The sequence below is a fragment of the Methylocystis sp. WRRC1 genome (assembly GCF_020733155.1).
Lineage (GTDB): Bacteria > Pseudomonadota > Alphaproteobacteria > Rhizobiales > Beijerinckiaceae > Methylocystis.
In genome coordinates this window covers 1,066,209-1,181,551 of record NZ_JAJFZJ010000001.1, presented here as the reverse complement: position 1 = coordinate 1,181,551, position 115,343 = coordinate 1,066,209, and the positions used below count along the sequence as shown (strand labels likewise).

101 protein-coding genes, 4 pseudogenes and 1 other annotated feature (1 of these 106 only partly in view) are annotated in these 115,343 nt (G+C 60.5%); of the genes and pseudogenes, 49 read left to right on the top strand and 56 right to left on the bottom strand.

The features are described 5' to 3' along the window. The 4 genes from wecB to LG047_RS05830 form a co-directional block, all read left to right on the top strand. Positions 1-630, top strand: partial view of a non-hydrolyzing UDP-N-acetylglucosamine 2-epimerase gene (gene wecB / locus LG047_RS05845; protein WP_227965908.1) — the 3' portion only. The gene continues 483 nt to the left of window position 1, outside the view; only the last 630 of its 1,113 coding nucleotides appear in the window; its start codon lies beyond the left edge, outside the window; the stop codon is at positions 628-630. Positions 631-643: 13 nt separating this feature from the next. Further along, on the top strand, positions 644-1,510 hold the full coding sequence (locus LG047_RS05840) for an SDR family oxidoreductase (RefSeq protein ID WP_227965907.1): 867 nt from the start codon (positions 644-646) through the stop codon (positions 1,508-1,510). A 95-nt stretch (positions 1,511-1,605) separates the two neighbouring features. Next, a complete protein-coding gene (locus tag LG047_RS05835) occupies positions 1,606-2,271 on the top strand; it encodes a DUF1796 family putative cysteine peptidase (protein WP_227965906.1) in 666 nt (221 codons plus the stop codon). A 579-nt stretch (positions 2,272-2,850) separates the two neighbouring features. Beyond that, positions 2,851-3,141 (top strand): hypothetical protein, encoded by a 291-nt coding sequence (locus tag LG047_RS05830; protein WP_227965905.1) that lies wholly within the window; start codon positions 2,851-2,853, stop codon positions 3,139-3,141. 241 nt (positions 3,142-3,382) lie between these two features. Here the strand turns inward: LG047_RS05830 and LG047_RS05825 are convergent, their stop codons facing one another. Both LG047_RS05825 and LG047_RS05820 read right to left on the bottom strand, forming a co-directional pair. Further along, positions 3,383-3,946 carry a hypothetical protein gene (locus LG047_RS05825; RefSeq protein ID WP_227965904.1) on the bottom strand — a complete coding sequence of 188 codons (564 nt, stop codon included), beginning with the start codon at positions 3,944-3,946 and terminating at the stop codon, positions 3,383-3,385. A 649-nt stretch (positions 3,947-4,595) separates the two neighbouring features. Then, on the bottom strand, positions 4,596-5,513 hold the full coding sequence (locus tag LG047_RS05820; protein ID WP_227965903.1) for an IS1595 family transposase: 918 nt from the start codon (positions 5,511-5,513) through the stop codon (positions 4,596-4,598). Between the two features lie 244 nt (positions 5,514-5,757). Here LG047_RS05820 and LG047_RS05815 point away from each other — a divergent pair. After that, positions 5,758-5,913 (top strand): annotated as a pseudogene (locus LG047_RS05815) (IS630 family transposase); the annotation flags it as partial. Positions 5,914-5,953: 40 nt separating this feature from the next. Beyond that, a pseudogene (locus LG047_RS05810) lies at positions 5,954-6,383 on the top strand (transposase); the annotation flags it as partial. Then, positions 6,243-6,359 (top strand) — a sequence feature (AL1L pseudoknot). (Overlaps the previous pseudogene by 117 nt.) On the opposite strand, the pseudogene LG047_RS05805 reads toward LG047_RS05810, so the two are convergent. Further along, positions 6,377-6,520: pseudogene (locus LG047_RS05805) on the bottom strand (IS110 family transposase); the annotation flags it as partial. The pseudogenes LG047_RS05810 and LG047_RS05805 overlap by 7 nt on opposite strands. Before the next feature lie 206 nt (positions 6,521-6,726). On the opposite strand from LG047_RS05805, the pseudogene LG047_RS05800 reads away from it, so the two are divergent. The 7 genes and pseudogenes from LG047_RS05800 to LG047_RS05765 form a co-directional block, all read left to right on the top strand. Further along, a pseudogene (locus tag LG047_RS05800) lies at positions 6,727-7,246 on the top strand (IS110 family transposase); the annotation flags it as partial. Between the two features lie 446 nt (positions 7,247-7,692). After that, the gene (locus LG047_RS05795; RefSeq protein ID WP_227965902.1) at positions 7,693-8,064 is read left to right on the top strand and encodes a transposase; all 372 of its coding nucleotides are present in this window, start codon (positions 7,693-7,695) and stop codon (positions 8,062-8,064) included. Beyond that, the gene (gene tnpB / locus LG047_RS05790; RefSeq protein WP_227964450.1) at positions 8,061-8,408 is read left to right on the top strand and encodes an IS66 family insertion sequence element accessory protein TnpB; all 348 of its coding nucleotides are present in this window, start codon (positions 8,061-8,063) and stop codon (positions 8,406-8,408) included. The genes LG047_RS05795 and tnpB overlap by 4 nt, the downstream gene beginning before the upstream one ends. Before the next feature lie 72 nt (positions 8,409-8,480). Beyond that, positions 8,481-10,082, top strand: coding sequence for an IS66 family transposase (locus tag LG047_RS05785; protein WP_227964447.1), 1,602 nt, complete (start codon positions 8,481-8,483; stop codon positions 10,080-10,082). Then, positions 10,066-10,452 (top strand): hypothetical protein, encoded by a 387-nt coding sequence (locus LG047_RS05780; RefSeq protein ID WP_227964445.1) that lies wholly within the window; start codon positions 10,066-10,068, stop codon positions 10,450-10,452. Before LG047_RS05785 ends, LG047_RS05780 begins: the two co-directional genes overlap by 17 nt. A gap of 81 nt (positions 10,453-10,533) precedes the next feature. Beyond that, a protein-coding gene (locus LG047_RS05775; RefSeq protein WP_227965901.1) for an IS3 family transposase occupies positions 10,534-11,609 on the top strand; the annotation gives its coding sequence in 2 pieces (ribosomal slippage) (positions 10,534-10,768 and positions 10,768-11,609; 1,077 coding nt in all). Positions 11,610-12,947: 1,338 nt separating this feature from the next. Further along, the gene (locus LG047_RS05765) at positions 12,948-13,760 is read left to right on the top strand and encodes an IS5 family transposase (RefSeq protein WP_227965742.1); all 813 of its coding nucleotides are present in this window, start codon (positions 12,948-12,950) and stop codon (positions 13,758-13,760) included. Here LG047_RS05765 and LG047_RS05760 read toward each other — a convergent pair. From LG047_RS05760 to LG047_RS05750, 3 genes are all read right to left on the bottom strand, one after another. After that, on the bottom strand, positions 13,744-14,193 hold the full coding sequence (locus tag LG047_RS05760; protein WP_227965900.1) for a hypothetical protein: 450 nt from the start codon (positions 14,191-14,193) through the stop codon (positions 13,744-13,746). The genes LG047_RS05765 and LG047_RS05760 overlap by 17 nt on opposite strands. 180 nt (positions 14,194-14,373) lie before the next feature. Beyond that, entirely contained in the window at positions 14,374-14,595 is a 222-nt protein-coding gene (locus tag LG047_RS05755) for a hypothetical protein (protein ID WP_227965899.1), read from the bottom strand. Between the two features lie 1,326 nt (positions 14,596-15,921). Then, positions 15,922-16,338, bottom strand: coding sequence for an Lrp/AsnC family transcriptional regulator (locus LG047_RS05750; RefSeq protein WP_227965898.1), 417 nt, complete (start codon positions 16,336-16,338; stop codon positions 15,922-15,924). A 129-nt stretch (positions 16,339-16,467) separates the two neighbouring features. Between LG047_RS05750 and LG047_RS05745 the strand changes: the two genes are divergently transcribed. Both LG047_RS05745 and LG047_RS05740 read left to right on the top strand, forming a co-directional pair. Beyond that, positions 16,468-17,532, top strand: a complete 1,065-nt coding sequence (locus LG047_RS05745) for an ornithine cyclodeaminase (protein WP_227965897.1) — start codon at positions 16,468-16,470, stop codon at positions 17,530-17,532. A 123-nt stretch (positions 17,533-17,655) separates the two neighbouring features. Further along, complete coding sequence (locus LG047_RS05740) at positions 17,656-18,489, top strand: dimethylarginine dimethylaminohydrolase family protein (RefSeq protein WP_227965896.1); 834 nt, start codon at positions 17,656-17,658, stop codon at positions 18,487-18,489. 191 nt (positions 18,490-18,680) lie between these two features. Here the strand turns inward: LG047_RS05740 and mmsB are convergent, their stop codons facing one another. Both mmsB and LG047_RS05730 read right to left on the bottom strand, forming a co-directional pair. Continuing rightward, positions 18,681-19,568, bottom strand: coding sequence for a 3-hydroxyisobutyrate dehydrogenase (gene mmsB / locus LG047_RS05735; protein ID WP_227965895.1), 888 nt, complete (start codon positions 19,566-19,568; stop codon positions 18,681-18,683). Positions 19,569-19,611: 43 nt separating this feature from the next. Then, positions 19,612-21,108, bottom strand: a complete 1,497-nt coding sequence (locus LG047_RS05730) for a CoA-acylating methylmalonate-semialdehyde dehydrogenase (protein ID WP_227965894.1) — start codon at positions 21,106-21,108, stop codon at positions 19,612-19,614. A 191-nt stretch (positions 21,109-21,299) separates the two neighbouring features. Between LG047_RS05730 and phhA the strand changes: the two genes are divergently transcribed. After that, the gene (gene phhA / locus LG047_RS05725; RefSeq protein WP_227965893.1) at positions 21,300-22,193 is read left to right on the top strand and encodes a phenylalanine 4-monooxygenase; all 894 of its coding nucleotides are present in this window, start codon (positions 21,300-21,302) and stop codon (positions 22,191-22,193) included. Between the two features lie 8 nt (positions 22,194-22,201). Here the strand turns inward: phhA and LG047_RS05720 are convergent, their stop codons facing one another. The 3 genes from LG047_RS05720 to hppD are packed head-to-tail and all read right to left on the bottom strand — an operon-like array spanning position 22,202 to position 25,651. Next, positions 22,202-23,215 carry a fumarylacetoacetate hydrolase family protein gene (locus LG047_RS05720; RefSeq protein WP_227965892.1) on the bottom strand — a complete coding sequence of 338 codons (1,014 nt, stop codon included), beginning with the start codon at positions 23,213-23,215 and terminating at the stop codon, positions 22,202-22,204. A gap of 13 nt (positions 23,216-23,228) precedes the next feature. After that, a complete protein-coding gene (gene hmgA, locus LG047_RS05715) occupies positions 23,229-24,527 on the bottom strand; it encodes a homogentisate 1,2-dioxygenase (protein WP_227965891.1) in 1,299 nt (432 codons plus the stop codon). A gap of 5 nt (positions 24,528-24,532) precedes the next feature. Continuing rightward, positions 24,533-25,651 (bottom strand): 4-hydroxyphenylpyruvate dioxygenase, encoded by a 1,119-nt coding sequence (hppD, locus tag LG047_RS05710; RefSeq protein ID WP_227965890.1) that lies wholly within the window; start codon positions 25,649-25,651, stop codon positions 24,533-24,535. 152 nt (positions 25,652-25,803) lie between these two features. On the opposite strand from hppD, the gene maiA reads away from it, so the two are divergent. The 9 genes from maiA to LG047_RS05665 all read left to right on the top strand — a co-directional run bounded on the left by maiA (position 25,804) and on the right by LG047_RS05665 (position 36,629). After that, positions 25,804-26,442 carry a maleylacetoacetate isomerase gene (maiA, locus tag LG047_RS05705; RefSeq protein WP_227965889.1) on the top strand — a complete coding sequence of 213 codons (639 nt, stop codon included), beginning with the start codon at positions 25,804-25,806 and terminating at the stop codon, positions 26,440-26,442. Between the two features lie 87 nt (positions 26,443-26,529). Beyond that, positions 26,530-27,699, top strand: coding sequence for an isovaleryl-CoA dehydrogenase (locus tag LG047_RS05700; protein WP_227965888.1), 1,170 nt, complete (start codon positions 26,530-26,532; stop codon positions 27,697-27,699). 41 nt (positions 27,700-27,740) lie between these two features. Next, positions 27,741-29,348 (top strand): carboxyl transferase domain-containing protein, encoded by a 1,608-nt coding sequence (locus LG047_RS05695; protein ID WP_227968439.1) that lies wholly within the window; start codon positions 27,741-27,743, stop codon positions 29,346-29,348. A gap of 6 nt (positions 29,349-29,354) precedes the next feature. After that, positions 29,355-30,161 carry an enoyl-CoA hydratase-related protein gene (locus LG047_RS05690; protein WP_227965887.1) on the top strand — a complete coding sequence of 269 codons (807 nt, stop codon included), beginning with the start codon at positions 29,355-29,357 and terminating at the stop codon, positions 30,159-30,161. Then, a complete protein-coding gene (locus tag LG047_RS05685; RefSeq protein ID WP_227965886.1) occupies positions 30,151-32,163 on the top strand; it encodes a biotin carboxylase N-terminal domain-containing protein in 2,013 nt (670 codons plus the stop codon). Before LG047_RS05690 ends, LG047_RS05685 begins: the two co-directional genes overlap by 11 nt. Beyond that, complete coding sequence (locus tag LG047_RS05680) at positions 32,160-33,065, top strand: hydroxymethylglutaryl-CoA lyase (RefSeq protein ID WP_227965885.1); 906 nt, start codon at positions 32,160-32,162, stop codon at positions 33,063-33,065. Before LG047_RS05685 ends, LG047_RS05680 begins: the two co-directional genes overlap by 4 nt. A gap of 101 nt (positions 33,066-33,166) precedes the next feature. Beyond that, the gene (locus tag LG047_RS05675; RefSeq protein WP_227965884.1) at positions 33,167-34,321 is read left to right on the top strand and encodes an acyl-CoA dehydrogenase family protein; all 1,155 of its coding nucleotides are present in this window, start codon (positions 33,167-33,169) and stop codon (positions 34,319-34,321) included. A 7-nt stretch (positions 34,322-34,328) separates the two neighbouring features. Then, positions 34,329-35,393, top strand: coding sequence for an enoyl-CoA hydratase/isomerase family protein (locus tag LG047_RS05670; RefSeq protein ID WP_227965883.1), 1,065 nt, complete (start codon positions 34,329-34,331; stop codon positions 35,391-35,393). A gap of 45 nt (positions 35,394-35,438) precedes the next feature. After that, the gene (locus LG047_RS05665) at positions 35,439-36,629 is read left to right on the top strand and encodes an acetyl-CoA C-acyltransferase (protein ID WP_227965882.1); all 1,191 of its coding nucleotides are present in this window, start codon (positions 35,439-35,441) and stop codon (positions 36,627-36,629) included. Here the strand turns inward: LG047_RS05665 and LG047_RS05660 are convergent. Then, the gene (locus tag LG047_RS05660) at positions 36,626-37,747 is read right to left on the bottom strand and encodes a Glu/Leu/Phe/Val dehydrogenase (RefSeq protein WP_036286018.1); all 1,122 of its coding nucleotides are present in this window, start codon (positions 37,745-37,747) and stop codon (positions 36,626-36,628) included. The genes LG047_RS05665 and LG047_RS05660 overlap by 4 nt on opposite strands. A gap of 197 nt (positions 37,748-37,944) precedes the next feature. On the opposite strand from LG047_RS05660, the gene pdhA reads away from it, so the two are divergent. The 7 genes from pdhA (at position 37,945) to LG047_RS05625 (ending at position 47,056) form a co-directional block, all read left to right on the top strand. After that, the gene (gene pdhA / locus LG047_RS05655) at positions 37,945-39,000 is read left to right on the top strand and encodes a pyruvate dehydrogenase (acetyl-transferring) E1 component subunit alpha (protein WP_227965881.1); all 1,056 of its coding nucleotides are present in this window, start codon (positions 37,945-37,947) and stop codon (positions 38,998-39,000) included. Further along, positions 38,984-39,985 carry an alpha-ketoacid dehydrogenase subunit beta gene (locus LG047_RS05650; RefSeq protein WP_305080316.1) on the top strand — a complete coding sequence of 334 codons (1,002 nt, stop codon included), beginning with the start codon at positions 38,984-38,986 and terminating at the stop codon, positions 39,983-39,985. The genes pdhA and LG047_RS05650 overlap by 17 nt, the downstream gene beginning before the upstream one ends. Continuing rightward, positions 39,985-41,091, top strand: a complete 1,107-nt coding sequence (locus tag LG047_RS05645) for a dihydrolipoamide acetyltransferase family protein (protein WP_036286022.1) — start codon at positions 39,985-39,987, stop codon at positions 41,089-41,091. The genes LG047_RS05650 and LG047_RS05645 overlap by 1 nt, the downstream gene beginning before the upstream one ends. Positions 41,092-41,221: 130 nt before the next feature. Continuing rightward, on the top strand, positions 41,222-42,607 hold the full coding sequence (locus tag LG047_RS05640) for a cytochrome P450 (protein WP_227965880.1): 1,386 nt from the start codon (positions 41,222-41,224) through the stop codon (positions 42,605-42,607). Positions 42,608-42,847: 240 nt separating this feature from the next. After that, entirely contained in the window at positions 42,848-45,664 is a 2,817-nt protein-coding gene (locus tag LG047_RS05635) for a S8 family serine peptidase (protein WP_227965879.1), read from the top strand. Continuing rightward, positions 45,661-46,065 carry a hypothetical protein gene (locus tag LG047_RS05630; RefSeq protein ID WP_227965878.1) on the top strand — a complete coding sequence of 135 codons (405 nt, stop codon included), beginning with the start codon at positions 45,661-45,663 and terminating at the stop codon, positions 46,063-46,065. The genes LG047_RS05635 and LG047_RS05630 overlap by 4 nt, the downstream gene beginning before the upstream one ends. 10 nt (positions 46,066-46,075) lie before the next feature. After that, complete coding sequence (locus tag LG047_RS05625) at positions 46,076-47,056, top strand: DNA/RNA non-specific endonuclease (protein WP_227965877.1); 981 nt, start codon at positions 46,076-46,078, stop codon at positions 47,054-47,056. A 59-nt stretch (positions 47,057-47,115) separates the two neighbouring features. On the opposite strand, the gene LG047_RS05620 is transcribed toward LG047_RS05625, so the two are convergent. From LG047_RS05620 to LG047_RS05610, 3 genes are all read right to left on the bottom strand, one after another. Further along, positions 47,116-48,957, bottom strand: coding sequence for an alpha/beta hydrolase (locus LG047_RS05620; RefSeq protein ID WP_227965876.1), 1,842 nt, complete (start codon positions 48,955-48,957; stop codon positions 47,116-47,118). Between the two features lie 535 nt (positions 48,958-49,492). Then, entirely contained in the window at positions 49,493-50,278 is a 786-nt protein-coding gene (locus LG047_RS05615; protein ID WP_227965875.1) for a hypothetical protein, read from the bottom strand. Between the two features lie 66 nt (positions 50,279-50,344). Continuing rightward, positions 50,345-50,779, bottom strand: a complete 435-nt coding sequence (locus LG047_RS05610; RefSeq protein WP_255679540.1) for a cupin domain-containing protein — start codon at positions 50,777-50,779, stop codon at positions 50,345-50,347. Positions 50,780-51,125: 346 nt separating this feature from the next. On the opposite strand from LG047_RS05610, the gene LG047_RS05605 reads away from it, so the two are divergent. Beyond that, positions 51,126-51,557: a YbaY family lipoprotein gene (locus LG047_RS05605; protein WP_227965874.1), complete on the top strand. Its 432-nt coding sequence runs from the start codon at positions 51,126-51,128 to the stop codon at positions 51,555-51,557. Between the two features lie 15 nt (positions 51,558-51,572). Here the strand turns inward: LG047_RS05605 and LG047_RS05600 are convergent, their stop codons facing one another. The 6 genes from LG047_RS05600 to rph form a co-directional block, all read right to left on the bottom strand. Next, entirely contained in the window at positions 51,573-52,118 is a 546-nt protein-coding gene (locus tag LG047_RS05600; RefSeq protein WP_370635006.1) for a methylated-DNA--[protein]-cysteine S-methyltransferase, read from the bottom strand. A gap of 161 nt (positions 52,119-52,279) precedes the next feature. Continuing rightward, a complete protein-coding gene (mscL, locus tag LG047_RS05595) occupies positions 52,280-52,699 on the bottom strand; it encodes a large conductance mechanosensitive channel protein MscL (protein ID WP_227965873.1) in 420 nt (139 codons plus the stop codon). Positions 52,700-52,839: 140 nt separating this feature from the next. Then, complete coding sequence (locus LG047_RS05590) at positions 52,840-53,214, bottom strand: DUF779 domain-containing protein (protein ID WP_227965872.1); 375 nt, start codon at positions 53,212-53,214, stop codon at positions 52,840-52,842. Beyond that, positions 53,214-54,731 (bottom strand): aldehyde dehydrogenase, encoded by a 1,518-nt coding sequence (adh, locus tag LG047_RS05585; protein ID WP_227965871.1) that lies wholly within the window; start codon positions 54,729-54,731, stop codon positions 53,214-53,216. Before adh ends, LG047_RS05590 begins: the two co-directional genes overlap by 1 nt. 118 nt (positions 54,732-54,849) lie before the next feature. After that, the gene (gene rdgB, locus LG047_RS05580; RefSeq protein WP_036286039.1) at positions 54,850-55,479 is read right to left on the bottom strand and encodes an RdgB/HAM1 family non-canonical purine NTP pyrophosphatase; all 630 of its coding nucleotides are present in this window, start codon (positions 55,477-55,479) and stop codon (positions 54,850-54,852) included. Beyond that, entirely contained in the window at positions 55,476-56,192 is a 717-nt protein-coding gene (rph, locus tag LG047_RS05575; RefSeq protein WP_227965870.1) for a ribonuclease PH, read from the bottom strand. Before rph ends, rdgB begins: the two co-directional genes overlap by 4 nt. A gap of 155 nt (positions 56,193-56,347) precedes the next feature. On the opposite strand from rph, the gene LG047_RS05570 reads away from it, so the two are divergent. Next, positions 56,348-58,420 carry an elongation factor G gene (locus LG047_RS05570; protein WP_227965869.1) on the top strand — a complete coding sequence of 691 codons (2,073 nt, stop codon included), beginning with the start codon at positions 56,348-56,350 and terminating at the stop codon, positions 58,418-58,420. Positions 58,421-58,426: 6 nt separating this feature from the next. Here LG047_RS05570 and LG047_RS05565 read toward each other — a convergent pair whose 3' ends face one another. After that, positions 58,427-59,716, bottom strand: coding sequence for an SCP2 sterol-binding domain-containing protein (locus LG047_RS05565; protein ID WP_227965868.1), 1,290 nt, complete (start codon positions 59,714-59,716; stop codon positions 58,427-58,429). Between the two features lie 52 nt (positions 59,717-59,768). Further along, positions 59,769-60,221 (bottom strand): MarR family winged helix-turn-helix transcriptional regulator, encoded by a 453-nt coding sequence (locus LG047_RS05560; RefSeq protein ID WP_051134400.1) that lies wholly within the window; start codon positions 60,219-60,221, stop codon positions 59,769-59,771. Positions 60,222-60,344: 123 nt separating this feature from the next. Between LG047_RS05560 and LG047_RS05555 the strand changes: the two genes are divergently transcribed. Further along, positions 60,345-60,557, top strand: coding sequence for a hypothetical protein (locus LG047_RS05555; RefSeq protein ID WP_227965867.1), 213 nt, complete (start codon positions 60,345-60,347; stop codon positions 60,555-60,557). A gap of 6 nt (positions 60,558-60,563) precedes the next feature. Here the strand turns inward: LG047_RS05555 and LG047_RS05550 are convergent, their stop codons facing one another. The 3 genes from LG047_RS05550 to LG047_RS05540 all read right to left on the bottom strand — a co-directional run bounded on the left by LG047_RS05550 (position 60,564) and on the right by LG047_RS05540 (position 63,365). Next, a complete protein-coding gene (locus LG047_RS05550; RefSeq protein WP_227965866.1) occupies positions 60,564-61,214 on the bottom strand; it encodes a hypothetical protein in 651 nt (216 codons plus the stop codon). Positions 61,215-61,357: 143 nt separating this feature from the next. Continuing rightward, positions 61,358-62,083: an acetoacetyl-CoA reductase gene (phbB, locus tag LG047_RS05545; protein ID WP_227965865.1), complete on the bottom strand. Its 726-nt coding sequence runs from the start codon at positions 62,081-62,083 to the stop codon at positions 61,358-61,360. A gap of 106 nt (positions 62,084-62,189) precedes the next feature. Beyond that, positions 62,190-63,365, bottom strand: a complete 1,176-nt coding sequence (locus LG047_RS05540; protein WP_227965864.1) for an acetyl-CoA C-acetyltransferase — start codon at positions 63,363-63,365, stop codon at positions 62,190-62,192. A gap of 250 nt (positions 63,366-63,615) precedes the next feature. Between LG047_RS05540 and phaR the strand changes: the two genes are divergently transcribed. Further along, positions 63,616-64,239 carry a polyhydroxyalkanoate synthesis repressor PhaR gene (phaR, locus tag LG047_RS05535; protein ID WP_036286058.1) on the top strand — a complete coding sequence of 208 codons (624 nt, stop codon included), beginning with the start codon at positions 63,616-63,618 and terminating at the stop codon, positions 64,237-64,239. Positions 64,240-64,418: 179 nt separating this feature from the next. Next, the gene (locus LG047_RS05530) at positions 64,419-65,450 is read left to right on the top strand and encodes a GGDEF domain-containing protein (protein ID WP_227965863.1); all 1,032 of its coding nucleotides are present in this window, start codon (positions 64,419-64,421) and stop codon (positions 65,448-65,450) included. A 12-nt stretch (positions 65,451-65,462) separates the two neighbouring features. On the opposite strand, the gene ychF is transcribed toward LG047_RS05530, so the two are convergent. Both ychF and LG047_RS05520 read right to left on the bottom strand, forming a co-directional pair. Then, on the bottom strand, positions 65,463-66,560 hold the full coding sequence (ychF, locus tag LG047_RS05525) for a redox-regulated ATPase YchF (RefSeq protein WP_227965862.1): 1,098 nt from the start codon (positions 66,558-66,560) through the stop codon (positions 65,463-65,465). A 137-nt stretch (positions 66,561-66,697) separates the two neighbouring features. Further along, on the bottom strand, positions 66,698-68,512 hold the full coding sequence (locus tag LG047_RS05520; RefSeq protein ID WP_227965861.1) for a di-heme-cytochrome C peroxidase: 1,815 nt from the start codon (positions 68,510-68,512) through the stop codon (positions 66,698-66,700). A gap of 253 nt (positions 68,513-68,765) precedes the next feature. Here LG047_RS05520 and LG047_RS05515 point away from each other — a divergent pair, with 253 nt between their 5' ends. Continuing rightward, a complete protein-coding gene (locus LG047_RS05515) occupies positions 68,766-70,082 on the top strand; it encodes a murein L,D-transpeptidase (protein ID WP_227965860.1) in 1,317 nt (438 codons plus the stop codon). Positions 70,083-70,087: 5 nt separating this feature from the next. Here the strand turns inward: LG047_RS05515 and LG047_RS05510 are convergent, their stop codons facing one another. The 8 genes from LG047_RS05510 to LG047_RS05475 all read right to left on the bottom strand — a co-directional run bounded on the left by LG047_RS05510 (position 70,088) and on the right by LG047_RS05475 (position 78,338). Next, positions 70,088-70,894 (bottom strand): ABC transporter permease, encoded by an 807-nt coding sequence (locus LG047_RS05510; protein WP_036286064.1) that lies wholly within the window; start codon positions 70,892-70,894, stop codon positions 70,088-70,090. Next, entirely contained in the window at positions 70,891-71,655 is a 765-nt protein-coding gene (locus tag LG047_RS05505) for an ABC transporter ATP-binding protein (RefSeq protein ID WP_227965859.1), read from the bottom strand. The genes LG047_RS05510 and LG047_RS05505 overlap by 4 nt, the downstream gene beginning before the upstream one ends. After that, positions 71,652-72,650: an ABC transporter substrate-binding protein gene (locus LG047_RS05500; protein ID WP_227965858.1), complete on the bottom strand. Its 999-nt coding sequence runs from the start codon at positions 72,648-72,650 to the stop codon at positions 71,652-71,654. Before LG047_RS05500 ends, LG047_RS05505 begins: the two co-directional genes overlap by 4 nt. Before the next feature lie 50 nt (positions 72,651-72,700). After that, positions 72,701-74,035: a TldD/PmbA family protein gene (locus LG047_RS05495; protein ID WP_227965857.1), complete on the bottom strand. Its 1,335-nt coding sequence runs from the start codon at positions 74,033-74,035 to the stop codon at positions 72,701-72,703. A 3-nt stretch (positions 74,036-74,038) separates the two neighbouring features. Continuing rightward, a complete protein-coding gene (locus tag LG047_RS05490; RefSeq protein WP_227965856.1) occupies positions 74,039-75,583 on the bottom strand; it encodes a TldD/PmbA family protein in 1,545 nt (514 codons plus the stop codon). 18 nt (positions 75,584-75,601) lie between these two features. After that, positions 75,602-76,318, bottom strand: a complete 717-nt coding sequence (locus LG047_RS05485) for an RluA family pseudouridine synthase (RefSeq protein ID WP_227965855.1) — start codon at positions 76,316-76,318, stop codon at positions 75,602-75,604. 23 nt (positions 76,319-76,341) lie between these two features. Continuing rightward, a complete protein-coding gene (locus LG047_RS05480; protein ID WP_051134571.1) occupies positions 76,342-77,154 on the bottom strand; it encodes an SGNH/GDSL hydrolase family protein in 813 nt (270 codons plus the stop codon). 152 nt (positions 77,155-77,306) lie between these two features. Continuing rightward, positions 77,307-78,338 (bottom strand): acyltransferase, encoded by a 1,032-nt coding sequence (locus LG047_RS05475; RefSeq protein WP_036286076.1) that lies wholly within the window; start codon positions 78,336-78,338, stop codon positions 77,307-77,309. A 282-nt stretch (positions 78,339-78,620) separates the two neighbouring features. On the opposite strand from LG047_RS05475, the gene LG047_RS05470 reads away from it, so the two are divergent. After that, entirely contained in the window at positions 78,621-78,965 is a 345-nt protein-coding gene (locus tag LG047_RS05470) for a hypothetical protein (protein ID WP_227965854.1), read from the top strand. Between the two features lie 68 nt (positions 78,966-79,033). After that, on the top strand, positions 79,034-79,834 hold the full coding sequence (locus tag LG047_RS05465; protein WP_227965853.1) for an enoyl-CoA hydratase: 801 nt from the start codon (positions 79,034-79,036) through the stop codon (positions 79,832-79,834). A 50-nt stretch (positions 79,835-79,884) separates the two neighbouring features. Here LG047_RS05465 and LG047_RS05460 read toward each other — a convergent pair whose 3' ends face one another. Then, a complete protein-coding gene (locus LG047_RS05460) occupies positions 79,885-80,799 on the bottom strand; it encodes a universal stress protein (RefSeq protein WP_227965852.1) in 915 nt (304 codons plus the stop codon). 192 nt (positions 80,800-80,991) lie between these two features. Here LG047_RS05460 and LG047_RS05455 point away from each other — a divergent pair, with 192 nt between their 5' ends. Next, a complete protein-coding gene (locus LG047_RS05455) occupies positions 80,992-81,159 on the top strand; it encodes a hypothetical protein (RefSeq protein ID WP_227965851.1) in 168 nt (55 codons plus the stop codon). A 134-nt stretch (positions 81,160-81,293) separates the two neighbouring features. Here LG047_RS05455 and cysE read toward each other — a convergent pair whose 3' ends face one another. Both cysE and LG047_RS05445 read right to left on the bottom strand, forming a co-directional pair. Continuing rightward, a complete protein-coding gene (gene cysE / locus LG047_RS05450) occupies positions 81,294-82,148 on the bottom strand; it encodes a serine O-acetyltransferase (RefSeq protein WP_227965850.1) in 855 nt (284 codons plus the stop codon). A 2-nt stretch (positions 82,149-82,150) separates the two neighbouring features. Further along, positions 82,151-82,747, bottom strand: coding sequence for a LemA family protein (locus LG047_RS05445; RefSeq protein ID WP_227965849.1), 597 nt, complete (start codon positions 82,745-82,747; stop codon positions 82,151-82,153). A gap of 183 nt (positions 82,748-82,930) precedes the next feature. On the opposite strand from LG047_RS05445, the gene LG047_RS05440 reads away from it, so the two are divergent. After that, entirely contained in the window at positions 82,931-83,353 is a 423-nt protein-coding gene (locus tag LG047_RS05440) for a SufE family protein (protein ID WP_227965848.1), read from the top strand. A 52-nt stretch (positions 83,354-83,405) separates the two neighbouring features. Here the strand turns inward: LG047_RS05440 and LG047_RS05435 are convergent, their stop codons facing one another. Next, complete coding sequence (locus LG047_RS05435; protein WP_227965847.1) at positions 83,406-84,272, bottom strand: DUF6456 domain-containing protein; 867 nt, start codon at positions 84,270-84,272, stop codon at positions 83,406-83,408. Further along, positions 84,269-84,634: a helix-turn-helix domain-containing protein gene (locus LG047_RS05430; RefSeq protein WP_227965846.1), complete on the bottom strand. Its 366-nt coding sequence runs from the start codon at positions 84,632-84,634 to the stop codon at positions 84,269-84,271. Before LG047_RS05430 ends, LG047_RS05435 begins: the two co-directional genes overlap by 4 nt. A 126-nt stretch (positions 84,635-84,760) precedes the next feature. Here LG047_RS05430 and LG047_RS05425 point away from each other — a divergent pair, with 126 nt between their 5' ends. After that, the gene (locus LG047_RS05425) at positions 84,761-85,186 is read left to right on the top strand and encodes a DUF6477 family protein (RefSeq protein WP_227965845.1); all 426 of its coding nucleotides are present in this window, start codon (positions 84,761-84,763) and stop codon (positions 85,184-85,186) included. Continuing rightward, a complete protein-coding gene (locus LG047_RS05420; RefSeq protein WP_227965844.1) occupies positions 85,183-86,001 on the top strand; it encodes a hypothetical protein in 819 nt (272 codons plus the stop codon). The genes LG047_RS05425 and LG047_RS05420 overlap by 4 nt, the downstream gene beginning before the upstream one ends. A gap of 261 nt (positions 86,002-86,262) precedes the next feature. Here LG047_RS05420 and LG047_RS05415 read toward each other — a convergent pair whose 3' ends face one another. The 7 genes from LG047_RS05415 to LG047_RS05385 form a co-directional block, all read right to left on the bottom strand. Continuing rightward, entirely contained in the window at positions 86,263-89,253 is a 2,991-nt protein-coding gene (locus LG047_RS05415; RefSeq protein ID WP_227965843.1) for a rhamnan synthesis F family protein, read from the bottom strand. A 490-nt stretch (positions 89,254-89,743) separates the two neighbouring features. Then, positions 89,744-90,970 (bottom strand): DUF1501 domain-containing protein, encoded by a 1,227-nt coding sequence (locus LG047_RS05410; protein ID WP_227965842.1) that lies wholly within the window; start codon positions 90,968-90,970, stop codon positions 89,744-89,746. Then, positions 90,951-92,534, bottom strand: coding sequence for a DUF1800 domain-containing protein (locus LG047_RS05405; RefSeq protein ID WP_370635067.1), 1,584 nt, complete (start codon positions 92,532-92,534; stop codon positions 90,951-90,953). Before LG047_RS05405 ends, LG047_RS05410 begins: the two co-directional genes overlap by 20 nt. Before the next feature lie 276 nt (positions 92,535-92,810). Then, a complete protein-coding gene (locus tag LG047_RS05400; protein ID WP_227965840.1) occupies positions 92,811-93,479 on the bottom strand; it encodes a hypothetical protein in 669 nt (222 codons plus the stop codon). A 901-nt stretch (positions 93,480-94,380) separates the two neighbouring features. Then, positions 94,381-95,190: a hypothetical protein gene (locus tag LG047_RS05395; protein ID WP_227965839.1), complete on the bottom strand. Its 810-nt coding sequence runs from the start codon at positions 95,188-95,190 to the stop codon at positions 94,381-94,383. Between the two features lie 48 nt (positions 95,191-95,238). After that, on the bottom strand, positions 95,239-96,114 hold the full coding sequence (locus tag LG047_RS05390; protein WP_227965838.1) for a bifunctional 2-polyprenyl-6-hydroxyphenol methylase/3-demethylubiquinol 3-O-methyltransferase UbiG: 876 nt from the start codon (positions 96,112-96,114) through the stop codon (positions 95,239-95,241). Between the two features lie 253 nt (positions 96,115-96,367). Beyond that, the gene (locus LG047_RS05385; protein WP_227965837.1) at positions 96,368-97,102 is read right to left on the bottom strand and encodes a class I SAM-dependent methyltransferase; all 735 of its coding nucleotides are present in this window, start codon (positions 97,100-97,102) and stop codon (positions 96,368-96,370) included. Between the two features lie 274 nt (positions 97,103-97,376). Here LG047_RS05385 and LG047_RS05380 point away from each other — a divergent pair, with 274 nt between their 5' ends. Beyond that, positions 97,377-98,321, top strand: coding sequence for a methyltransferase domain-containing protein (locus LG047_RS05380; RefSeq protein WP_227965836.1), 945 nt, complete (start codon positions 97,377-97,379; stop codon positions 98,319-98,321). A gap of 133 nt (positions 98,322-98,454) precedes the next feature. On the opposite strand, the gene LG047_RS05375 is transcribed toward LG047_RS05380, so the two are convergent. The 3 genes from LG047_RS05375 to LG047_RS05365 form a co-directional block, all read right to left on the bottom strand. Further along, entirely contained in the window at positions 98,455-101,058 is a 2,604-nt protein-coding gene (locus tag LG047_RS05375) for a glycosyltransferase (RefSeq protein ID WP_227965835.1), read from the bottom strand. 243 nt (positions 101,059-101,301) lie between these two features. Beyond that, positions 101,302-102,405: a hypothetical protein gene (locus LG047_RS05370; RefSeq protein WP_227965834.1), complete on the bottom strand. Its 1,104-nt coding sequence runs from the start codon at positions 102,403-102,405 to the stop codon at positions 101,302-101,304. Between the two features lie 1,202 nt (positions 102,406-103,607). Beyond that, on the bottom strand, positions 103,608-104,246 hold the full coding sequence (locus LG047_RS05365) for a hypothetical protein (RefSeq protein ID WP_227965833.1): 639 nt from the start codon (positions 104,244-104,246) through the stop codon (positions 103,608-103,610). 346 nt (positions 104,247-104,592) lie between these two features. On the opposite strand from LG047_RS05365, the gene LG047_RS05360 reads away from it, so the two are divergent. The 3 genes from LG047_RS05360 (at position 104,593) to LG047_RS05350 (ending at position 105,875) form a co-directional block, all read left to right on the top strand. Then, positions 104,593-104,778, top strand: coding sequence for a hypothetical protein (locus LG047_RS05360; RefSeq protein ID WP_227965832.1), 186 nt, complete (start codon positions 104,593-104,595; stop codon positions 104,776-104,778). 213 nt (positions 104,779-104,991) lie between these two features. Continuing rightward, on the top strand, positions 104,992-105,162 hold the full coding sequence (locus LG047_RS05355) for a hypothetical protein (protein ID WP_227965831.1): 171 nt from the start codon (positions 104,992-104,994) through the stop codon (positions 105,160-105,162). 302 nt (positions 105,163-105,464) lie between these two features. After that, positions 105,465-105,875 (top strand): hypothetical protein, encoded by a 411-nt coding sequence (locus LG047_RS05350; RefSeq protein ID WP_227965830.1) that lies wholly within the window; start codon positions 105,465-105,467, stop codon positions 105,873-105,875. A 401-nt stretch (positions 105,876-106,276) separates the two neighbouring features. Here LG047_RS05350 and LG047_RS05345 read toward each other — a convergent pair whose 3' ends face one another. From LG047_RS05345 to LG047_RS05325, 5 genes are all read right to left on the bottom strand, one after another. Beyond that, positions 106,277-107,446 carry a polysaccharide biosynthesis/export family protein gene (locus LG047_RS05345; RefSeq protein WP_227965829.1) on the bottom strand — a complete coding sequence of 390 codons (1,170 nt, stop codon included), beginning with the start codon at positions 107,444-107,446 and terminating at the stop codon, positions 106,277-106,279. 1,253 nt (positions 107,447-108,699) lie between these two features. Further along, positions 108,700-109,017, bottom strand: coding sequence for a hypothetical protein (locus tag LG047_RS05340; RefSeq protein ID WP_227965828.1), 318 nt, complete (start codon positions 109,015-109,017; stop codon positions 108,700-108,702). A gap of 41 nt (positions 109,018-109,058) precedes the next feature. Continuing rightward, positions 109,059-109,937 carry a quinoprotein dehydrogenase-associated putative ABC transporter substrate-binding protein gene (locus LG047_RS05335; RefSeq protein ID WP_227965827.1) on the bottom strand — a complete coding sequence of 293 codons (879 nt, stop codon included), beginning with the start codon at positions 109,935-109,937 and terminating at the stop codon, positions 109,059-109,061. 50 nt (positions 109,938-109,987) lie between these two features. Next, positions 109,988-111,985 (bottom strand): PQQ-dependent dehydrogenase, methanol/ethanol family, encoded by a 1,998-nt coding sequence (locus LG047_RS05330; RefSeq protein ID WP_227965826.1) that lies wholly within the window; start codon positions 111,983-111,985, stop codon positions 109,988-109,990. A 255-nt stretch (positions 111,986-112,240) separates the two neighbouring features. Further along, positions 112,241-113,476 carry an amidohydrolase family protein gene (locus LG047_RS05325; protein WP_227965825.1) on the bottom strand — a complete coding sequence of 412 codons (1,236 nt, stop codon included), beginning with the start codon at positions 113,474-113,476 and terminating at the stop codon, positions 112,241-112,243. A 1,290-nt stretch (positions 113,477-114,766) separates the two neighbouring features. Here LG047_RS05325 and LG047_RS19705 point away from each other — a divergent pair. After that, a complete protein-coding gene (locus LG047_RS19705; RefSeq protein WP_370635002.1) occupies positions 114,767-115,165 on the top strand; it encodes a DUF2946 family protein in 399 nt (132 codons plus the stop codon). Positions 115,166-115,343 lie beyond the last annotated feature (178 nt).

The window sequence follows — 115,343 nt, the reverse complement described above, 5'->3', positions numbered from 1 at the left end:
GTGTTTGTGACCGGCAACCCGATCGGCGAAGTGATGATGGCCTATGCTGACCGGATCGACGCTTCGCAGATCTTGAACATTCTCGAACTTGCGCCAAAGCGTTACATGCTCGCAACGTTGCATCGTGCGGAGAATGTTGACGAGCCCGACCGCCTCGCCATTTACGCCGCCGCATTGAAGCAAATTGCTCGCGTCCATGACGTTCCGATAATCGTCAGTACGCACCCGCGCACGCGCCAGCGATTGGACAACGCCGGCGTTTTAGATGGTGGGGGCGTGCGATGGCTGGAGCCATTTGGTTTTTGTGACTTCGTGGCGCTCGAAAAAAACGCGCTCTGTGTGCTTTCCGACTCCGGCACCGTACAGGAAGAATGCGCCATACTCGGCGTACCCAACGTGACACTCCGCGATGTGACCGAGAGGCCGGAGACGATCGAATGTGGCTCCAACATTTTGGCAGGCGCATCTGTCGAAGCGATTTTGCGCGCTGTTTCGCTGGTTGTGCGGAATGCGCCCCGCTGGATCGCGCCGCTCGAATATCAAACCCCTGACGTCTCGGGTACGGTGCTGCGTTTGGTTACCGGCCACGTGCATGGACTCCCGCAATCCAACGCGCCATCACGACACTGACGGAGATAACGCGATGCGTGTTCTGGTGCTCGGCGCAACCGGGATGCTCGGCCACAAGCTGGTCGAGACTCTCTCGCCCGATTTTGAGGTGATTGCAACACGGCGGCGCGGCGCCGTCGAACCGACGACGGCCAAGGGCGTGCGCATGGTAGAAGGCGTCGATGTTCTCGATCGATCGGCAATCGCCGGCCTCATAGCAGCCCAACGTCCCGACGCAGTATTGAATGCGGTAGGTGTGGTCAAGCAAATCACAGACGCTGTCAATACGAGCGAGATTATCGCTATCAACTCCATGCTGCCAAACCTTCTGGCCGAGGTCTGTAGCGTCGCAGGTTGCAGGCTGATTCACTTCAGCACTGATTGCGTTTTCACGGGCGCGCGCGACAGCATTCGCGGCGCAGACGGCTATCGCGAACAGGATCCCCCCGATGCTCGTGACCTCTATGGGCTGTCGAAGTTGCTGGGCGAGTCCCGAACGCCTGGTTGTCTGACGCTGCGGACTTCGATCATCGGGCCGGAGCTGCGCGGCAGGCACGGCTTGCTCGAATGGTTTCTGGCTCAAGGCGATGCGACTGTCCTCGGTTTTTCTAAGGCGCTTTTCACCGGACTGCCGACAGTGATTCTCGCGGAAATAGTTGCGACAATCTTGACAAAGCACGCTAGTCTCGAAGGGCTCTACCATGTTGCCGCGACACCGATCTCCAAATACGAGCTGCTCAATCTTTTCCGTGATGCCTACGACCGTCCAACGAGTATCATCGAAGATTCCAAACTTTATTGCGATCGCCGGCTGGACGGCGCGCAATTAGCAAACGCTATAGGATGGAGCGCGCCGGCTTGGCCAGAACTCGTACGCCGCATGCGCGATGACTCGCCATGACGGAAGCACATGAACGCATGGTCCTCCACTTCGCTCCTCCCGCGGTCATCAGATGATCGCGACTCTTTTTTTCTTTGATCTGTGGGAAGCCGAGGGTGAGGCTATCTGAAATTCAAAAACCATACGATCTGTTCGTCAGCCTGGGAAGCGCTTGTGATCCAGCTGCGCATTTGCGCAGGCGAGGGTTGAGGAAGTTCAGCATGCCGCTCGACTGGGTTGCCTCAATGTCTTTGCCCGATGTGTGTCGCCTTTTTGAAGATCGTTTTATCGACTATATGAATATCAACAATATGCAGAGAATCGATGGAACTGCGAACTATTACGATGAGGAGGCAGTCGAGCCGTCGATAGAGCCTGCGTCACAGACGACGCAATTCATACGGGATTCAAAATACAATGTTATTTCTGTGCACGATTTCGTGGTTGTCAAGGACGTGTCGTGGCAGGAGCAATATCCTGCCTACCGAGAGAAGCTGGTCTTACGGATAGAGCGTCTGTTGAGTAGTCTGGAGCAGGCGGAAACAGTGCTATTTGTACGCTGGTCGGGTGCGCTTGACACTGCGATTGAGCTGCACAAAGTACTATCATTGTTAACAATGGGAAGGGTCGATCTCCTTCTATTGCAACCCGTGCAAGGGGTGAGAATCGTAACACCATGTGAATCAGGGACAAGTGGAGTGTGTGTTGTGCAAACACCCAATTTGCCGGCGGACGCTTCGATGTGGGACAATGTTCTTGAGGGCATGACACTTCGTGCGTAGTGGTGCGATTTCGGAAAAGAAGGTTCTGTGGATTGTCCGATGAGAAATAAATTGAAATTTGCTTGATGCGCCGTTGCATCACAGTTGCTCATAGCCATTCCTTCAATTGTAATGATACTGGTCCATGATATACGATTGTATTCGAATGAATTTTAGTTCGAACGACGCGAAAACGAAAAAGCATTGTTCTTGCTTCAGTCTATCGGACGATCGGGGTTTACATATCTAAGGTCATTAATTTGCTTTCATCCCCATCTAACGATGAAAGGTAAGTTCCTATACCCAGACCCTACCGTCGGTGATTGGACGGTCTAAAAATTTGGGACCTATATACGAGTTTGACCTAGCGGCGTGACCGTGGCAGATTCTAACCAATGACATGGGAAGGAACCGTCTCTGCGCGCGGGGCAATGCCGGACGATGGATGCGTCAATTCACGCATACTGTTCGCACCCTGCTAGATTACCGCATTGCACAAATTTTAGAATTTGCCCCCATGGCGATTGCTTTTGTCCCATCGTATTCATATAATCCATCGAATCCCGACTGTACAAATTTCGGGGAGAGTCAAGAGAAAGATTGCCGTATATGCCGTCAAAATCGATGAGAGCGAAGCTAGTTCGCGTAAAAATCGAAGAAGGGCGTGCTGGACTGTTTTATGCGACCAGCCCGACCCTGAAGGGCCTTTTGGTCGCTGAGGATACGATGGAAAAGGCAGAATTGGCTGTCCCTCAAGCGATCAAAGACTTATACGCTGCTTGTGACATGGACGTCGTTGTCACGCGTGTTGATGATGGCGACGACGAGTTCTCGCCATATGTCGCGATTCCTTCTGAAATCGCGCGCGAACAACTCGCGTCGACCAACTAATCCAACCCAAAATCAGAAAGAGAACGGCCGAGCAGCAGAACAAGGCGCTCGGCCGTTTCGCGTATTTGCTCAGGGGACCTACCGCATGGAAGAGGAACGGAGCGCGAGCATCCTTCCTCATCCTTCCATACGGTAGGGATCTTGGTAGGCGTTAAGCGAAGTTTATGGACGATTGCAAAGAACTCGTCACTGGTCATTTAAGAGCCCCAATTTGGTAGCGTCTAGAACTCGATTACGACCTTTATTCCTCATCGGCAAGAGTGTCACGGGATTCGGGGGAATAGACTCCTTCAAGTGGCACATCCTTCACCCAATACCCAAGCTTTGGTAGGCTTACGAATTGATCCGCATGCCTCCAAAGAATCGTCCCGAGGTTTTTATTTTTATCCCTTCCGGCCAATGGCACTCCGCGCCGTTCCAATTCTCTCACTAATGCGCCCCGCTTCATGGGGCGCTTCGCGTCAAGGAGGGCGGATCGAGCGTGGTCGGCAACCTCCTTTGGGGTAAGTTCCTTCGCAGGCATGGGAGCCTTTGATGTCATCTCCGGAAGCTTAGGGAAATAAATGCCTTCCAGCGTTTCGAGGAACTCCGGCCCAATATTCTCCCGCAGCTGGATGGCTTGAGACAACCCTTTCTCAATAGTCGCTATTGCCGAGTCACAGGACTCTATGCCTTTGGCAAGCTGCTCGCGCTGCGCCTTAACGACTTCTAATCGCTTGGAGAGCGCCTCGATGAACTCATTCAGTTGGTCAAACTTACTCATACGCGCGCCCTTTGTCGCCTCAACTGGCATCACGTGATACATAACACTCGCCTCCCGTTAAGTCCTGCGCGGACTCCAAAAATAGTTAATGGAGTCTTAACAGGAATTCAAGGCAGCCTTGTGCGGGACTTGCGCAGTCGTCGCTGAGTTGATAGGACTCAGGAGTCGTCGGCGCATGCCGGGCGAACACAGGAGTTATTTTGTGACATATGGAGAGCCCCTCCGCCGTTCCACCCGACGCTGCTGGGGCTACTAAAGAAGAAGGCCGGCAACCCGGTAGGACGGGAAACCAGCCTTCGTGGTGGCAAAGCAACCGGGCGGTTAGACCCGATTCCTGCGCACATTGCGTTGCAAGAATCGCACGTCTGCCGCCCTCCCCGCAACTCCTTTTTGGGAGATCGGTAGACCATGGCTAAGAGAGCCTGCCACCGCGTCCGCGCGTATACGCGCATCCGCTTCGGCCGCCTTGAGCATGTCTGCGCTCATTCGCGCTGCTGCGGTTAAGCCTTATCTGGCTGACGCCTAGAGCGTTCTGGCCGCCGCGGGGGTCCCTGCGGCGGCTTTTTTGTTTTCGACCGCTCGATACTCTCCAGAACCTCTTTCGGGTCTGTCTGAAGCGCACGGGCCAGAAACTCCCCGAAGCCCATATCCAGCTTCAGGGGAGGCTCAACCTTCTTCTTTGTCTCGCCGGTCATGCGATCAGCGCCTTGTATGTCAGGCGGCCCTCGACGCAGGCGAACATGTCGTTCATGCGGGGCGTCACCTTCATGTCGCGGCGGTTGTAGCGCCACGACATTTCGTCCACATAGCGCTGAAGGTGCTTCGACGACACCCAATGGTGAATGCCGATAATCTGGCGCTTCAGGAGCGCCCAGACACCTTCAATGGTGTTTGTGTGGACAAAGCCACCGAGGCGGACATACTCGCCAGCGGAGTGGTTCACGCCGAGGTGCGTATAATCATCGTCAAGACCGATGAACGCCTTGTCTTCGTCCGTAAGGATGGCAGACCCTTTAGCGACATTCTTGCGGACCTTGCCCTGAAGCGTCTTGGCCTTGTGATCCTGCACGTGTTCGGCGCGAAGCTCGCCGTCGCGCTCGACAATGCCGATTACAACCGCCTTTCCAGCGCCGCCCTGCGTCCCGCCTTTGCGATCGCTGGCGTGCTTATTCTTTTCCTTGCCGCCGACAAAAGTCGTATCCGCCTCAACCGCGCCCTTCAGGGGGGCGTTGAAAGAGGGCGTGCGGGCCGCGTGACGCAGACGATGCAGGACAAACCACGCCGTTTTCTGCGTGATCTTCAGGTCCTTGGCGAGCGTCGTTGAAGCAATGCCCTTCGGATGATTGGTAATCATCCACATAGCCATGAACCACTTGCGAAGCGGCAGTTTCGTGTCTTCGAAGATGGTGCCGACCTTGATCGAAAAGCGCTGGCGGCACTCGCCGCACTTGAAGGTCTTACGGTCGCTGAAGTGGTAGATTTTGTTGCCTTGGCAGTAGGGACAAAACTCGCCGTCGCGCCAGCGGATCGATCGCAGATGGTCAACGCAAGCCTGTTCGTCCGGAAAGGCATCCATCAGATCAAAGAGGCTGTCGAAATTCGTGACCACGGCTCGTCTCCTTCAGTAAGGAGACATTACCCCAACTCGTAATTTGGGTCAAGCACGTATATAGGTCCCAAAAATTTCTGCTTGGTTATGTGTAGGTAAGTCGCCGATGGCGGTTTCTCCACAACACCGCGCCTTGGTGATACAGCAAAAATTAGAGCATTTCCCTGTTTTTCTGAATCGGGAGGGATTCCTATTTTAGCAGGAGTGTGAATCAAGATGCTAGCTGGACGGAGGCCAGCATCCAATGGTTCGATCTCTCTCCAATGATCTTCGAGAGCGCGTGGTTGCGTCGGTTTTGGCTGACGAGAGTTGCCGCGCCGTGGCTTTGCGCTTTGGCGTGGCCGTGTCATCGGTCGTGAAGTGGTCGCAGCGCCAGCGCGAGACGGGCTCTGAACCGCCCCGGATTTGCCGGAGGCCCCAACTCTTGAGAGACTGGGGCTATGGAAGCGAAGAAGAAGACATCGAACAGATTTTCAGCTGAAGTTCGGGAGCGGGCGGTCCGGATGGTGCTGGAGCATCAGGGGGACCACGCCTCGCAATGGGCGGCGATCGCCTCGATTGCCGGGAAGATCGACTGCACGGGCGAGACGCTTCGCGGCTGGGTGCGACAGGCGGAGCGAGACGCTGGCTCGCGCGCCGGCGTCACGTCGGACGAACGGGCGCGGCTGAAGGCGCTGGAGCGGGAGAACCGCGAACTGCGGCAGGCCATGAGATTTTGCGGAAGGCCTTGGCGTATTTTGCCCAGGCGGAGCTCGACCGCCGGTCGAAACCATGATTGCCTTCATCGACACGCATCGGGAGAGCTACGGGGTCGAGCCGATCTGCAAGGTTTTGCCGATCGCCCCGTCGACGTATCGATGGCATGCAGCTGGCGCCGGCTTGCGAACAATGTCCGCGATGAGCCTGGGGTCAGAGGCGCATTTCCCACGCCAGACGCGTTTGCCTCCGCGCCGAATATAGATTGCCGTTTCTTTCATCGACACGTCCAGACCAATATATTCTTCCAAGGCTGCTCTCCGTCAGATGCTTGGGCACGGTGCGGGGTCGTCAGCCCGTGTTCGATCTTATCCGAGAACAGCCACCACAATGCAGTATCGGCATTGCCGGGGGCGACTCGCTCCCGCGATTACCCCATGTGGAGAGCCCCTCCTGACGGCGTCGAGATGCGCCAAGGTGGCGATATTGGCGCATCCCACGAACGGTGAAGACATCCATGGAGAGGGTCAGCATCATCGGTCTCGACCTTGCAAAGCGATCATATCAAGCGCATTGCGCCCGCGCCGACGGCGGTATGGGGTTCCGCAAGAAGCTTTCTCGAGGAGAAAGTTCTCGTTTTCTTTTCCAAACAGGCGCGCTGCGTCGTCGCGATGGAGGCCTGCGGCAGCGCGCATCACTGGGGGCGGGCCATCGGCGACCTTGGCCACGAGGTTCGGCTGATCGCGCCGGCATACGTCAAGCCCTTCGTGAATCGGCAGAAGAACGACGCGGCTGACGCGGAGGCGATTTGCGAGGCGGCGATCCGGCCCATCATGCGGTTTGTCGCGGTCAAAATCGAGGAGCAGCAAGCGCGCGCCATGCTGTTTCGCACCCGCGACATTTTGGTGCGCCAGCGCACGCTACTGATCAACGCGCTACGCGGCCATTTGTCCGAGCATGGCGTCGTTGCGCCACAAGGGCTGGCGAATGTGAAGGTTCTCTCGGAAACGATCGAGGAAGCGACGACATCGCTGCCGATTCTTGTCATATCGGAGCGGCGGCACAGGAGCGTCAGGCGTGTGAGGAGGTCGACGACGGTAAGGGCAAATGATCGGTCAGATCCGGGTCTGGAAAGCAGCAAAATCCACGGAGCATTCAGCTCGCCTGAGTGATGTGCAGCAGACCCGCGTATCTCCATACCTGCCAGCGGTCATAACTGTCCGCATTTCAAGGCCTGATACATGACCGCGCCCGATCACCTGACCATGCCGTTCGAAAACATCTTGCGCGAAAGGGGGCGTCCATACATGGATTTTCTGCCTGATGGCGGCGAGAATTCCCGGCGCAAATCAGGAGCATTCGATGACGAAGCGGTATCCCTCCGTCGGCGGCCGCCTGGCGGTGAGCTCGGATTTCGGGATAGCTGGGTGACGGCTGGCGCGATGATCGTGTCCACTACTATTACAAGCGGACACTATCGCCGATGTCGCGCAACGATGACGATCCGCCGGCTCTCCGTCGCAAGCGCCGATCATGGGCTCTCGATGAGAAGCGCCGGATCGTCGACGAGAGCCTCGAGGACGGCGCTTCGATCGCCGAGGTCGCACGACGCTACGACCTCAACGTCAACCAGCTCTTCACCTGGCGCCGGCAGTTCGGTCTCGATCTGGCTGCGCCGCAGGGACGCGCGCCGATCCTGCCGGTGACGATCACGCCGGACGCGACGGCGGAGTATTCCGCTCCAGGGTCGACCGGCCAGATGGAGATCGTGCTCGCCGACGGTGATCGGATCATTGTGTGGGCCGATGTCGAGACAGCCGCGCTGTCGCGGGTCGTGAAGGCGCTGCGCCGATGATCCCGTTGCCGGCGGGCTGCCGGGTCTGGATCGCGACCGGCCATACCGACATGCGGCGGGGCATGCGGGGCCTGGCGCTTCAGGTGCAGGAGCAGTTGAAGCGCGACCCTCACGCGGGCGACCTTTACATTTTCCGGGGTCGCCGCGGCGATCTCGCGAAAATCCTCTGGCACGACGGGATCGGGCTGTCGCTTTACGCCAAGCGGCTCGACCGCGGAAAGTTCATCTGGCCCTCGGCGAGCGCGGGCGCGGTGTCGATCTCGGCCGGGCAGATGGCCTATATGCTGGAAGGGATCGACTGGCGAAACCCGCAACTCACCTTCAGGCCGCAAAGCGCGGGGTGAGACGCAAAAAAGCTGGGGTCGTCTGCTGTTTGAGGCGCCACAAATCGCGGGTTTTGTGATTCACTTCGCCTCATGGACGCAGCCGCCCTTCTCGACGAAAACGCCGCGCTGAAAGCGCAGTTCGCCGTCGCGCTCGCGAAGGCGTCGGAAGACATGGCGCTGATCGCCGCGCAAAAGCTCCAGATCGCCAAATTGCAGCGCCAGATCTACGGGCAAAAGTCGGAGCGCTCGGCGCGGCTGCTCGATCAGTTGTCGCTCGAACTCGAAGAGCTGGAAGCGAGCGCGACCGAGGACGAACTCGCTGCGGAGCGCGCCGTCGCAAAGACGACCACCGTCGCCGGCTTCGAGCGCAAGCGGCCGGAGCGCAACACTTTTCCTGAGCATCTGCCGCGCGAGCGCGTGGTCGTCGAGGCGCCGACGACCTGCGCCTGCTGCGGTGGTTCGCGCCTGCGCAAGCTCGGCGAGGATGTGACGCGGACGCTGGAGACGACGCCGCGCCAGTGGAAGGTCATCGAGACCGTGCGGGAGAAGTTCACCTGCCGGGACTGCGAGAAGATCACCCAGGCGCCGGCGCCGTTCCATGTCGTTGCGCGCGGCTGGGCGGGGCCGAGCCTCTTGGCGATGATCGCCTTCGAGAAGTTTGGCCAGCATCAACCACTGAACCGTCAAGCCGAGCGCTATGCGCTCGAAGGCGCGCCGATCGCCTTGTCGACCATGGCCGACGCCGTCGGCTCCATCTGCGCCGCGCTCGATCCGCTGCGGCGTCTTGTCGAGGCGCATGTCCTCGCAGCCGAGCGGCTGCACGGGGACGACACCACGGTTCCTGTGCTGGCCAAGGGCAAGACCGACACAGGCCGCTGCTGGGTCTATGTGCGCGACGACGCGCCCTTCGGCGGCGCCGGGCCGCCGGCGGCGATGTTCTATTACTCGCGCGATCGGCGCGGCGAACATCCACAGGGCCATCTGGCGAACTGGTCCGGCATCCTGCAAGCCGACGCCTATGACGGCTACGGCAAGCTCTATCTGGCAGGGCGCGCGCCCGGCCCGATCCGCGAGGCCGCGTGCTGGGTCCATGCGAGGCGCCCGTTCTTCGCAATGGCGGACATCGACGAGAATGCGCGGCGCAAGGCTTCGGGCAAGAAGGAGATACCGCTGTCGCCGATCGCGATCGAGGTCGTTCGTCGGATCGACGCGCTGTTTGCGATCGAGCGGTCGATCAAAGGCAAGAGCGCGGAGGAACGCCTCGTCGTTCGACAGGCGTCGAGCCGCCCGCTCGTCGACGCGCTGGAAAGCTATCTGCGCGAACAACTCGCCAAACTCTCGCGCGGGCACGATCTCGCCAAGGCGATCCATTACATGCTGAAGCGCTGGCCGGCCTTCACGCTGTTCCTCGACGATGGGCGCGTCTGCTTGTCCAACAATGCCGCCGAGCGCGGCCTGCGCGGCATCGCTTTGGGAAGAAAGTCATGGTTGTTCTGCGGATCTGATCGCGGCGGTCAACGCGCCGCGGCGATGTACAGCCTCATCGTCACGGCGAAGATGAACGGCGTCGATCCGCAGACCTGGCTCGCCGACGTCCTCGCCCGCATCGCCGCGCACCCCGCGCATCGGCTCGATGAACTGCTGCCATGGAATTGGCGGAAGGCGCATATGAGCCATGCGCAAGCTGCTTAAGCCGAACGCCGCATTCTCCGAGGCCGAAAAAGCGCGCGTCACCGCCGCCTGCGAGCTGTTGATCAATGACTTCCTGAAGCCTCGCTTCCTGCCTTCGATCCAACCGACCGAGTTCAACTATCCGGTCGATATTCTCGGCAAATGGCACGGCGCCAAATATCGCCTCATCCAACGTTACCGTTCCGGCTTCCCCGACAATCAGGGCGAAGAGTTCGATGCGCCCTTCGCTCGCCTCGATTGGATCAGCCCCGACCGCTTCGACATTCAGTGGCGTCGCCACACCGGCGAGTGGTTCCGAGTCTATCGCGGCCTAAATCTACACAAGGCCATCGAAACTCTAAAATCCGACGGACTCCTGCATCCCGTATAAATTGGCAGATCGACCCGCCAATCATCCCGCACGCAGCGCCTGCGGCCTACGCCGGACGGCTACACGAAGCGAAGCCGCTGGATGCATTCTCCGGCGTTCAAGGCGAAAGTGGCTTTGGCCGCGATCAAGGGTGAGAAGACGGTGGCCGAACTGGCGCAGCAGTTCGACGTCCAGCCCAACCAGATCACGACGTGGAAGAGCCAGTTGCTCGAAGGCGCGGCGGGCGTGTTTGGGCAGGAGAAGGCGGAGCCGAAAGAAGCCGCCGTCGATTTGAAGGCGCTTCACGCCAAGCTCGGCGAGCTGACCCTGGCCAATGATTTTTTAGAGGGCGCGCTCGGCAAAGCAGGCCTGCTGAGCGCAAAGCGATGATCGATCGCAGCTACGCCTACCCAATCAAAGGGCAAGCGAAGACGCTCGGTCTTTCGCGGACCACGGTCTGTTACAAGCTTCGGCCGGTCTCGGCCGAGGACCTGAAGCTGATGCGGCGCCTCGACGAACTGCATCTCGATTATCCCTTCACCGGGGCGCGGCTGCTGCGCGATCTGTTGCGGCGCGAGAGCGTCGTCGTCGGTCGCCGGCATGTGGCGACGCTGATGAAGCGGATGGGGATCGAGGCGATCTACCGGCGGCCCAATACGAGCAAGCCGGGGCCCGGCCACAAGATCTATCCGTATCTTCTGCGCGGCGTGAAGATCAACCGGGCGGATCATGTCTGGGCGATGGACATCAGTTACATCCCGATGCGGCGCTTCGTCTATCTCGCGGCGGTCGTCGACGTGGCGAGCCGCCGCGTTCTTTCGCATCGCGTGTCGATCGCGATGGAAGCGGCGTTCTGCGTCGAAGCGCTCGAAGAGGCGCTGGCGAAACATGGCAAGCCTGAGATTTTCAACACGGATCAGGGCAGCCAGTTCACCGGCCTCGACTTCACGAGCGTGCTGCTGGATGCGAAGGTCTTGATCAACATGGACGGCAAGGGAGCCTGGCGGGACAATGTCTTCGTCGAGCGGCTGTGGCGCAGCGTCAAATACGAGGAGGTCTATCCGCGGGCCTATGAGAGCGTGTCTGAGGCGCGCGCGTCGATCAGTCGGTATCTGGCGTTCTATAACGAGCGGCGCCCGCATTCGAGCCTTGACGGGCGCACGCCCGACGAGGCCTAATTCGACAAACAGGAAACGGCGATGGCCGCATAAATGTCCCCTTCGATTTTGCCGCAGGTCTGGTCGGGCCTACGGCGCCTCCCGGCGCCGCGACAAAATCGAAACGCCCCTCGTTCAGCAAAACCCAGCAGAGATCCACTTAAAATCCGCGGGGAGCTGTCCAAACAACCAGAGCCAGCTCTGTTGTCTGGACGAGGCCTCGACCTCGGGCGCCGATGCAAGTCCGTTCGATGGCGATGGCCATCTTGCCCGCGCCGGCTCCACTGGCCAGCAGGACATTGCGCTGATGCGCGATGGAGGCGCCGTCGGCGAGATCGCGCGGCCGCCCTTCTTTGATTGGGGTATCGCGCCGCTGTGGGCTTGCCGGACGTCCAACCTCTTGAGAGAACGGAGTCACGGAAAAGATCAAGACAGTCGACCGATTTTCGTGTGAGATCCATGATCGTATGGTCAGAATAGTTCGAAAACCGGGGAGGTTTGGTCAATTCGTTTGCTGAATGCAGCTCGACCATTATTTTTCGGCACGAGCAACGCCGCCCCATCAATTCTCACAGCAAACATGTTATGAAAAACGAACGCGGCACGATTCAATTTGATCAACGCCAGTGATCGCCCAAGCGCCCCGCCAAATTCTCACCCGTTAAGCACCTTCACGGCGCTACGGCGCGCCATCGTCGCCCGTTCTGAAAGACGCCCCGTCTGCGCCTGACAGAGATTAACGAATCGGAAGCAAGGAACGCGAATGGCGCGTGCTATTGATATCGCGCCGATCATAATCGTTGGATGTGACTCGAAATCCACAATCGCCGAGCCGGGTCATTCGTCAGACTTCGACTTCGACAGACTAACCGCCGTCTACCATCGGTTTGTTTATACTCGAATGTCGATAACCGAGTGTCAATTTTGCACATGGTGGCACAATCACGGTACATCTCAACTAAAGAAGATCGAAACGTCGGACAGCGTCCCTGCTGCGCCGTAACCTCAATGACCGTTTACCTTACGGCAAATAACTGCTCCAAATTTATGGATCACAATCCCTCCTCTACATTATCATCTCGCTCAATTCACCCGGGAACTCCAACCGAAGCAGCTGCGTCGACCGACTGGTCGGAAGCGCGCCTAGCCTCGAATCCGCAGATATGCGTGGTGTTGACAGTCATCAGTTGCAGCGGATTGTTATGAAAATTTTCCGCGCGCTTCGGCGAAGCAGCCCACCACGCTCAAAAAAACCAAGTATTCAAACGTAATTTTCCGTCACGCCCGGTTGTTACGAGTCCGCAGTCCCGCCTAGAGGGTGTTATGTACTTTGGTCGTTGATTGCCTTAGTAGAATCGGATGTCTCCGATTCGGAAGCCTTATCCGTCTGACGTCAACGACGAAGAGTGGTCGCTGGTTGCGCCGTATCTGACGCTCATGGACGAAAGCGCGCCGCAGCGTCAACATTCGCTGCGCGAGCTGTTCAACGGGCTACGTTACGTGCTGCGCTACGGCATCGCATGGCGCGCCATGCCTAATGATCTGCCGCCGTGGTCGGCCGTGTATCAGCAATCGCAGCGCTGGCTGGCGGCGGGCGTATTCGAGGCGCTGGCGCAGGATTTGCGCGCCGTCTTGCGCGTCGCCTCCGGACGGGCTGCCGAGCCGACGGCGGCGATCATCGACAGCCGCACCTTGCGGTCGACCCCGGAGAGCGGCCCGCGAGCCGGCTATGACGGCGCAAAGCGCAAGCGTGGCTCGAAGCTGCATATGGCGGTCGACACATTGGGCCATCTACTGGCGCTGCATGTCACGCCGGCCAACGTCGACGACCGCGCCGAGGTCGGCAAGCTCGCCGCCGCCGTGCAGGAAGCGACCGGCGACAGCGTCGAACTCATCTATGTCGATCAGGGCTACACCGGCGAGAACGCGGCCGAAGCAGCAAAAGCGCAGGGCGCCGAACTTTGCGTCGTCAAACTCGCCGAGGCGAAGAAGGGCTTCGTGCTGCTGCCCAAGCGCTGGGTGGTCGAGCGTTCATTCGCTTGGGCGACGCGATGCAGGCGGCTCGTCAAAGATTACGAGCGCTATGCTCAGACCCTCGCAGGACTACACGTCGTCGCTTTCGCATGTCTCATGCTCAAGCGCGCCGCGGAGTTCATCATACAGAGTGCATAACACCCTCTAGAAACAGATTTCCTTCCGCCTCTGCAGCTTCCAAAACCAGAGCGAACAAATCATACCCGACCCACTCAGCGACCTCCTCATCACTGGGGTCGCGGCCGCGATCCTCATCTCGATCTAGCCACCATTCAACATAAGTGTCGCTAAACAGGGCCAATATCTGCAGGTCGAACGTCGGCAGTTTCCTAGCTGCGGTCATACAAATGCTCTCGACATATTCTTCATAAATTTCAAAAAGATCATTCTGCTCGACAGCAACCTGCGCAGCAAACTCGTCCCACAAACTCATAAGACCTTGCTCCATGCCCAATCGGGTCGCGCGCTCGCTCGAAAGCTCGTCTACAATACTCCTGACGACAGAAAAGAGTCGTTGTTCGCTCATCAAGCGGATTCTATCGATCCGTTCACATTCGAAATGTCTGCTCATCGCATTTCCGTCTTTCTCGCACATGTGCAGGTCAGGACAATTTCTTCGCGGTTGCTTTCGCGAGCAACTTTTGCGCCGCGCCACAAACCAGGCCTCCTGTCGCTAAATCAATGCCTTCATCCGCGTAAATCGGGACTCAGCCCGCAAATCCATTGGCTCAAACTAAGACACGGGAGCCACCTATTGCACTGAATCAGGCGGGAGAGTCTCCAATTGCTCGATGATCTCGCCGTCGCTCAAGCCTTCACCCACCTCGGAAACGTCCGCCTTGAGCAAAATCCGGGCCTTTATCAGCGTTTTCGCCCGAAGGTTGCCTTTGCGCAATATGGCTTCCAGATGTGCACGCTCGTCGCCGGTCAAGCGCACAACATACCGCTTCACCTCAATCGCTTCCCGCGCCATCTTCACCTCCCGAGGGTCGAATCAATGGCGGTAGCGAATCAGGGATATCCAGCTGGGGGAAGCGCCCATTCAGATTCGATGAAGCGACCCACTAGGTTTCGGTGATGGTTGGTTTGCGGCTATTCCTGCCAGAAAGGCAGGCAAGCGATCATGAGCGCATGGTGCGGCTGCGTGTAGCGGAAGATCGGCGGACCGCTCTGACAAAACCGGAGAACGAGATTGGGGAGATCAACCGCGTCCATCGCCGCTGGCGCAGGCTTCCGCTGCGTCCATGCCGACTCAGGCTACGGCTACAGCGGGCGCTTCCGTCAGGCTCAGATTACGCGTGGTCTGCTGTAAGCGATGGCGGTTCGCGGCGCGAGATGGTCTACCCGGCCGAAGTCGGTCTGGCTTTCCCTGTCGCAAAAGCAGCGAAGCACCGCATGGGGAGTGCGCCTGGCGGCGAGGTCTGACGCGTCGGCGAGAGCCGGTCGACACGAGAGCGAATATACCATGTGTCGAACCTGCCAATCGACGTCACGATCAAGAGGCTCGCCTCTATGAGCATGGCCCGTCGGGTCGGCGTATAGGCGCATCAACAGCTCAGGGAATAGCTTGCCCTCGATCACTTTGAAGGTCGCTACTGGACCGGGTTGCATCGACATACATTTATAGCAATAATCGCCTGCGCTTTTCTTGAGTCTCACCGGTTCAATGAAGCGGGCGGAAAATAGAGAGTCGATGGAGCAGCGCCGCAGCCGAGCCCGCCGGCCATCGGCCAAATCGTCCTCGTTCTGCTAGCGCGTTCTACCCCCAGAGCCATGCCCTCGATGTGAGAAACTTTTCGCCGACACCGTCGAAACAATCCTGCCGAAGTGTTTCTGTGACGACTGTCCCTCCCGAAAAGTTGTCTATTCTGTCGGCTCCGGCGAGTTAGATAACCAATGTTGTTTGCGGCGTTGTGGCTCTTCTCCCGGGTACGGTCGAATACCCGGTTTCATCGAGCGTGCCGGGCCGTATTCGTCCGATCCGGAAAACGAAGACCTAGCCCGGCTGGATGGTCGGCGTCTGGCGGCTATTATGGTTCTAAAGCGCGGGCCCCGGCTGGCTTGCCCCCGTCGTATGTCGGAAGCGGTCGCGTCAGCGAAACCCGGGACCCCTGCGATGCGAAGAACGCGCATGTTCGGATTTCCGATGCAGGAAGGAGTAGGTACGTCGCTTTTAACAAGCGCATCCATGGCGAAGGCGCCTCGGTGCGAATCGCTCCGCTTTATTGAATGTGCGAATGCGTCGATTATCACGCTCTCGCCTCCGATATAGATCTGGCGGCGACAGAATATGAAGAGGTCAGGCTGGCGCAAGCAATAGGCTGGTCTCGGTTCGCGCGACGCCGTCGATCACCCTGACGGATGAAAGGACGCGATCGAACTCTGAGAGATCTTCGACCGCGATCTCTGCAACAAGGTCGAAGGCGCCATTGGTGCTATGGAGCGCGTGAATTTGCGGCAGTCCCCGGAGCGATTGCGCGACCCGCTTTGTATTCTTTCCTGATACTTCGATCATCATTATCGCGCGGATCCGACTTTTTGTCGCCGCGTCCTTGACACGCACGGTGAAGCCCAGGATGACATCTGCGGCGATCATTCGGTCGAGTCTGTTTTGGACAGTCCCGCGCGAAACGCCAAGCATCTTTGAAAGGGCTGACAGCGATGCCCGTCCTTCGATGCGCAAGGCCGCAATCAGGCGGCGATCGAGATCGTCCATCAAGGCCTCTGGCGAATTGATCGATCATGATGACAGATATGACAATTTCCCCACATTTCCAGTATATTTCCGCCATATGAATTGGATGGTTCCGCCGCTACCTTCCCCGTAATTTCTCGGGGATGGCAAATGGTTATGTTTCTGGGCGCGCGGAACGTCGCGCGGATCATCCAAAGCATAGGATTGCGGAGCTTTACGCTTCAGCTGATCGAATATCTGCGCCAGGACTTCGGACTCTGGGAGACTTTCGAGCGGGGGCCGCGGTACGCCAGTCACTCCCCAAATGGCGTCATCGAACTGATGCCGACAGCCAATTCCGGAACCTTCAGCTTCAAATTCGTCAATGGACATCCGGCGAACACGTTGCGGGGCTTGCAGACTGTCGTGGCGTTTGGTGTTCTCGCGGATGTCGAAACCGGTTATCCGCGGCTGCTCGCCGACATGACGCTAGCCACGGCGTTTCGAACCGCGGCGACTTCCGCGCTTGCTGCGCGTCATCTCGCGCGTTCGAACTGCGAGACGATGGCGCTGATCGGGCTCGGGGCCCAAGCCGAGTTTCAGGCGCACGCTTTCGAAGCTGCGCTCGGGATAAAAAGGCTCCGGGTCTTCGACATCGACCCGAGGGCAGGTGAAAAGTTCGCGCGCAACATGAGCGGCGCAGGCGTTTCAATCATGCGCTGCGATAATGCGCGCGAGGCCGTCGCCAGCGCCGACATCATCACCACGATCACCGCCGACAAGAAGATGTCGACGATTCTGTCGAACGACATGGTCGGCTCCGGCGTCCATATAAATGCGATAGGCGGTGATTGTCCGGGGAAGGTCGAACTGGCGCGCGATCTCTTGTTGCGAGCGAATATCTTTGTCGAGTACGCGCCGCAAACACGTCTGGAAGGAGAGATCCAGCAATTGGACGCCGAACATCCTGTGACCGAATTGTGGGAGGTCATTGCGGGCCACAAATCCGGGCGCATGTCGGATTGGGAGATTACGTTGTTTGACAGCGTCGGCTTCGCGATCGAGGACTTCTCCGTTCTGCGGCTGCTTCACGATCTCGCAACGCAAGTAGGCATTGGCGAAGAGATCGATCTCATCGCATCGCCAGAAGATCCGAAAGACCTCTTTGCACTGCTGCAACAATCGGAAGTCGAAGAGACCGCACTCAATTGCCGAGCTGTGCAGAACGCGCTGTAATCAGAAGCGGTAAGGAGCAGGGGCCCGTTGATGATCAGCACCCCGAGGGGTCTGGAGACGCCCGAGAATTCGATGCGTGGGGAATATTCGCTCGCTAACAGTCAGCGAGCGACGAAGTTGTCGATGGAATGCGACCGCGCGGCGAGACGTGATCGCATACTGATGTGTGCCCCCGACAATTTCGGCGTCGAATATGTCATCAATCCCTGGATGGAAAATCAGATCGGTGAAGCCCGGCGTTCACTCGCGTGGGAGCAATGGATGAATCTTCGGCGTCTGCTGTCTTTGACGGCGGATCTCACTTTCATTACGCCGGTAACCGGTCTCCCCGACATGGTTTTCACCGCGAACGCCGGGCTGGTGATAGAGGACACAGTTGTGGTCAGTCGTTTCCGCACCGAAGAGAGGCGACCGGAGGAAGAAATTTTTCGCGACTGGTTCGATCGGCAAAGGTTCACGATAGCGCCCTGGCCCGCGGATGTCGCCTTCGAAGGGGCGGGAGACGCCTTGGTCGATTGCGAGCGCCGCTTGATCTGGTGTGGTCATGGGTGGCGATCCAGTGCGCGCGCGGCAGAGCTTCTTGAAAGGATTTTCGCGCGAGAAGCAATCAGACTGCGTCTCGTGGACCCGCGCTTCTATCATCTGGACACATGCTTCTGCCCGCTTGCCGGCGGGTGGCTCATGTATTACCCGCCCGCTTTTGATGCGCATTCGCGGGAAGTGATCGCCGCCATGACGCCGGAAAGAAAGCGCATCGAGGTCAGCGAAACGGACGCAATGTCTTTTGCCTGCAATTCTGTCGACGTCGACGGACGCCTTTATATGAACGATGCGTCTGACGAACTGCAATCGCAATTGCGCGACGCGGGGTTCGCGCCAGTGCTGACGCCGCTTTCAGAATTTTTGAAGGCCGGTGGATCGGCGAAGTGCCTGACGTTGAAGTTGACCGACAAATAGCTGCAAGGCCCCTGCTTGCTGCCCCATGATTTGCGAAACCGGTAAGCATGGGCCGCCTTGCCGTCGCGCGTTCTTCATGTTCGACGCCATGACAGTTGGATTGACGAGACAGAGGAACGGTGAAAAGCGTCGCTTCTCCTATCGTCCGAATTGTTTCTTTGAGTCCCATGTTTTCGCGGGCCGAGCCGTGATCAGGACTGTCGGTCTCCGCGGATCATATTTATCACCCCGGAAAAATCCATGCCGCCGCCCCCTTGGGCGTTGTAAAGCGCATAAATTTGCGTTGCGAGCGCGCCGAGCGGTATTGCTACGCCGAGTCGAGAAGCTGTTTCCTGCGCGAGCTTCAGATCTTTCAGCATGAGCGCGGCCAAAAATCCGGGTTTGTAATCGTTGTTGGCGGGCGATGAAGATACAAGACCGGGCGCGGGGCAATAGCTCGTAAGCGACCAGGATTGTCCGGACGAAACTGAAGCCACGTCGAACAAAGACTGATGCGAGAGGCCGATTTTTTCCGCGAGCACAAAGGCTTCCGCAGTAGCGATCATGGTGACGCCTAACATTACATTATTGCATATTTTCGCGGCTTGTCCGAGGCTTGGTCCGCCGCAATGGATAATCCGCTTGCCCATCGCTTCAAGGATGGGCTTTGCCGCTCGGAAAGCCAATTCTTCTGCTCCGCACATGAAGGTGAGTGCGCCGGCTTCGGCCCCTGCTACACCGCCTGACACCGGGGCGTCCACCGACAAGGCTTCGCTGGCTTTCGCGATCTGATGGACGACGCGCGCGCTTTCGATGTCGATGGTCGAGCAATCGATGAGAAGGATGTCCTTTGCGAAATCGGTCGACAATTCACCCCAAACGGAGATCACCTGTTCGCCAATGGGCAGCATGGTAATGAGGGCTTCAGACCCCGCGAGCGCTCCCGCCGCCGTGCCGGAGATGATAATTCCTTTCTCGGCGGCCTTGTCGCACAGAGGTCTCGAAAGATCGAAGCCATGCACTTCGTAACCCGCGCGCGCGAGATTGGCCGCCATCGGGCCGCCCATGGCGCCAAGTCCGATAAATCCGATGCGCCTCATGGTCCTGCTTCCGTCCGGGCTATAAGTCATGCGTCACATGCCATTAGGACATGGTCGGAATGACAAAGCTTGCTCCATCCCTGATCCCACTCGGCCAGCGAGACGTCACTGTCTTGGTCTTTGTGTAGAAGCGTATCGAATCCGGACCGTGCTGGTTGAGATCTCCGAACATAGAGCGTTTCCATCCGCCAAATGTGTGATAGGCGAGCGGCGTCGGAATCGGCGTATTGACGCCGACCATGCCGACTTGAACCCTGGAAACGAACTCGCGCGCCGCATCGCCGTCCCGTGTGAAGATGGCGACGCCATTGCCGTATTCATGTTCGTTGACGAGCGTCAGCGCCTGCGCATAGTTTTCCACGCGCACGACAGAAAGCACCGGCCCAAATATCTCTTCCTGGTAGATGCGCATGCGCGGCGTCACTTCGTCGAAGAGACAGCCTCCGATGAAGAAGCCGTTCTCGTAACCCTGCATCTTGAAGTTCCGCCCGTCGACGAGAAGCTTCGCGCCTTCCGCAATGCCGAGCGAGACGTAGTTCTCGACTTTTTCAAGATGCGTCTTCGTCACCAGTGGCCCGAAATCGGCGGCCTCGTCCGTCGAGAGGCCAATTTTCAGGCTTTCCACGCGCGGAATGAGCCGCTTCACAAGTTCGTTTGCGGTCGCTTCGCCAACCGGCACGGCGACCGAGACCGCCATGCAGCGTTCTCCTGCCGAACCGTAGGCGGCGCCGATGAGCGCGTCGACGACCTGGTTCATGTCCGCGTCGGGCATGATAACGAGATGGTTCTTGGCGCCGCCGAAGCATTGGGCGCGCTTTCCTGTCGCGGCGGCGCGGGCATAAACATATTGGGCGACCGGCGTCGAGCCGACAAAGCCGATCGCTTTAATGTCGGGATCATCAAGAAGCGCATCAACCGCTTCCTTGTCGCCATTGACGACGTTGAGAACACCTGGAGGAAGACCGGCGTCGATCATAAGTTCGGCGAGTCGGAGTGGAACGCTCGGGTCACGCTCGGAGGGTTTCAGGATAAAGGCGTTTCCGCAGGCGAGGGCGGGACCAAATTTCCACATCGGAATCATGGCGGGAAAATTGAATGGCGTGACGCCCGCAACGACGCCGAGTGGCTGCCGCATGGAATACATGTCGACGCCCGCTCCGGCGGAATCAGTATATTCGCCTTTCATGAGGTGGGGGACGCCTAGTGCAAATTCGATCACTTCGACGCCGCGCTGAATGTCGCCCTTCGCATCGGCGATGGTCTTTCCATGTTCGCGAGCGAGAAGCGTCGCAAGCGAGTCCGTCTCGCGTGAAACAAGTTCGAGGAATTTCATCAGGACGCGCGCTCGGCGTTGCGGATTGACGGCGGCCCATGCGGGCTGAGCTGCAATCGCGTTCTCGACCGCTGCGCGGACCTCCGCTTTCGACGCGAGCGGCGCCAGCGCCGCCACCGAACCGGTCATCGGCTCGTAAACTTCTGCAAAGCGTCCGGACTCGCCCTTTAAAAATTTCCCGCCAATGAAATGACCAAGTTCTTTCATACCGACATTCCTCCCGCGCTTTATTTAGGCCCTCAAATCCGCGCGTCGCGGCATTTCTGATCGGAAAGGGTGATTTTTCTCCGCTGCCGGCCTTGGGCGCTCTCGCCACGAGGCCGGGCGGTTCCTATATCAATTGGTGCGAACAGCCTTTCGAGGCGCTCCGGCGCGTATGAAAGCCCGAGAGAAAGCCCATGGCCGAAGCTTCCGCCAGCAAAATGTCCGAAAGCGCCAAAAATCGTTATGCGGATGCGCCACGTAATGCGGACTGGACGATCGACCAGAAGTGGGAGTCATACACGGCTCAGGAGCACGACCGCTGGAACCGGCTTTTCGCACGGCAGGCGAAACTGTTGCCGGGCCGCGCCTGCAATGCCTTTCTCGAAGCGAAAGTGACGCTGGAGCTGTCGCGCGACGGCATTCCGGATTTCGCGGATCTGAGCGAACGTCTTTCGAAACTGACGGGCTGGCGCGTTGTCGCCGTCGCGGGCCTCATTCCAGACGACGCCTTTTTCGATCATCTCGCCAATCGCCGCTTTCCCGCCGGCGCTTTCATTCGACCGGAATCGGAGCTCGAATATCTTCAGGAGCCGGACGTTTTCCACGACGTCTTCGGCCATGTGCCCTTGCTCGCCGATCCGGTTTATGCGCGCTTTCTGGAGGCTTATGGCAAGGGCGGCCAGCGCGCGCTCGAGAGGGGCCAATTGCATAATCTCGCTCGGCTCTACTGGTATACGGTAGAGTTCGGGCTGATGATGACGCCGAAGGGTCTTCGCATTTTTGGGGCTGGCATACTGTCGTCGCCCGCGGAGACCATCTTTTCGCTGGAGGACTCGTCCCCCAATCGCGTGGCCTTCGATCTCGAACGCATCATGCGCACGAAATACATCATCAGCGATTTCCAGCAGACCTATTTCGTCATCGACAGTTTCGAGCAATTGCTGAACGAGTGCTATCAGGATTTTGGCGCGCTTTACGAACGCCTGCGCCTGCTGCCGGATTTCGAGGCGCATGAGCTTGCGGCGGAGGATCGCGTCTTGGCCAAGGGCGATTTTCACTATTTCAACGCCAGGGGCAGGGCGGCGTAAGCGCCGCCTCATAGCGTAGATAATGAAACCATCTGCTCGATCGCGCCGAATATCGAATGTCCGTCGCAATCGCGCATTTCTATGCGAACGACGTCGCCGGCCTGCAGGAAGGGGGTGCTCGGCGTTCCTTCGAGCAAAGTCTCCACGACGCGTTGCTCAGCGAGGCAGGAATAGCCCACGCCACCCAGCGCCACGGGCCTTCCCGGACCGCCATCGGCGGCGCGGTTTGAAACGGTGCCCGAGCCGATGATGGCGCCGGCCCGGAGCGGGCGCGTTCTTGCCGCATGCGCGATGAGTTGGCCGAAATCGAAAGTCATGTCCACGGCGGCGTCCGGGCGTCCAAGCGGCGCGCGATTCACGAAGGAGAGAAGCGGCAGGGCGAGCTTGCCGCCGTCCCAGGACTCGCCCAATTCATCCGGCGTTACGGCGACGGGCGAAAAGGCCGACGAGGGCTTCGACTGAAAGAAGCCGAAGCCTTTGGCAAGCTCTTCGGCGACAAGCCCGCGCAACGTCACATCGTTTACGAGCATCACGAGCTTGATATGGCCGCGCGCGGCGGCGCTCTCGACGCCCATCGGCACGTCGTCCGTGACGACGGCGATCTCGGCTTCGAGATCGAGGCCATGCTTTTCATCCAGCAGCGGGATCGGATCGCGCGGCGCAAGAAAAGCGTCGGATCCGCCCTGATACATGAGCGGTTCGGTCCAGAACGACGGCGGCATCTCCGCGCCGCGCGCCTTTCTGACGAGCGCGACATGATTGACATAGGCGGAGCCGTCCGCCCATTGAAAAGCGCGCGGCAGGGGAGAGGCGCAGTCGCTTTCGTTGAAGGGAAAGCCCGCGATCGTCCCCGATTCGAGTTGTTCTGCGAGCTCCGCGAGCTTTGGCGCGGCCGCCGCCCAATTGTCGAGCGCAGCCTGCATCGTCGGGGTGATTGCTTGCGCCGTCGTAGCGCGCGAGAGATCTCGCGTGACGACGACAAGCTTGCCGTCGCGTCCGTCCTTCAGTGACGCCAGCTTCATAATTGGGCAATCCTCATGGCGCTCCATCGAAGTTTTTGCGCAAAGCGGACCAGCAATCGGCATAGTCATGCTGCAATACCGGCAGCGATGCGGCGTAACGGGTCGGATGCTGCGGTAACCGGCTCTCGAGCATGAAGGCAAGCGAGCCGGCGAGCTTCTCGGGTTTCAGCCCGGCTTTCGACGCCTGCGCAAAGGCCGCCGCGTCAGGTCCATGCGGCAGCATGCAATTGTGCAATGATGCTCCCCCGGGGAGAAAGCCCTCGGGCTTCGCATCGTAACGGCCATGAATCAGGCCCATGAATTCGCTCATGACGTTGATGTGATACCAGGGCGGGCGGAAAGTATGTTCGGCGACCTGCCAGCGTTCGGGAAAGATCACGAAATCGACGTTGCCGACGCCGGCTTCCCCCGACGGCGAGGTGAGAACGCAAAAAATAGATGGGTCCGGATGGTCGAAAGCGAGCGCGCCGACCGGCGAAAAGCGTCTCAGGTCGTATTTGTAGGGAGCGTAATTCCCGTGCCACGCAACGACGTCGAGCGGCGAATGGCCGATCTTGCATTCGTAGAAGCCCCCACCCCATTTCACGATCATGCGTGACGTCTGCTCCTTGTCCTCGAAGGAGGCGACCGGCGCTTGGAAGTCGCGCGCGTTGGCGAGGCCATTGGCGCCGATCACGCCACGATTGGGCAAGGTGAAGGGCGCGCCGTAATTCTCGCAGACATAGCCGCGAGCCGAACCATCCAGCATTCTCGTCTTGAACTTGACGCCACGCGGGACGACGCAGATTTCGCCAGGTCCGATGTCGATCAACCCGAATTCAGTAAAAAAAGACAGACGGCCCTCCTGCGGTATGACGAGGAGCTCGCCGTCAGCATTGTAGAAATATTCATCCTCCATTGATCGCGTGACGAAATAGACGCCGGCGGACATCCCCACGCGCAGGTCGGCGTCGCCGGCGGTCGTCATGGTTTTTACGCCCGAGATGAATGTCATGCTTTCATCGGGCGCCGGCGGCGGCCCCCATCTCATCTGGCCGACGGGGAGGCCGCTCATATCCCGCGCAGGCGCCGTTTCCCAATCTCGCAACGCGGTCGCCGTGAAGCGCTGGGCATGCAGGACCGAGGGGCGAATGCGATAGAGCCAGGAACGAAGATTGGCGCCGCGCGGCGCGGTGAAGGCAGAGCCGGAAAGCTGTTCAGCATAAAGCCCATACGGACATTTCTGCGGAGAGTTTTGTCCCTTGGGAAGGGCGCCCGGCAAGGCTTCCGTCTCGAACTCATTGCCGAAGCCCGACATGTAGAACGCCGCCATCGGCCTTACTCCGCGGCCGGTTTCAGCACGCCGCGCTGGAGCTGGTCCGCTTCGATGGATTCGAAAAGCGCGCGAAAATTGCCTTCGCCAAAGCCATCGTCTCCCTTGCGCTGGATAAACTCGAAAAAGATCGGTCCAATAACCGTTTTCGAAAAAATCTGTAGCAGGAGCCGGGGAGGCGCGCCTTCGAAGCTTCCGGCGCCGTCGATGAGGATGCCGAGCTCTCTCAGCCTGTCGAGCGGCTCGCCGTGCCCGGGCAGGCGCGTATCGACCGCTCCATAATACGAGTCGGGCGGGGAAGGCATGAACTCGACGCCGCTCCGGCGAAGCGCCGACACCGTCTCGTAGATATCTCGGCAGCTGCAGGCGATGTGTTGAACGCCTTCGCCGTTGTATGCGGAAAGAAATTCCTCGATCTGGCTGGAATCGTCGGCGCTTTCGTTGATCGGAATGCGGATTTTGCCGCAGGGGCTCGTCATGGCGCGGGAATGCAGGCCGGTCAGCTTTCCTTCAATGTCGAAATAGCGAATTTGATGAAAATTGAAGACGCGTTCGTACCATTCGGCAAGAGCGTCCATGTGGCCGCGCCGAACATTGTGCGTCAGGTGGTCGATCGAGCGCAGGCCCGCGCCTTCGGGATGGGGATCGCGCGCGCCCGTCCATCGAAAATCGATGTCCCAGATCGATCCCTGTTCGCCATATCGGTCGACAAGATAGATAAGCGAGCCGCCCACACCTTCGATGGCGGGGATATTCAGCTCCATCGGCCCGATCTGCGCCACAGCCATTTTCGCCCCCATGGCCACCGAGCGTCGCAGGGCCAAGGCGGCGTCGGCCACGCGGAAACCCATTGCGCAAACGGATGGACCGTGACGCCTGGCGAAATCGGCGGCGAAACTGTCCGGTTCGGCGTTGAGCACATAGTTCACATCTCCCTGGCGGAAGAGAGTGACATCCTTGGACCTATGCCGGGCGACGGCGGTAAACCCCATCTCCAGGAAAAGCGTCGCCAGCTCTTCCGGCTCGGGATGGGCAAACTCGACGAACTCAAAACCGTCCGTGCCCATCGGATTCTCCGCCGAGACATTCGCCTCGGGCGCGGCGGATGCGCGAAGCCCAATCATTTTCCCACCTTTCTGGACGGAGGTCGGACACTAGCTTTAACTATTGTCGACAGCGCGCGGTTGAAGCCCTGCGGGGACGGAAGGCGTCAAAATTCCTTCCCGTCGGGGGCGAGGGGCCGTCTCCCAAGGACTTTGTCGGAGGAAACGCGGAAATGATCCTTTACGACTATTTCCGCTCCTCCGCGGCCTATCGTGTGCGCATCGCGATCGAATTGAAGGGGCTCGCGGTCGAGCGTCGGCCGGTGCATCTGCTGCGCGACGGCGGCGAACAGAAGCGGCCGGAATATCTGGCGAAAAATCCGCAGGGTCTCGTCCCCGCCCTCGAACTCGATGACGGGACCGTGTTGACTCAATCGCTTGCGATCATCGAATATCTCGAAGCGTTGGCGCCAAATCCGCCGCTTATCCCGGCGAACCCGATTCGAGCGGCGAAGGCCAGGGCTGTCGCGCTGGTGGTCGCCTGCGACATCCACCCGCTCACCAATTTGCGCGTGTTGAATTATCTCCAGCAGGAGCTCGACCAGAGCCAGGCCGCGATCGAATCCTGGCGGCGGCGCTGGATTTTGAAGGGTGGTCTCGAGGCGATCGAGCAGGCGATCGAACCCGCGCCATTCTGTTTCGGCGCGGAGCCCACCATCGCGGACGTTTGTCTTGTCCCGCAGGTCTTCAATGCGCGCCGCTTTGCGGCGCCGCTGGACCGGCTGGAGAAAATTCGCGCGGTCGAATCCGCCTGTCTCGCATTGCCTGCGTTCCGGGCCGCGCATCCTTCCGCGCAGGCTGACGCCGAGTAGACGCATTCCTTTCGCGGACGTCTTGAAACCGGCGCAGATCGCTAAATGTACGTTTTCGCCGCCATTGGAATGAGGAAGGCGGGCGACATGCGTCATTGGACCCCGACAATGGACTTCGACCTCGGCGACGCCGCAGATTTGCTTCGTCAGGAGGTGGAGAAATTCGCTGCGCGAGAGATCGCGCCGCGCGCCGCGCGGATCGACGCCGAAAATTCCTTTCCCAATGACCTATGGCCAAAGATGGGAGCGTTGGGGCTCCTTGGTGTGACCGTTAACGACGACTACGGCGGCGCGAATCTGGGCTATCTCGAGCATGTCGTCGTCATGGAGGAAATCAGTCGCGCCTCGGCCTCGGTCGGACTCTCTTACGGCGCTCACTCCAATCTTTGCGTCAATCAAATTCATCGCAATGGTTCGGATGAGCAAAAACGCCGTTATCTGCCGCGTCTGGTCTCCGGCGAACACATCGGCGCGTTGGCGATGTCGGAGCCGGGGGCAGGTTCGGATGTAACCAATATGCGCCTCCGCGCGCGGAGGAGCGGCGACGAATATATCCTCGACGGAAGCAAGATGTGGGTCACGAACGGCCCCGACGCCGACATTATAATTGTATATGGAAAGACGGATCCTTCAGCCGGCGCGCATGGCATCACGGCCTTTATCGTCGAAAGAGCCTTCAAAGGCGTCTCTGCCTCCCCAAAGTTCGACAAGCTGGGAATGCGCGGATCGAACACCTGTGAACTGATTTTCGACGAGTGCGTCGTTCCGGCCGAGAATGTTCTTGGACGGCCGGAGCGCGGCGTAAACGTACTGATGAGCGGGCTCGATTACGAGAGAGCCATTCTCGCGGGCGGACCGCTCGGCATCATGCGGGCCTGCTTGGATATTGTCCTGCCATATGTGCACGAACGCAAGCAGTTTGGGCAACCGATCGGCGAGTTCGAAATCATGCAGGGAAAACTCGCAGACATGTATACGGCGTTGAGCGCCTCGAGAGCCTATATCTATGCAGTCGCGAAGGCCTGCGATCGTGGGCGAACGACACGCAAAGACGCCGCCGCGGCAATCCTTTTCGCCGCCGAGAAGGCGACATGGATGGCCCTGGAGGCAATTCAGTGCCTCGGTGGAAATGGCTACACGAACGAATATCCGACCGGTCGACTCCTGAGAGACGCGAAGCTCTATGAGATCGGCGCAGGGACAAGCGAAATTCGTCGAATGTTGATAGGCCGAGAACTCTTTCAGGAAACTGCATGAGGCTCTGATTTGCGGTTAGGCGCATCGACGAGAGAGGAATGATGCCCGTCATTGACAGTTCGATCGATACGCGGTCGCCGGAACATGTGAAAAATCGGGAAGCCATGGCCGAACTCGTCGCAAGGTTGCGTGCTACGTCGGCAATGATTTGCCGGGGCGGCGGCGATGAGGCGAGGGCGCGGCATCTGGCGCGCGGCAAAATGCTTGCGCGCGAGCGCATCGACGCACTCGTCGATCCGCTGTCGCCCTTTCTTGAAATTGGACAATTCGCTGCGCACGATATGTATGACGGACAGGTTGCGTCGGCCGGCGTCGTCGCCGGAATTGGTCGGGTGGCCGGCCGGGAGTGCATGATCGTCGCCAATGACGCGACGGTCAAAGGCGGCGCCTATTTCCCGATGACCGTCAAGAAACATCTGCGCGCGCAGGAAATCGCCGCGCAGAATGAATTACCGTGTATTTACCTCGTCGACTCGGGCGGCGCGAATCTGCCGACCCAAGACGAGGTTTTTCCCGATCGCGATCATTTCGGCCGCATCTTTTACAATCAGGCCGTGATGTCTGCGAAGGGCATTCCACAAATCGCCGTGGTTATGGGTTCCTGTACGGCGGGCGGCGCCTATATCCCGGCGATGTGCGACGAGTCGGTAATTGTTCGCAACCAGGGCACGATCTTCCTCGCGGGTCCTCCGCTGGTCGAAGCCGCTACCGGAGAGGTTGTCACGGCCGAGGAATTGGGTGGCGCCGACGTTCATTGCCGGCGTTCCGGAGTTGCGGACTATTATGCTGAAGACGACGCTCACGCGCTTGGACTGACGCGCGCCATCGTCGCAAACCTTGCGCGCCCGACACGCCATGCGCTTGCATTGCGAGAGCCTTCGCCCCCAAAATACGATCTCGCCGAGATCTATGGCGTCGTTCCGGCGGATCGTCGCAAGCAATTCGATATTCACGAAATTATAGCCCGCATCGTCGACGGCAGCGAATTCGACGAGTTCAAAGCGCTTTACGGAACAACCCTCGTTACGGGCTTCGCCCATATCTGGGGCTATCCGGTCGGTATCGTCGCAAACAACGGAATTCTCTTTGGCGAGAGCGCGCTGAAGGGCGCGCATTTCATCGAATTATGCGCGAAACGCCAGACCCCCCTGATTTTTCTGCAAAACACCACAGGCTTCATGGTCGGAGAGAAATATGAGGCCGGCGGGATCGCCAAGGAAGGCGCCAAGATGGTTGCGGCGGTCGCTACGGCCGCCGTTCCCAAATTCACAGTGATCGTTGGCGGAAGTTTCGGCGCGGGAAATTACGCCATGTGCGGACGCGCCTATTCACCAAGATTTCTTTGGACATGGCCAAACGCCCGCATCAGCGTGATGGGCGCTGATCAAGCGGCCAGCGTCCTGTCGCGCGTGCGACGCAGGTCGCTCCAGTCGCGCGGCGAAAGCTGGTCGCCAGAAGCAGAGGAGGCGTTCGCGGCGCCGATACGCGAACAATATGAACGGCAGGGTGATCCGCTCTTTTCAAGCGCGCGGCTCTGGGATGACGGCGTTATCGACCCGATGGATACGCGTCGCGTGTTGGCGCTCGCATTGTCGGCGTCCTTGAATGCGCCGATCGAGAAAACCAATTTTTCCTTGTTCCGCATGTGAGGGGAAATGAGCGACCTGCTGGAAACGACAGACGCGCGCGGCGTGACGACGCTGACATTGAATCGCCCTGGACGCCGAAATGCGCTCGACGATATGCTCGTCGTACATCTGACCGAGGCGTTGCGACGGCTCGAAGCGGCGCCGGACGTCCGAATTGTCGTTTTGATGGGCGCCGGCGAGAGCTTCTGCTCAGGCGGAGACATCGAATGGATGAAAAGACTGGCGAATGGCGCGCCGGAACACAATGAGGCGGACGCGCTCGCTCTCGCCGAGCTCATGAAAACGCTGGACCAGTTGTCGAAGCCGACGATCGCGGTAGCGCATGGCGCCGTCTACGGCGGCGGCGTCGGGCTGGTCGCCTGCTGCGACGTTGGCATTGCATCTGACGGCGCAAGTTTTTGTCTGAGCGAAGTGAGGCTCGGTCTTATTCCAGCGGTAGTCGGTCCTTACATGACGAGGTCGATCGGGATACGCCAGGCGCGCCGCTACTTCCTCACGGCCGAGGTAATCAGCGCCAAGCGCGCAGCGGAGATCGGACTCATCCACGATTTTGCGCAAGAAGTGGAGTTGCCGAAGCTGCTCGATCGGATCATCAAGGCAATGCTGCTTGGCGCGCCTTGCGCGCAGGCAGACGCGAAGGCGCTGATGCGCCTGTGCGAAGGGAGATCCATCGATGAGCAATTGGCGAGGGAGACGGCGCAAAGATTAGCGGCGCGCCGCGTATCGTCAGAGGGGCGCGAAGGATTGAGCGCTTTCCTCGAAAAGCGCGCGCCATGGTGGTGTGCAGGGCCGGGCGGCGCGAATGTTTCATAAATTGCTGATCGCCAATCGAGGGGAAATCGCCTGTCGTATTGCAAGAACAGCGCGACGGATGGGTATTGCAACAGTCGCAGTCTATTCAGAAGCCGATAAGGCGGCGCTCCATGTCGAGGTCGCCGATGAGGCTTGGCCGATTGGCCCTGCGCCAGCTCGGGAAAGTTACCTTTCAATCGACAAGATATTGGACATTGCGCGGCGCTCGGGCGCGCAGGCGATACACCCCGGATATGGGTTCCTCGCAGAGAATGCGGACTTCGCGGAACGCTGCTCGCAGGCTGGAGTGATTTTTGTCGGGCCGCCGCCAAACGCGATGCGATTAATGGGCTCCAAGGCGTCGGCGAAATCGTTGATGGAACGGTTGGGGGTGCCGATATTGCCGGGCTATCACGGAGCCGCGACGGACGAGGCGACCATGTCGGCCGCCGCCGAAAATATTGGTTTTCCGCTTCTCGTCAAAGCTTCGGCTGGCGGCGGCGGGCGAGGTATGCGTGTCGTTCGGAGAATGAGTGAACTAGCCGCCGCTCTCGAAAGCGCGGCGCGCGAGGCTGTGGCGTCTTTCGGAGACGGACGATTGTTGCTCGAGAAATATCTGTTGCGGCCGCGGCATATCGAAATCCAGATTTTCGCCGACGCATATGGTGAAGTGGATACTTTTATTGAAAGAGATTGCTCGATACAGCGGCGTCATCAGAAAATATTGGAAGAGACGCCCGCGTGCGGGCTCTCCGAAGATATGCGTCGCGAAATGCGCGCCGCGGCGACGACGGCGGCGCTGGCGGCGGGCTATATCGGCGCGGGAACGATCGAATTCCTTTGCCAGGACGACGCCTATTATTTTCTCGAGATGAATACGCGGTTGCAGGTGGAGCACCCGGTGACGGAAATGGTCACAGGTCTGGATTTGGTGGAATGGCAGTTTCGCGTTGCTTGCGGGGAGCCCTTGCCGGTGAAGCAGGATGCGCTCGTCATGCGAGGTTGCGCGATCGAAGCGCGTATCTGCGCCGAAGATCCTGCGCGCGATTTTCTTCCTTCCATCGGAGTGATCGAGCATTTCCGAAAGCCCGGCGAGAGCGCGACGGTTCGTGTGGACACCGGGGTCCGGCGCGGCGATCGCGTGACCCAGCATTATGACTCGCTGATCGCAAAACCTGTTGTTTACGACGGGACGCGTGGCGACGCCATACAAAGACTGCAAGAAGCACTCGATTCAACCGAGCTGGTCGGCGTAGCGACCAATCTAGATTTTCTAAGGGCGCTTGCGCGCGATCCACGCTTTCTCGACGGCTCGTACGATACTGGTTTCATCGAGGCCGCTGGAGATGAACTGACGGTCACACACACAAGCCCGCAAGACGATATGATATTTATCCTGGCGGCGGCGACGGCGATGTGGATCGCCCACCTGCGTGAGCGTGATAATCGCGCCGCGAGGGAGATCGGCGACCCGTGGTCGCCATGGTCGCAATGCGATGCATGGCGCGTTCATGGAAGAGGCTATTTCGGCTTGCGCTTCAGTCTGGACGGCGAGATCCATTGCGCGCGCGTGCTTCCACATTCCGACGGCGACTTTCAACTCGACGCATTTTCGCAATCTGTCATCGTGGTGGCTACACGTGACGGTGACAGGACAAATGTGCGAGTCGATGGCGTCAAACGTGAGCTCGGGATTGTACGGCGAGACGATGGCTGTGTCGTCATTCTGGCAGGGCGCAACCATCATCTCCATCTCATCGATCCCTTGTTGCCCGCTCCAAATGAAACCGCCGCCGAGCGAAGCCTGAGCACGCCATTTCCGGCGAGAGTGACGCGGGTCCTCGTCGACGCGGGCGAGAGCGTGAGGAAAGGCGCCCCTCTCGTCGTTCTCGAAGCAATGAAGATGGAGGTGACGCTGACGGCGCCCCGCGACGGCATGGTTGCAGGCGTCCATTGTGTCGAAGGAGAAACCGCTAGGGAGGGCGCTGAATTGATAGAGCTTGTCGACGAGGCGCCGACATGACATTGCCCGAGAAGGTGCGCATCGTCGAAGTCGGTCCCCGCGACGGTCTCCAGAACGAAGCCGCGATCCTCTCGATCGACGCCAGGGCGCAATTGATAAGGCTTCTGGCGAAGGCCGGATTGACTCGCATCGAGGCGGGAAGTTTCGTTTCATCGAAATCCGTTCCCCAGATGGCGGCGAGCGGCGAAGTCCTCGCGCGTTTGGCCTCGGGCACGGGTGCAAGATTGTCCGTTCTGGCGCCGAATCTGGTGGGTCTCGAGGCGGCGCTCGCCGCTGGCGCAATGGAGATCGCGGTGTTTGCCGCCGCGACGGAGACCTTCTCGCGCAGGAATCTCAACTGCTCGATTGTCGAGAGTCTGGATCGTTTTGCGCATGTCGCCGGGGCGGCGAGAAGGCGTGGGGTCTTGGTTCGCGGCTATGTCTCCTGCGTTCTCGGCTGCCCCTATGAAGGCAAGGTGTCGCCCGCACGCGTAGCGGAGATCGCCGGAAGGCTTCGCGAGATAGGATGCTATGAAATCTCTCTTGGCGACACGATTGGCGTCGGCACGCCCCTGGTGGCGCGGAACCTTGTTGAAGTAGTGTCGCGCGAGACGCCGATCGAAAGCCTCGCGGTTCATTTTCATGACACATATGGACAGGCGCTGGCGAATATATTCTCCTGCCTTGAGGCGGGGGTGTCCGTTGTCGACAGTTCGGTCGCAGGGCTTGGCGGGTGCCCCCATGCGCCCGGAGCCGCCGGCAATGTCGCAACTGAGGACCTCGTATACATGCTGGATGGCATGGGGATCGAAACGGGGGTCGATCTCGTCGCGTTACTGGAAGCCGGCGCATTCATCTGCAGGGAGTTGGGTCGCAAGCCAGCGGGTCGCGTCGCGCAAGCTTTTGCCGCCCGGAGGAACTGAGCGAGTCGCGAGCCGATCGAAGCCTTGCCGGAACCGGTTGTCCGCGACAGATTCAAAAAACGCAAAAGCTTTGTTGCATTTTGCTGACGAGATGCGAAGCGATGCAGTACTTGTCCGGATTGAGCGACGAACAATTGGCCATACGCGAGATGGCGATGAATTTCGCTCGCGAAAGGATCGCTCCTTACGCGCTCGAATGGGACAGAGAAAAGTTTTTCCCCGTCGACACGCTCAGGGAAGCGGCAGCACTGGGAATGGCTGCGATTACGGTTGGCGAGGAACACGGCGGCGCGGCCCTCAGCCGCTTCGACGCGGCATTGATATTCGAAGCGTTGGCGAACGGCTGCCCCACGATTGCCGCCTATCTCTCGATTCACAATATGTGCGCCGGAATGATCGACGTTTTCGGTTCGCCGCGTCAGCGCCGGGAATGGTTGCCGCGTCTTGTCTCCATGGAGACGCTGTCGAGCTACTGCCTCACCGAATCCGGCTGCGGCTCCGACGCGGCGGCGCTGCGCACGCGAGCAGAACGCGACGGAGACGTTTACGTTGTTAATGGAGAAAAGCAGTTTATCTCGGGCGCGTCCGCCGGCGGCGATCGGCATCTTTATATTGTGATGGCTCGCACTGGGCAGGATGGTCCCGGCGGCGTGTCGGCCTTTGTCATCGAAGGCACAGCGCATGGCATGCGCTTCGGGAGCAATGAGCGAAAGATGGGCTGGAATGCGCAGCCGACGCGGGCGATATTTTTCGAAAATTGCCGTGTCCCGGCGGAAAACATTTTGGGAGAGGAGGGTGCGGGATTCAAGATCGCCATGGCGGGCCTGGATGGCGGCCGACTGAACATCGGGGCCTGTTCGCTCGGCAGGGCTCAATCCGCACTGATGAAAACTCTTGATTATCTGCGTGAGCGAAAGGCTTTTGGAAAACCGCTCGATGATTTTCAGGCCCTGCAATTCCGTCTCGCAGACATGGCGACCGGATTGGAGACGGCGCGGGCCTTGCTGTGGCGTGCCGCTGCGGCGCTCGACGCAAAGGCGAAGGATGCGTCAATTCTCTGCGCCATGGCCAAGCGCGTCGCGACCGATGTGGGTTTCGACGTCGCCAACAACGCTTTGCAATTGCATGGGGGCTACGGCTATCTCTGCGACTATGGCGTCGAAAAGATCGTTCGTGATCTGCGGGTCCATCAAATCCTGGAGGGAACGAATGAAATCATGCGATTGATCGTGGCTCGCAATCTGTTACGAAGCTGAGGATTGCATGACAAGCAACGAACTTCTCGTTTCACGCGTCGGTCGCCTCGGGCGTATAATTCTCAATCGGCCAAAAGCGCTGAATAGTCTGACCCTCGGTATGGTACGATCCTTTTCTGCGGCGCTCGACGAGTTCGGAGCTGATCCCGAAATCCTGGCCGTTCTGGTTAGTGGAGAAGGCGAACGCGGGCTTTGCGCCGGCGGCGACATTCGTACGCTCTACGATCTTCGCGATAAGAACAAGGACTATTACAAGATCTTCTGGCGGGAGGAATATCAGCTCAACGCGCGTATCGCGTCATTTCCCAAGTTCTTTATCGTTATCATGGATGGCCTCGTCATGGGCGGCGGCGTCGGGATTTCAGCGCATGGCAATCGCCGGCTCGTTACGGAGCGCACACGGATCGCCATGCCGGAAACCGGTATCGGCTTCATCCCCGACGTAGGCGGCACATGGCTTCTTACTCGCAATGGCGGCGCTGGCGTCTATATGGCTTTGTCGGGAGCGGCGGTCACGGCGACGGACGCAATTCATGTTGGGCTGGCCGACATGGCGATCAGATCGCAAGACGCCGCCGAACTGGAGAGGCGCTTGTCGACGATCGTGGAAGCGAAGGACGTCGACGCGATCCTTCGGACTTTCGAGGAGGAAACCGACGAGGGAATTTTCGAGCGGAACAAAACTTTGCTGGACACGGCGATGGCGCACAGCAGAGTGGAGGAGATCATCGGGGCGCTTTATTCTGCCAATACAGAATTCGCCGTCGCCGCCGCAATCCAAATTTCGCAAAAGTCGCCGACGAGCCTGAAGGTGACGCGCGCCTTGCTGAGTCGCGCCGCAGCTGCGGACCGTCTGGAGACATGCCTCACGAACGAGTTTCGCGCCGCTTGCAGTCTGCTGCATTCGCACGATCTTTATGAGGGTATTCGCGCCGCTGTCATCGACAAGGACCGAAATCCGAAGTGGTCGCCGGCGACGCTCGCAGAGGTCGACGAACGATCGGTTGCCGAGATTCTGAGGGGCGACGGCGATCAGGAACCTGTTTTTCGAGCCTGGGCGGAGTTGGCCTGAAAATCGAGCAGGCTTCGCATTTACTTGGACAGGAAGGGCGTTCCGATGAAACCTTCGAGCCCCATCGTCATCGTCGGAGCCGCTCGAACGCCGATCGGCGGATTTCTCGGCGATCTAAAAAATGCGCCGGCGCCCCGGCTCGGCGCGCGGGCCATCGAGGCGGCTGTTTTGCGGGCCGGTCTGTCGTTTGAAGAAATCGACGAGGTGGCCATGGGCTGCGTCCTGACGGCCGGGCAGGGACAGGCGCCGGCGAGACAGGCGGCCCTGGGCGCTGGCCTGACGGAAGCCGCGGGTTGCGTCACTATTAACAAGATGTGCGGCTCGGGCATGAAGGCGATCATGCTGGCGCATGATCAGCTGGCGGCGGGAAGCGCTCGGATCATGGTTGCGGGCGGCATGGAGAGTATGAGCAACGCGCCCTATCTCCTCGATCGCGCTCGGCAAGGCTATCGAATGGGGCATCGCAAGGTTCTCGACCATATGTTTCTGGACGGTCTCGAAGACGCCTATGAACAGGGCAAATTGATGGGATCCTTCGCTGAGGATTGCGCGACGGCCTACCAGTTCACCCGTGACATGCAGGACGAATACGCCACGGAGTCGCTGCTGCGGGCGCAACGCGCCGCCTCACTCAATTTCTTCGAGCAGGAAATCGCTTCGCTGACGGTGCAGGATGGGAAGAGCGAGCGCACGATTTCGCAGGATGAGCTTCCGGCAAAGGCGCGACCTGATGAAATAGACAAACTCAAGCCGGCCTTCCGGGAGGGAGGCACGATCACGGCCGCCAACTCCAGTTCGATATCCGATGGCGCCGCCGCGGTCACGCTCACGAGTCTCGCTCATGTCGAGCGGCGGGGCTTGACACCGCGGGCGTCGATTGTTGCACACGTCACACATGCCGGCGCCCCCGGCGACTTTCCGACGGCGCCCATCGGCGCCATTCGCAAGCTGCTCGATAAGACAGGGTGGCGGCTCCAGGACATAGACCTTTACGAAATCAACGAGGCTTTTGCGGTCGTTGTCATGGCCGCGATGCGCGACCTCGGACTTCCGCGAGACAAGGTGAATATTCACGGCGGCGCCTGCGCGCTCGGGCATCCCATCGGCGCATCGGGCGCGAGGATTGTCGTTACGCTGCTGGCGGCGTTGGAGCTAAATGACCTTCGCAGGGGCGTCGCGGCGCTCTGCATCGGCGGGGGTGAGGCGACCGCCATTGCAATAGAGCGTAGCTTCTAGCGCCATCGACGCAGTTGCATCATCGCGCGCAAGCGCTCGACGGCAAGGGTCGTAGCCGCCTCTATCGGCGGCGCGCCGACTACATGGGCGCGCTCGAGCGTAATCTTCGTGTTCCGGCCGATTTTCTCTTTTATCGCGGCGAAAGCGGTCGCCTCGCCGCCGCCGGCGTATTCGGTCGCGGCGCATATGACTCCGCCTGCATTGGCGATAAAGTCCGGCACGCTGACGATGCCGCGTTCGAACATGCGCCGCTCCGCTTCAGCGGTCGCGGGCACATTCGCGCCCTGCACGACCAGCTTGCAATCGAGAAGATCGACATTGTCGGCGCGTAAGACGTCGGGCCGCGCGGCGGGGATCCAGATTTCACAGGGGAGCGCCGTGAGGGCGGCGCCATCCATCACTTCGCCGTGCTGATGCTCGACAACGCTCTTGCCGGCTTCTTTCAGCTTTACCAGCGCCTCGATGTCCAGCCCTGCCGTATCGGTGATCGCTCCGCCGGTGTCCGAAGCGGCGACAAGTCGCGCGCCCTTCTTCGCGAGGAAGCGGGCCGCGTGCTGACCCACGGCGCCGAAGCCTTGCACAACGACGCGCGCCCCATCCAGCGAAATCTTGGCGAAGGGAGCTGCGACTTCAGCGGCGATGGCGACGCCGAAGCCGGTCGCGCCGATCTCGTCGAGCGGAATGCCGCCAATCTCCGCGGGTAGTCCGACCGAGCGCCCGATCTCGTCGTGGACCCAGGCCATGGCTATTTCGTCCGTGCCCATGTCCGGACCGGGGATGTAGTCTTCCAGTTGCCGAATGGCCGTTGCGAAGGCGCGGATCAACTGCTCCTTCTCGCGAAGCGGCATTTTCGGGTCGCCGAAGATCACTGATTTGGCGCCGCCGTGCCGCAAGCCGCAGGCGGCGTTTTTCAGCGTCATGGCGCGCGCGAGCCGAAAACATTCCATTGTGCTCACGTCCGGCGCCATGCGCGTGCCACCAATTGCTGGCCCGGCGCTCACATTATCGATGACGACAATGGCGCGAAGACCCACTGACGGCGTGTGGATATGGACGATCTTGGCCGGACCGAATTCGTCGCAGAACGAAAAGGGGTCATGACGAACATTTGTTGACATGCATTTTACTTTGTGCGCCGAACCGGCCTGTCAAGCGCCTTGGGTTCCAACCCGGTCTCACCGAAGGATTTTCTTGATATCCAGAGGGGGCGCGCCGAAAAAATCTCGGGCGGGCCGCATGAAAAAGGGGAGCCGCGCTCTAAACTAAAACTGGGTGAATCGCTCGAAAGCCAATGGTTCGTCATATGGAATCTGACGTGAGACCGGACGCTCCGCAGTCCCTTCCGCCCGATGGTCGCGAAGCATCGCCGCCCGGCGAGCTTTCCCCGAGGGACGAACTCCTCCTGCGCTTCTATCGCGCAATGACCAAATCGCGGGTCTTCGACGGTAAGGCGATTGCGCTGCAGCGCACGGGGAAACTTGGAACCTTCGCTTCCTCGCTCGGCCAGGAGGCCGTGGGCGTCGGCGTCGCATCCGCAATGGAGGCGCGAGACGTGCTTGTGCCTTCCTATCGCGATCATGCCGCGCAATTTCTACGCGGCATGACAATGGTTGAATGCCTTCTCTATTGGGGCGGCGACGAACGCGGCAGCGATTTCTCGGCGTCGCGTTCGGATTTCCCCAATTGCGTGCCGGTCGCCACTCAGGTCGCGCATGCCGTCGGCGCCGCTTACGCTTTCAAGAGAAAGGGAGAGAATCGTGTCGCCGTCTGTTTCATCGGCGACGGCGGAACGGCCAATGGCGGTTTCTACGAGCCGCTCAACATGGCCGGCGTATGGAAAACGCCGGTCGTCATCGTCATCAACAACAACGGTTGGGCGATTTCCACGCCGCGCACATTGGAGAGCGCAGCGGAAACACTCGCGCAGAAGGGCGTCGCTGCGGGCGTCGAGGGCTTGCAAGTCGACGGCAATGACGTTCTCGCCGTTTATGACGCGGCGCGCCGCGCAATCGAGAAGGCGCGCAGCGGCGGCGGGCCGACGGTGATCGAGGCGCTCACCTACCGGTTGGGGGATCACACGACTGCCGATGACGCGACGCGCTATCGTGATCCGGAGATCGTGCAGCGCGAATGGGGGCGGGAGCCCGTCGCCCGGTTGCGTAATCTTCTCGTGGACATGGGTCTGTGGACGCCGGAGAAGGAAACAGCGCTGCTGAAGGAATGCGCGGAAGAAGTTGAAAAAGCCGTCGAAAAATATCTGGCGACCCCGCCGCAACAGATCGACGCGATGTTCGATCATCTTCATGCGGTCCTGCCCGATGCGTTGAAGAGTCAGCGAGAGGAGGCGCGTCGCTATGCTGGAGGGCAATGAGGCGCGGGCGATGGAAGCGACGCTCGTGGAGGCGGTCAATCTCGCGCTGGCGCATGAAATGGAGCGCGACGAGAGCGTATTGCTTCTCGGCGAGGACATAGGCGTGAATGGGGGCGTGTTTCGCGCGACGAACGGACTTCAGAAGCGTTTCGGCGCCGAGCGCGTGATCGACACGCCACTCGCGGAGAGCGCCATCGCGGGGGTCGCCGTCGGTATGGCGGCGATGGGGCTCAAGCCGGTCGCGGAGATTCAATTCACTGGTTTTATCTATCCGACAATGGATCAGATGATCAATCACGCGTCGCGAATGCGTCATCGCACGCGCGGGCGACTGACGTGCCCTATGGTGCTGCGCTCACCTTTCGGCGCGGGAATCCATGCGCCGGAACATCACTCCGAAAGTCCGGAGGCGCTTTTCGCCCATATGCCGGGACTGCGTGTCGTTATCCCGTCTTCGCCGTCCCGCGCTTACGGTCTGCTGCTCGCTGCAATGCGCGATCCTGATCCTGTCGTCTTTCTCGAACCGACGCGGTTGTATCGACTCTTTCGGGAGGAAGTCGTCGATGATGGCCAGGCGCTTCCTCTCGACACATGCTTCCTGCTTCGTGAAGGGAAGGACGTGACACTCGTCACGTGGGGCGCGATGACGCAGCAGGTTCTGGCGGCGGCCGACAATCTTGCGCAAGAGGGAACTGCGGCGGAGGTGATTGACGTCGCGACGATCAAGCCGCTCGATATGGAAACCATTCTGCGATCGGTTGAAAAAACGGGCCGATGCGTCGTCGTGCATGAAGCGCCCCGGACGGCCGGCTTCGGGGCCGAAATCGCCGCCGAAATCGCCGAGCGGGCGCTCTATTCGCTGCTTGCGCCGCCGAGGCGCGTAACCGGATACGACGTTGTGGTGCCGCTCGCGCGGCTTGAAAACCAATATATCCCCAGCATCGAACGCATCATTGACGCTGTGCGCAAGGTCATGGAGGCGTGATGAAGACTTTTCGACTCCCTGATCTCGGCGAGGGTTTGCAGGAGGCCGAGCTTGTCGAATGGCGCGTGAAGCCTGGCGACACGGTCGCCATCGATCAGCCATTGGTTGCGGTGGAAACGGCAAAGGCGGTGGTTGAAATTCCATCGCCCCGCGCGGGACGCGTCGAGCGTCTGTTCGCGCAGGCGGGAGACATCGTCCGGGTCGGCGCGCCTCTGATCGCATTCGAGGGTGCGAGCGAGGAGGAGGAAGACGCCGGGACCGTCGTCGGCTCGGTTGAAACCAGCGCGCGCGTCGTGCAGGAGGCGCCTGTCTCGGTCGGGCGCGCGGGAGCCGCCATCCGCGCCATTCCCGCGGTGAGGGCTCTGGCGCACAAGCTCAATGTCGATCTCTCGATCGTGACGCCTTCCGGAGCCGATGGCGTCATCACCGCCGCGGACGTCCAGCGGGTTGCTCGAATCCTGAGCGAGGCGGAGCCGGCCGAACCGCTTCGCGGTTTCCGTCGCGCCATGGCGCAAAACATGGCCGTAGCTCAAGCTGAAGTCGCCGCCGCGACGATAATGGACGACGCCGACATCGACGCCTGGCCAGAGGGGGCCGATGTGACGATAAGATTGATCCGCGCTCTTGTGAAAGGATGTCGGGCGGAGCCCGCGCTGAACGCATGGTTTGAAAGCCAGTCGCTCGCGCGGCGCGTTCTGCGCAGGATCGACCTTGGGATCGCGGTGGACTTGCCAGAAGGGCTTTTCGTGCCGGTGCTGCGCGATGTGGCGGATCGTGACCCGGCGGATTTGCGCCAGGGACTCGACCGGATGCGCGCCGATGTGGCCGCCCGTCGCATTCCGCCGGAGGAGTTGCGCGGCGCGACGATCACGCTCTCGAACTTCGGCATGATCGCCGGGCGCTACGCCGCTCCTGTCGTGTTGCCGCCGACGGTCGCGATCGTCGGCGCCGGTCGCATAAGGCGAGACGTCGTCGCCGTGGACGGCGGCGTAGCCGTGCATCGCGTCATTCCCTTGAGTCTTACTTTCGACCACAGGGTCGTTTCGGGCGGCGAGGGCGGACGGTTCCTTGCGGCGATGATCGCCGATCTGGGGCTGCCACAGTAACGCTCCGACGCGTCACTCTGGTAACGTGTGCGCTCCGCGGCCGAGTTTGAGATTTCTGTTTTTTACTTGTCCCGCCCCCGTTGCGGGGTAAGTTAATTTTCGGCGCTATAATTGTTTTTGGCGGATTTCCATGAGCTCGATCATTTTCGACGCCAAGGCCGCGGTTGCGTCCGCCATTCCGGAGCCGCCGCTAAGCGCGCTCGCGCATATTCCCGGCACGGATGGCTGGCCGTTCGTCGGCAACACATTGCAGTATGTCGTCGATCCCAAAGGCGTAGTGGAGCGCTTCGCTGCAAAATACGGCACTGTGTATCGCAGCCGCGTCTTCGGCGGGCGCTCAATCTCGCTGCTCGGCCCCGAGGCCAATGAGTTTGTTTTGATGGATCAGGCCAGGCTCTTTTCGTCGACTCATGGCTGGGGGCGCATCCTTGAATCGCTCTTCCCGCGCGGGCTGCTGCTGCTCGATTTCGATGAGCATCGCCTGCATCGCAAGGCGTTGTCTGTCGCTTTCAAATCCGGCCCGATGAAATCCTATCTCGAAAATCTCAACCGCGGGATCGCATCGGGAATCGATGGATGGCTTAAAACATCGCCGGATCTGCGCTTCTACCCGGCGATCAAACAGATGACGCTCGACCTCGCCGCTGTTTCCTTCCTCGGCGAGGAAATCGGACCGGATGTCCAGGCGGTCAAAAGCGCCTTGACTGAAATGGTCGCGGCAATCGTCGCGGTCGTGCGTCGTCCCTTTCCGGGCACACAGATGTATCGCGGCGTCAAGGGAAGGAAGTTCATCGTCGACTATTTCGGCCGACAGATTTCCAGCCGCCGCGCGGGCGACGGCGATGACATTTTTACTCAGCTCTGCAAGGCGACAACGGACAACGGCGCATTGCTGACGCCACAGGAAGTGATCGACCATATGAGCTTCCTGATGATGGCCGCGCATGACACGCTTGCCTCGTCGCTTTCCTCCTTCGTCTATTTCCTCATGGTCAATCCTGACTGGCAGGAAAATTTGCGGGAAGAGCACGAGGCTCTCGGCCTCGCGGCGGGCGAACCTTTGCCCTATGATTTGCTGGACAAACTGTCTTTGACGGAAATGGCTTTCGAGGAGTCGCTGAGGCTCATCCCGCCTGCGCCCTCGATCCTGCGTTGCGCCGTGCGAGAGACGGAGTTCGCAGGTTTTCGCATTCCGGCCGGCGCGCGGGTGAATATCGATCTGCTCTATACGCACCGCATGCCGGATGTCTGGCCGCAGCCGGAAAAGTTCGATCCGCTGCGCTTCACTGATCAAGCGAAACGCGCGCGTCACAAATACGCCTTCGCGCCATTCGGCGGAGGCGCGCACATGTGTCTTGGAACGCATTTCGCACATATGCAGGCGAAATGCTTCATCCATCATTTGTTGACGAGGGCGAAAATTTTGCCCGCTCCCGAATACAGGCCGGAGTGGAAATACTGGCCTATTCCGCAGCCGCGCGACGGACTACAGGTCAGGTTGAGGTCGATGTCATGATGAAATTGGCGCGCTGGACTGATCCATCAGATAACTACGACTTCGGCGAACATGCGCCTGCGCCTGGCCCGTCATTCGCTTGACAATCATTCGTTCTCGGTTACCGTTTCGTATTAGTAATTTGATCGAACTTCCTGGCGTCCCTTTTTCAGCGACTGTTTCAGCGATCGTCATGGCCGTGGAAACCAGCCCGAACATTGGGTTTCAATGAGACGCCAGCATTGCGAGCGAGGCTCGAACATGACTGGCGACGAACTCCTGAAACGACTGGCCGAAGCGGCGGGCGGCGCGATGGCGCCGGACAGCATGCCGGCAGGGGCCGTGCGGTTCACGCTGGAATATCACGTACCGCCCGACCTCGCGGCCGAACACGCGCGGGTCGCTGAGCTGCTCGGCTCGCAGGCGTTTCTACTCGAGCCGATGGACGAGGACAGGAGCGTTCGGCTCGGGCGTTTCCTCGTGCTGCAATTCCCCGGCGTGGCGAGACACTTTTCGGATCGTGCGCTCTATGAAATGGGCAACGCTCTCGCAGGGCGACTTGACCTGATCTCCTGCGAGCCGGACGTGGGCGCGCGCATATATGGCGAGCCGGATGCGCGCGGACTCGATCTGTCGCGTCCCGAGGGCGTGGTCGTCGATTTGTGGTGCAAGTCGAACGCGCCGGCGCCGGCGGAAATACGCTGGGCGCTCTCGGCGATCCGCGCGCCGCAGGCGTGGGAGGTTTCCCCGGCGAAAGGCTCGGGAATATTGGTCGGGCAACCCGACACGGGCGTGGCCGCGCACCCGGAGCTGGAGAGCGACGCGATCGCCTGGGACAAGGCCCGGAACATTCTCGAGGGCGGAACCGATCCGCGCGATCCGCTCAGCTCCTCCATGGCCAATCCCGGACATGGCACGGCCACCGCGAGCGTCGTCGTGAGCCGTGATGACAAGGGCGTGCTCGCGGGCTCGGCGCCCGTCGCGCGGCTTGCGCCGATCCGCTGCGTCAATGACGTAAAAATCTTCGATGGCGCGCCCGTCGCGGCGGCGATCAATCACGCGCGCAAGGTTGGATGCGACGTCGTGACGATGAGTCTCGGCGGATTTCCCTCCTCGGCGATCGGAGCGGCCGTCGCCGACGCGGTGGACGCCGGTCTGATCGTTCTCGCGGCCGCCGGCAACTGTGTGAAGATCGTGGTCTATCCGGCTTTCGATGATCGCGTGATCGCGGTCGCCGGCGTGGATGCGCAGGATCGGCCATGGAAGGGCACGAGCAAAGGCGCACAGGTAGATATTTCGGCGCCTGCGGAAAACGTATTCGTTGCGCGGCGGGCGCCGAATGACGGGGGCGCGCCTCATATCGAAGGTGGGCAGGGCACGTCCTATGCGGTCGCGCTGACGGCGGGCGTCGCAGCGACATGGCTGGCGCATCACGGCCGCGCCGCCGTGCGCGCGGAGGCGGCGCAGCGCGGCGTCAGCGTGCAGGCGCTGTTTCTCGTCGCGCTGCGCCAGACTGCGCGCCGGCCGGCGGGATGGGATCGAGCCGCCATGGGCGCCGGAGTCGTCGACGCCGAGGCGCTGCTGAAGTTGCGGCTGCGGGACATCAGCAGCGCTTTTGCGCCGATGGCTGCGCGGGTGGAAGCCGGCGATGTCGAGCAGATCTGGCGGCTGGCGCTGGCGCGCGCCAACGTCGACGGTTTCGATTGGGCGCGGCATGGCGCGGAGGCGGCGTCGCTCGCCGCCAAGGCGCATCTCGTGTCGCGCCGCTCCGCCGCCGGCATGGAGACGCTCGGCTTCGGCGGCTTGCGCGCCTCGACGGAAGTGGCGGCGACGGCGACCGCGATCCTGCGGAAGCTTCTGGCGCAGGCGCCGGACCTCTCGCCTTCCGCAGATGTCGCCGCCTCTGCCGGCGAGGTCGAGCAATTACTCAGGATCGTGGGCAAATCCTCAGGCGGAGGCGTGGAGAGTGCGGCCGCCGTGACCGCCGAGGCGGCCCGGCGGAGATTACGTGGAGGCCACGCCGACAAGATCCTCGACAAGCTCGCCACGGCGCTCGGCGCGCTGCCTTCGGAGACCGAGGCGCTCGCCGATGAACGCAAGCGCGTCGTGACCGACGCGCAGTCGGGTTTGCGCAAGCTCGCCGAAGATGGTCTCGCCGCGCGGCTCACGGCGACGGAGCGGGTCGGCATCGAGGCGTTGGTCAATATCCACGACCGCCCGGCGCTGCGCGTGCGCAATGGCGACGTCGACCCGAATGATCCGCTGCTGGGCGATTGGCAGGCGACGCTCCTCCTTGCCGCCGACAAGCCTCCCGTGGCGCTCGCCTCCGTCGGACGTATCGATCTCGACGGCGAGCATGTCGGCACGGGATTCGTCGTCGCGCCGGGCTGCATCATGACCAATCGGCACGTGCTGGAGGCGATCGCGGAGGAATTCCGGAAGTTGGACGGCTCCACAGGCTTCGCCTTCACGGGCGAGCCGTCGATCAATTTCGCCGACGACGGGCTGGGCGACGCCAGGCGCTTCCGGATCACCCGCGTCATCGCGGCGGGACCTGCTCGTATCGACGACACGGTGGATTTCGCTCATCTCGACATGGCGCTGTTGCAGGTTGAAACCCGCAATAGCGCCAATATGGAGTTGCCGGCGGCGCTGCCCATGATCGATGATCCGCAAATAGCGGCAGGCAAGGCCGAGATTTTCGTGGCCGGTTATCCGGCGCGTCCGCCGGCGGCGGCGCTTCTTGATCCCGAAACCAACGTCATTCGTCCCGACGTCGTGGCGCGGTTGAGGGAGATCTTCGGCCTTGCCTATTCGGTAAAATATCTCAGCCCCGGTGAAATCGACAATCCGACCGGCTCACTGACAGGCGACGCGCGCGGCTGGGTCTTCGCCCATGACGCGACCACTCTCGGCGGTAATTCCGGCTCGTGGGTCATTCGCATCGGAGAACCCTTCGGCGTCATCGGCCTGCATTTCGGCGGCGGCACTTTGCGCGCCAATTTCGCCCACGGGATCGCGGCGGTGCGGAAAACCGGATTGATCGGCCAGCTTGGCGACGAACTGACGTGGATATGATCGAGGCCGTCACCACATGGTCGGCAGTGCGGAAGCGGATGTTCTTGCGATCGAGCTGGCGCCGCTCGTCCGCGCGGCGCGAGCTGCGCGCCATCAAAGCCATTCTCGATACTTTCGAAGAAATTACTGTACGCGGCGAAAAAGCCGTATCGAGCTGCAGGGCCTCGGCGAGCCGGACGGCGTGCGATTGCTGCGCGGCCGCAAGCATGCTCGACAATATTCGACGGCAAGCGCGGAAGCGTCGCCGCCTCGCGGACCGCTGCGGCCTGCTTGGCCGCCCGATGGATGTTGCCGCGGAGCTACGGCCGGACGATCAGCCTATCGCACAGGTTCCTAAATTGTTCATGCGCGTCGAAGAGGTTTTTCACCATCCGCCGCCGCCGGTTCGTGTTGCTTCATAGGAGGTTTGTCATGACGAACAGCATCGATTTTTCATATCGTCCGCGACTGCAGGAGCTTCGCCGGCTCGGCGGCGATGAGAGCGCCGATTCAGCGATCGCCGAATTCAATCTCGAATCCGCCTTTGGTCTCGAACGTGCGGGCGCCCCCAAAGTGTCGCCGCCCGAGCGTTTCGCCGGGATGACGGGCTATCGTACGGATTTCATCGAGGGTTTCGAGGTCGCGCCGCCAGCGCCGAAAGGCCAGCGCGCCAGCGACGTTCTGCTGGTCGATCACGCGCAGGACGGCCGGCTCGATTATCTGCATTTCTCCGTCGTGATGTCGAAGTCGCGGCGCATGGCGATGTTCGTCGGCGTCAATATCGACGGCGCCGCCGCCAAAAGCATCGAACGCGGCAGGGATAAATGGTTTCTCGACGGGCGCATTCCGCTCGATGCGCAAATCGGCGAAGAACTCTACCTCGACAATCTGCTGGATCGCGGTCATCTCGTGCGTCGCGAGGATCCGAACTGGGGCTCCACACAGGAGGCGGAAGCAGCAAATGACATGACCTTCCATTTCACCAACTGCTCGCCGCAGATGGGCGCCTTCAACCAGCGCACATGGCTGGGGCTGGAAGATTATGTTCTGAAGAACGCGCGCGCCTGGAAGGAACGCATCAGCGTTTTCACCGGCCCCGTCTTCCATGCCGATGATCTCGACTATCGCGGCGTAATGATTCCGCGCGCCTACTGGAAGGTGATCGCCTTCCTTAGCGACGATCTCAAGCCGTCGGCAACGGCCTATATGGTCAGTCAGGAAAGGGAGCTGAGCGACCTCGAAGCCGCCTTCGGCGCCTACAAGACCTATCAGCTCTCCGTGCGCCAAATCGAAACGATCACGGGGCTCTCGTTTGGTGAACTCGCGAATTTCGACGGCTTCTCGAATGAGGAGGAAATGACCCGGACCGAAATATCGTCATTACTGCGCGCGCCGGGCGACATGCGCGTATAACCGACGCGCGCCGGGCCGCGCCGCCAGGCGGCCTCGCCTTCTTTCGCGGTCGAACAGGATCATTCCTGAAAGACATAGAGACCAGGCGCGTCGCCGAGCGCAGGGTAGCCTGCCTCGGGGGAGCCGATCGGGGGCGGAGCGGCAGCCTCTCCCGATCGCGCGGCCAGCCATGCGACCCATTCGGGCCACCACGAGCCCTCGTTTCTTTTTGCGGCCGCAATCCACGCATCCGGGTCCAGATAGGCGTGATCGTGAGGCGAGGTCAGGACTTGATAACTTCTTCGCGGCCGACCCGGCTCTGAAACGATGCCGGCGTTATGACCGCCGCCCGTCAGCAGAAAGGTGATTTCAGTATCCGTAAGGAGATGGATCTTGAAGACCGATCGCCACGGCGCGACATGATCATGCGTGGCGCCTACGCAGAAGAGCGGGACGCGAATATCGGTCAGGGCGATCGGCTTTCCGTCAACTTCATAGCGCCCCTCGGCCAATGAATTTTCGAGAAACAGGCGCCGCAGATATTCTGAATGCATACGGTATGGCATGCGCGTGGCGTCGGCGTTCCACGCCATCATATCGATCATCGGCTGTCGTTCCCCCATCAGATAATCGTGGAGGCCCCGCGACCAGATGAGATCCTGCGAGCGTAGCAACTGGAAAGCGCCGGCCATCTGCTTGGAGTCGAGAAAACCCTGCTCCCACATCATATCGTCGAGGAAGGCGAGCTGACTTTCATTGATGAAGAGCGTGAGTTCGCCCGCTTCGGTGAAGTCGGTCTGCGCCGCGAGAAGCGTCATGGAGCCGATACGTTCGTCGCCGTCGCGCGCCATGGCGGCTGCGGCGATCGAGAGGAGCGTGCCGCCGAGGCAATAACCGACCGCATGGACGCGCGCGCCGCGCGTGATTGTCGTAATCGCCTCCAGCGCGGCCATTATGCCGAGTTTGCGATAGTCATCCATGCCGAGATCACGATCTTCCGGGTCCGGATTTTTCCAGGAAATCATGAAGACCGTGAAACCCTGCGTCGTCAGATATCTGACCAGCGAATTATGCTGGGAGAGATCGAGAATGTAGAATTTCATGATCCAGGCGGGGACAATGAGAATTGGCTCGGGATGCGTCCGGTCAGTCGCAGGCGCATATTGGATGAGCTCGATCAGACGATTGCGGTAGACTACTTTTCCCGGCGTGACGGCAAGATTATTACCGACTTCGAATTGCTCGGCCCCCACCGGCTTCTTGCCGTTGACGACGCGCTCCCAGTCCTCGAGGAAATTCTGCATCCCGCGCAATAAATTCATGCCCCCCTGCCGCATGGTTTGTTGCAGCACTTCCGGGTTGGTAAGCAGAAAATTCGACGGCGACGCCATGTCGAGAATCTGGCGCGACACGAATTCAACGACTTTCTCATGCTGTCCGGTGACCCCGCGCACGCTCGTCGTCGCATTGTGCCACCATTGCTGATGAAGCAGGAAGCTTTGATAATAGAAATTATATGGCCAGCGGCGCCATGTCTCGTCGATGAAGCGGCGGTCTTGTGGCAGCGGCTCGATACAAGGTTCGATCATTCCGCCCTGAAGGACGCACTGGCTCGCGTGATGCGCCAAACGAACCGACTTGCGGACCGCTTTTGCGGCGAGCTGCGCCTGCTTCCCGGGACTTGCTGCGAGATGGGTCGCCCAGTCGAGATAAGCGTTGCCCAGAGCGGCCGGTGAAAGGCCGAAAGTGAAGCGCGCCCAGGTGGCGTGGAGCGATCGATCGATGACATCGCTCAAGGCTGTGGCGGCGTAGGAATCCTGTTCGAGATCCCGACGTCTTCTGGGGTTGCCGGCAATCGGCTGCCCGGTCTGTGGAATAGTGGCTGGAAGTTGCCGCTGCGCGGCGTCGTTCATCGTCTTCATTGTCGCGTCCCGCGCATTTGGCGTCGAAGGCTTGTCAAACATGGATAAATCCGGCGGTGCGCCGACATCGGACCGCAAACGCTGTCAACTGCCTTGAGCAAGCTGACGGCTCGGTCGCTATAAGCAATGTATGTCATGCGTGTTAAGAAAGGTATCAGCTCTTCTCCAAATATGGAAAACATCTGCATCGCTTCAACGCTTCGGGGCGGCCCCGACGTTGGGCCAGCGCCATATGCTCGTTGAGCTGGAAATGACGCTTTCAATCTCTGTCTGAAAAATCATATTGAAAATCGACGGTTCCTGCGCTGGCGGCGGAGGCGGGGGACCCATTTTGTGGAGTTGCAATATGTAACGCAATTCAAGGATATTGTGTGTCATTGCGATAATGAAATAATAAGGCGCATCGAAACACGCCGGCGCCACGCCGCGGCCGGCCGCGCTGCGCCCGTCGCTGTCGTAATGGCCGCAAGGGAGCGACGGTTCTCCGGAATTTGTTCGCTTCTGGAGCAGAAACGCCGTGCTTCGCTTTCATCCGTCAAATATCGAGGTGGCGGTAGACCGAAATCTCTCTCTCTCTCGCGACCCGGGCGTCCTCTCCGGCCCGGATTCCCCGCCACACGTCGAACATCATGACCAGCGTCGAATAAAGGCCGGAAACTTTTCCAAGAATAAATCCTAGCGGGAAGATGAGCTTCCCCGGGGGAATAATGAATTCGGAGCCAAGGAAAATCAGAAGCGCGTTCATGAAATAGGCGGGCCTGTAGAGAGATTTCTCTTTCCAGGCGCTTTTGGCGTAGGGACGCGAACTCTTCTTTACCGCCCTGTTGTAGGCGGGATTCGAGAGCAGCCCTCCAAGCCGGCGCTTCGAAGGCAATGCATTCGGCCCCGACAGCAAGGCGGTATAGTTCTGCCGCATTTCGAGATGCGCGATCGAGGACAAAACCAGATTTGCGACGACAAGCCCAAGCTTGAGCTGCGGGAACCAGAATGACAATTGGGCGGCGAGGTCTACGAAGCCAAGCTGTGTGAACGCATTCAGCGCAAAGGCGGAGCGATGGAACGCGGCGCGATTGATTCCCTCGACCTTTTCATCGAAGAACGCTGCGCCTGTTTTTGTCGTGACAAGCTCGGCGAGGAACCGTTGCTGCGCCTCGTCGAGTTTTCGTCTCCTCGCGATTTCGGCGATGGTCTCGGCGCGCGTGCCTCTTTTCACATTGAAGGTTGCGCGGCTGATGTAAGTCGATGTCTGCGCCAGAATGTCTTTTGCTCTGGCGTAGAGTGATGTTGCAGAATGGATGACTTTTGCGGGCTCTGTTTCCATAATGTCTCTTCGACCCAATCTGTTATTGTCGTCCGTCCTGAATGGCGCAGCGTCGCAAGAGAGGGCTCAATCTGCTCGTGCGGCCAATATGGCTCCATCTCCGCATGGCTCCGCCTTTCGGCGAGATTCGAGTTCCTTCTCGTTCGCCCCGCGAGCGGGCAGGAATATGGCCAGCCAGACGGTGGGGGGCTCAGCCTGCGTCCACTCGACGCGGTGGCGGCAATGCGCCGGAATCTCGACCCATACACCCGGCAGCAGGTCGAGGGAATCTTTGCGCCCTTCGATCCGCAGGGTCGCCGCGCCGGCCATGAGCACGACGAACTCGTCCTCGTCTTGATCGTACCAGAAGTCCGGCGGGCTCGCCTGACCACTGGAAACGATCCGCTCGACTCGGACGTCGCCACGAATCACGACGGCCTCGCAGAACTCTTCCGGGAGACCTTTCGGCAAAGTCTCGAAAAGATTTCCTGTCCGCACCGCTACAGCCGCCGAGTTCGACATCGAGGCTCGAAAATAACACGGGTTGGCCAACGTTCAAACCGTGATGTTGTCTTTTTGTTCTTTATGCCGGGATGATTTGGCATGAGGCGGTTCACTGGAAAATTGCCCGAATATTGCAACAACGCCGGGAAAATCCGGCGCGTTCAGCTTTGACCGGTCTGGTGGCGGTCGAAGAGCGGCGCGGCCTGGATGAGCGCCGCGGGAGCCGGCGTTGTTGCAGCCATCCGAAAGGGGCGGTCAAATATGAATTGCGGCACTTGCGAAAGGAAATTGCCCAGACGTAGACTTCAAGCCGATGAGGCGTCCTCCACACCAATCGCGCACGCATTTGAACATGAGGCAATTTATGAACATTGGCAGCTTTTTATCCGCCGGAGTCCGGTCGCTTCTGTTTGTTCACTGTCTCGCTGGCGCCTTGCTCGCGCCGGTCTTCGCGCAATCCGCGCCGCTGCGCATTTCCGGAACCGTCTCCTACCGGGAACGGATCGCCATGCCGCCAGGCTATGTGGTGAAGGTGCAACTGCTTGACATAGCCCGACAGGACGCCGCCGCGGAGACGCTTGCGGAGGTCGAAATCACGCCGAAACATCAGCCGCCGGTCCCCTTTTTGCTCACGCTCGACGAGAGCCGGCTCGACCCGCGCGCCCGCTATTCGGTTCGCGCGCAAATTTATGTCGGCGATCGAATGTTGTTCACCAGCACGCGAATAAATCCCGTCACGCCCGGCGCCGCGCCGCGCAAGATGAACATCATGGTCCAGCGCGTCGCCGCGCCTTGAGAAAGCGGATCGACGTCAAGCCGCGCCTTCGCGCGCAAGCAGCATGCGCTTGCGCTCGACGCCCCATCGATAGCCGGAGAGCGCGCCGTCAGATCTGATGACCCGATGGCAGGGGATGGCGATGGCGACCGGATTCGCCGCGCAGGCGCCTGCGACCGCGCGCATGGCTTTCGGCGAGCCGATGCGGCGCGCGATCTCGGCGTAACTCGCGGTCGCGCGCGGCGGGATCGCGCGCAGCGCCCGCCACACGCGGCGCTGAAACACCGTGCCGCGCGCGTCGAGCGGAAAGTCGGCGGATGTGTCGGGCCTCTCGATGAGGGCGAGAACGGCCGCCGAGAGGCGTTCATAATCAGCGTCGCCGCCGACCACCGTCGCTTTCGGGAAACGCACTCGGAAATCCTCCAGCAACGCCCCTGGCTCGTCGCCGAGCAGGATGGCGCAGACGCCAATGTCGCTCGCAGCGATCAGCGCCCATCCGAGCGTCGAGCGACGCACCTCGCAGCGGATGAAATCGGCGCCGCGAGATGGGGCGGCCGCGATGGCTGTTTCGAGTTGAGCCATGGCCCGAAAGGACTCCAGTCCGGCGCCGACAGAGAGCAGCCGTCGGTTGGGAGGCAACGTCTCAATTATCGCTTGCCGCTCGAGCGGCGTAAAGCGTCCGCGGGACAAAAAACGAGCCATGCAGTTCGTGACCGCATGGCCTTTTCAGCGGGAGCCGCAATTCAGCCTTGACGGCCGCGAATGGCGTCACGGATTTCCTGCAGCAGAACCTCGGTCTTGGTCGGCTCTGGCGGCGCAGCGGGAGCAGGCGCCTTCTTCATGCGCTCGAAGGTCTGGATGACGATGAAAAGCACGGCGGCGATGACGACGAAGTTCACGGCGACGGTGATGAACTGGCCGTAGCCGATGGCGGCGCCGATCTTCTTCGCTTCATCATAGGTCATCTCGCTGTGAACGGCTTTCGAAAGAGAAATATAATAATTCGAAAAATCGAGGCCGCCCGTGACGGCGCCTATGATCGGCATGATGATATCGGTCACCATAGAATCGATGATCCTGCCGAAGGCCGCGCCGATGATCACGCCGACGGCGAGATCGACAACATTGCCGCGCAATGCGAAATTCTTGAAGTCCTGTAGCATGATTTCCTCCAGATCGAGCGCGCCGCCTTACCAGCCCGCCGGCGGGCGAACGGCCATCGCCGGGGAGAAGCGTCAAGCTTGCGCCAGGCTGACGTTACGACTTTTGTGCGACGCGTCAATCCGTCTGGAAATGCTTATTTTTATTGCGATGTTATCGGCGCCAACATTGTGAGTTCGTCGTCCGAGAAAAGGCGCGAGCGGGTGAGAAATCTTTGACCCGTGCCATTTTCGAGAGAGAACATGCCGCCTTGTCCCGGCACGACGTCGATGATGAGCCGCGTATGTTTCCAGTAATCGAATTGCGCGGCGCCGATATAGAAGGGCGCGCCGCCGATTTCGCCGAGCCGCACGTCATTGTCTCCGACGAGAAACTCGCCTTGCGGATAGCACATCGGCGCCGAGCCGTCGCAGCAGCCGCCCGATTGATGGAAAAGAATGTCGCCGTGCTCGCGCCGCAGGCGCTCGATCAGATCGAGCGCCGCGGGCGTGGCGACGACGCGAAGCGGCGTCTCCATCAAAAGAAGCCGAGCTTCTTCGGGCTGTAGCTGACGAGCATGTTCTTCGTCTGCTGGTAGTGGTCGAGCATCATCTTGTGATTCTCGCGCCCGATGCCTGACTGCTTGTAGCCGCCGAACGCCGCATGGGCGGGATAGGCGTGATAGCAGTTGGTCCACACGCGCCCCGCCTGAATCGCGCGGCCGAAACGGTAGCAGCGGTTGATGTCGCGGCTCCACACGCCGGCGCCGAGCCCGTAGAGCGTGTCATTGGCGATGTGCAGGGCTTCGTCGTCGTCCTTGAAGGTCGTCACCGACACGACGGGTCCGAAGATTTCCTCCTGGAACACGCGCATCCTGTTGTGGCCATGCAAAACCGTCGGCTTCACATAATAGCCGCCGGCGAGATCGCCTTCGAGCGTATTGCGCTCGCCGCCGGCGAGCACTTTTGCGCCTTCCTGCCTGCCGATGTCGATGTAGCTGAGAATTTTCTCGAGCTGTTCGGAAGAAGCCTGCGCGCCGATCATCGTTTCGGGATCGAGCGGATTGCCCTGCTTGATGTCGCCGACGCGCTTCAGGGCGCGCTCCATGAACCGGTCGTAGATTTTCTCGTGGACAAGCGCACGGCTCGGGCAGGTGCAGACCTCGCCCTGATTGAGCGCGAACATAACGAAGCCCTCGACCGCCTTGTCAAGATAGTCGTCGTCCTCGCGCGCGACGTCCTCGAAAAAGATGTTGGGCGATTTGCCGCCGAGTTCGAGCGTGACGGGAATCAGCGTCTGGCTGGCGTATTGCATGATCAGCCGGCCTGTCGTCGTCTCGCCGGTGAAGGCGATCTTGGCGATCCGATTCGAGGACGCGAGCGGCTTGCCGGCTTCGAGGCCGAACCCGTTGACGATGTTGAGCACGCCCTTCGGCAGCAGATCGCCAACGATCTCCGCCCAGACCAGAATGCTCGCGGGCGTCTGCTCCGCAGGCTTGATGACGACGCAGTTGCCGGCCGCGAGAGCCGGCGCCAGTTTCCACGCCGCCATCAGCAGCGGGAAGTTCCAGGGAATGATCTGGCCGACGACGCCGAGGGGCTCGTGAAAATGATATGCGACAGTGTCGTGATCGATTTCCGAAATGCCGCCTTCCTGCGCCCGCACGGCGCCGGCGAAATAGCGGAAATGATCGATCGCGAGCGGAATGTCCGCGGCCATTGTCTCGCGGATCGGCTTGCCGTTGTCCCATGTCTCGGCGGTGGCGAGAACGGCGAGGTTCTCCTCCATGCGATCGGCGATCCTGTTGAGGATGCGCGCGCGCTCGGTCGTGCTGGTCTTGCCCCAGGCATCCCTGGCGGCGTGGGCGGCGTCGAGCGCGGCCTCGATGTCGTCCTTGTCCGAGCGCGCGATCTCGCAGACCTTCTGGCCGGTGATCGGAGAGATGTTGTCGAAGACGCGGCCGGATTTCGCGTCGCGCCACTCGCCATTGATGAAATTGCCATAGCGCGCCTTGAACGGCGGTTTCAGCGCGGCGAAGGTTTCGTGCTTGGTCATCGGGTGTTTCCTCTTGGCGGCATCCGGGCGCCTGTCTTGTTGTCATCCAAGATAGTAACGCACGGGCCTGCGCCAAGAGAAAGTAATTCCCAAGGTAAGGCTTAATTGCGACGCAAGCCTAGTCGAGACACGCCTTCGCCAGCGCCTGGAAAGCCCGCGCGCGGTGCGACAGCGCGCGGGAGCCGTCGCCGGGCAGGGCGTGCTTTTCGGCCGACATCATCTCGCCGAAGGTCTTGTCGAGTTCGTCGGGCTTGAAGATCGGATCATAGCCGAAGCCCTTGTCGCCCTTTGGCGGAAAGACCAGCACGCCGTCGACGCGGCCTTCGAATTCCTCGATGTGGCCGTCCGGCCAAACGATCGCCAGCGCGCAGGTGAAATTGGCGCGATAGGGCGGCTTTGCGCCGCGCTTTTCGAGTTCCTGCCGCACGAGCTCGCACGCCGCCTTGAAGTCGCGATTCGGGCCCGCCCAGCGCGCGGAATAGATGCCGGGCGCCCCGTCGAGAGCCTCGACGCAGAGGCCCGAATCGTCGGCGAAGGCCGGCAGGCCGGAGGCCATAGCGGCCGCCCGAGCCTTCAGCGCCGCATTGCCGCGAAAGGTCGGCTCGGTCTCCTCCGGCTCCGGCAGGGCCATGTCGCCGGCGGAAACCGCGTCGACGCCATGGGGCGCGAGCAATTGCTGCAGTTCCCAGAGCTTGCCGGGATTGTGGGTGGCGACGACGAGTTTGCCGGAGATCTTGCGGTGGGTCATGACGCCAGCGCCGCCTTTTGCAGCGCGACAAGATCGGCGACGCCCCCCTGCGCCAGCGTCAGGAGCGAAGTGAGCTCGTCGGGTGAGAACACGGCGACTTCGGCCGTGGCCTGAATCTCGACGAGTCCGCCGGAGCCGGTGATGACGAAATTGGCGTCGGTCTGGGCGGTCGAGTCCTCGGCGTAGTCGAGGTCGATCACGGGCGTTCCGTTGAAGATGCCGCAGGACACCGCTGCGACATGATCGCGCAGGGGATTATCCTTGATGATGGAGCGCGACCGCATCCATTCGAAGCAATCACGAAGAGCCAGCCAGGCGCCAGTGATCGAGGCCGTGCGCGTGCCGCCGTCCGCCTGGATCACGTCGCAGTCGATGACGATCTGCCGCTCGCCCATCGCCGGCAGATTGGTGACGGCGCGGAGGCTGCGGCCGATGAGCCGCTGGATTTCCTGCGTGCGGCCGGTGAGCTTGCCGGCGGAGGATTCGCGGCGGGTGCGGGTATGGGTGGCGCGGGGCAGCATGGAATATTCCGCCGTCACCCAGCCGCGCCCCTGACCGCGCAGCCACGGCGGCGGCTTGTCCTCGAGCGAGGCGGCGCAGAGCACATGCGTATTGCCGAATTTCACGAGGCAGGAACCCTCCGCGTAGCGGGCGACGCCGCGCTCGAAACTGACCGGGCGCATCTCGTCGGGCGCGCGCTTGCTGGGACGCATGAAAACTCCTTTTGCTGATTTAGAGGCTTTCTAACGCGCTTTGGCTTTCGGTGGAAGCGCGTCGACTTTCGACCCTTGCGCTTAGGGGCGCATGGTGGGAGCATGACGCAACGGGGCTGGATCAATCAGGCGCCGACAGATAAGGGAGGGTAGCTATGGGCGACGTGTCTTCCCACGAGGCGAGAGCGCGGGGTCCGCGGCTGATCGCGCTGGCGGGCCCCTTCCAATGCGGCAAGACGACGCTCATGGAGGCGATACTCGCCCACGCCGGGGCCATTCCCCGCCAGGGCTCCGTCGTCGAGGGTGCGAGCGTCGGCGACGCCAGCGCCGAAGCCCGCGCTCACAAGATGAGCGTCGAGGCGAATGTCGCCACCGTCGACTACATGGGCGACAGTTACACTTTCATCGATCTTCCCGGCTCCGTGGAGTTCGCGCAGGACGCGCGCAACGTGCTGCCGGCGGCTGACGCCGCGATTGTCGTCTGCGAGGCCGACGAGCGCAAGATTCCCGCGCTCCAGCTCGTGCTGCGCCAGCTCGAGGAGCTGGGCGTCCCGCATTTCCTGTTTCTCAACAAGATCGACGCCGCGACCATAGATGTGCGCGATGCGCTCGCCATGCTGCAGCCGGCCTCGCGCACGCCGCTGCTGCTGCGCCAGATTCCGATCTGGAACAATGGAGTCGCCGTCGGCTTCATCGATCTCGCGCTGGAGCGCGCTTATGTCTATCGCGAACATGCGCCTTCCGAAGTGATGGAAATTCCCAAAGGTGAAACGGCGACGGAAAAGGAAGCGCGCTACTCCATGCTGGAGCGCCTCGCCGACTATGACGACGCGCTGATGGAGGAATTGATCTCCGACATAGAGCCGCCGCGCGATCAGGTTTTCGACGACCTCACGAAGGAGCTGCGCGCCGGTCTCGTCGCGCCTCTGTTCATCGGCTCGGCCGAACGGGGCGCCGGCGTCACGCGACTGCTGAAGGCGCTGCGTCACGAGGCGCCGGGCGTCGACGCCACGCGGAGGCGGCTGGGCGTCGAGGACAGCGGTCCGCCGCTGGCGCGCATTCTCCGTACGGTCCACACCTCCCACGGCGGAAAGCTCTCCATCGCGCGCGTGCTGCGAGGCGCGTTCGCGGATGGACAGCCCGTCGTCTCGCCGCATGGAGAGGATCGCGTGTCCGGACTGTCGCGCCTTTTCGGCGCGGCGACCAGCAAGGCGGCGGCGGCGAAGGAGGGTGACGTCGTCGCCTTCGGCCGTCTGGAGCACGCGGCGACCGGCGACAGCATTGTCGGCGACGGCAAGGCCGACGCGGCGGCGTTGAAGAAGACGCGCGCGCAAATTCCCGATCCGGTGCACGCTCTCGCGCTGTCCGTGAAGGACCGCAAGGACGAGATGCGCCTCGCGGCGGCGATGAGCAAGCTCGTCGAGGAAGACCCCTCGCTCGTCTATGTGCATGACCAGGAGCTCTCGCAGATCAAGCTCTTCGGGCAGGGCGAGATGCATCTGCGCGTCGCGCTGGAGCGGCTGGCGTCGCGCTTCGGCGTCGCTGTCGAAGTCGCAAAGCCGACTGTCGCCTATCGCGAGACCATCCGCCACAAGGTGACGGTGCGCGGGCGCCACAAGAAACAGTCGGGCGGCCACGGCCAGTTCGGCGATGTCGTGCTCGAAGTCGCGCCGCGCGGCCGCGGGGAGGGATTCGCCTTCGCCGAGCGCGTTCATGGCGGCGCCGTGCCGAAGCAATATTTCTCGTCGGTCGAGGCTGGGTGCCAGGACGCCCTGGCGCATGGCCCGCTCGGCTTTCCCGTCGTCGACGTGGAGGCCGTGCTGACCGACGGCTCCTATCACTCGGTCGATTCTTCCGACATGGCGTTCCGCACGGCGGCGCGCATCGGAATGAGCGAGGCTCTGGAGAAGGCCGAGCCGATTCTGCTGGAGCCGGTGCTGGCGGTCGACATCTTCGTGCCGAGCGACGCCATGTCGCGAGCTACCGGCATCGTCTCCGCGCGGCGCGGCCAGATCATGGGCTTCGGCCCGCGTGACGGTTGGGACGGCTGGGACAAGCTCGAAACATTGATCCCCGAAGCCGAGATGGACAATCTCATCGTCGAACTTCGTTCGGCGACGGCAGGCGCGGGTTTCTATCAGGCGCGCTTCGATCATCTTGCGGAAGTCGTCGGCAAGCAGGCGCGCGACATCGTCGCGGCGCATGCGGCGAAGGCGAACGGCGGATAGGGCGCGTCAGCCCGGGAAACAACGTCCGAAAGCCGGAAGCAGCCGTGGGTCGCCCTTGAGCCTGATCTTTCGGGTCAGCAGCGCCCATGGCAGCCGGGCCTCCTTTCTCAGGAAGCGAATCCATGTTTCGGCGTCGGCGGTCACCGTGAGTTGCGGCGCGCCGATGAGGCCGTCCTCGACGCGGATTTTTCTGTCGGCGATGGTGACGGTCGCCTGGCGCCGGCGCGTGCCTGTGAAGACGAAATGATAGACTGCGTTCAATCCGGTTGATTTGTTGCGCTGGAATATGAGCCGCAGGCTGGCGAGAAAATTATCGACCGTTGTCGGACGCAGAACCTGTCCGACGCGCTTTGCGCGCTTGTGCGGAAACCGGCGCAGGACATAGGTCTCCGCGTCCGAGCCCGCCGTCACATAGATGGTTTCGAGTTTCTTCTGCAGCGGATCGACGATCTTGCGCAGAAAATCCTTCTTGCCCGACCAATAGGCGCCGATCACGTCCTCGCCCGCGGGGCAAACGGCCATGCAATAAGCCGCTTTGTAATTTGGGCCGAAGGCGAGACTTTGCCACATCGAGACGGTTTCGGCGTCGGTGAAACTTTCACGGTAGGCGCGCGCGTTCTTCGCCTCCGCGATCGTTTCGACAAAATCGCCGAAGCCGCCCATGAATTCGCGATAATTATGCGTGTAGCATGCCGCGAAATCGAAATGACCGTCGGGCGCAATGGCGCCGGTGGGGCAGGCCGCGACGCAGAGCTTGCATTCCAGGCAAGGATTGAAGTCGAGCGGCGCGCAGTCATGCGCCACTGCAAGATCGACGGCGACGGTTCCCAGCAGGATGAAATTGCCGAATTTCGGATGGATCACATTGCGGTGAACACCCATGCGGCCGAGTCCGGCGGCGACGGCAACCGGCTTGTGGGAGATGACCCAGATTTTGTCCGGCCAGTTCGTCGCTTCCATCGGAAAGCCCATCGAGGGATAGCCGGCGCGCACGCCTTGCGCCTCCATAGTTTTCACGATGGCGCGCGCCACATCGTCGCATTCGTCCCCCGTATGATGAAATTCGAGATTTGCGACGGAGCGGGCCGGACTGCGGATGTTCTCGCGGTTCATCTTCACGACGAAGGAGATGAGCGTCCTCGCGAAGGGAAAGGCGGCGAGAATGTCGGCGCGCTGATCGTCGAGCGCTGGATCGTCGATCGAGACGAAGCCGACGTCGTCGGCGCCGGCGGAGACGGCGATGTCGCGCAACATCGCCGCATCGAAGGTCGTGGGGAGAAGAAGAGCCCGGGTCATGATATTTGCATATGCCCCTTTTTTGGCGCGGCTGCGCCGCGCATCGGCCACGTCAGCTTTTCGTCGTGACTTCCATCAGCGCGCGCAATTCGGTGAGAAGCTTTCGCAGGCGCTCGGCGCCGAACCGGGTTTCGACCATGTCTTGCGCCTCGCGCCAATGCGGCATGGCGTTGGCGAGCGTCGCTTCGCCGAACGGCGTCAGCGCGACTTTGCGCGTGCGGCGGTCCTCGCCCGGCTTCACTTTCAGCAGGCCGCGTTTTTCGAGGATCGCGAGATTGCGGGCGAGCGCGCTGCGGTCCATCACGAAAAAGTCGGCGAGCTTGCTCACCGTCGCGACGCCCGTTAGCGAACAGGCGACGAGCAGGGAATATTGCGTGGGCTCGAGGCCGGTCTCGGCCATGAACTGTCCATAGAGCTTCGTGACCGCGCGGCTCGCCCGGCGCACATTGGCGGCGGCGCAGGACTGCGCGCAGGTTTTCACGTCGGCTGGGTTTGGTCTGGTCATAATAGATGTATATGCCCGTATTTTGGTTGCGTCAATAGCCCCGGCGCGTGTGCTCCCGCACAGCGCTTTCGTGAGGCGCCCTCGATAATCGCAGTGGTCAATTTCGATTACGGGAGCGCAAAAATGCGAATGATCGTCTTTCTTGTCGCCGCAATCTTCGCAACGTCCCTGAGCTTCTACGCCAGCGCCCATGGTTCTCGGGGGCTGTCGTTCAAGACGCCCGCGGCGCAGAGCGAACATCCCGAGGTCGGTTCGAACTGCGTCCGCAAAATCACCACCGCCTCGGGCGAGGTGATCGGCTGCCATCTCCAGCGGCGCAAGGGTCGCGCGGCCTGACGCGGATCATCTCGCGCCCGCGCCGCGCCAGCGGTCCATGGCGACATGGACCGGCGCGAACATGGCGATCGGCAGGCCGACCATCAGCGTCGCGAGCCACGCCCATTGAGGCATCCATGTCTGAGGCGCGCTGTCGCTCGGACCGAAAACGTAATCGACGTTGACCGGCGTGAGACCGGCGTCGGGCGTGGGGCCGGGCAAAAAGAAATAGGAAATCAGCATCAACGTCCACGCGAGTCCGGTCCAGGCGAAGAGCGCGCGCCGGTCGTAGCCAAGCCTCCAGACGAGATAGACGAGCAGGAACGGCAGCCAGCCGTGAAACAGGGAAAGCCCGCGCAGAAGCAGCGGCGATTGCGCGTTGAACATATAGTCGGTCATGCCGGTGAGGCGCAGGCCGCCGAGATTGAGTCCGAAATCCGCGACCCAGAGAATTTGCGGCGCGAGAATGCCGACCGTCGGCATCGAGATGAAAAGGGGGCTCTCCAGCCACAGGCCGATGAGCGTGACGATCAGCGCCATGTCGCAGAAATAGAGAAAATTCGTCGGTCCGTAATTCGCCCAATAGACCGGGATCAGCACGGCCATGAAGGCGGTGTAGGCGAGTTTCAGCCGTAGCGGCAGGCGGCAGGAGAGAATTGAATCGGCGGCGAGGCGCATGAGCGAACTCCTTTTGAACATCGTTCAATGAACGTAGTTCATATCCCTGTGCAAGGTCGCCGTCAAGGCGCCCCGGCCGACGAAAAGAAAACGCCGGCGACCTTGCGGGCGCCGGCGCGAAGCGATCTTCCGATCAACCGATGCTAGGTCAGATACTGGCCGCCGTTGATGGTCAGCGTCGAGCCGGTGATGAAGCCGGCGTCGTCCGAGGCCAGGAACACCACGGCGCGGGCGATCTCCTCCGGCTCGCCGAGGCGGCCAACGGCGATGTAGGGGATGATGTGCTTGTCGAGCACGTCCTGCGGAACGGCCTTCACCATCTCGGTGGCGATATAGCCGGGCGCGATGGCGTTGACGGTGATGCCCTTGGACGCGCTCTCCTGCGCCAGCGCCTTCACGAAGCCGATGTCGCCGGCCTTGGAGGCGGAGTAGTTGGTCTGGCCGGCCTGGCCCTTCTGGCCGTTGATCGACGAGATCACGATGATGCGGCCGAAGCCGCGGTCGCGCATGCCGTTGATGACCGGGCGGGTGACGTTGAACAGCGAGTTCAGGTTGGTGTTGATCACCGCCTGCCACTGCGCGAGCTCCATCTTGTGGAACAGGCGATCCTTGGTGATGCCGGCGTTGTTGACGAGAATTTCGACCGGGCCGAGATCCTTCTCTATGGCCACGATGCCGGCGGCGCAGGCGTCGTAATCGGAAACGTCGAATTTATAAACCGGAATGCCCGTCTCCGCCTTGAACTTGTTGGCGGCTTCGTCGTTGCCGGCGTAGGTCGCGGCGACATTGTAGCCGGCGGCCTTGAGAGCCTTGGAAATCGCCTCGCCGATGCCGCGCGTGCCGCCCGTCACAACTGCTGTTCTAGCCACGATATGTCTCCTTTCCTTCTCATTGAAACGAATGCGCGCCGCGCGTGGTTTTCGCGCGGCGCCGGATTTTGTCGAACGACCGGTTTGTGCCGTGAGGCTGGACGCCTCAGCGCTCCACCGTCAGCGCGATGCCCATGCCGCCGCCGATGCAGAGCGTGGCGAGGCCCTTCTTGGAGCCGCGGCGAGCCATTTCGTGCAGCAGCGTCGTCAGCACGCGCGCGCCGGAGGCGCCGATCGGATGGCCGATGGCGATGGCGCCGCCATTGACGTTCACGATCGCGGGATCCCAGCCCATGTCCTTGTTGACCGCGAGGGCCTGCGCCGCGAAGGCCTCATTGGCCTCGACGAGGTCGAGGTCGGCGACCTTCCAGCCCGCCTTCTCGAGCGCCTTGCGCGAGGCCGGGATCGGGCCCGAGCCCATCACCGTCGGATCGACGCCGGCCGTCGCCCAGGAGGCGATGCGGGCGAGCGGCGTGAGGCCGCGCTTGGCCGCTTCCGCCGCGCTCATCACGACGAGGGCCGCGCCGCCGTCATTGATGCCCGAGGCGTTCGCCGCCGTCACCGTGCCGTCCTTGGCGAAGGCCGGACGGAGCTTGGAGACGCCCTCCATCGTCACGCCGTGCTTGATGTATTCGTCGGCGTCGACGGTCACGTCGCCCTTCTTGGTCGAGATGACATAGGGAACGATCTCGTCCTTGAACTTGCCGGCCTTCTGGGCGGCCTCGGCCTTGTTCTGAGAGGCGACGGCGAAGGCGTCCTGCTGCTCGCGGGTGATCTGCCACTGCCTGGCGACGTTCTCGGCCGTGATGCCCATGTGGTAGTTGTTGAAGGCGTCGGTGAGGCCGTCGATGATCATGGTGTCGACGAACTTAACGTCGCCCATCTTGGTGCCGGTGCGCAGCTGCGCGGCGTGGTTGGAGAGCGACATCGACTCCTGGCCGCCGGCGACGATGATCGTGGCGTCGCCCGACTGGATCTGCTGGGCGGCGAGCGCAACGGCGCGCAGGCCCGAGCCGCAGACCTGATTGACGCCGAAAGCGGTCTTGCTGTCCGGGATGCCGGCCTTGATGGCGGCCTGGCGGGCAGGGTTCTGGCCCTGGGCGGCGGTCAGCACCTGGCCGAGGATGACTTCGTCGACCGAACCCGGCTCGACCTTCGCGCGCTCGAGAGCGGCCTTGATAGCGACAGCGCCGAGTTCGTGGGCCGGAACCCCGCCAAAGGCTCCGTTGAACGATCCGACGGCGGTGCGCGCCGCGGAAACGATCACGATATCGGTCGTCATGTCGATCTCCCTCAATGAAATAGTCGAGCCCTCCGGCCGGCGCTGCGCCCGTCCGGGGCTGGAGGTGTTGAGCATTTCGCGCTTGCGTTCGTCAAGCCGCGGCCCGTTTTGCACGGAATTGGCGGCGAGCGAAAGGCTTTGGATACGAAAATATTGCCGCAGGCGCCAATTTGCGCTTATCGTCGACCTCAAGCGGGCTTGGCGCTTTTTTGAGCGGCGGGCGACGCGGTGAGGGGAGCGTGTCAGGCGTATGGCGACCGAAAAGAAACCGACTGTTATCAAGAAATACGCCAACCGTCGTCTCTATGACACGGGAACAAGCACTTACGTCACCCTCGAAGATCTCGCCGCCATGGTTAAGCGTGGCGAGGATTTTGTGGTCTGCGACGCCAAGAGCGGCGAGGACATCACCCGGCCGGTCCTGACGCAGATCATTTTCGAGCAGGAGGGCAAGGAGGGCCAGAGCCTGCTGCCGATCGCCTTCCTGCGCCAGCTGATCCGATTCTACGGCGACTCCATGCAGATGCTGGTGCCGAGCTATCTCGAATTCTCGATCGACAAGCTGACCAAGGAACAGCAGAAATTCCGCGATCAGTTCACCTCGGCGCTCGGCGCCGGGCCTTTCGCCGAGCCGACGCGCGCCGCCTTCCAGTCGCTCGAGGAGCAGGCGCGCAAGAATATGGCGGTGTTTCGCCAGGCGTTGACCATGTTCAATCCCTTCGGCGTGCCGACGGAAAATGTCGGGACCACCGCCCCTTCGCTGGATGAGCACGAAGGGAAGCCGGCGGGCGCCGGGCAGGGCGACGTCGAGGAGCTGAAGCGCCAGCTGGACGAACTCAACAAGCGCATCGACAATCTCTCGAAGCAGGGCTGATTTCGCCCGGTTTTATCCGGCCGCCGACGCCCGTTGGCGTCGATTCTTCGCAGCGGCTTAACCCAACGGCAACGGTTTAGCCATTAATACCCTTTTTGAGAGAAATCATCGTTTTATACTCGCAAAGCGCGAAAAGCTCCGCTGGAGCTTTCGCGCCTTGCGAGACCTCGAAAGACGTTATGGGCCATCTGATCGACTCGGTCGCCGAACTGACGGACCTGCGCGACAGGGACGCGCTCGAGGCGACATTGGCTGCTGTGACGCTCGAGCTGATTCAGGCGTCGCGGCTGACACTGTGGAAAGTCATCTACCGCGCCGGCGTGGTTCGGTTGCGACAGCGCGTCAATCTCGTCGCGCGCGGCGCTCCGGAAGTCGATGAGGCGCCGATCGATCCAAACATGCTGCTGCCGCTGGTGTTCCGGCCGGACCTCTATGATTGCTTTCACGCCGGGACGCCGCTCTGCCGAAAGGCGACGGCCGAGGGCGACGTCCGCTACGTATTTCCGGTGATGGACGGCCGCAATGTCATCCGTCTGCTCGAAATACTCCGTTCATCGCCTTTGCGCGAGGATCAGGAGCGTCTGATCGTCGGCATGCTGCGAATTTACAGCAATCACCTCGGCGTTCTCGACTATGGCGATTGCGACGAACTCACCGGCCTTTTCAACCGGCGCACATTCCACGACTACTTCAGTCAGATCGCGTCATATTCCGACGCCGTCCCCCCGCGCGTCGACGAGCGCGTCCCGACCCGCGAGCGCTTTCCGCACCTCGCCGTGATCGACATCGACTTCTTCAAGCGCATCAACGACGATTTCGGTCATCCTTTCGGGGACGAGGTGCTCGTCCTTTTCGCACGGCTGATGCGCGAATGTTTCAACGATCTCGACAGGCTGTTCCGTTTCGGCGGCGAGGAGTTCCTCGTCATCCTCAACAATGCGACAAAGCGCGAGGCGCAGGCCGCGCTCGAAAATTTCCGCGCGACGGTCGAAGGTTTCCGCTTCCCGCAGGTCGGGCCGGTCACGGCGAGCATCGGCTATACGACCGTGCTGCCGGGCGACACGGGCTCGAGCGCCTTCGGCCGGGCGGACGCCGCGCTCTACGTCGCCAAGCAGCGCGGCCGCAACCAGGTGCGCTCGCACGAGATGCTGATCGCCGACGGCGTCATCGAGAAGCGGAAAGCCGTGGGTCAGGACGTCGAGCTGTTCTGAGCGCGCTCCGTCTCAGGTGTTGAACCTGAAATGCATCACGTCGCCGTCGGCGACCGTGTAGTCCTTGCCTTCCAGCCGCAGCCTGCCGGCGTCGCGCGCGCCCGCCTCGCCCTTGTAGACGACATAATCGTCGAAGGCGATGGTTTCGGCGCGAATGAAGCCCTTTTCGAAATCCGTATGGATGACCCCCGCCGCCTGCGGCGCGCGCGTGCCTTTTTCGATCGTCCAGGCGCGCGCTTCCTTCGGGCCGACGGTGAAATAGGTGATGAGATGCAGCAGGTCGTAGCCGGCGCGGATGACGCGGTTGAGGCCGGGTTCGGTCAGGCCGACGGCCTCGAGGTAATCCTTCTGCTCCTCGGCGGGCAGCACCGCGATCTCGCTCTCGATCTTGGCTGAGACCACGACGGAAGCCGCGCCTTCCTCGGCCGCGCGCGCGGCGACTTTGGCGGAATTGGAATTGCCCTCGGCGGCCGACGCCTCCTCGACGTTGCAGACGTAAAGCACCGGCTTGGACGACAGCAGGCCGAGTCCGTTGAAGGCCGCGCGCTCCTCTTCAGAAACCCTGGCCAGACGCGCGGGTTTGCCGTCGCGCAGCAGCACGAGGCAGCGGTTCATCAGATCGACGAGCTCCTTCGACTCCTTGTCGCCGCCCCTCGCCTTCTTTTCCAGGGCCACGACGCGCTTTTCGAGGCTTTCGAGATCGGCGAGCATCAGCTCGGTCTCGATCGTCTCGATGTCGCGCACGGGATCGACGCCCCCCTCGACATGGGTCACGTCGCCATCCTCGAAGCAGCGCACGACATGGGCGATGGCGTCGCATTCGCGTATATTGGCCAGGAACTGATTGCCGAGGCCCTCGCCCTTGGAGGCGCCGCGCACGAGGCCGGCGATGTCGACGAAGGTGAGACGGGTGGGGATGATTTGCTTGGAGCCGGCGATGCGCGCCAGATCATCGAGGCGCGGATCGGGCACGGCCACTTCGCCGACGTTGGGCTCGATGGTGCAGAAGGGATAGTTCGCGGCCTGCGCCGCCGCCGTCTGCGTGAGCGCGTTGAAGAGGGTCGATTTGCCGACGTTCGGCAGACCGACGATGCCGCATTTGAATCCCATATCCGTCCCGCCGAGGTGAGAGTCTTCGTTGCGGCGCGGTATGCGGGGCCGCGCGCCAAAAGGCAAGGGGGACAGCGCGTCGCCATCCCCCTCTCCCCTCTCGCGATGGCCGGCTCAGCCGGCCGCCCCGCCCCGGCTCAGAGGCTCTTCAGATATTCCAGAAGCGCCTTGACTTCTTTCGCCTTGAGATTCGTCCCGAAGTCGTGGCCGCAGCGGCTGTTGCCGGAAGCGTCGCGTTTGCTTCCGCCGCACTCCGCCGTGGTCTCGTAGACGAAGCTAAGCTTCGGCTGATCTTTGGCGAGACCCACATTCTCCATGTCATAGGCTGTCCCGACCTTGAAGCTCGCGGGCCGCTGCGCGGGCGGTTTCAGGAGATCGGCAAGAGTCGGCACGGAGCCGTTGTGAAGGTAGGGCGCCGCCGCCCAGATCCCCTTCATGACACGAGACTCATAGGCCGGCGGGGGTGGCGGCGTCTTGGGTTCCCGATAAAGCGCCTGCAGACTTTCCTTCATGACCTGCAGGATGTTCTCCCGCAGCGCGTCGATCGTCACCGACGGGTCGGCGGACCTGTTTTTCAGGCATTCCTGCACGATCGGATCGAACAGGAACGGATCCTTGAAATGCAGCGGCGCCCGAAGGATCGACTGAACGACGGCCGTGCTGAGGATGTTGATGATCGGCTCATTATCCGCCTTCAACGTCCTGGTGAAGGGCGGCAAGGGAATCAGCTGGCCTTCGAGCACGCCGGTTTTCGCCGTGCGTCCGAGAACCTGATATTCCGCGGCGTCCGTCTTGACGTCCTGAACCGGGGTCTTCCAGGTATCGGTGGGATTGCACAGCCGCGGCGGTTTCACCTTCGTGTCGATCTCGTGACAATTCGCGCCGCACGCCTTCTGGTAGATTTTTTCGCCTTCTTCGACGAGCGTCGGATCAAGCTTCCCGGGCCATTTCGGAGGCTCGAGTTTCTTGATCAGCGTCTCGAGCCGCATGAGCCCCGGAAAATTGAGAGATGATCCTTTCAGATATCTCACGTCGTCGACGAGCGGTATCTTCTCGGGCTGGAACATGCCGAAGACGCCATAAACCTCTCCGACATTGCGGGCGAGGCCGAGAATATCGTCGCCGTTTTTGGCGAAGCCCGGCCATTGCGTCATGTACTGCTTGGCGGCGTTCCAGACGAAGGGGTAACGCACCGGCGCGTCGGCGGGCTTGATGTTCTCGGGAATCATGTGATTCGGGGCAGTCCCGATATCCAGACCCGCGACCCGGTTGAAGATCATCGATACCGCATCGGCGCGACCGAGGCCCCAGGCGAGACCGAGCGGCCGGGCCTCTTCGTCGGGGCGGGGGTGCAGCGCGCGCTGGAAAATCGTGTGATACGGCTCGAACCACTTCTCGACGCGCTGCTTCAATTCCTTGCGCGCCGCCTCGGAGCTGGAGGCGCCGAGCGCCGCGTCGGCGAAGGCGGCGAAATCAGCGTCGTCATGGAGAACCTTGTCGAACGCCATGTCGAGGTCGTCGAACAGGGATTGAAAATCCACGAGGGCGGGGCCGCCGTCGATGCGCGTCGCCACGCCGTCGATCTCGATCTGCCGGGTGTGGCAGGCAGAGCAGGTCATGCTCAGCCAATTCTCTTTCTCGTAGGGAGCGGAGAGAAAGCCGACCGGCAGGCCGGCCGTCGGACTGGCGGGATTTGGCAAATAACCGTAGCGGCTGAAGCCGTCGGCGAGGAAGCTCGTCCCGTCGTCGGCATGTTTCAGCGCCTTGACCCAGTCGAACGGAACGATTCTCGCGCCCTGATCGAGCGAGTAGAATTCGTTTCGTTCAGTCGGCGTCCATCCCTGATTGAGGTAGGCGACCTGCGCTGAAAGATTCGTCGTGAGCGCAAAGGTCATGAGCGCCGCGGCGCCGAGAGTGATGGTCAAAGAGGTCGGAATCGACGTGCGCGCCAATGTGCATCCTCCCAAAGAATAAAAAATTGCTTGCTTACAAATGAGCACAAAACCGACACATTCGCAATTCGTCAAAATTTGTGCAATGCGCTTGCGTCTTGCGGCCAAGCCCGAATTGAGTTGACCGGCGGCGCGGCGCGGTCGAAAAGCGGCGTTGTGGACGGCGAATGTGCGACCGCGAGTCGGGACGCAACCACGATATGACGATGGCGAAGAGATGACGGGAAATTCTCACACAAGGCGCTCCTGTTTCGTGAGCGCGGCCTTGGTCGGACTCGGCGCGTCGGCTTTCATTTGCGCGACGCCGCTTCTCGCGCAGGACGCCGCGCCAGCGCCCGCCGCAGCTCCCGCGCCTGCCCAGCCGGCGCCGCCGCCGGCCGCTGCGCCTGCGGCTCCGGCCGCCGAGCCGGGAGCCGCGCCCGCCCCGGGGCCCGTTGCCGCGCCGAAGCCGAAGCCCAGGCCGAAGCCGCCGGCGCCGCCGCGGGAGACGGCGCTCTCCGACGATCCGGCGCCGGTGCTGCAGCCGGAGACCTTCTTCACGACCTCGAAAGCCTCGGAGCGTTATGCGCAGATCGTCGATCTCGGCGGCTGGCCGAAGGTCGGCGTGTCGCTGCGTCCCGGCTCAAAGGGTCCGGCTGTCTCGACGCTTCGCCGTCGCCTTGCGGCCGAGGACGACGCAGTCACGGATACGAACAAGCAGAGCTGGGATCCGGCGCTGACGGAAGCGGTGAAACGCTTCCAGTTTCGCATGGGGCTGAAGCAGACCGGCGTCGTCGCCGGCGCCACGCTGCGCGCGCTGGATGTTCCCGCGACCGTGCGCTTCCGACAGCTTGCGTCCAGCGCGCAGCGCCTCGCGGGCGTCGATTTTCCCTTCGGTCCGCGCTACATCGTCGTGAATATTCCCTCGACCGCGGTGGACGCGGTGGACAATGACCGCGTCGTGCGCCGTTACGCCGCGATCGTCGGCGATCCCGAGCATCATTCGCCGGAAGTGCAGGCCAAGGTCGTCGCAGTGAACATCAATCCGACATGGACCGTGCCGACGTCGATCATAAAAAACGAGATCGCGCCGAAGATGCTGAAGGATCCGTCCTATCTCACGCGCTCGCGCATCCGCGTGCTCAACGGGCGAGGCGAAGAGGTCGATCCGCGTTCAATCAACTGGGCGAGCGAGCGCGCGGTGAACTACACGCTGCGGCAGGACTCGGGCGCGCATAATTCGCTGGGCTCGATCCGCATCTCCATGCCGAATCCGCATTCGGTCTATATGCACGACACGCCGTCGCGCAATCTCTTCGCCAGCGACTATCGCTTCCTGTCGCATGGATGCGTGCGCGTGCAGGGCGTCGTCGATCTCGCCGCCTGGCTGCTCGACGGCTCCAACGGCCCGCAGCTGAGCAAGGAGCAGATCAACGCGAAGATCGCCTCCGGCGAACGCGAGGAAGTGCGGCTTTCGCATCCGGTGCCGGTGGTGTGGGTCTATATGACCGGCTGGGCGTCGGCGGACGGCATCGTGCATTTCCGCGACGATGTTTATCATCTGGACGAGGTGGGCGGGGCGGCGGAGTAGGGCGTCTAATCCCCGCGCTCCCGCGCGCTCTCGTGCCAGCCGCGCAGCAGGTAATATGACAGCGCCGCGAGCGCGCCATATATCGCAAGCCCGGTGACCGAAATCAGCGCCAGCGCGGCGAACATGCGCGGAATGTCGAGACGGAAACCCGCCTCGACAATCCGAAAGGCGAGGCCTGTTCCCTGACCCGCTGCGCCCGCCGCCAGCTCCGCGACGATGGCGCCGATGAGCGACAGTCCGCCGCCGATGCGCAGCCCCGTGAGAAATTGCGGTAGCGCCGCCGGCAGGCGCAGATAGACGAGCTTCTGCCAGGGCGAGGCGCGATACAGATCGAAGAGATCGCGCAAGCCGTGATCGACCGAGGCGAGGCCGAGCGACGTGTTCGACAGTATCGGAAAGAAGGCGACGAGAAAGGCGCAGACCAGCACCGCGGTCCTTGGCTGGAGATAGACGAGCAGCAGCGGCGCGATGGCGATGATCGGCGTCACCTGAAGCACGATCGCGAAGGGAAGCAAGGCGCGCTCCAGCCATTTCGACTGCGCCAGCAACAGGGCGAGCGCCACGCCGCAGACGGTGGCGATCACGAGCGCCTTCAGCGTCTCGCCGAGCGTCACCCACAGCGATGAGAAGAGGAGTTCGCGGTCCTCGATCAGCTTTGCGAAAATCGCGCTCGGCGCCGGCAGGATATAGGGCGGGATGCTCTCATGGACGACGATCCACTCCCATGCGCCGAGCGCGGCGGCGAAGACGGCGAGTGGAACGACGATGTCGCGTAACGACGTCGGGCGTGTCAGCGAGCGTTGCTGGCTCATCGAGAGTTCTCTCCCATCGCGTCGCGCAGCGCGCGCGACGCGCGCCGGCAAATGTCGGAGAAGCGTTCGCTCATGCGGAACTCCGGGTCGCGCGTCAGCGCCGGATCGATCTCGATTTCTTCCATGATCGCGCCGCGCGGCTTCGACATCACGATGATGCGCGTCGAGAGATAGGCGCTCTCGAACACCGAATGGGTCACGAAGACGATTGTCGCGCCGAGATCGCGCTTGAGCGCCAGCAGGTCGTCGTTGAGCTTGAAACGCGTCACTTCATCGAGCGCGGCGAAAGGCTCGTCCATCAATATCAGCGCGGGCCTCGTGACGAGCGCGCGCGCGATGGCGCAGCGCATCTTCATGCCGCCCGAGAGTTCGCGCGGCAAGGCGTGCGCGAAGTCGCTGAGGCCGACATGCTCCAGCACCCTGTCGATGCGTGGCTGCGCGCCGGCTCGCGTCTCGCCCGCGACGCGCAGCGGCAAATAGACATTGTCCGCGACATTTGCCCAGGGCAGGAGCGTGGGCTCCTGAAAAACGAATCCGATGTTCTTCCTCGCCTCCGGATCGGCCCAGGAAATGGCGCCTGCGCTCGGCGGCGAGAGGCCTGCGATAAGCCGCAGCACCGTGGATTTTCCGCAGCCGGAGGGACCGAGCAGCGTTAGCGTCTCGCCTTCGCGCACATCGAGGTCGAGGCCCGAAAGCGCCGTGACGCCATTTGGAAAGGTCTTGGCGACGCCATGGAGGGAGACGAGGGGCGCGGTTGTCATTGCTTCGGCCGCAAATCCATGCCGACTTTCTTGCCGATGAACTGCAGCGTGTAGCCGCGCTTGTAATCGAGGTTGTCGGGAACGACGCCGGCCTTCGCCATCTTGTCGAAGAAGCTTTTCATGCGCGCATCCGTCATCACGCCGACGCCGAGGGTCAATGCGTCGCCGGAGTCGACAATGCCGCGCTCTTTGATCTTCGCCAGCGAATAGGCGATCTGTCCGTCGGTCATCTCGGGGTTGTCGCGCTTGATGACGGCGTTCGCGGCGGCGTTGTCGCCGTAAATATAATTATACCAGCCGATGATCGAGGCGTCGACGAAGCGCTGCACGAGATCGGGGTTACTTGCGATCGTGTCGGCGCGCGCTTCGATCGTCGTGGAATAGCTGTCGTAGCCGTAATCCGGAAGCAGGAACACATTCGGCTTGAAGCCGCCCTGCCGCTCGATCGCATAAGGCTCGGAGGTAAGAAAGCCCTGCTGGATGGATTTCCTGTCCGCAATGAATGGCGCCGAATTGAATCCGTACGGCTTCACCTTGTCGTCGCGAAATCCATACGCCTGCTTCAACCATATCCAGACCGACACGAGCATGTCATTGGCGACGAAGGCGGTCGCCTTCGGCAGATCCTCGAAGCGATCCAGACCCTCGCCGGGATGCGACATGAAGATGACGGGATCGATCTGGAACATGCTGGCGACGGTGACGACCGGCACCTTCTGCTGCACGGCCTCGAACATCTGGATCGTATTCGCGCCCATGGCGAAATCGACGCGGCCCGCCGCGAGCAGCAGCCGCGCATTTATTTGCGGACCGCCCTGCTGAATGTTTACGTCAAGTCCGTAGCTTTTGTAGGTTCCATCGACGACGGCCTGATAGAAGCCGCCGTGCTCCACCTGCGCGCGCCAGTTGGTGGCGAAGCTCACCTTGTCGAGCGCGGATGCGGGCGCCGCAATGACAACCGTGAAGAAAATTGATGCGAGGCGGACAAGACGCATTCTGCAGCGCTCCAGTTGACCGCCGCATCATACACGAATTTGCGCGCGCTTCAGATGCCGCTCGATTTCGATGAGAAATTGAAGGCTTCGACCAGCATCGGCGGCGCGGCCGCCGCCCCGCCGCCGCCCGCCGCCCGCCACGTGCGCTCCGTTTTGCCGAGCGCCGCGATGCGCGCGAAGAGCTCGCCCAGCCGCTGGTTGAATCGCATGTTGCGCACGGGCGCGACGATGCGGCCGTTCTCGATGAGGAAATTGCCGTCGCGCGTGAGGCCGGTCACGAGCAGGCTCCTCGGATCGACGATATTGTCGTACCAGATGCGCGTCACCAGCACGCCGCGCTTCACGGAGCGGATCATGTCGTCGATCGAGGCGTCGCCGCCCTCGATGATGAAGTTGCGTCCGAAAGGAATGGCTTCGGCGTCTGTTTTCTGCGCCCATGCGCGCGAACGATAGAGCGTCTTCAGCACGCCCTTGTCGACAAAGGCGCGGGCGCGATGCGGCACGCCCTCCCAGCCGACGCCGCATTCGGGCGCGAGCGGATCGGCGGGGTCGATGCGGATCGTGAGCTTTTCGTCGAAGAGCCTTTCGCCGACGAGCGTGCCGCCGCCGGGACGCGAATAGAAACTGCGACCTTCATCGGCTGCGCGCGCGTCCATCGCGCTCATCACCCAGAAGGCGAGTTCGGCGGCGGCGACGGGCTCGAGGATGACGGTGTAGGCGCCGGGCTCGAGATCGACGGGCTCGACGTCTTGCGCGGCCTTGTCGCAGGCGCGGCGCGCGATTTCTTCGGCGTCGAGATTTTGTGCGAAGAATTGATGCGCGCCCGCCCAGCCGGACCAGCTGTCGGCGCGGTTGCGGGCGGTTGCGGAAAGATCGATCTCGCTCCTGCGCTCATAGGCGAAAAGTCCGGCGCTCGTCGCCAGCGCCTCGAAGCGCCTCGCGCTCGACGCGCAGCCGAATGTGTCGACGCCTGCGCGCGCGCCTTCCTCGATCACGCGCGCCGCCTGCGCCGCCAGCGCGTCGAGACGCATCGCCCCCGCCGCGTCGTCGTAGCGGGCGGACGCCTCATATTCCTGCGGGCCGAGCGGCGCTACATAGTCGGGATCGACCGGCAGCATGCGCGCGATTTCCTCCGAACGCGCGCGCGCAGATTCGAGCGCGTCGTCGTCGAGGCTCGCCGTCGTCACCGAGCCGATGCGCCCGCCGACATGCGAGGAAATTCGCACGCTCGCTTCAGAAGTTGTGATGTTGGTCGTGGCGCCGCCGCGTGCGAAGCGCAGGCTATGGTCCTCGCCGCCGTCGATCTTCACCACGCAGGCGTCGGCGCCCGACCGCGAAAGGATCTTTTCGGCGATGGCTTTGGCGTCGTCGGCGGAGAGGAACATGCGTCAGGCGTCGCTGCTCGTATTCAGCACGCGCACATTGCGGAAACGCGCGAGCGGGCTGCCGTGCGAGACGGGCGCGACCTGCACCGGCTCCGCCTTGCCGCAGGTGAATGTGCCGTCGAGATGATAGGTGCTCGCGTCGCCCAGACCGTCGAGCGAATTCCAGAATTGCGTCGTCCGTCCCTGATAGGCGCCATCGCGCAGCATCTCGCCGAGTTTGCCGTTTTTGATCTCGTAAAAAAGCTGGCCGCCAAACTGGAAATTGTCGCGCTGCTGGTCGATGCTCCAGCTGCCGGCGCCGACGACGTAAATTCCGTTCTCGATCCCGCTCACGAGATCGTCGAGCGAGCATTTATCGGGATTGGGCTTCAGTGAGATATTCGGCATGCGCTGGATCGGGAAAGCCGTGGGGCTGTCGGCATAGGCGCAGCCATTGGAGGCCGAAAGACCGATGAGATGCGCCTGTCCCAGCGCCATCTGGAAATTGCGGAATACGCCCTTTTCGACGATGGCGAATTCTGAAAGCTCCGCCGGCGCGCCGTCGTCGTCATAGCCTATGGTCGAGAGAGCGCCGGGCTGCGAGCGGTCGGCGACAATGGTCATCAGCTCCGAGCCGAAGCGCAGATTGTTCAGCATCGCGGGTTTCACGAAAGTCGTGCCGGCGAAATTCGCCTCCCAGCCGAGGGCGCGGTCGAGCTCGGTCGAATGGCCGACGGTCTCGTGGATCGTCAGCCAGAGATTGGTCGGGTCGATGATGATGTCGCAATCGCCCGCGGTCACGGGTTTGGCGGTGAGCTTCGCGCGGGCTTCCTCGCCCGCGCGGGCGGCTTCCGCGACGAGGCCGGCGCCGAGCACATATTCCCAGCCGGCGCCGCGCGCGGGCGTCAGGCTGTCGCGCGTCGCCATGCGGCCGAGACCGCGGTCGATGGCGGTGGCCGTAAAGGTCGGATGCACGCGGGTGCGCGTCTGAAGAATGCGGGCGCCATGGCTGTTGGCGAACATGCGCTCCTCGCGCGCCGCCGACAGCGAGGCCGAGCAGAAATCGGCGCCGTTGTCGCGCGCCGCGGCGCAGATCGCGAGCAGCAAATCGGACTTCTCGCGCGACGAGACGGCGAAAGGATCGGCGCCCATTGGCATGATCCACTCCGCCTCATGCGCCGGAAGCTGTTCGAGCGCGACCGGCTGCGCCTGTATCGGGCGCACGGCGCGGGCGTTGTCGAGCGCCCGTTGAATCCCCTCACGCACGCTCGCCGCGTCGAGCCGCCGCGCGCCATAGAAGCCCCAGCTCCCGTCGAGCAGCACGCGAACGCCGAAGCCGCGCGAGGCGCGCTCGTCATATTGCTCCAGCCGGTCGTCCTTGGCGTAGGCGTATTCGCGTTTCGTCTCGCCGAGGCGAATGTCGGCATAGCTCGCCCCACCGCGCTTCGCCGCCTCCAGAGCAAGGTCGGCAAGATCGTCGAGCATCGCGCGGTCGAGCGCGAAGCGGCTCTTGCCGATGGCGGTCTGGCGCTCCGGCGCGTCGCGCATGGGCGCAAATATCGACGCCAATGTTGCTTCTCCCGAGATTCAATCCGTCATGTTGATCGTTTTGGTTGTATTTGGCAAATCGGGCGCCAATCCGCACAATGCAAGGGCCTCGCTCATATGATCCGGCGGCGGAGCCTCTGCTCGCACCGGCTCCTTGCTGTCCTGCATGGGAATGGTGATCGCCCGCGCGTGGAGATGCAGCGGCGGCGCGCCTTCGCGCCTGCCGTGGCCATAAATGGGATCGCCGAGGATCGGCCAGCCCATCGCCTGCGCATGGACGCGAATCTGGTGCGTGCGGCCGGTGTGCGGCGTGAACTCGACGAAGGCCAGACTGGCGTCGGGGCTCCGCCCCAGCACCCGCCAGCTCGTGCGCGACGGGAGGCCCAGCGGGTCGGGCCGCATCCACCAGCCGCGGGCGGCGTCGAGCCGGCCCAGCGCGAGGTCGATCTCGCCTTCCTCCGCCTCCGGCGCGCCTTCGACGACGGCCCAATAGGTCTTGGAGATGCGCCCGGATTTGAACAGTTTACCGAGGCGGTCCAGCGCCTTGCGATGGCGGCCGAGCACCAGACAGCCGGATGTGTCCTTGTCGAGCCGGTGGGCGAGGGCCGGGGCGCGGGGCAGGCCGAAGCGCAGCTCGTCGAAGGCGTCCTCGAGACTCGGGCCGCCCTTGGGGCCGCGATGCACGGGAACGCCCGCGGGCTTGTCGATGATAAGCATCAGCCCGTCGCGATGCAGAAGGCGGGAGAGCAGGTTCATGGCGCGCTTATAGCAGGCGGCGCCTATTTGCGGTGAGTTTCATCCGCGCTGAGCGACATGGCGCGGCCGATGAAGGCGCCGTATTTGTGATAGTATTCGTCGGTCAGATGCACGCCGTCCAGCGTGTAATATTCTTCGTGACCCTCGAACTTGTCGATGAAATTGTCGAATTCGATCACATGTAGCTCGGGGTGGTCCCGCCACAGGGCCACTCTGTACAAGTCGTTGATCTGATAATCGCAGCCGTCATAGAAGCAGCGCAATATCGTTCGCTTGATCAGACTGTAGAGGTTCGGCGGTTTGAAATAGCGCTCGTTGACGCGAGGGATCGAAATGACTTCGACGTCGCCCGCGTCCGAAAAATACTCGACGAGCTTCTTGGTGTATTCCACATAGGTCGATGCGCCGACGTGCTGGATTTCATCGTTCACGCCATTCATGATGATGACCTTGTCCAGCTTTTTCCCGTTAGCGATGCTTTCAATTTTCTCCTTCGGAAATTTCTCGCGCAGCTCCGTGTACAGAAGCCTCGAGTTACGGCCGTTGAAGCCGATGCTGCAGGTCTGCACGCCTCTTCCCCCGAGGCGTTCGGACACGGCTTTCGGAAGTTCCGGCAAAAGCTTGCCTCCCGACGCCCATGACTCGCCCACCACGAGGATTCTGTAATCTGGAGCGTGACCGTCGACGATGGCGCAACCGATGGACGGTTCGTCGGTGCGTTTCAGCGTCAGAAGCGTCAGGCCGCCCGTCACCATCAGGATGAAAGCGGCCCGATGAACGCCGGGAAGGAGCACCGCCAGCCCTTGCCTGATTGCCAACGCTGCGTAGCCGATCATCCCGCCGACCCGCGCGCCTGAGCGCGGCCTCATTGCTTGCGACGGGCGTTGGCTTATCAGCTTTGCAACGCCGCGGCTATGGCCGGGCGTGTCGCTTCCTGTCTGCGGCGAACCGGGCGCAACATGCGCCCGGCGATCCACGCAAAGTCCGTTCAGGCGACGAGCGGCTGCAGCGCCCCCGCCGGCTCGGCGACGATGCGCCGGCTGGCGACCCAGGCGGCTCGAAGCCTGTTGATCGGACGGTCGAACAGCAGCCAGATCACGAAGGACGCCGCGAGGATCACCGCCAGCGCCTCGGAGCAAAGGAGGAGGCGATTCGCATAGGAGCCTGCGCCCGTCCCCAGCGCGCCGATGACGGACCAGTGCAGCAGGTAGAAGATGTAGGACAATTCACCGAACATCCGGTCCGTCGCGCCGCTCTTCTGCCGCGTCGTGTAGAGCGCCCAGGGCGTCATCATCAGCGCGATGAGCATGTTGGTCTTGGGGCCGAAAGCGAGCAGGGCCTCGCCATTCGACCCGCCGAGCACGATGTTCTTGACGAGGATCACGCTGCACACGAGCAGCAGCGCCAGCGTCCCGAAAAGCGACCCATAGGCCAAACGGGAGCTCGGATTCAGATCGTGGCTGGCCGAAGCGACGCCAATGCCGAAGAAATAGAGAAACGGGGCCACCGTGGCGGCGCCGCCGAGCCAGGGCGAGAAGAATGAAACCAGCACGCAGGCAAACAGCAGAAAGATATTCTTCGAGACCAGAAAGACGACCAGCGGAGCGATCAGATAGAACTGCATCTCCATGTCCAGCGACCAGCCCGGCAAATTGGCCTGGTAGGGAAGGGAATTATAGCCCAGGATCATGATGTTGGAAAAAAACTGATGCAGCAGGCCGCCCACGTCCTCCGGCGCGCCGCCGCGCCAGAAAAGGAGCGCCCAGGTGATCGCCGAGCACAAGGCGAAGACCGGCGCGACGCGCCAGACGCGCGACACGAGATAGGTGAAATAGGCGGCCGTCGTTTTCGAATAGGTCCGCGTCCACATCGTGGCGACCCAATAGCCGCTGAGGACGAAGAAGATCAGCACCGCGGACATGCCGAGGTTGAAACTCGACGTGTGATGAAGGAAAACCGCGAAGGCCAGCGCCATCCTCAGCGCGCCCGGCGAAGCCAATTTGTCCGATCCGACCGACATGGTCACTCCACTGCTGCGCCGGAAAAGCCTCTGGCGGGCGAAATCGACCTTACGCCCTCGCGAGCGGGGAACGCTGTGGCAAGAGGTCGCGAAACGGGACGGAAGCCTGCGGCGCGTGGTCGCGGGCGCCGCGTCATCGAATGTCCAGATCAAGGTGAAAAACGAGGGTTGCCGACGCTTCTTTCGTCGCTTGACCCGACAAGGATGCTCAAATCCAATCAAGCATGGGGCGCGATCGCGACTCGATTCGATGTCGGGGAGCGCCGAAGTAAGGAGGCCTATATGTCCGTTCGATATCCGGGGATCGTCAATTGGCGGAGCCGCGTCGCCATAGCCGCTTGCTTCGTTTCGCTTTTCACGTTCCAGGGCGCGTCTCGGGCGCAGGAGCCATACGCGAGCGGCGAGGGATATCGCGCGGTGCGACAGTCATTGCTCGCGAAAGGCTGGACGCCCGTTTCGAGCTATGGATTGAAGACCGCCTCCGGCAAATCGCTTTATCGCTATCCCGAAGTCGTTTGCGGGCCCACGCTCTGCAACGCCAAATGGCGGGATGGCGGCGGCGAGGAAAGGCTGATTTCGCTGGTGCGCGGGCAAGGCGATGAAGACCATCGCGTCGCGCCGCAGTAGCGTTTCCCCTCGGACCTGCGTCGCCATGCGGCCATCCGGTCGAAGCTGACTCTTTATAAAGGAAACGCATGTCGATCACGTCTCCCACTCCCAAGCTGCGCGTGGAAACCGCCTTCGGCGTCGCGCGCCTTTTCATCGACAACGCCGCCAAGCGCAACGCTTTCGACTTCGACATGTGGCGCGCCCTGCCGCCGCTGATGAAAGCGATCGAGGACGAGCCGGAAGCGCGCGTGCTCGTGATCAGCGGCGCGCCGGGCCTCTCTTTCTGCTCTGGCGCCGATATTTCGGAATTCTCGACCGTGCGGGCGACGAGCGACGGTGGGCGCGCCTATGAAGCCGCCAATGTCGAGGCTTTCGACGCGATCTCCAATCTCTCCAAGCCAACCATCGCCGCCATATCGGGCTTCTGCATGGGCGGCGGCATGGGGCTCGCTGCGGCCTGCGATCTGCGCGTAGCGCAGGAAGGTGCGGTTTTCTCCATCCCCGCGGCGAAACTCGGCGTCGGCTATCCGCCGTCGGCGATGAGATATGTGGTGGCGGCGGTCGGGCCGCAGCTCGCTTTCGATCTTTTCTTCACGGCGCGGCGTCTCTCTGCGCGGGAGGCGCGAGACGCGGGATTCCTTGTCCGGCTCATGGAGCAGGAGAGTTTTATCGGCGCCGTGCATGAACTCGCCGAGTCGATCGCTGACAATGCGCCATTGACGCTGAAGGCCGCCAAGGCCGCTATTCGCGCCGCGGCCGCGCTTCCGGGCGCGCTGTCGCCCGAGGGCTGCGAGGCGCTCGCCGCCGCCTGTTTCGACAGTGCGGATTATGAGGAAGGCCGCGCCGCCTTTCTCGACAAGCGCTCGCCGAAATTCAGGGGAAGCTGAGACTTCGGCCAGCCGGGCGCCGTGCGCGCATCCTGTCGGGCCGGGAAGCGTCAGATCCCTTCCGGCGCGGCCGGCCCGCGCGGGTCGACGACAACGAGCAGGTCGCGCCTCGACATCGCGAGGAGATGATTGGTCTTGCTGCCGAGGAGCAGCTCCTCGCTGAGGTGCGTTCCGTGCTTGCCCACAATGATAAGGTCGCATCCGAGGTTCTCCTCATATCTGAGGAGCTGCCGCGTCGGATCTCCCTGAATGACCACGGTGGAGCATTGAGCCGGCGTGAGCCCCTGTCCCCTCATCAAGCTCTCGAGTTTCTGTCCGGCCTGGCGTTTCGCCTCCATTTCATAGGAGGCGATCTTCCAGTCGTCGACTCCGGCGAGCCGCAACATTCCCTCGAACGGAGCGTCGAAGATATGAATGAGCGTCAGCGACGCCTCCGGCGCGATGTCGCGAGCGAGAGCGACGGCGGATTCTGACGCGGGCGAAAAATCGACCGCCACCAGGACGCGGCGGTAGGGCTCGCGCGGCTTGTTCCTGACAATGAGCACCGGTTCCCGGCTTTCGCGCAACAGGGCGGACGCCGTCGATCCCGGTACGAGACGATCGAAAAATCCGCCTCCATGCGCGCCGATCACGAGCAGATCGCCGCCCGCAGACGACAAAAAGCCGGGTATCGCGACGGAGGCGGGGCCGCTCTCGACTCGCAGTTCAGCATGAACGCCCTCCGGATGCGGCAGGGCGCAGATGAACTCGTGCAGCCGGTTGCGTTCCACAGCTGCGAGTTTTTCGCCAAGATCGGGATTTTCGACAAAGAGCGCCTGAAACGGGGACAAGGCGTCGAGTTCTACCGCATGCAGAATCGTGTAGCGCGCGGACCATTGGCTCGCGATCATGAAGCCTCTTTCGACCGCCTCGGCGGAATGCTGCGAGAAATCCGTCGCCGCGACAATGTGCTTTTTCTGCGACATGCGTCTCCTCAAAAAAACGGGCGCGGTTGTCTGAACTTCTCCGAAGCCCTCCGTTTTCGAAAAAGGATCGGCCTGCGATCTATCGACTCCTTCTGCATATGGCGACCGGATCCGGGCGGGGCCAGCCGTGAACGGCGCTCGCATCAGTTTCGAAGATGCGCCAGCGCGGGCAGAGAGGCGACATGGAGCGCGGTGAAGAAGAAGCTTGCGGTTCGCGATTTGCGCCTGTCGATAGGCAAGACCGGTCCGTCGGGCGCGGCGATCGCACTTCTCCCTTCCACTGCCGCCGTCACGCCAATGGCAAGTTCAGGAAAGCTCGTCACAGTGGCGACGCTTCTGGCGCCGACGACGATCGGTTGATTTTCAGGATCCCGGCGCCGCGAAGCGCCATTTCGGCGCCGGGGAGGATGACCAGCAGACCACCAATGCAACAGACGGCCGGATCAAACACCATTCGACCGCGCCGGTTGCGCGCGCCCCCGCGACGCCTGCGGTCAAATCACGTAATCGAAGGAATCATAGGCCAGCCCGCGCAGGATCTGGTCCATGTCGCGCGCCGGCTGCGCCGAGGGCTCGACGCCGACGACTTTCGCCGGCACGCCGGCGACGATGGAGTTCGGCGGGATCGCCGCCAGCACGACCGAACCGGCCGCGATGCGCGAACAGGCGCCGATTTCGATATTGCCGAGAATTTTCGAGCCCGCGCCGATCATCACGCCGCGCCGCACCTTGGGGTGGCGGTCGCCCGCCGCCTTGCCCGTGCCGCCGAGCGTCACGCTGTGCAGGATAGAGACGTCGTCCTCCACCACCGCCGTCTCCCCGACGACGAAGCCTGTGGCGTGATCGAGGAAAATACCCTTTCCGAAACGCGCCGCCGGGTGAATGTCGGCGGCGAGCGCGTCGGAGGTTCGGCTCTGGATGTAGAAGGCGAAGTCGCGCTTTCCCGCGCCCCAGAGCGCGTGGGCCAGCCGGGAGGCCTGGATCGCGTGGAACCCCTTGTAATAGAGCAGGGGCTCGATCAGCCGCCGGCAGGCCGGGTCGCGCTCCACATAGGCCGCGGCGTCGGCGCGGAAGGCCTCGCCGATCGACGGGTCGCTTTCCAGCGCCTCGAGAAAAGCGTCGGCGATCGCCGCAGCGTCGAGAGCCGAGGCGCCGAGCCGCCCGCTCACGCGATGAATGACCGCTTCCTCGAAACAGTGACGGCTCAGCAATTCGCCCATGAAGAGCGGCGTCAGCGCGGGGTCGAGGCGGAGCGCTTCCTCCGCCTCTGCGCGCATATGCGCCCACATTGCATCCTCGCCCTTCGCGCAGAGGGCGCTCAGATCCTCGGGACGCGGGGCGGAATCCATCGCTAGAACCTCACTTGCGGCGCTGTCTGCGCGGCTTCATTGGCGGTGAACTCCGCCATGGGTTTCGTGCCGGAGAAGAAAGTCTTGGCCCACAGAAGCGTCGGGAAGGTGCGCAGCGACGTGTTGAACTCCCGCACCGCCTCTATGTAATCGCGCCGCGCGACATTTATGCGGTTCTCGGTGCCCTCGAGTTGCGATTGCAGCGCGAGGAAGTTCTGGTTCGACTTGAGGTCGGGATAGGCTTCGCTGATCACCATCAGCCGCCCGAGCGCGCCGGTGAGCTGCGCCTGAGCCTCCTGAAACTGTTTCATTTTCTCGGGGTCGGTCAGCGTCGAGGCGTCGACCTTCACCGAGGTCGCCTTGGCGCGCGCCTCGACGACGGAGGTGAGCACGTCCTTTTCCTGCTTGGCGTATCCCTGCACGGTAGCGACGAGATTGGGAATGAGATCGGCGCGGCGCTGATATTGCGACTGCACGTCCGACCATTTCGCCTTGGCGTTCTCTTCCAGCGTGGGAATGGTGTTGTAGCCGCAGCCCGAGAGCGAAAGTCCGGCGACGATCGCGACGGCGAGGGCGCGCCAGCGGGTCATGAGGCTCATATGCATCTCCATATATAGGCCTGCGCGAAGGGCGCGCCGGGCAAAGGTCCAACGAGCGCAAACTTAAGGCCTCCACAACCCCAAGGAAAGGGCGCGCTCTGGCCGGTCTGTCGCTTCGCGCGGATATATCGCAACGCGGCACGCGTTTGGATTAGAATGGGGCGACGCAAGGGAAGCGAAGCTATGGCCATCGACGAAATCATCGGCAATTTCGAGCTGCTCGAAGAGTGGGAGGACCGCTACCGCTATCTGATCGAACTGGGTCGCACGCTGGAGCCGCTGCCCAAGGACGCCTACACCGACGAAAACAAGGTGCGCGGCTGCGCAAGCCAGGTGTGGCTGGAGACGACGCGCGGGCAGGACGCCGCCGGCGCGCCGATCCTGACCTTTCGCGGGGACAGCGACGCCCATATCGTGCGCGGGCTCGTGGCGCTCGTGCTAGCGCTTTATTCCGGGCGCGGGGCGCAGGAGATCGTCGACACCGACGCCATGCCGCTCTTCAGGGAGCTTGGCCTCGCCGAGCATCTGACGCCGCAGCGCGCCAACGGCCTGCGCTCAATGGTGGAGCGGATCAAGAAAGAGGCGCGCGACGCGCTGGGGGCTTGACCCCCGCCTGTCCCTCCCCCGCCGACGCGGGAGAGGGGAAGGGCAGGGCGATTCACAGAGCCGGCCGGTAATCCTCCGCTCCCCAATGCAGGACGCCGCGCGCCCGCGCCGGCCCTGTCGCCTCGCTGGCGATCCCATAGTGCCGGGCGAGCCGGTCCAGCGCGATGCGCAGCACCACCTTGCCCGAGCGCGCCGGCCAGCCGCGTTCGCTCTCCACCAGCTCGAGCCCCTTTAGATAGCCGCAGACGTCGGTGAGCAGTCCGGCGAGCTCCGGCCCCACGGCGTCACAGGCGCGGGAGAGACGCTTTCGGGCGTCGATGGCGATCTCCGTCACAGCTACGCCGGCGTCGGAGCCGCGGCGGGATGAGGCGATCGAGGCCTCCCAATTGGCGGTGACGCGCTGAAGGATCTGCGCCTGCTCCACATCGCGACGGAAGCGCTCGCCGGCCTCGACCTGCGCGGGCTGGAGAAAAGGCCGACCATCGCGGCCCTTGCGCCGCGCGAGCCAGGCGAGTGGGCTTTCGGCCTCGTTGACAAGCGTCGGCCGCGCGCCTTTCTCCAATGGTCGCGCGACATAGAGGCTGTGCTGGGCGCGGAAAGGTTCCGCCGTCGAGTCGGCTGGCGCCTCCAGACGGCGCAAATGGGCGCGTCCTGCCCCGGTGATGCGCAGGCGACGCGTCGCCCCCTCGCGCTCCCATTCCACGAGTCCCTCCGCGATGGCGGCGGCGCCGGTCGAGGCCGGCAACCGGGCGCGCACGACCGTCACGCCATTCCTTGCCGCGAGCACGACAATCGTGTCGTCCTCCAGATCGCTTGCCGCCGCGCGGGCGCCCGCCTCGCTCAGCGCTTCCAGAAGACGGCGCAGGGCGCGGGCCGCGGCGTCGTCGACATGTGATTTCTTGCGTGAATTCTTCGTCATTGCGCGGCTCCTTCGGCGATGAGCGCCAAAATCATGTCCCGTTGGGCCGCGATGGCGGCCTGCAGTCGCGCGGCGCAATGATCGAAGCGCGGATCGTCGCGCATGGTCTCGATGCGCGCCAGGGCGTTGCGCACGGTGGCGCGGTCGCGCGCAAAGAGGCGGGCGCAGGCCGAAACGCTCGCGCCCAGCGCGAAATGATGAAGATAGACGGCGAGCTGGCGCGCCCGCGCCACCGTCGGGCGGCTTCGGGTGGGAGCGGCGAGCATTGCGGCCGGCACGCCGACGACGGCGGCGGCTGTGGCGGCGCTCAAGCCGGCTATGGCGCCGGGACAGTGGACGGAAACTGAAATTGCGGAAGCCATCGGGAAAAACTCCAGCCAAGATCGATGCGCCGAGCTTACGTCGGAAAAAAATCCTATTCAAGAGGTAATAAAACTTATCCCCAGTCAGAAAAAGGAGTTCATTCTTGGCGTGCTGGAGGAGAAACCATGTTCGACACCCTGCATCGCACCACCGCCCGCGCCAAGATCCGCGCCTTCGATCGCCTGAAAGCCGCCGCCGGCGGCGCGGTCGATTCCGCACTGACCGCCGGTCTCGCGGGATATGACCGAAGAGAGGCGCTTGCGCGCTTTCATCGTCTGTCGATCGAAACCATTCTGTCTGAGACGCCGGAGGCCGCTCGCGAGGTGCTCCGCGAGATCGAGCGCGCCATGCGCGTCGAGTGGGCCCGCAAGGGGCATTGGAGCTACGACCTCAATCGGCACATCGCGCTGCTCGTCGCGCATCGCGCCGAAACCCGGCGGCTGGCGCGACTTCTCGGCGAAACAGGCGCCCGGCGCAACGGGGACGCTTTTCACGACGCCCGGCATTGCTTAAATTCCGGCGTCTCTTCAGCCGACGCCAAAGGCAAATGATGCTGCTCGAAAGAATATTGGCTCTCCTGACCGCCGCAATCGTGGCGGTCTGTCTCGGCGTCGGCCTCATGATGATGGCTTTCGGCCCCTCGAAGCCGAACGGCGCGGGAGTGCTGTCGTCGATCATGAGTCCGCCGGCGCTCGACAAGGGCGCCGCGCGGCAGGCGATCGAGACCCTGATTGCGGCCACGCCGGACTATGCCCGCTATTTCGCGCGTATGCGCGAGACCTTCACAAGCGACTACGAGGCTGCGCTCAATGAATTTTCGACGCGGTTGTCGGAGACGAAGCAGGAGCAAAGCGTCGACTATTACCTCTCCGAGGCGGTTCGGCGCCTGCGTCAGTCGCGCGGCGTTCTGGCCGCCAAGGCCGAGCCGGAGCAGATGTCCAATGTCTTCGCGCGGCAGCTCGAAGTGCTGCAGGCGGTGGCGCAGGAAGACAAGAAAATGTGCGTCGCATTTCTTTACGGCGCGACCAATCTCGACTTCCAGCATTTCGCGTCCACGCGCCGCGCGCTCGTCACCGATATGGCGCTCGCCGGTCTGGAGGCGATGGTCAATGGACAGGCGAAGAAAATCGACCGCGAGCAGCCGACGGAAGCCGACTTCAAACTGCTGGAGACGGCGCTCGCCGACCGCGGTCTGGACAAGGTCGAGATCGACGCGCTGCTCGACGGCAAGATGCCGAATCCGCCGCTCGAGGACGCGAAAATGTGTGGCGCGGGGCAGACATATCTGGAGGTTCTGCGCACCCTTCCTGAACCCGCACGTATGCGCATTTACGGCCTTGCGCTGGAACTGATGGCGCGGTCGTAATGCAAGCGGAGTCCCGGGTCGGCGGCGAAAGAAACGCATAAGGCGAAGAACGGTGTCATCGCGCGCCTCATTGTTCTGTTGCCCGCCGACCCGACCATGATGGCGCAGCAGGCTAAAGCCAATGCGGCGAGATCGATACCGCGCGCGGCGCCCGCTCGCGCCGCCAACATTGGCGTCTTTCGAGACCACTCTCGTTCGTCGACGAGATATCCAATCCGGCTCAGAACAATTTCATAACGTTTCGAGACGGTCGCTTTTGGCTTAAAGCCAAAAGCGACGTCTGGGCCCTCCAGATCCAGTCGTCCGATGAATGGCGGTTCCGACCAGTTCTTTCAGCATTTCGGCGACCTTTGAACTTGCATAGTATTTTATGGGCGCGTCGAGGCGCAGGCTTTTCGGCTTTCTCCGACCCGTCCTCTTGCCGACCAGCCCTTCGGCCTTGGCGACAGCCTGTTTAATGGCCTCGGCGAGAGTCCTGGCGTCGACCCGATCGAGGGAAATAATGTCATCGAACCGCTGCGAAAGATCTTTCGCGTTGTATCTGTTCGTGATCGTCACCAGGCCTGCTTCCGCCATTTCGAGCGGCGGATAGCTCGGGTGAGGCGACAGCATCAAGGAAATTCCGACGAGGCTCCTATTCAGGTAATCGGCGTAGGTATCGAGACTGACCTTTCCCTTCACCGAAATATTTTGCACGGGCTCGGTGAGAGCCTTGTCGAATTCCTCGCCAAGACAGATGATTTCCCAAGCTCGCGCAGATACCGGGTCATGCTGCTGCCACTGCTTGAGCGCCTCGCAAATCAATTCGAAGGCGTTTCTGAGGGCGTGAGGCCGCGCATAGACGAGAATGAGTCGTTCCCGAGACTCGGGCGCGAGGCATTTGGATATTGTGCCGTTTATTGCATAGGGATAACAAAAACTATGCAGGAAATCATATTTACCGATGATTTCAAGATACAACTCCTCGGAATTGATAATGGCTATCGTATCCGGTCCGTGGCGGTAAGTAGATTCAGCGAGCGCCCACTTCGTGCTCCAACCGTAAAAGTAGGGCTCGTCGTCCTGGAGAAGATATATGAAGGGTAGCTTCTTTTGAAAAAACAGTTCCTGATCGCGCAGGAGATCAATTGCATGACGTGCCGTCCACCATGCGGTCGCGATGAATATGTCATTGGCGCGCAGATTGAGCCGCCCGTTCCGCCGCGCGCCGGCGCCGACGATTTCAGCGACGCCGTCGTCCTCCGACTGAAAATACATTGTCTGCGCATAATCGCTGAATCTGCTCAGCGCTTCGCTGGAAATATGGCTGTCCGTAACGATGATTCGACGATCGAAGGCCCCCGCCAGGCTCGATGATATTTCTTCGAAAATCCTGATCGCCGTCGATAATCCACCGTAAGCGTCCCCGGGGTTGATGGAAGGGATCAACAAATTTATCCGCGGCCTGTTGTTTCGCGACGGATAGGACAGGATCGAGCGCGTCTCCGGCATGCCGAAACGCTCATAGCATTGCGCCGCATCTGCGCGGGCGAGACAGGGCTGAAATACGCGAAGTCGATGTCTCAATAGGTCGGCAGGCTCCGTTACCTTCAGAACTGTGTCCGGCAAGGGATAGAGATCTCGCCTGGCGACCTTGAGCCATTCATATCCCTTGGACTCTGCGACCATCAGCAACGTCCGCTCGATTGCATGGGCGAGAGTGCCATCGATCTGGCCCGCCTCTTCAGGAAAATCGGAAAACTGGAGATCCAGGTCGAGCAAGGGACGAATGGCGTCCGTCCGGCCCCAGAACATGGAGCCTGACGGAAATTCCAGCACAAGATCCTTGTTGAGCTGGACGCCGACGCGCGCGAGAAGGTTCCTTGCCAAGTCATAGTCAAAACCCCAGTTCAGCATGCGCCGCACTTCGAAAAAGTGCTGGGGAAAAACGACGCCAATTTTTGGATCGTTGAACAGCGATAGGGCTGACCGGGCGATGTCCTCGGTTCCAAATAGCGTATCTAGTAAGTAGTCTCTCCATTCATGCAGCAGGTTCCCCGCATGGGGGGACCGCTTCGTGTGAACGTGCAAAAACATGTCGTGCTTTGCAAATACATCACGAAATCCGACAATCATGGGAGCTATATCCCGCCCCCTGTTCTCCGTTATCCGGACGTCAGTCGAGCCCTTGCGCCAATTTCTTACGATCTTGCGTATTGTGTTCGCCTTTTCGACCGAATCTGTGGAAATGTACAGATCGACAGCGCATGGAATATTTTCCAGATATCCGAGAATGTGCTCGAGTAGGTCGGGGTAAAACGCATGAACGATTGCCGCTAAAGGCTTGTTCATGTTTATGTCCGGAGCATAGTGAAATGGAACTTCCAGCGCGAAATCGTGCTCATTGATCGGCCGCCGCGCCGGAACGACGTCCGGAATCGGGCCGGCGTCGCTCAGCGCATAAGTATAGGTGTAGTCAGGCGCCGGCGGTATGGCGTCACGTCCTTCCGCTCTGCCGAATTTTACATAGTGTACTAGAGGCTCATATCCTTCGTCGAGCACATCTTCATATCGCCTGCAATACCATTCAGCGTCGAATCCGGGACCGGGGCTTCGAAACTCGGCGCTGCCCGATGAAATGAAATGGCCCCGCGGATCCATGCCGGCGCCTCTGACGTCGAGATATCTGTTCAAATACCATTCGGCGTCGAACAGACCGCTTTCATCGAGTAGAGTCGCCGAAATCTGTTTCTCGAAGAGAGTCGCGTAGAGTGGGGCGCCCTGATGCGCGCGTGCGCCAGCGTGTAATCTCCAGGTTTCCGATTCAGGCAAAGGCTCAATCCTGCGTCCTTCGCGCCTGCCTGATTTCAGATAATGAATAAGGGGATTCTGTCCTGACGCTCTCACATCTTCATACGACTGCAGATATTTCCGCATGTCGAAGTTTGGGCTGGGATGATAACCTAGACGCCAGCCATTTCGGATGAAATGTTCCAGAGGATCGCCTTGCGCATCTGGGTAGCATGTCGTGTAAAACGTCTCGTCGAACAGCGCCGATTTTTTTATCATGTCATAACATGCGATGAATTCGCGCGCGGAGGCAGGCAGAAATTCATTTTCGGCGGCTTTAGTCATCCATGAGCTCTCGTCGACCGGGGGCGAACTCAATCGTCCGCTGGCCTGACCGCCGTTCACATAATCAACGAGCGGATTTTGATTCTGGCGCGCGACATCCTGGTAGGCGTGCAGGTACCAGATCGTATTGAAATTCAAATTGGGGTTCCTGCCCTCTCGCCATCCTGCCGTCAAATAATGCTGCAAAGGATCTATCTTTGCCTCTCCGACGTCGGGGTATGCATGTGTGTAATAGTCTGTATCAAAGCATCTCTTTAAGCTTTTGGAGCGCTTCCCAAAATCAGGCAACAGTTTCAGAATCCTGGGCTTTAACATAATTTATGGCCTCGGTTCGGGATAGTCTATTTTTATCAGAATGTAGACAATGGCGCTAGTGCAATGAGGAGTGGGCGCAATTTGAAACCGATGAGTCAACTACGATGGATCAGGGTTTGTGCGCGGAGCCACAGGTCTGGCGGTGGCTTGATGCGATACTCAGGCGACCTACGATGACCAAAACAAGCTGAGCCGGAATTCGTGAACGCCGCAATTTTAGCGGGCGGAAATGGTAAGGAAGTACTTGTTAAGGCCACAGTCGTCGACTGAGGCGCATCGAGCGGCCTCGTCGATCATCGGACGATGCCGAAGCTTACAGCAAGTTTATATCTGCGGGGCGTGTCGCTGGAAAAATCTTCTCGAGAGAAGCGCGATCGAAGCCATACATGCGCGCCAGCAGCCCGCCCAACAAGGCCCGATAATCCGTCAGCACCGGATAGTCACGATTCTGGAACAGATGGGCTTCGTCGACTGGCGTCTGCTCTCCAGCAATGCGGCCGCCCTTGATGCCTCCGCCAAGCACCCAGTAAACGCTGCCGTGGCCATGATCCGTGCCGCGATTTCCATTTTCGCGGAACGTGCGGCCGAATTCGGAGATGACGACGACAACGGTGTCGCTCCAGCCCGGTCCAATCTCCTCCATGAATCCGGTGAGCCCCCGGCCCAGCTCTGCTATTCGATCGGCGAGATAACCTGTTGCGCCGCCCTGGTTGACATGCGTGTCCCAGCCGCCCACTTCAACGAAGGCGAGGTTGAACTGCTCGCGCATCAGGCGTCCGATACGGCGCGCGGAAAGTTCGAATCCCTTCGGTGAGACAGCCCCGCGGCTAGCGTCCATCATGTGATCCGAGAGCGCATTATAGACCCCGTCGCGCACGCGAAAGCCTTCGCGCACAGAGGTCGCAACGGGCAGACCGTCATACATTGATGTGATCAGCTGCGCCTGCCGTTCGTCTATCGCCGACTTGCCCACCATGTTGATGGCGATGTTGGGGATGGCTTCGCCTCCCTGGAAGATCAGCGGCGCCTGATCGGTGAAGGCGATCGGCCGGACGCCTGTCAGCGCGGCGGCGAGACGCGCCATGAATCCGGAGCGAAAATTTCTTTCTCCGTCGATATTCTGTCCCAGCTCGATTGTGTCCTGCGTCTCGAAATGGCTGCGCGTCACATCGTCCGTTCCCGCGAAAGGCACGAATGCGACCTGCGCCTTGGCGTAAAGCGGAAAAATCGTCTGGCGCAACGCGGGATGAAGGCCCCAGTCGCTGTCGAGTGGGAGGGCGGAATTGAGCGAAGCGGGCGCTGTCGCTGGCGAGTTTGTCCCAGATGCGGGATCCGGCCTGGGAATCGCCAGCGTCGGCCGTGCGGCGTAATAAAAACTGCTGCTGACCGGAATCACGATATTGGCGGCGTCATAAGCGCCCCGCAGAAACACGATCAGCAAGCGGCCGTCGGCTTTGGGAGCCGCCCACACCCTGCCAGTCGCCGTTGCGGGGCCGAGCGCCGCTAGCCCTTTGATGACGTCACGGCGATGAAGGCGCATGGGATCCTCCTTCCGCGAGAGGCCTCAGATTCATGAATTCCGGGGAGGACAGGAACAGCGTGTTCCATTCCTGCGCGGACATCGCCAAATCGAGCGCCGTCGCCGTGGGCGGGCGCAACATCCGGCCCAGCGCGCTGAAGTAGAGCGCATTCTGCAAAAGAGGAAAAGCCGGCGTCGCGACGGCGTCAGCCTCCGGCGGCTTGAAAAGGCCAGCGGCGCCCGAACCGATCTGCCGTGCAATCTCGAAGCGAGCCATCATTTGCCCGGGACCGTTCCAGGCAGAAGACGACAGGGGATAGCCGTCGGGCGTCTGGTGGCCATAAAGGCCTTCGCCGAGCCGGTTCAGCCAATTCTGGATGGGTCCGGTATTGAGAATAACCTTGCCGTCATAGGCGAGACGGACCGCCGAAACCACATAGCGCATCGGATCCTTGAATCGCGTTCCGAGCGATGCTGCGAACTCCGGGGAGCGGAACATCGTCTCCAGCACGCTGGCGATGTCGCCCTGTGTTTTCGTGAAACGATCGGCCATCCGCTCTACGAGCGCCGTGGGTGGATCGTCCGCCACGAAATAGATCGCGATCCGCCGCGAGACATGGCGGGCCGTGGCCGGCTGGGCGGCGAGCATGTCCAGCGCCTGTTCGACTTCGGCTAAGCCGCGGCCTTTGATGACGCGCCCCAGGAAAACCTTGTCGCCATAGTCGTGGCGCGCAGGATTGAACTCGAAAAGCCCGTCGCGAACGAGCTGGAGCTGAAGGTCTGGCCGGAGCTTCGGATCGACCGGCCGCGGATCAACGCCGACGCCGGTCAGTATGCGGGCAAGTTCCTCTACGTCCTTCTGGGTATATCCGGAGCCCACGCCCATCGTGTGCAGCTCCATGATCTCGCGGGCGTAGTTCTCATTGATTCGACTGGCCGCGTTGTCGGCGTTGTCGAGATAGCGAAGCATCGCCGGATGGCGAAGCGTGGCTTCGAGCAGATCGCGAAAGCGTCCCAGCGCATTGGCCCGGATCGCCCGGTCCTCGTAGTCTGCGACGAGCACGCGCACATTCGCCTTGTTTTGATGAACATTGAAGTGGTTGAACCAGAACCACGTCATGCGCTCGCGCAACTGGTCGGGCGCATAAAGCGCCCGAAGGATCGTGCGGGTCGCCGCCTGCCGCGCGATATCGTTCATTTCCCGCTGGACGGCGAGCTGCGCGGCGGCTCTCTGGTCCGGGTCGGCGATCTCCTTCGCGGCGCTCAGGCGATTGGCGATTTCCGTCGCCATGCCGAAGGGCGACTCATGCGTCACGCGCAATGCGTCGATCTGCTTCTGCGCCGCGACTGGAAGATTCAACTCCCCAGATGGGCGCAATTGCGCCTGCAGCCAGCGTTGCGGCCCCAACGCCATGTAAGAGTCGATGCTCGAGCCGTTTACACCCCACGTTACGGCGTCGACCATGGCGACATCCCGTGCGGAAGGTTGCGCGGGCGTCTGCGCGGCAACGATTGCCGGCGCCAAACAAGCGAGCGCCGCGAGAAACAGTTGTGCAATTGAACTAAGCAGATTCGATCGCCGCATGACCTCGACAGTCAAGTTGCCCCCTCTTCGCGAAACACATTAGCGCATGGCGACGTGTCCCGACACCCCCAGGATGACGGATCGCGCTACAAAACCGTCATTCCCGCCGCACGCCGGGCTCGCCGCGGCGCGAATATTGCGGCACAGAGACGTTCAGGAGAGGGCAAACGGGAGCGTTGTCATCAATTGAGCTTATGCGCTAACCGAAATGAGCGCTCGAACCAAATTCTATTGGTGATCCGGAGCGAAGGCCCGACTGCAAAAACACCCTGCTTCTTATTGGTCGATGAACTCAACTCCCGGGCGGGGCGAACCAGGCTTGTAGCCAGGCATAGAAAGTTGCTCTTTCACCCGAGTGAGATCCCCTGACAGCTTCAGGACCGTCGACAATTCTTTCAGAAATAGGCCGGGGGCGCGTCGAATTTCGTCCATATCGAGAATGATCAGGGGACAGTTGCCATCGTCGAGCAGGAGATTGATCGCCTGCAGGGGGCGCAGGCCAATCTCAAGGAGCTCCGGCAATGTAAATGACATCTTCGGTTCGCGGGCGACAACCGATCGCGCGACCGCAGCGGGGTTACGCACGCACACGACAAAGACGGGATTACGAAGAAGAGCGCTAAGCTGATCCACATATGCGGTGGCGTGAGGTAATTTAAAACCCCATCGAGAATGAGCAAGGTTGCGTTCCTTAAGCAGCGAAAGAAATGACTCTCGATCGGACAGATTCACTGCGTGCCCCGTTTTCCGCGGTGGAATTTCGAGCAGGAAATCCTGATCCTCGAAATTCTTTGCGCCCAGCCGATTTCCAATGAAATAGCCTAGCTCAAACAATGAAAAGGCCGCCGCAGAGGTCATTCCACGAGGGGAGCCGCAGACCACCAGTGTTTCATTGCCGATAAGAGTTTCAAGAAGGGCGGGCCTAAAAACAATAAGCGTTCGCATTATCCTATATCCGGGTCGCATTTTACGCCTCCCTCCTCACTTCTGCTAAGCCTTGCCATCTATATCGCTCGCTAATTCGCATAATTCCTCTTTTTCGCTGGGCCAAATGGATAGAAAGCAGGCGTAAATGGAACATCGATCCATACGACGCACAACGCACGAGTTTACCTGTGCGGGCAAACAAAAAGAAAATGGTCGCGTCTCTATGAATAGAAGCGGTGACGTCTGACACGCGAAAGCAGATACCAATTAGGACGGCGCCGCGCAATTATTGAATCACAGGATAAACTTTTGCGGCTGCGGATCGCAGCGCGTGTGCGAGCGAGCGCGTCAATTACATTGAAAATGCTCTATTTTGACTGTCATGGGAATGAGATTTCGTCAGGTGAACGGATTAAAAAATTTTTGTGAATAACGTGAAACATCTAACGATGCGTCAGGCGGCGAACTAACTTGGCCATGTCAAATGAGGAAATTGCAGCGTCTACGCCTTCGGGCTGAAGAGTTTCCTTTTCGGAGGCTTTCGGCTGTGGCGTGAGAGGGCGCAATCCAATATACTACTGCGGCGGTTCTGAGGATCGCGTCATACAGAAGTCCAATATAGACGAGAGCAAAATATAATTAGCGAACCTCTCGGCAATGGAATTGCCGGGACCTATCTTGTGTCCAAAAAAGTCTATTTCGATCCGTGGCAGCGTCCAATATTGGCCGTTGCAGGAAGTCGGCCGACTTCGGATACTTCGAGATCGACGAAAACGATCACTATAACGTCCAAGGCGTCGTCGTAATGGCTGTAGAAAGCCGATCGAGATCAATTCCAGCGCGAGAACAGTGGAGACGCTGCTGTCAATGCCAGATAGAGGACGTTATTCTACTGTCCACCGCCGACGCCCGCATCCCTTCAGCTTACGCCCGCTTCGGGCTGCCGAAACTTTTCCTTGTCTGCCTTTTTGGCGCTCGTGACATGACGCCAGAGCCAGCTATCGACGGTCACGCGTTTAGAAAGGATCGACCGGATGAGAGGGTTACTCGTGTCGATTCGCCTCGCTGATTTTGCCTCGTTGATGCGTTCCGACCGTGGCGCGACATTGATTCCGAGGAGTTGATTCATCGTAGCGATTCCAGCGTCAAGGTCGTTCTGCAAGAGAATAACGTCGAAGTTTCCCGCCGCTGAGAGAATTGCCGAGCAGTGCCTTAGTGTGATAGGTTCGTGATCTGCGACGGCGCTACCCGGACCACACAGGAAATAACGCGACTGGCAATTATCCAGCAGCTTGACAGCTGCCGGCGACAGATGCGTGACGAAATGATCAAGGTCGCTCGGACTCCCCAGATCAATCTGGCCTATGAGATCGACGATACGGCGCGCCGGTTCACTCAGTCCCATATATCCCGCCCTTTTTTCGGGTAAGTTATAGTGATCTAGCCACAATATGTGCGAAGCGAGATGTTCGATGGGATCGCGCAGAACCGTGATCATCTTGAATTGGTCTGGCGTATCTTTGGCGAACTCGAGCCAGAGCCGATGATAAATATGGCCAGAAAAAAACTCTACGCCGCTTTCTACCAGTCGGCCAAAATTCTCCCTGTTCCTGATTTTCACTTCCCCATGAACAATAACCTTGTCTGGCCCGAGGGAATTCTCGAATAAATGATTGATGTATGAGCCCGCGGTCTTCGCAATGTGCATGAAGAAGATTTTGTGGGGCATCCGTCTATCCACCGCAAGCTCCGCTAATCACAATGACACAACGCCGCTCTAGCGAGCGGCCCGACGGGCGACCACAGTGAACATCGACGGCGCAGAGGGCATGTTTTTTGGGACGTGCTTCGTGACGGTCGTATTCGGGAACCCGAGTCTCTCCAGCATATGACAAATGGCCTCGGGAGAAAGTCCCCACCAGTGAACGATGCCGCTCGGGAGCGCGCTCGGCGCAAAAATCATATGCGCTTTGCGAAGGCTGTTGGCGCCCGCGCCTGTCTCGGTCGAAAAGGCGTTCCATACATCCGTCACGATCAAAGTGTCATTCGTCATCGCGCTCAACGCCTGCAGGGCGCGAAAAGGATTCGACAGGTGGAGCAGGATCGCGCCAAACACCGAAATGTCGAAGCGTCCGATATCCTTCGGTGGATCGTAAATATCGCCATAAATTGCGCAGGCTTGGAACCCGAGTTTCCGTTTCGTATACCACCAGCTGTTGCGCAACCGCTTCATCGATTGCCTTCCGCTCGCCGCCAATTCCCCCATGTTCGCCTCGGCGAACGGAACCAGTTCGGGACCGCCGCCGAAAGGCAGATCAAAAACGACCAAATCAGCGCCTTTCGAGGCCATGTAGGCCGAGAGAAAACCACTCGCTGGACCGGCCTCGATCACACGTTTTCCAGTGACGTCACAGCATCCGAGATAAACCTCCTCATGGCCACGTAGATCCCACGCCCCAGTGCGGAGGCGGCCATCTCCGAGATCTATCGTATGATAGAAATCGCAATCTTCCTCCGTGATCCCGGCGTGATAATCTTCAAGCGCCTTCTGGAATGGCGGCGACAGTTGACCCCCGTACCGTTTTGGCCTCGTCATCTGTTCCTGGAAATAGGCGTCGAGGTCGAGCTTGCTTTCAACGCTGGTCAGCATCATGTTCGCCTGTAAATTGCGGTGCCGTTGTCATTCGATATGTTTACCAGATCGTTCTGTCAATTTTTTTCGAGATGGTAGCAAACAGGTTCGATAACGATATGTGATGCGTCATCGGCTCGGCAAAAATTTGCGCATGCAAATGGGATCAATCGCGTAAGAGGAAGTTTCTGAGCCTATCACTTCTCCGAGGGAGCCAAATAAATTGCCCGCCGACCGGCGTCACCGCGAACTATTATCAATGCTTGAACGAACATTACCGGCGCTGTAGCACCAGAGTGTCCTGAAGATTCAATGCAAATTTCGGAAACCAGGCAAGAATTGAAAAATACTTCGACCAATTTCGTTTGATATAGCTGATGTCGTGGAAGGTCGCTCCGTAATAGTCCGGCAACGGCGTCTCCGCAGCCGTGCGTCCCTTAATATAAAGAAATCCCGATCTTTCCATGACGTTGGAAAGATTATTTCGTAATTCGTTCTGGCCGCCGCGGACCAGGTCGCCCTCAAATACTGAGAATGCGTGGTCGCCGTGAATTGTCGTTATGGCGATGGCCCCCGGTTTCAGGATGCGATGCAATTCGGCGAGCCAAGCATATTGCACATCTTCCGGTAGATGTGTGAACACGCTATGCGAGACAATGAGATCTGCGCTGCCCGCAGCGAGCGGCGATGGCGGCATGGCGTTCAGCGTATAGCCCCTGATATTGGAAAAATTACTGTTCAGCCAATCGATGGCCTCAGCGTCGGGGTCTAGGCCGATGAGCGTCTGCGAAGTGGATTTGATTCTTGCCTGGAGGTGCCGCAGCGCCCTGCCGCAACCGCAACCAAAGTCGACGATTGTTTCGAAGTCCCCAAACTCCCTTCCGATGCTGTCGAGGGCCCTTGTCCACTCGTCGAGAGTGGCCGAGCCTGATTCCTGAAAACTCTGTGCGTCTTTGGCGCCAGCAACGCGTTCACGCAGCTGCTCAGGCGGTAACGGTATGCCATGCATAGATCTGATCTCCACCCGTTTCCTATAGCGTTACAATCGATATTATCAATTTCGAAAGTGACGCATTCGCCAACTCGTGTCCCTATCGCATTATCGACATTCCTAGACGAAGGTTGTATCGTAACTCAACCGATAGAAATAGCTTAATGCCGTGTCAACTATCAAATTCAGGAGAGTCCATGACCGTTATTCAATCGGGATCGAGAACTCACACTCTCATCGGCAATCTCAATAACTGCCGGCCGACGTCCGATCTTGCCCGACGGAGGGCTGAATGATCATTACCGAGCCTTCGACGTTCGATAATTTTTTCGAAAAGGGTTACGTCCTCGCAAATCCGGATCTTTCTGGCCATCTGGCGCGTGGCGGCAACGCGACCGCTCACTTTCGTGAATGGGGCCACAAGGAGGGCAGGCGCCAGGTCACGCGTTTCTTCCTCGAAAACCGCAGCCGCCTGAACCGCGAAAAGTATGGTCGCTTCTCGAGCGTGATCGATAAGAGCCGTGAATACAGCTTCATCGACGAGCAATCCTCATTCCCGATCTGTTTTGGTAACAAGCACTTTAGCCTCAGCGAATACGCTTCTGAATCAGCGCATCCTGTATACGGTCCCTTTGCGGCGGAGATTACGTCAAACCCGACCGGTCTCTATGCTGACATCGGAGCGGGCTTTCGTGACGAGGTTTTCGACAACTGTCTTTACATTGAGGTCTATCCGTCGATGACCGCTGACATGCTCGTCGAAGCGGACTGTCTTTATCCGATCAAATCCGGATCGCTTGACGGAATAGGTTGTTTTGCGGTGCTGGAGCACGTGACCAGTCCCTGGAAGGTTGTCGAGGAAATGCGTCGGATGCTGAAGCCTGGGGGCAAGGTTTTCATCGATTGGCCGTTTCTGCAGCCAGTTCATGGATATCCATCGCACTATTTCAATGCGACGCGGCAGGGGCTTGAGTTGATGTTTTCCGATGGGTTCGAGGTTGAATATTGCAGAACTGAAGGGAATCAGACGCCAGCCTTCACCATGCAATGGGTCGTAGGTAAGTTCCTGCATGACTTGCCTGCAGAAAAGAGCTCGACCCTGCGATCCATGACGCTTGAGCAATTTGCGTCCCAATCGCCCGCGAGTCCGTTCTGGCAATCACTCCTGACCGGACTACCAGACGCGATGATTTCCGAATTCTCTTGCGGAAACACACTCGTTGCAACGAAAAGGTGAAACGCCAGCTCTCTGTGAGGTGCAAGGGGTTCCGATAGAGCCTAAGACCCTATCGGAGTGCCCGCCTGGGCCGGTCCCTGGCGCATTTCCTCATCACGCCAGAAAGCCTGTTTTCCCACTACCGAAGGCGACGTCAACCGTCGGTCCGAAGCGCATAATCGATCCGTTTCTTCGAGAGGTCGATATTATAATAAGGATCGTTATCAATGTATTTCCGCCATCTGCTTGCAAACAGCTCCACCTCGGCAGGATTTTGCGATTCACGCGTCGCCGATACGCTTTCGAAATGGTATAGCAAAGCATAAGGCGTATAGGCGATGCGGTAGCCGCATTCCAGAATCCGCAGGCACAGGTCTGTATCGTTGAAGTCTACCGCCAGTTTCTCGTCGAAGCCGCCCGCCAACGCGATGACGCTCTTGCGGGTCGCGAAACAGGCGCCAGTGACAGCCGAATAGTTTCGTATGAGATGGGTGAATCCATTGTAACCGACGAAATCGCCCGGGAAGCCGTGATAGGGGTGCGCCGCTCCGCTGTTCACGCCGAGAACCATGCCGACATGCTGGATGGTTCCATCGGCATGCAACAGTTTTGCGCCAACGCCGCCGATATTTTCATCCTCTGCAAGCTCCATCAAAGCCGTCAGCCATCCGTCGTCCTTCACCTCCATGTCATCGTTCAGTATGACAATGTGCTCGGTTCTTGCGCATCGAACGGAGAAATTCGCCTTGGCGGAATAGTTGAACGGAACGACCGATCCGGTGAAATTTTCGACGCGCACGCCGAGGCTCTCAAAGCGCTCACGCTGTTCTATCGAAAGGCGGGAGTTGTCGACCACTACGATCTCGTATTCGGGATAGGAAGTATGCGCGAGAATCGAATCCACGAAGTTGTCTATTAGCCGAATACGCCCACGTCCTGGCAGATCGACTTCGCCATTGTTGGTAAGAATAAGCAGCGTTACGGCCACGTCCGGCCGCAAAGGGCGACGCAGGCGGAAAGTGCCCGGCAAGAGACCCTTTTCGACACGGGCGCGTGTTCCGTATTTGATCCGGGCGTGTTCGGTCAGCGCTCTGAGTCCCGATTCCAGCGCATAAGGTTTCGCGTCGACAACCGCGGCTGCAGAGCCCGGTATCGCACGCCATTGATAAACTACCTTCTGAATGTGATGGATTCGTTCCGTCTCGCGGGAAATCCTCAACATCAGGTCATAGTCCTGGGCGCCGTCATAGTCCGAACGGAAGCCCCCGAGTTCGAAGAAGAGGCGCTTGCGAACCACGAGCATGTGGAGCACATACATGACGGACTCCAGATGTTCCGGAGACCAGTCGGGCTTAAGGAAGTGGTCGATTAGATTACCATTTTCATCAATCTTCTCTTCGTCCGTGTAGATGCAATCGAGAAATGGGTCTTTGTTCAACGCCCGCGCGACCTCCATCAGCGCGTCTGGCAGGATGACGTCGTCGTTGTCGAGCAAAATAAGAAACTGGCCTGTCGCGATTTCAGCGGCCGCGTTGGAGGCGTCGGAGATGCCCTTGTTAACGGCGAGCCGTCGAATTCTTATCCGGGGGTCGCTGCCGCGGAAGGACTCTAGCGCCTCAATCGTTTCGGGGTTCGTGGAACCGTCGTCGCAAAGGCACAGTTCCCAGAATGGGTAATTTTGCGAGCGGACCGAGTCGATGCACTGACGAAGATATGACGGCGGCACATTGTAGACCGGCACGACGACCGAGAGTCGCGGGCGATATTTCAGCTTCGCAAGTTCATCGCGTGTTTCATACGATATTCGTCGGCAGACCGCCGGCGCCCCCACGTCGCGAGAGGCGCCGAGATAGCGCGCAAATTTCGGTGGTATCCCATCGCCATCGGCGTCGAGCTCGAGCTCCACAAGGCGCGCCCGGATGAGCTGACCGATCGCCTGCGGCGAAAATTCCATGGCGCGCATCACCCCCGTCTCGCAGCGCGTCGATCGACCGTGTTCTGCGAAAGCGAGCTTCATCTGTTCGACGAGCGAATCGAAATTCGGTTCCGCCCATACATATCCCGGCAGGTAAGGACCGGCCTGTTTCTCGATTTCTGCGAGGCTATAGTCCACCGCATAGCCAGTAGATTCGGAGAAGAACTCCGTGTTGCCGGAATAGTTCGTCGCCACCACCGCTTTGCCGAGCGCGATGAATTCTGCGATGTTAAGACCGTAGCCCTCGCTCCTGTGGGCCGAAACGAGACAGTCAGACGCCGCGCGGAGCATTTCCATTTCCTGTTCGGATAGGCGTGCAGCGATTAGCGCCGCATTGGGGATGTTCGACAATTCCTTGCGTAGGTCGCGTAGAAGATCGCGCTCGACATAACCCGGCGAGTGAAGCTTGACCACGAGAAAAGCCTCCTCGACCTGCGAAAAGGCCGCGCGAAAGGCGTTGATCACGGATCGGGGGTTCTTACGCGCCGATGTGCTGCCGACATCGAAAACCGTGAGAAAAACGAATTTGTCGCGCGGGATTGCAAACCGCCTTCGTGCGTCATCGCGCGAAGTCGCTGAAATCGGCGGCATTAAGATCGGAATCGGGACCTTGACGACTGGAACGGGCGCGATGGCCGAAATCGACTCGACGACGAAGGAGCTATATGCCCACACTTCATCCACTGCGCCGAAGCAGGCGTACCAATCTGGTCGAAAGGCGGCCAGCTCCCATGCCCATTGCGTGATGTTGTAATAGTTATCGAAATATCTCGGTGGATACATCCGAACCAGATTCTCGATCTGATCTGCGTTGGCCAGAATGAGATTGATCCGGTATTTTCCAGATCTCTCCCTCTCGGAGCGAGTAATGCGAGGAACGCCCCGAGATACATCGAAAGCATGCAGGTCGTAGGGAACGCCGCTTTTTCGGATAGCGGCGAGCAGGTTTCGTGCGGCGGCTCCCAAACCGCTGATCGCGGCGAAGGGACCATAGATATTTATGCCGAAGGGCCTTTGCAGAACTTTTTATAGGGATGCTTCGCGCTCCGCGAACAAGCGAACGCCGGGACCGTACCGGCCTTCGTGGCGCCCGGCGGCGATCCAATGTTGCCGGCATCTTTCCTGATCGAAACCCAATGCCCTGGCGATGTCGTCGTAGATCAAGGAATATTCGACGGCGTCGAAATTTCGAGTCACGACATCGTAATCAGGATTGCTGCGAACGGGTGTAATACCGTAGAGATTATCCTTGCATATCGTCGGGGTCTCATCCCGCCCCTCAGCCTTTCCACTGGAAAGCCAGTGCGCCCAACCACTTTGAACGGCGCCCCGTTCGATTGCTTGCGCACCGTCCGGATTGCACAACCGATACAATTCCTCGTCAAAGGAACCATCGCATTCTACCGGGCTTTGGTTGTTCGGCGTTTCCGTTTGCGTATTCGGCGCGGCGACCTGATTTTCTTGCGGCGCGAGCACGTTGGGGCGTGGGACGTGCGATTGAAGGGCCTTCGATTTGCAGGGGTTCGATCCTGATTCGGTATGGGTAATTGGCACGGCGGCGTCGTCTCCGTCAGGTGGTCCGATATTGTCGAATTCGGATTCAAGTAACTGAAACCGATCGAATTCAAGTCGCGCCAATCTGAACTCGCCGTTCCATGATCCGCGGAGCCTTCGCTGAACGCGGTTTGTCAGGAAATGAGCGAGTGGTTCAACATCGGCGTTTCGCGGTTCTTCACAATGTTGGACATAATCACCCGGATCGAAGGATGGATTCGCGCTTAGGTCTTGTCGCCAGCCGTTGGCGACGTAATGAGTCAGCGGATCGAGTCCGTCGAGCGCCGGAAGTTGCGACAAATAGAACTCATCGTCGAAGAGGGGATACGGATTGAAACCGTCCCTCCAGCCTCCGGTGACGAAATGGACGAGCGGGTCCCTAATGGTCCCCTGCAAGGCAGCGTGGATGCGCAGGTAATACTCTGTCGAGAAAAGCGGATGCGGCGATCTCAGCTGCCGGTGTCCTTCCCGGATGTAATGCAAAATAGTCGCATCGTCCGGCGCGATGTCGGAATTTGCCATTCGATACCAAACCGCATCGATTGGGAGATGAACGGTTTCGGCGATGTCAGACATAGGGCCAGAGCTGGCCTGCTTTCAGTTGTTTCCATGTCAACGCAAAACTTATTCAGCTGCATGTGGGTCGCCTGCAAATATGATTGCGACGCGGATCATTCCGACGTCATGTCTGCCCGGCGCAGTCGCTCAAGCGCATCTCCGGAGCCTCGGGCTTTGGCGCGCATGTCTTACATTATCGGTTACCTGTATGGCGTCGGACGACTCATGGAGCCGAGCGAGTAGATAAGTCTGCGATCGCAGCATAGCTTTCGTCGCCTCGAGTGCTTTCAGCCCGCGCACCACGAGAGCGGACGCCGTGTCGATTAATACGAATGACCGAGGCATTTGGTGGGTTTCAAGCTCGACTTCTACGACATTGCCTAACCAACTCAGAGCGCACTGTTGGATCGTCAGACCGTGTCTAGTCCGAAATGACTGCGCCAACTCAAAGGCTGGGGAGAATGTGATGATTGTGGTCGCCGCGAGGCCCATGACCAGAAATGCTACATGCCACGAGTCTGACAGTCGACATATTCGCGGTTCCTTGAATGTGACCATCGCTACATTTGCGTATTTACTTACAAGGCGTCGCTTCACGCTCGGTAGAAGCGGATCCGGGGGCGAGTCGAGGATTGGCGCTTCAATCGTTCGCCAATCGTACCCACTATTGACAGACATCGATAGCTGACGATCGTTGAACGTCATGAAAGGAGGTGGTTCGAAGTAACCTTCTTTGTTGCCTTCGTCCGACTGCGTGAGCGTAGCCGACCATTTGGCTCCCAGACTCGCAAAGATACCGGACACTGCACAGGCGCCGGTTTGTTGCATTCCCAATATGAGCACTGCATGTGGCATTCGTAAGGTTATTATCTGAGCTAATTAAAAAATACAAACTATGAGACGGAACTCGGTGTGTTGTTTGTAGCATGTTGGCAATCGACACATCGCCGGATATGATCCTGACGATGCGACGCATGCTCGGCGAGCGCAGACGACGGCAATTGGCTGTCGTGATGAATGGGGTGAGCGATTATAGGTAATTATATAGCGGCGTCGCTTATGGTGAGAGATTTCGGCATGGTTGCTGGCGGGACGAAAAGGACCCGGCGCAAGGCCGGGCCAGTCCTGCGGAACGCAGTTGCTTGGTCAATTTGTAATTGGGTGCGCCACTCGCAACATACCGACCAGCGCCGGGCCGCGCGAGGACATACGCGTCCGCTTTACTGGACCGCCCTCGAGAGGCAGGATTGCGGCCCGGTAAGTTGCACCGTGTCGACTGTAACTTCACCCTTGCCAATTGACACGCGCTGACCTGCAATGCTCGTCGCGAATTTGAGGTCAATCGTGAAGGTTCCGGGAAGCAGCTTCTGAATAGGCATGCACCATTGGTAACTAAAGACGTTATTGTGACAATCGCCGCCGCCGCCGCCGCTATTGTTGCAATTGGTGGTTCCCGCTGCGGCAGGCACATGCAACATGGTGACCCAGTTGACTGGCGAACCGTCGCTTGCGGCGAGCGTTCCCTTTAAGGATGGTCGGCAAGCAACGCCATCGATTCGGCAGCTTAGCCACAGGCTCGCTCCGCCGACGGCGCTTCCATTGCCATAGACGGTGACGAACATCGCGTTGCCCTGGCCAATGCCAACGGCGATGTTCTTGCGGTAGAAGAGCGCGCCATCCGACCCCGCTATGCCCGCGGTCAGGGCTGTGTTGAATTGGGTCCCATTAGTTTTGAAGAAGTCGGCGGACTGACGGAACAACGCGCTGCCCGCTTGCGCTTCGGAAACGGGGATTCCAGCTCCGACAGAAACCAGCAATAGTGCTCTTGCGGCATTCCTCAATCTAGCCATTCGATCCATTGCACCCTCCAGCTGTCAAGCTAATAAGAATGTAAACTAAATCCTCTGGCGCTTGTGCGCCATAAGTAGAAACCGATAGTTGCATTCGGGGCCTTCATGGGCAGGAGTGGGAGACTGTCACGCTCTTTTGAGCCGGTTTGCGTGCAGGCGTGACCGCGGCGTTCGGGCGGGTGTCATCGGGGCGTAGTGCTATATGCGCTTGTAAATTGCATTTAAGTCGGCATCGGCGTCGGCGCCATAAATTGTGGTTCGAGCTTTCCGCTAATAGATATCGCCAAATGCTGATTAGAAACCCCGGGTTTCGTGGACGCCGAGGAACGGTGCTTTGTGAGGCTGGAGATTGGTTTTGACGAGACTGATATTCAACCGGGGATTAAAGATCGCGGCGGTTTGGCTGTTAATGGAGCAAGGCCTCGCGGACACGCCGAATCTGCTCGACTATCAATTTACCGCGGAGACGCCGAACCTGAAGTCGATGGCCGATTTCACAGAGATATGGAAAGGGGGAAGGCTGGCTGTACGTGGTCGCTAGCATCGCCTGATCTCGCGACGATTGGCCGGTTAGTCGATGAAAGCCGATATGACCGTGCGGCTCGTCAGCGATGCCTTGATATTGGCGATCTGACGTGGCGCCAAGCCGGAGACGTTGCTGCATCAATCCGAGCGGGACGGCCGAATATGACCGAGCAGTTCCAGCGGTTGATGGCCTATAAGGGATTCCTTTGTTCAATGAGCTGATTCGGCAATGTTTGGGACAGTTTGGGGATCGAAAGCCTTCGCCCCGCTGGAAGACCGGCTAGGGAAGCAAGTCTACTGGACGCGCGATTACGCTCGCGCTGATGTAATCGATTACGTCGAGCGTTTCTACAACCTCTTCCGCGGGCCTTCGATTACCGGCCATGTCGGCCTGGTTTAATTTGAGAAGAAGGTGGTAGTAACTTAACTCGGTGTTCATGAGGCCGGCGGCAGGTCATTTGGGCGCTTCTTTGCCTCTGGTTGTGGTCGAGATTGCCGCAGGGTGTTTTTTCATCTAACCGTGCCGGGCCCCAGAATCACGATAAAGGGAAGTGGACGGGGCTAAAGAGCAGTGCGCGGTAATCTTCTCTATAACGTGAGAATTAGCTTTTCAGTAAACACAGGCGACATCCGCCGCATGGTAACGCATCTCCCTCTGCCCATCTCTGTGCACGTGAACATCTATTTCCGGGGGGAACGCAAATGCAAGGAATACCCTTCGTCCTGGGCTCACTTCTTTTCTGGAGTTCGGCTCAAGCTGCTTGTGTCGCGCCTTTAGGAACTTTCATCGGCGCGGTTGCGGGGCCCACTATTAATCGAGCGACAAAAGCTACCGTGGATCAAGATACGTCGTCTGTCAGCCTCACAATCAAACTGAACGGCGCCGGAACCATGACTCGGATCGGAAAGAGCGTTGCGGCAGGCAATTACGTGTTCTCTCTCAGCTTTACGACGGTGTCGTTCAATCCAGCTACCTGCATGGCAACGATAAAAACGAATGCGGGAGAAGTCTTGGAAGTCACCGCAGCGGCGTCAGCCACTATCCTAACGGGCATTGATATCACGCCGGGTCCTATCGTGCGCGTGGGCTTTGTCCGACTCGAAAAGATTTAGATCTTTTGGCGCCTTAGGTGGCCGCCATTTGCGGGTAAGGCGCTATGTGCGAGGAGCTTCACAGCTCTTCGCTTGTTTCTGGGTCTCGCGCCTTCTCTCACGCGCAATCGACGGTCATCTGTTGGTCTCTCAGTTGAACAATAGTATAACAGCGGTTCAGCATAAGCTTCATGCCATTGTGAAGCTTGTGCAATCGGGTTGTCCCTGATGCCCGTGGCCCGCCGCCGCCTGACGATCGCGCTGAAAACGCCCTGCGCCCACTGCAAATTCATTCCGACGTGAATGCGCGTACGGGGAGGCGCAAATTATCGGGCAGTTAGGGAAGGGCAAGGGCATTAGCCGATCGGCGTTGATTCAAGGCGCGACATTGGCGCTTCCGCGGCGTTCTCGTCAACTCGAACTCACTGGCCAGCGGCGCCGCCGCCCGCGCCCTGGCCGCCTCCCGCCGCCTGAGTTTTGGCGATCGCACGCACTAAGCGGGCGTTGGCCGCCGCCTGCGCTGCGCCGTTATCGCCCGTCGGCTGAAGATATCGACCCGCCAGCAAGCCTTGCTGTACGGGGTGTGAAGCCATTGATACGAGCTGCATCACTTTCGCGATCTCCGCGATCGGCGCATTTGAAACGTACAGGATATCCTTGTCGCGCATCTGGAATTTGCGCGCTGCGAGAAGCGCCGAGGGATCCCGCATGTTCAAATGGTAGGCGACGGGCGCCTCGGATTTCTTGAGCAAATTTGGCTCTATATTGGGGAATTCGCGCACGAGGCTGACGGGCTCGTAACGCAGCACGAATACTCCGTCCGGGTCGGCGCGACTGTCTTCCAGCCCGCCAGCCTTGCCTATCGCCTCCTCGAGCGTGAGCCCGCGCGCGTCGAAAGTCAGAACCGAATTGGAGCCCGTCGCGCCAGCCACCGTGAAGCTGGGCGGCGTTCGCTCGACCGTGAGAATGTCGCCCGGCCGCACGTAAACGTCTTCGGTGGGATTCGACAGGAGCGCATGGATAGGCGCCCGCGCCGTTCGGTCGCCGCGCGTCAGGCTGACATAGGTCTCATGGACGGGCGAATTATAGCCGCCCGCCGCAGCGATGACGTCCATTATCCGTTCACCTCGCTGTGAAATCGGCACGCGCGCGCCGTTGGCGACCTCGCCGGTCACCGTTACGGTGTTGCTTAGGTTGTTGGCGACGGTGACGAGGGCCTGTGGTTCGATCGCCTTGCCGCGAAGCCGTTCGATGATTGCCGCCTCTGCCTGGCGCGAGGTCATGCCCGCGATTCGAATCGAACCGGCATAGGGAACATTCACGGAGCCATCGCGGCGCACCACCTGGTCTGGAATGTTGGCGGCGCGCGCGCCGGAATTCATCGAACCGGCGTCAGCGGCCGAGAAAAGTCCACCCCCGGCGGCCTCCCAAACCGTGATCTTTACTGTGTCGCCAGCGCCGATGACCGGCGAGGCAGGCGGTCGATAGTCGCCGAAAAGCCCGCGCAGTGTCGGCGGCGCGCGGCGCGCGAGTATGGCGAGGGATAGTCCGTTGATTTCAACGAATGCGAAAGGCGGCCGGCCTTCCTCCACGGGCGAATAAACACTTTTGACGAAGGCGTCTCGCGTTGGGCCGCTCGCCGGCGTTAAGCCGCAACCGGCAAGAATCGACGCTAAGGTGACAACGGCGAGACCGTTAAGCCGAGATAGACCTGCGTCGACCAAATTCGCTCCAATAATAACGCCGAACTCTCAAGCGACTGCCTGCCATTATAATGGGCGGCGTCCTTTTTCATACTCTTGCGCTCTCCAGACCATGCGGCAAAAGCACATCATTTTTAGACTGTTGCATAACCGCCACGATCCGATGTCACCGCCGATGTCTCTGAGGCCGCCAAATTCCGCGGCGATCGCCAAGACGGCCGGGGCGCATTGGCGCTATGCGTCGCGTCCGGGTGAGAGGCGTTCAAACCTTACAGGCATGTTTCGGACTTCCGTCGAGGCGCCGCAGCGGGGTGTCTCGCCTGTGGGTTGTGGATGAAGTCGGGCTCCAGATCACCTCGTTGCGCGGATCAGGATCGGAGCGTTTGCCGCCGGCTCCGCGATCGACCTCGACCCGGAAAGAAGTCGCGCAAATCCCCGACGCGTTCCTGGCAAGAAATCTTGCCGGGGATTTGCTGTCTTCAACAGCCGCTGAACCCGGATGTCGGGCCGCAGTGGCTGATAAAGACACGTATATTTAACAAATCCCGCCGCCAATCATTTTTCCCTGTTGTTGCTGGATTGTTTCATGGCTCCGCGACCGGCATGGTGAAGCGGATGGTTGCGCCATCGAGCTAGCGCCATAGGCGTGACGGTCGTGGAACATGCGAAAGCGGCCGAAATTGCGTCGCTTGCCGAAAATGGCAGTGATTGCGATGGGGCGATCGCCGACGCAGTATCCCTCAAGACGAAAGCCGTCTTTGCCAATGTTGAAAACTCGGGAAGCTTCGACTCCCGAGCTTGTCTACGCGTGCCCCGCTTCCTCCGGCTCACGAGGCATGGGGAACAAGTCCATGACCCGCCGGAGCCGGGGTAATTGGTTACTTTCTATGGCGCCGCGGCGGAAGACGAACCGGAAAAAATCCGGGAAAGTCGCCCGCGAACTCGGTGGTGGAGCATTGGCGCTTCTCGACCACGGGCCGTTCTAAAATCTATCGGGACCGTGAGCGCTGAAGCGCCGCGTTCGAGCGCATGAATTGCGGCACCTGGGTCGGAGCGCGTCAACAGCGGCGGACTTGTCCTCGCGCGCATGGAAGTAGCCACGCCGGAGTAGATTCGGCGAATTTGTATTTACCGAATTTGCTCTAATGTGGTCTCCACCAATCGAACCATTTTGGCTCCCTGAGAGTGCCGATAGTCGCCAGATAGGCGGCGATATTGGCGGCCACTGTGGCGTTCGCCAGGGTGGAGAACGACCGCATCCCGCTGCTTACACTGCTCCCGTTTATTCCCGCCAATACGCTGTAGTAATCTGCGCGCTGGACATTTGGCCCCATTCCTCCGCGCGCGTTATTGCCGTGGCAACCATAGCAGTTGAGTTTCAACCAGGCTCTGCGGCCCTCGGTAATCTGATCGGCGTCAGCGACCGTCATCAGGCAGATGGAAGCGACGGAAAATGCCATGACATGTCTCCATAGGCGCATCTTTTGGCTCCCTTTTTTCGTCATTGAACAGATGGTTTGATCTCCGGGCCGAAACTCCCCGGCACGGAACTCTGATCAATCGTCGGGATTCCGGCGTCGTTCAGTATGACGGCTATTTTTTCCTGATTTCGGTCGAGCGCGCTTTGTAATTTGTCACGAAGAACTGCAGCATCCTTGCGCACGCCGATCGCCATCGGATACGCGAACATCAGGTCCCGCGACTGCGAATCCTGCAAGATTGGTTTGATCGCGAGACGATCTCCGAATTTTCTCCCGAAATAGCCCGCAAATGGCCCCCATACAAAGGCGATATCGATGCGACTATCGGCGACCGCTTCTATTATTTGCCCCTGAGGATTCGCGCTGTTGTCCTCGGCCCACATCGGAAACGGCGTGATATGCTCATTGAATCCCCTTCGCGAGATTGCTACCGCCGGGGGCGTCGTCACGCCCTCGTTGCCAACCAATTGCAGGCCAATCCGCGCGTCCTTGAGCCATGCGTCGTCAAATGACGAGAAGCCTCGACTGTCATCGGCGCGCATGACTGCAACATAAGTCGAGGTGAAATAGGGTCGCGTTGTGGTGACCATCGTCAGCGCCGAGGGCACGCTGATCACGACGTCGCACAGGCCGGCCGAAAGGGTGCGGCGTAAAAAATTCTTGTGTTCCGCAAACCAGAAATACTGCAAATTCTTGCCGAGATCGGCAGCCAGCAGCTGGGCTATTTTGTTTTCAAAACCCTCGCCTGCCTGATTTGAATAAGGGAGATTCCCCGGGTCCGCGCAAACAACGAAATTCGGCGCTTCGCCATCCTGCGCCGACGCCTTCTCCATCGACCCGACCGTCAGGGCGAGGATTGCGAAGACCAACCGGCGTCGCACATGGATTTTCTCACGCATCCTCGCCCCCGTCCTGACCAAACCTCATTGGATCGAGTAATCCGCTCGCCTCAAGGCAGTTTGAAAACGTGCACATAACCGCTCGTGGCGGCGACGCGCTCGGATTGCGGTTCATTCGCTCCAAGATCAACGGAAGCGCCCGCCAATGCCGGACCTGCGGTCGAGAATGTCGTTCCTGCAGGGCATGGTCCGCCGACAAATCCGCCATTGAGGAAGCCTATCCCCGTCGTTATAGCCACGCGCTGTTTCCCGTCCGGGCCCTTGAAAGTGATGGGCGCGGAGGCGATGCCGCATTCGAGTTGCTTTGAAAGCAGAAGACGTCCGGTCCTGGCGTCGATCGCCTTGAATTTTTTGTCGAGGGTACCGTAGAAGACAACGCCGCCAGCAGTGGCAAGCGCGCCCCCGAAGACGGCGTAAGGCTCCCGGATCGCCCAGGCTCGAACGCCTCTGACGGGATCGAAGGCGACGAATTCGCCCATGTTTCCGCCGGGCCCCGGCGAAATAGCCAGATTTGCTCCAATCATCGGTGTGCCGGCAATATAGGTAACCTTGAAAGCCTCGTAACTCATGCACATGTTGTGTGCGCCAAAATAGAACAGTTTGGTGAGGGGGGAAAAAGCGGAATATTCCCAGTCTTTGGCGCCGATCGCGGACGGGCAAATGTTGTTGGTGACGACGCCTTCATGGGTAAGTTTGTTCGCAGCCACCCTTGGGAGGCCGGTGGTCAGATCAATACCGCTCGCCCAATTGACGAAGCTGAATGATTTTGCGCTGATCAGCGCGCCAGTGGCGCGATCGAGCGTGTAAGCAAAACCATTCTTGTCGAAATGAACGATGACTTTGCGAACGACGCCGTTGACGGTCAGGTCGACCACTGTATTTTCGTTGACGGCGTCATAGTCCCAGCTGTCGTGCGGCACCAACTGATACGCCCAGGCTGCTTTGCCCGTATCGGGATTACGCGCAAATATGGTTGCGCCCCATTTGTTGTCTCCGGGCCGCATGTCAGGATTGAATGTGCCGGGCTGCGAGGTTCCGTAGAAAATAAGGTTCAACGTCGGATCATAAGTGATCCACGCCCAGGAGGTGGCTCCGCCGTGACGCCACATATTCGTGGGCCATGTCGAGACGCCCAGGTTTGCGCCCCGATCCTTCGCGAAATACGGGCGGAATGTCGAGTCGATCAAAACGTCGGTGTCCGGCCCCGTCGCGTACGCCCGCCAAACCAGTCGTCCCGTGTTTATATTGAGCGCACGCACGGACCCCCGGACCCCCATCTCCGATCCGGAGCTACCAAAGATTACCTTGTCCCGGACAACGATCGGAGCGGTGTTGAGGGTCTCGCCAAGCCATGGATCGGCTACCTTGGTGCGCCAGACTTGTGTTCCGGTTCTTGCATTGACCGCGACGACATTGCCGTCGAGGAGCGTATAGATAACGAGCCCGTTGGCATAAACCGGTCCGCGATTGACGATATCGCAGCAGGTGAGTCCCTGTGAAAACCCTGCCGGGTTCGGATTGAAAGTCCACAACGCCGTTCCTGGCCTCGACAAGCTCAGAGCGATGAGCTTGTTGGGGAAGGGCGTCACTATATACATCACATTGCCGACCACGAGCGGACTGCCCTGGTGACTGCCCTTGGTTCCGGTCGGGTATGAAAATTCTTCGACGAGCTTTCCGGCGTTGAGCGGCGTAATATCGGTCAAGCCGCTGAATCTGGTGCCCTGCGGTGTGCCGCCCGCCGTCGTCCACCCCGCGCCCGTCTGAGGGAACGCCCGTTCGGCGGAGGCGCTCTCGACAGCCATGTTCTCGTCGCCGAGCTCGATCACATCCATGTCTTCGGCGCGGACCGGCGCTGCGAGAAGCGCCATGGCGATTGGAGCGAACAGGAACGATCGCAGGAAGCGAGCCTCGTTCAATGGCTTCGGAGCGCTTGAAAGTCCGATCTTTCTGGCAGCTTTGTTATTCATCGAATCAGCCTCCAAATTCACGAAATTTGCCTGGCGGCTCGACGGCGCGTCCGAAGGCGTCGGCGTCGGATGGCGCATTCAGGAGCGCGAAGTCTTTCGGCGATGAAATGCGCCCGGGCTGCATCCCGGTTTATTTCGACAAGGCGGAAGCGGCGCCGCGCACGCTACAGCCTATATGATCGAGGTCGCAGGCGATCTTCCGCAGGACCGATGTCTGTACGCCGGCCTCTTCCCGGGCTCGCGCCGGGAAGAGGCCGGCTCAGTTACATTTGCCGGTTCAGAGCACGGCTGACCGCCGTGTTCGAACTTCAGGCCGCCGCGTGACGCCGGAGATCATTCTCCCATTGCGCGCTCGATGACCACCTTTCCGCCTGAAACGACGAGTCGCGGAAATTCGAGCTCCTTGAAGTTCTGTCGCGGGTCGCTGCCGATCACGACGATGTCGGCGGGAGCTCCAACCACCAGCTGACCGAGCTTCGGCTCGGTGGTTTCCTTGCCGAGATACAAATATTTTCCCGGCTCGCTGGTGGCTGAGGCCAGAGCAAGAGCCATCGCCTGATCCCACGTCCTGCCGGCGTGCGTCCATGCGTGGACGATGTGGTGAATTTCTTGCGCGTCGATGCCGTGCGGGATATCGGGATGTCCGAGATCTGTGCCGTAGAAGAGCCTGGCTCCCATTTCGACCGCGTGTCCTGCGTTATGGGCTGACCCACTGCAGGACACCAGCGTGTCCAGCGTGCCGTCGATCGGCAGACGCCGATCGGCAGCGCGGTGCCATTGTCCGTGGTCGAGAAAGTCGCACGGCATATGCGCCCATTCGTCCACGCCCGCATCGAGCGCTCGTCTCGCGCCCTCGGTCGTGCCGAGATAGGCCACAACCCGCTTTTTGAGCCTGTGCGCTTCCGTAACGACGGCTCTGAGTTCGGCGTTGGTCAATGTCGGCCACGGGGGCGGCGTGGTCGCGTTGTGGGACGTCCATGGCGCCCCGATTTCACCGCCCGGCTCGAGTGAAACCGCGATGACGCTCGCGCCCTTGGCGACAAGCTCGCGCACCTTGTTCACGGCCGCGGCGGCGCCGCTTACTTCGACGCCGGAACCGGGGAACACCGGCATCGGATAGCCGCCCCTCGCGGTAATGATCGGCCCCGAGAGAATTTGGCGGAGCTGGTAAGGCTTGTCGAGCATGACCGGCGTCACCGGACCGCCGAGGTCTCGCGCCGTTGTCACGCCATGTTCCAGCAGCCGCAGCGCAGGCGCCTTGTTCACGAGGTGATGGGTGTGCATGTCGATGAAGCCGGGCAGAATTGTTCCGCCGGGAACATTCACGACGCGGGTTCCGAAAGGCACGGCCATGCCGGCGGAGCCGATCGCAGCAATTCTGCCATTCTCGACGAGTACAGCCTTTCCTGTTCCGGGCGCGAAATTCGCGCCGTCGAACAGTTTGTCCGCGGTAATAAGCAAGGATTGCTTGTGTTGGGCTGCGGCCGGCTGAGCCGCGAGACCAATTGCGAAGCCGACCATCATCGTCGTGGTCGAAATTACTGTCTTAATGTCGAATTTTTTGGGCATGAGTCTCCCCTCTAGACAAGCCGCTCCAGCCGCCGGGGCCCACTGGGACTGGCGTTGCGCGAATTTCAAGTCGTTCGTTTTCTTGAGATTTATGTTTGCGTGTCGCCAAGTGGCTCATCCCGAGGACGAGCGCGATGCTCCTGGCTCGTTCTTACGCAAATGGAGGGGATTGCGCTGACCAGCTACTCCCCCATCCCGCATGGCGAGAGGGGAATGGCCCGGCTCTCACATCGTCAAGGAATGTGGAGCTGGCTTCTGGAAAATGAAAATCAATAACGACCGCGAGGAAGATGGCCGTCAGAAAGCTATCGTCCGAGGCGGCGCCTGAACATAAAGCGCAGCACTCCGAGGGATCATGATCCGCGGGTAAAGGCGCGTTTTCGCCGGCGTCTCCGGCGCATTTCATGAAAGAGCCGTGAACGAGCGCAGGACGTTGCGACGCGTCGCCATAGGCGCCAAGCGCCATTGGGACTTTCAGAAGCCCCAGGCTGTGAATGACGAAGAGACAGGCGAGAATCGCCCGCGTAGCCCTCGTCAAAGACCTCACGTCCATTGCGCCGATATTCCTGATGACTACCGTGTAACAATCCAGTCTGACAGGCTTCGTTGTCACTTAGGTGGAGAGCATCTCTCCACATTTTCGTCGAAATAATATACAAAGAAAAAAGCCGCCACGCAATAAAGATGGGCTGCTCCAGGCTCGAACGCGCGAAGCAAATTGGTCCGTAAAACTCGCCGCCGACTGGCGGGCGCGGCCCATCCTCCTGATATCGCGCATCATTTCCCTGCATCAATAAACCTTTGGCCCATCAGCGCGTCTGCAACCGCGGCCGCCTATCCTGCGGGTCCGCCCGGATTGTCGCGGCCGAGTGGAAACAAGACGTCGCCTGTTTCGATCGCGGTCGTCAATCTTCTGAGGGCGCTACATTGTTGCGCAAGACAGGATGAAGCCCTCGACGCGCCGCACGGCTTGCCGCCTGAATCTTGGGTCGTTCTCCGCGATCAGATCTCCCGCATGCTCGTCGAGCCCATTCTTTCCAATTCGAACCGCGTGCGCCGCGCCGGGGTTAGCCTATCTTGAAATGAGCGGCATGAGGCCGAAAAAGAAGCGCGTCGGACATTGTGATGGCTGCGACGTGATAGACATTATACTTGTGGGTTCGCTAAAATGCCTGAGCTGTCACGGTTTCCGCGGGGTTCTGGCCCATTCCGACCATGGCGGCGGAATGCGCCGGCTTGACCACTTTTTCAAGAGCCCCTAGCGTTCGGTAGTTTCGAGGGAAGGTAGCCGTGACTCTAAACGGGCGAGGGGCGGGGCCTTTGGCGAGCAGCGTGCGAGCGCTCGTAGCGTATCTCGTTATCTTGCAAATTGTCCTCGCGCCTTTTGCGGTCGCCTCGGCGTATGAGCAATTGTCAGATTCAGCCAGCGTGATCTGTGCTGGACAGACCAAGTCGGGCAAACACGGTCAGTCGCCGCCCGCGCCGGTGAATGGATCGCATCGCGATCGATGTTGCGTCTCTCTTTGCAATGCTTTTTTCGGGCTGGCGGCTCGAGGCGCGTTGCTCGTCCGATTGAGTTTTCGGGCTGACGAAGACAATCTTCAGACAATCTCCTTTTCTTCTGATCGGCGCAGGAATCCTGCAAGCGCGCCCCAGGCCCCAAGAGCGCCTCCGGCTTTCACGGCTTGATTCACGCCCGTTAACGCTGATGGTCCCGCGCGGACCTCGATAACGGCTGAACGCGCAAAATACCCATGATCATCTATCAATATAGCCTTTGCATCAAAGGCGCACGACGACCAAAGAGTGGTTCGATGACCGTTTCTGCAATCGACACCGAGATGAGACATCGACAGAACGAACTGGC

Excerpts from the sequence above, each read along its gene's own strand:
- LG047_RS05485 (WP_227965855.1), bottom strand. The coding sequence starts at position 76,318 with ATGAACCTGCTCTCCCGCCTTCTGCATCGCGACGGGCTGATGCTTATC.
- LG047_RS05495 (WP_227965857.1), bottom strand. The coding sequence starts at position 74,035 with ATGTTCCTCTCCGCCGACGACGCCAAAGCCATCGCCGAAAAGATCCTT.
- LG047_RS05375 (WP_227965835.1), bottom strand. The coding sequence starts at position 101,058 with ATGTATCCACCGAGATATTTCGATAACTATTACAACATCACGCAATGG.
- ychF (WP_227965862.1), bottom strand. The coding sequence starts at position 66,560 with ATGGGATTCAAATGCGGCATCGTCGGTCTGCCGAACGTCGGCAAATCG.
- mscL (WP_227965873.1), bottom strand. The coding sequence starts at position 52,699 with ATGCTACAGGACTTCAAGAATTTCGCATTGCGCGGCAATGTTGTCGAT.
- LG047_RS05460 (WP_227965852.1), bottom strand. The coding sequence starts at position 80,799 with ATGTCGCAGAAAAAGCACATTGTCGCGGCGACGGATTTCTCGCAGCAT.
- LG047_RS05690 (WP_227965887.1), top strand. The coding sequence starts at position 29,355 with ATGAGCGACCTGCTGGAAACGACAGACGCGCGCGGCGTGACGACGCTG.
- phhA (WP_227965893.1), top strand. The coding sequence starts at position 21,300 with ATGGCCGAAGCTTCCGCCAGCAAAATGTCCGAAAGCGCCAAAAATCGT.
- LG047_RS05615 (WP_227965875.1), bottom strand. The coding sequence starts at position 50,278 with ATGGAAACAGAGCCCGCAAAAGTCATCCATTCTGCAACATCACTCTAC.
- tnpB (WP_227964450.1), top strand. The coding sequence starts at position 8,061 with ATGATCCCGTTGCCGGCGGGCTGCCGGGTCTGGATCGCGACCGGCCAT.
- LG047_RS05785 (WP_227964447.1), top strand. The coding sequence starts at position 8,481 with ATGGACGCAGCCGCCCTTCTCGACGAAAACGCCGCGCTGAAAGCGCAG.
- LG047_RS05765 (WP_227965742.1), top strand. The coding sequence starts at position 12,948 with ATGTCTCCGATTCGGAAGCCTTATCCGTCTGACGTCAACGACGAAGAG.
- LG047_RS05750 (WP_227965898.1), bottom strand. The coding sequence starts at position 16,338 with ATGGACGATCTCGATCGCCGCCTGATTGCGGCCTTGCGCATCGAAGGA.
- LG047_RS05755 (WP_227965899.1), bottom strand. The coding sequence starts at position 14,595 with ATGGCGCGGGAAGCGATTGAGGTGAAGCGGTATGTTGTGCGCTTGACC.
- LG047_RS05570 (WP_227965869.1), top strand. The coding sequence starts at position 56,348 with ATGGGCGACGTGTCTTCCCACGAGGCGAGAGCGCGGGGTCCGCGGCTG.
- LG047_RS05640 (WP_227965880.1), top strand. The coding sequence starts at position 41,222 with ATGAGCTCGATCATTTTCGACGCCAAGGCCGCGGTTGCGTCCGCCATT.
- LG047_RS05475 (WP_036286076.1), bottom strand. The coding sequence starts at position 78,338 with ATGTCGGTCGGATCGGACAAATTGGCTTCGCCGGGCGCGCTGAGGATG.
- LG047_RS05620 (WP_227965876.1), bottom strand. The coding sequence starts at position 48,957 with ATGAAGACGATGAACGACGCCGCGCAGCGGCAACTTCCAGCCACTATT.
- LG047_RS05390 (WP_227965838.1), bottom strand. The coding sequence starts at position 96,114 with ATGATGCTGACCAGCGTTGAAAGCAAGCTCGACCTCGACGCCTATTTC.
- LG047_RS05605 (WP_227965874.1), top strand. The coding sequence starts at position 51,126 with ATGAACATTGGCAGCTTTTTATCCGCCGGAGTCCGGTCGCTTCTGTTT.
- LG047_RS05480 (WP_051134571.1), bottom strand. The coding sequence starts at position 77,154 with ATGATCGGCTACGCAGCGTTGGCAATCAGGCAAGGGCTGGCGGTGCTC.
- LG047_RS05795 (WP_227965902.1), top strand. The coding sequence starts at position 7,693 with ATGTCGCGCAACGATGACGATCCGCCGGCTCTCCGTCGCAAGCGCCGA.
- LG047_RS05700 (WP_227965888.1), top strand. The coding sequence starts at position 26,530 with ATGCGTCATTGGACCCCGACAATGGACTTCGACCTCGGCGACGCCGCA.
- LG047_RS05780 (WP_227964445.1), top strand. The coding sequence starts at position 10,066 with ATGCGCAAGCTGCTTAAGCCGAACGCCGCATTCTCCGAGGCCGAAAAA.
- LG047_RS05350 (WP_227965830.1), top strand. The coding sequence starts at position 105,465 with ATGCAAGGAATACCCTTCGTCCTGGGCTCACTTCTTTTCTGGAGTTCG.
- LG047_RS05560 (WP_051134400.1), bottom strand. The coding sequence starts at position 60,221 with ATGACCAGACCAAACCCAGCCGACGTGAAAACCTGCGCGCAGTCCTGC.
- LG047_RS05335 (WP_227965827.1), bottom strand. The coding sequence starts at position 109,937 with ATGCGTGAGAAAATCCATGTGCGACGCCGGTTGGTCTTCGCAATCCTC.
- LG047_RS05740 (WP_227965896.1), top strand. The coding sequence starts at position 17,656 with ATGGAATGCGACCGCGCGGCGAGACGTGATCGCATACTGATGTGTGCC.
- LG047_RS05685 (WP_227965886.1), top strand. The coding sequence starts at position 30,151 with ATGTTTCATAAATTGCTGATCGCCAATCGAGGGGAAATCGCCTGTCGT.
- rdgB (WP_036286039.1), bottom strand. The coding sequence starts at position 55,479 with ATGACCCACCGCAAGATCTCCGGCAAACTCGTCGTCGCCACCCACAAT.
- LG047_RS05405 (WP_370635067.1), bottom strand. The coding sequence starts at position 92,534 with ATGCGGCGATCGAATCTGCTTAGTTCAATTGCACAACTGTTTCTCGCG.
- LG047_RS05630 (WP_227965878.1), top strand. The coding sequence starts at position 45,661 with ATGATCGAGGCCGTCACCACATGGTCGGCAGTGCGGAAGCGGATGTTC.
- LG047_RS05340 (WP_227965828.1), bottom strand. The coding sequence starts at position 109,017 with ATGGCATTTTCCGTCGCTTCCATCTGCCTGATGACGGTCGCTGACGCC.
- LG047_RS05330 (WP_227965826.1), bottom strand. The coding sequence starts at position 111,985 with ATGCGCCATCCGACGCCGACGCCTTCGGACGCGCCGTCGAGCCGCCAG.
- LG047_RS05720 (WP_227965892.1), bottom strand. The coding sequence starts at position 23,215 with ATGAAGCTGGCGTCACTGAAGGACGGACGCGACGGCAAGCTTGTCGTC.
- LG047_RS05590 (WP_227965872.1), bottom strand. The coding sequence starts at position 53,214 with ATGGAGACGCCGCTTCGCGTCGTCGCCACGCCCGCGGCGCTCGATCTG.
- LG047_RS05825 (WP_227965904.1), bottom strand. The coding sequence starts at position 3,946 with ATGTATCACGTGATGCCAGTTGAGGCGACAAAGGGCGCGCGTATGAGT.
- LG047_RS05645 (WP_036286022.1), top strand. The coding sequence starts at position 39,985 with ATGAAGACTTTTCGACTCCCTGATCTCGGCGAGGGTTTGCAGGAGGCC.
- LG047_RS05505 (WP_227965859.1), bottom strand. The coding sequence starts at position 71,655 with ATGACAACCGCGCCCCTCGTCTCCCTCCATGGCGTCGCCAAGACCTTT.
- LG047_RS05400 (WP_227965840.1), bottom strand. The coding sequence starts at position 93,479 with ATGCGAACGCTTATTGTTTTTAGGCCCGCCCTTCTTGAAACTCTTATC.
- LG047_RS05730 (WP_227965894.1), bottom strand. The coding sequence starts at position 21,108 with ATGAAAGAACTTGGTCATTTCATTGGCGGGAAATTTTTAAAGGGCGAG.
- hmgA (WP_227965891.1), bottom strand. The coding sequence starts at position 24,527 with ATGGCGGCGTTCTACATGTCGGGCTTCGGCAATGAGTTCGAGACGGAA.
- LG047_RS05355 (WP_227965831.1), top strand. The coding sequence starts at position 104,992 with ATGTTTGGGACAGTTTGGGGATCGAAAGCCTTCGCCCCGCTGGAAGAC.
- LG047_RS05380 (WP_227965836.1), top strand. The coding sequence starts at position 97,377 with ATGATCATTACCGAGCCTTCGACGTTCGATAATTTTTTCGAAAAGGGT.
- LG047_RS05410 (WP_227965842.1), bottom strand. The coding sequence starts at position 90,970 with ATGCGCCTTCATCGCCGTGACGTCATCAAAGGGCTAGCGGCGCTCGGC.
- LG047_RS05610 (WP_255679540.1), bottom strand. The coding sequence starts at position 50,779 with ATGTCGAACTCGGCGGCTGTAGCGGTGCGGACAGGAAATCTTTTCGAG.
- LG047_RS05550 (WP_227965866.1), bottom strand. The coding sequence starts at position 61,214 with ATGCGCCTCGCCGCCGATTCAATTCTCTCCTGCCGCCTGCCGCTACGG.
- maiA (WP_227965889.1), top strand. The coding sequence starts at position 25,804 with ATGATCCTTTACGACTATTTCCGCTCCTCCGCGGCCTATCGTGTGCGC.
- LG047_RS05840 (WP_227965907.1), top strand. The coding sequence starts at position 644 with ATGCGTGTTCTGGTGCTCGGCGCAACCGGGATGCTCGGCCACAAGCTG.
- LG047_RS05530 (WP_227965863.1), top strand. The coding sequence starts at position 64,419 with ATGGGCCATCTGATCGACTCGGTCGCCGAACTGACGGACCTGCGCGAC.
- LG047_RS05445 (WP_227965849.1), bottom strand. The coding sequence starts at position 82,747 with ATGAGCCTCATGACCCGCTGGCGCGCCCTCGCCGTCGCGATCGTCGCC.
- LG047_RS05650 (WP_305080316.1), top strand. The coding sequence starts at position 38,984 with ATGCTGGAGGGCAATGAGGCGCGGGCGATGGAAGCGACGCTCGTGGAG.
- LG047_RS05470 (WP_227965854.1), top strand. The coding sequence starts at position 78,621 with ATGTCCGTTCGATATCCGGGGATCGTCAATTGGCGGAGCCGCGTCGCC.
- LG047_RS05680 (WP_227965885.1), top strand. The coding sequence starts at position 32,160 with ATGACATTGCCCGAGAAGGTGCGCATCGTCGAAGTCGGTCCCCGCGAC.
- LG047_RS05425 (WP_227965845.1), top strand. The coding sequence starts at position 84,761 with ATGTTCGACACCCTGCATCGCACCACCGCCCGCGCCAAGATCCGCGCC.
- rph (WP_227965870.1), bottom strand. The coding sequence starts at position 56,192 with ATGCGTCCCAGCAAGCGCGCGCCCGACGAGATGCGCCCGGTCAGTTTC.
- mmsB (WP_227965895.1), bottom strand. The coding sequence starts at position 19,568 with ATGAGGCGCATCGGATTTATCGGACTTGGCGCCATGGGCGGCCCGATG.
- LG047_RS05385 (WP_227965837.1), bottom strand. The coding sequence starts at position 97,102 with ATGCATGGCATACCGTTACCGCCTGAGCAGCTGCGTGAACGCGTTGCT.
- LG047_RS05675 (WP_227965884.1), top strand. The coding sequence starts at position 33,167 with ATGCAGTACTTGTCCGGATTGAGCGACGAACAATTGGCCATACGCGAG.
- LG047_RS05395 (WP_227965839.1), bottom strand. The coding sequence starts at position 95,190 with ATGCCCCACAAAATCTTCTTCATGCACATTGCGAAGACCGCGGGCTCA.
- LG047_RS05565 (WP_227965868.1), bottom strand. The coding sequence starts at position 59,716 with ATGACCCGGGCTCTTCTTCTCCCCACGACCTTCGATGCGGCGATGTTG.
- phaR (WP_036286058.1), top strand. The coding sequence starts at position 63,616 with ATGGCGACCGAAAAGAAACCGACTGTTATCAAGAAATACGCCAACCGT.
- LG047_RS05365 (WP_227965833.1), bottom strand. The coding sequence starts at position 104,246 with ATGGATCGAATGGCTAGATTGAGGAATGCCGCAAGAGCACTATTGCTG.
- hppD (WP_227965890.1), bottom strand. The coding sequence starts at position 25,651 with ATGATTGGGCTTCGCGCATCCGCCGCGCCCGAGGCGAATGTCTCGGCG.
- LG047_RS05760 (WP_227965900.1), bottom strand. The coding sequence starts at position 14,193 with ATGAGCAGACATTTCGAATGTGAACGGATCGATAGAATCCGCTTGATG.
- cysE (WP_227965850.1), bottom strand. The coding sequence starts at position 82,148 with ATGGATTCCGCCCCGCGTCCCGAGGATCTGAGCGCCCTCTGCGCGAAG.
- LG047_RS05635 (WP_227965879.1), top strand. The coding sequence starts at position 42,848 with ATGACTGGCGACGAACTCCTGAAACGACTGGCCGAAGCGGCGGGCGGC.
- LG047_RS05600 (WP_370635006.1), bottom strand. The coding sequence starts at position 52,118 with ATGGCTCAACTCGAAACAGCCATCGCGGCCGCCCCATCTCGCGGCGCC.
- LG047_RS05500 (WP_227965858.1), bottom strand. The coding sequence starts at position 72,650 with ATGCGTCTTGTCCGCCTCGCATCAATTTTCTTCACGGTTGTCATTGCG.
- LG047_RS05625 (WP_227965877.1), top strand. The coding sequence starts at position 46,076 with ATGACGAACAGCATCGATTTTTCATATCGTCCGCGACTGCAGGAGCTT.
- LG047_RS05370 (WP_227965834.1), bottom strand. The coding sequence starts at position 102,405 with ATGTCTGACATCGCCGAAACCGTTCATCTCCCAATCGATGCGGTTTGG.
- LG047_RS05665 (WP_227965882.1), top strand. The coding sequence starts at position 35,439 with ATGAAACCTTCGAGCCCCATCGTCATCGTCGGAGCCGCTCGAACGCCG.
- LG047_RS05745 (WP_227965897.1), top strand. The coding sequence starts at position 16,468 with ATGGTTATGTTTCTGGGCGCGCGGAACGTCGCGCGGATCATCCAAAGC.
- LG047_RS05695 (WP_227968439.1), top strand. The coding sequence starts at position 27,741 with ATGCCCGTCATTGACAGTTCGATCGATACGCGGTCGCCGGAACATGTG.
- LG047_RS05465 (WP_227965853.1), top strand. The coding sequence starts at position 79,034 with ATGTCGATCACGTCTCCCACTCCCAAGCTGCGCGTGGAAACCGCCTTC.
- LG047_RS05325 (WP_227965825.1), bottom strand. The coding sequence starts at position 113,476 with ATGCCCAAAAAATTCGACATTAAGACAGTAATTTCGACCACGACGATG.
- LG047_RS05540 (WP_227965864.1), bottom strand. The coding sequence starts at position 63,365 with ATGACGACCGATATCGTGATCGTTTCCGCGGCGCGCACCGCCGTCGGA.
- LG047_RS05440 (WP_227965848.1), top strand. The coding sequence starts at position 82,931 with ATGGCCATCGACGAAATCATCGGCAATTTCGAGCTGCTCGAAGAGTGG.
- LG047_RS05420 (WP_227965844.1), top strand. The coding sequence starts at position 85,183 with ATGATGCTGCTCGAAAGAATATTGGCTCTCCTGACCGCCGCAATCGTG.
- adh (WP_227965871.1), bottom strand. The coding sequence starts at position 54,731 with ATGACCAAGCACGAAACCTTCGCCGCGCTGAAACCGCCGTTCAAGGCG.
- LG047_RS05555 (WP_227965867.1), top strand. The coding sequence starts at position 60,345 with ATGCGAATGATCGTCTTTCTTGTCGCCGCAATCTTCGCAACGTCCCTG.
- LG047_RS05660 (WP_036286018.1), bottom strand. The coding sequence starts at position 37,747 with ATGTCAACAAATGTTCGTCATGACCCCTTTTCGTTCTGCGACGAATTC.
- LG047_RS05435 (WP_227965847.1), bottom strand. The coding sequence starts at position 84,272 with ATGACGAAGAATTCACGCAAGAAATCACATGTCGACGACGCCGCGGCC.
- LG047_RS05430 (WP_227965846.1), bottom strand. The coding sequence starts at position 84,634 with ATGGCTTCCGCAATTTCAGTTTCCGTCCACTGTCCCGGCGCCATAGCC.
- LG047_RS05670 (WP_227965883.1), top strand. The coding sequence starts at position 34,329 with ATGACAAGCAACGAACTTCTCGTTTCACGCGTCGGTCGCCTCGGGCGT.
- LG047_RS05510 (WP_036286064.1), bottom strand. The coding sequence starts at position 70,894 with ATGAGCCAGCAACGCTCGCTGACACGCCCGACGTCGTTACGCGACATC.